Annotated in this window: 110 protein-coding genes, 1 other RNA gene and 2 pseudogenes (1 of these 113 cut by a window edge); 68 read left to right on the top strand and 45 right to left on the bottom strand. The window is 67.8% G+C overall.

Annotated elements, in window-relative coordinates:
* Positions 1 to 36, bottom strand: the beginning of a protein-coding gene (locus tag A5740_RS04925) for a hypothetical protein (protein WP_076191946.1). The gene continues 270 nt to the left of window position 1, outside the view; 36 of the gene's 306 nt are visible here — the first part of the coding sequence; it begins with the start codon at positions 34 to 36; the stop codon falls past the left edge of the window.
* A gap of 271 nt (positions 37 to 307) precedes the next feature.
* Positions 308 to 1,078, bottom strand: coding sequence for a response regulator transcription factor (locus A5740_RS04920; protein WP_371454715.1), 771 nt, complete (start codon positions 1,076 to 1,078; stop codon positions 308 to 310).
* Positions 1,079 to 1,408: 330 nt separating this feature from the next.
* Between A5740_RS04920 and A5740_RS04910 the strand changes: the two genes are divergently transcribed.
* Positions 1,409 to 3,682 carry a bifunctional SulP family inorganic anion transporter/carbonic anhydrase gene (locus A5740_RS04910; RefSeq protein ID WP_076192240.1) on the top strand — a complete coding sequence of 758 codons (2,274 nt, stop codon included), beginning with the start codon at positions 1,409 to 1,411 and terminating at the stop codon, positions 3,680 to 3,682.
* On the opposite strand, the gene A5740_RS04905 is transcribed toward A5740_RS04910, so the two are convergent.
* From A5740_RS04905 to A5740_RS04895, 3 genes are all read right to left on the bottom strand, one after another.
* Positions 3,637 to 4,410 (bottom strand): response regulator transcription factor, encoded by a 774-nt coding sequence (locus A5740_RS04905; protein WP_076191943.1) that lies wholly within the window; start codon positions 4,408 to 4,410, stop codon positions 3,637 to 3,639. The genes A5740_RS04910 and A5740_RS04905 overlap by 46 nt on opposite strands.
* Before the next feature lie 90 nt (positions 4,411 to 4,500).
* A complete protein-coding gene (locus A5740_RS04900; RefSeq protein WP_076191941.1) occupies positions 4,501 to 5,007 on the bottom strand; it encodes a hypothetical protein in 507 nt (168 codons plus the stop codon).
* 33 nt (positions 5,008 to 5,040) lie between these two features.
* Positions 5,041 to 5,868 (bottom strand): oxygenase MpaB family protein, encoded by an 828-nt coding sequence (locus A5740_RS04895; RefSeq protein ID WP_076191939.1) that lies wholly within the window; start codon positions 5,866 to 5,868, stop codon positions 5,041 to 5,043.
* Positions 5,869 to 5,903: 35 nt separating this feature from the next.
* Here A5740_RS04895 and A5740_RS04890 point away from each other — a divergent pair, with 35 nt between their 5' ends.
* The gene (locus A5740_RS04890; protein WP_076191937.1) at positions 5,904 to 6,854 is read left to right on the top strand and encodes a cobalamin biosynthesis protein; all 951 of its coding nucleotides are present in this window, start codon (positions 5,904 to 5,906) and stop codon (positions 6,852 to 6,854) included.
* A 27-nt stretch (positions 6,855 to 6,881) separates the two neighbouring features.
* Here A5740_RS04890 and A5740_RS04885 read toward each other — a convergent pair whose 3' ends face one another.
* From A5740_RS04885 to A5740_RS04875, 3 genes are read right to left on the bottom strand one after another with little or no spacing between them, the layout of a single operon-like run.
* On the bottom strand, positions 6,882 to 7,712 hold the full coding sequence (locus A5740_RS04885) for an SURF1 family protein (protein WP_076191935.1): 831 nt from the start codon (positions 7,710 to 7,712) through the stop codon (positions 6,882 to 6,884).
* Entirely contained in the window at positions 7,712 to 8,188 is a 477-nt protein-coding gene (locus A5740_RS04880; RefSeq protein WP_076191934.1) for a low molecular weight protein-tyrosine-phosphatase, read from the bottom strand. The genes A5740_RS04885 and A5740_RS04880 overlap by 1 nt, the downstream gene beginning before the upstream one ends.
* Positions 8,189 to 8,234: 46 nt before the next feature.
* Positions 8,235 to 8,912: an HAD-IA family hydrolase gene (locus A5740_RS04875; RefSeq protein WP_076191932.1), complete on the bottom strand. Its 678-nt coding sequence runs from the start codon at positions 8,910 to 8,912 to the stop codon at positions 8,235 to 8,237.
* Between the two features lie 135 nt (positions 8,913 to 9,047).
* Between A5740_RS04875 and cobC the strand changes: the two genes are divergently transcribed.
* From cobC to A5740_RS04855, 4 genes are read left to right on the top strand one after another with little or no spacing between them, the layout of a single operon-like run.
* Complete coding sequence (cobC, locus tag A5740_RS04870) at positions 9,048 to 10,043, top strand: Rv2231c family pyridoxal phosphate-dependent protein CobC (protein ID WP_083653943.1); 996 nt, start codon at positions 9,048 to 9,050, stop codon at positions 10,041 to 10,043.
* On the top strand, positions 10,040 to 11,161 hold the full coding sequence (locus tag A5740_RS04865; protein ID WP_076191931.1) for a Nif3-like dinuclear metal center hexameric protein: 1,122 nt from the start codon (positions 10,040 to 10,042) through the stop codon (positions 11,159 to 11,161). Before cobC ends, A5740_RS04865 begins: the two co-directional genes overlap by 4 nt.
* Before the next feature lie 52 nt (positions 11,162 to 11,213).
* Positions 11,214 to 11,942: a zinc ribbon domain-containing protein gene (locus tag A5740_RS04860; protein WP_076191929.1), complete on the top strand. Its 729-nt coding sequence runs from the start codon at positions 11,214 to 11,216 to the stop codon at positions 11,940 to 11,942.
* A complete protein-coding gene (locus tag A5740_RS04855) occupies positions 11,939 to 13,036 on the top strand; it encodes a bifunctional RNase H/acid phosphatase (RefSeq protein ID WP_076191927.1) in 1,098 nt (365 codons plus the stop codon). Before A5740_RS04860 ends, A5740_RS04855 begins: the two co-directional genes overlap by 4 nt.
* 1 nt (position 13,037) lies before the next feature.
* On the opposite strand, the gene A5740_RS04850 is transcribed toward A5740_RS04855, so the two are convergent.
* Positions 13,038 to 13,619 (bottom strand): helix-turn-helix domain-containing protein, encoded by a 582-nt coding sequence (locus tag A5740_RS04850; protein ID WP_076191926.1) that lies wholly within the window; start codon positions 13,617 to 13,619, stop codon positions 13,038 to 13,040.
* A 48-nt stretch (positions 13,620 to 13,667) separates the two neighbouring features.
* On the opposite strand from A5740_RS04850, the gene A5740_RS29375 reads away from it, so the two are divergent.
* Positions 13,668 to 15,221, top strand: a complete 1,554-nt coding sequence (locus A5740_RS29375) for a bifunctional NAD(P)/FAD-dependent oxidoreductase/class I SAM-dependent methyltransferase (protein WP_076191924.1) — start codon at positions 13,668 to 13,670, stop codon at positions 15,219 to 15,221.
* A gap of 111 nt (positions 15,222 to 15,332) precedes the next feature.
* Positions 15,333 to 15,726, top strand: an RNA gene (gene rnpB, locus A5740_RS04840) — RNase P RNA component class A.
* Between the two features lie 8 nt (positions 15,727 to 15,734).
* Here the strand turns inward: rnpB and A5740_RS04835 are convergent.
* Positions 15,735 to 17,237, bottom strand: coding sequence for a CYTH and CHAD domain-containing protein (locus tag A5740_RS04835; protein WP_076191923.1), 1,503 nt, complete (start codon positions 17,235 to 17,237; stop codon positions 15,735 to 15,737).
* Positions 17,238 to 17,334: 97 nt separating this feature from the next.
* Here A5740_RS04835 and A5740_RS04830 point away from each other — a divergent pair, with 97 nt between their 5' ends.
* A complete protein-coding gene (locus A5740_RS04830; RefSeq protein ID WP_076191921.1) occupies positions 17,335 to 18,030 on the top strand; it encodes a TetR/AcrR family transcriptional regulator in 696 nt (231 codons plus the stop codon).
* 9 nt (positions 18,031 to 18,039) lie between these two features.
* Positions 18,040 to 18,825 (top strand): enoyl-CoA hydratase/isomerase family protein, encoded by a 786-nt coding sequence (locus A5740_RS04825; protein WP_076191920.1) that lies wholly within the window; start codon positions 18,040 to 18,042, stop codon positions 18,823 to 18,825.
* Here A5740_RS04825 and A5740_RS04820 read toward each other — a convergent pair.
* Positions 18,822 to 19,685 (bottom strand): oxidoreductase, encoded by an 864-nt coding sequence (locus A5740_RS04820; RefSeq protein ID WP_076191918.1) that lies wholly within the window; start codon positions 19,683 to 19,685, stop codon positions 18,822 to 18,824. The two genes, A5740_RS04825 and A5740_RS04820, sit on opposite strands and share 4 nt — an antisense overlap.
* An 89-nt stretch (positions 19,686 to 19,774) precedes the next feature.
* On the opposite strand from A5740_RS04820, the gene A5740_RS04815 reads away from it, so the two are divergent.
* Complete coding sequence (locus A5740_RS04815) at positions 19,775 to 20,206, top strand: MarR family winged helix-turn-helix transcriptional regulator (RefSeq protein ID WP_076191917.1); 432 nt, start codon at positions 19,775 to 19,777, stop codon at positions 20,204 to 20,206.
* On the opposite strand, the gene panB is transcribed toward A5740_RS04815, so the two are convergent.
* Positions 20,200 to 21,039 carry a 3-methyl-2-oxobutanoate hydroxymethyltransferase gene (panB, locus tag A5740_RS04810; protein WP_076192236.1) on the bottom strand — a complete coding sequence of 280 codons (840 nt, stop codon included), beginning with the start codon at positions 21,037 to 21,039 and terminating at the stop codon, positions 20,200 to 20,202. The two genes, A5740_RS04815 and panB, sit on opposite strands and share 7 nt — an antisense overlap.
* Positions 21,040 to 21,197: 158 nt before the next feature.
* Between panB and A5740_RS04805 the strand changes: the two genes are divergently transcribed.
* The 7 genes from A5740_RS04805 to A5740_RS04775 all read left to right on the top strand — a co-directional run bounded on the left by A5740_RS04805 (position 21,198) and on the right by A5740_RS04775 (position 31,779).
* On the top strand, positions 21,198 to 22,598 hold the full coding sequence (locus A5740_RS04805) for a wax ester/triacylglycerol synthase family O-acyltransferase (protein WP_076191915.1): 1,401 nt from the start codon (positions 21,198 to 21,200) through the stop codon (positions 22,596 to 22,598).
* 65 nt (positions 22,599 to 22,663) lie between these two features.
* Positions 22,664 to 24,178, top strand: coding sequence for an alpha/beta hydrolase (locus A5740_RS04800; protein WP_217696682.1), 1,515 nt, complete (start codon positions 22,664 to 22,666; stop codon positions 24,176 to 24,178).
* A gap of 89 nt (positions 24,179 to 24,267) precedes the next feature.
* Positions 24,268 to 25,794, top strand: coding sequence for an alpha/beta hydrolase (locus tag A5740_RS04795; RefSeq protein ID WP_139334936.1), 1,527 nt, complete (start codon positions 24,268 to 24,270; stop codon positions 25,792 to 25,794).
* Between the two features lie 51 nt (positions 25,795 to 25,845).
* Positions 25,846 to 27,186, top strand: coding sequence for a glutamine synthetase family protein (locus A5740_RS04790; RefSeq protein ID WP_076191911.1), 1,341 nt, complete (start codon positions 25,846 to 25,848; stop codon positions 27,184 to 27,186).
* Between the two features lie 37 nt (positions 27,187 to 27,223).
* Positions 27,224 to 30,232: a bifunctional [glutamine synthetase] adenylyltransferase/[glutamine synthetase]-adenylyl-L-tyrosine phosphorylase gene (locus A5740_RS04785; RefSeq protein ID WP_139334935.1), complete on the top strand. Its 3,009-nt coding sequence runs from the start codon at positions 27,224 to 27,226 to the stop codon at positions 30,230 to 30,232.
* A 63-nt stretch (positions 30,233 to 30,295) separates the two neighbouring features.
* On the top strand, positions 30,296 to 30,925 hold the full coding sequence (locus A5740_RS04780; protein ID WP_076191909.1) for a PaaI family thioesterase: 630 nt from the start codon (positions 30,296 to 30,298) through the stop codon (positions 30,923 to 30,925).
* Positions 30,922 to 31,779, top strand: coding sequence for a TIGR03619 family F420-dependent LLM class oxidoreductase (locus A5740_RS04775; RefSeq protein ID WP_076192232.1), 858 nt, complete (start codon positions 30,922 to 30,924; stop codon positions 31,777 to 31,779). Before A5740_RS04780 ends, A5740_RS04775 begins: the two co-directional genes overlap by 4 nt.
* Here A5740_RS04775 and A5740_RS04770 read toward each other — a convergent pair.
* The 3 genes from A5740_RS04770 to glnA form a co-directional block, all read right to left on the bottom strand.
* Positions 31,776 to 32,186, bottom strand: coding sequence for a DoxX family protein (locus A5740_RS04770; RefSeq protein WP_076192230.1), 411 nt, complete (start codon positions 32,184 to 32,186; stop codon positions 31,776 to 31,778). The genes A5740_RS04775 and A5740_RS04770 overlap by 4 nt on opposite strands.
* A 32-nt stretch (positions 32,187 to 32,218) precedes the next feature.
* On the bottom strand, positions 32,219 to 32,650 hold the full coding sequence (gene dtd / locus A5740_RS04765) for a D-aminoacyl-tRNA deacylase (protein WP_076191907.1): 432 nt from the start codon (positions 32,648 to 32,650) through the stop codon (positions 32,219 to 32,221).
* A gap of 169 nt (positions 32,651 to 32,819) precedes the next feature.
* On the bottom strand, positions 32,820 to 34,256 hold the full coding sequence (glnA, locus tag A5740_RS04760) for a type I glutamate--ammonia ligase (RefSeq protein ID WP_067774266.1): 1,437 nt from the start codon (positions 34,254 to 34,256) through the stop codon (positions 32,820 to 32,822).
* 156 nt (positions 34,257 to 34,412) lie between these two features.
* On the opposite strand from glnA, the gene A5740_RS04755 reads away from it, so the two are divergent.
* Entirely contained in the window at positions 34,413 to 34,895 is a 483-nt protein-coding gene (locus A5740_RS04755) for an RDD family protein (RefSeq protein WP_076191906.1), read from the top strand.
* 7 nt (positions 34,896 to 34,902) lie between these two features.
* On the opposite strand, the pseudogene A5740_RS27935 reads toward A5740_RS04755, so the two are convergent.
* The 6 genes and pseudogenes from A5740_RS27935 to sucB form a co-directional block, all read right to left on the bottom strand.
* Positions 34,903 to 35,103: pseudogene (locus A5740_RS27935) on the bottom strand (amidohydrolase); the annotation flags it as partial.
* Positions 35,100 to 35,852 carry a DUF4191 domain-containing protein gene (locus A5740_RS04750; RefSeq protein ID WP_076191904.1) on the bottom strand — a complete coding sequence of 251 codons (753 nt, stop codon included), beginning with the start codon at positions 35,850 to 35,852 and terminating at the stop codon, positions 35,100 to 35,102. The gene A5740_RS04750 and the pseudogene A5740_RS27935, both read right to left, overlap by 4 nt.
* Before the next feature lie 4 nt (positions 35,853 to 35,856).
* Entirely contained in the window at positions 35,857 to 36,801 is a 945-nt protein-coding gene (lipA, locus tag A5740_RS04745) for a lipoyl synthase (protein WP_076191903.1), read from the bottom strand.
* Positions 36,802 to 36,805: 4 nt separating this feature from the next.
* Positions 36,806 to 37,480 (bottom strand): lipoyl(octanoyl) transferase LipB, encoded by a 675-nt coding sequence (gene lipB, locus A5740_RS04740; RefSeq protein WP_076191901.1) that lies wholly within the window; start codon positions 37,478 to 37,480, stop codon positions 36,806 to 36,808.
* A gap of 59 nt (positions 37,481 to 37,539) precedes the next feature.
* On the bottom strand, positions 37,540 to 38,448 hold the full coding sequence (locus A5740_RS04735; protein ID WP_076191899.1) for a TIGR01777 family oxidoreductase: 909 nt from the start codon (positions 38,446 to 38,448) through the stop codon (positions 37,540 to 37,542).
* A gap of 25 nt (positions 38,449 to 38,473) precedes the next feature.
* Positions 38,474 to 40,225 carry a 2-oxoglutarate dehydrogenase, E2 component, dihydrolipoamide succinyltransferase gene (gene sucB / locus A5740_RS04730; RefSeq protein ID WP_076191897.1) on the bottom strand — a complete coding sequence of 584 codons (1,752 nt, stop codon included), beginning with the start codon at positions 40,223 to 40,225 and terminating at the stop codon, positions 38,474 to 38,476.
* Between the two features lie 214 nt (positions 40,226 to 40,439).
* Between sucB and A5740_RS04725 the strand changes: the two genes are divergently transcribed.
* Together A5740_RS04725 and A5740_RS04720 are read left to right on the top strand one after the other, a co-directional pair.
* A complete protein-coding gene (locus A5740_RS04725) occupies positions 40,440 to 40,793 on the top strand; it encodes an oxidoreductase (RefSeq protein ID WP_076192228.1) in 354 nt (117 codons plus the stop codon).
* Positions 40,794 to 40,860: 67 nt separating this feature from the next.
* The gene (locus tag A5740_RS04720; RefSeq protein WP_076192227.1) at positions 40,861 to 42,597 is read left to right on the top strand and encodes an SDR family oxidoreductase; all 1,737 of its coding nucleotides are present in this window, start codon (positions 40,861 to 40,863) and stop codon (positions 42,595 to 42,597) included.
* Between the two features lie 3 nt (positions 42,598 to 42,600).
* Here the strand turns inward: A5740_RS04720 and A5740_RS04715 are convergent, their stop codons facing one another.
* The gene (locus A5740_RS04715; RefSeq protein WP_076192225.1) at positions 42,601 to 43,512 is read right to left on the bottom strand and encodes a lytic transglycosylase domain-containing protein; all 912 of its coding nucleotides are present in this window, start codon (positions 43,510 to 43,512) and stop codon (positions 42,601 to 42,603) included.
* A 28-nt stretch (positions 43,513 to 43,540) separates the two neighbouring features.
* A complete protein-coding gene (locus A5740_RS04710; protein ID WP_076191896.1) occupies positions 43,541 to 45,049 on the bottom strand; it encodes a leucyl aminopeptidase in 1,509 nt (502 codons plus the stop codon).
* Positions 45,050 to 45,107: 58 nt separating this feature from the next.
* On the opposite strand from A5740_RS04710, the gene gcvT reads away from it, so the two are divergent.
* Together gcvT and A5740_RS04700 are read left to right on the top strand one after the other, a co-directional pair.
* Positions 45,108 to 46,238, top strand: coding sequence for a glycine cleavage system aminomethyltransferase GcvT (gene gcvT / locus A5740_RS04705; protein ID WP_076191894.1), 1,131 nt, complete (start codon positions 45,108 to 45,110; stop codon positions 46,236 to 46,238).
* A gap of 41 nt (positions 46,239 to 46,279) precedes the next feature.
* Positions 46,280 to 47,386, top strand: a complete 1,107-nt coding sequence (locus A5740_RS04700) for a branched-chain amino acid aminotransferase (protein ID WP_076191893.1) — start codon at positions 46,280 to 46,282, stop codon at positions 47,384 to 47,386.
* On the opposite strand, the gene A5740_RS04695 is transcribed toward A5740_RS04700, so the two are convergent.
* The 4 genes from A5740_RS04695 to A5740_RS04680 are packed head-to-tail and all read right to left on the bottom strand — an operon-like array spanning position 47,383 to position 50,361.
* Complete coding sequence (locus A5740_RS04695; RefSeq protein WP_076191891.1) at positions 47,383 to 48,108, bottom strand: adenosylcobinamide-GDP ribazoletransferase; 726 nt, start codon at positions 48,106 to 48,108, stop codon at positions 47,383 to 47,385. The two genes, A5740_RS04700 and A5740_RS04695, sit on opposite strands and share 4 nt — an antisense overlap.
* Positions 48,105 to 49,172, bottom strand: a complete 1,068-nt coding sequence (gene cobT, locus A5740_RS04690) for a nicotinate-nucleotide--dimethylbenzimidazole phosphoribosyltransferase (RefSeq protein WP_076191890.1) — start codon at positions 49,170 to 49,172, stop codon at positions 48,105 to 48,107. Before cobT ends, A5740_RS04695 begins: the two co-directional genes overlap by 4 nt.
* A complete protein-coding gene (locus tag A5740_RS04685) occupies positions 49,169 to 49,702 on the bottom strand; it encodes a bifunctional adenosylcobinamide kinase/adenosylcobinamide-phosphate guanylyltransferase (protein WP_076191888.1) in 534 nt (177 codons plus the stop codon). The genes cobT and A5740_RS04685 overlap by 4 nt, the downstream gene beginning before the upstream one ends.
* Positions 49,703 to 49,725: 23 nt before the next feature.
* A complete protein-coding gene (locus A5740_RS04680; protein ID WP_371454722.1) occupies positions 49,726 to 50,361 on the bottom strand; it encodes a DUF3043 domain-containing protein in 636 nt (211 codons plus the stop codon).
* Between the two features lie 239 nt (positions 50,362 to 50,600).
* Here A5740_RS04680 and A5740_RS04675 point away from each other — a divergent pair, with 239 nt between their 5' ends.
* Positions 50,601 to 50,957, top strand: coding sequence for an iron-sulfur cluster assembly accessory protein (locus A5740_RS04675; RefSeq protein WP_067774303.1), 357 nt, complete (start codon positions 50,601 to 50,603; stop codon positions 50,955 to 50,957).
* A gap of 21 nt (positions 50,958 to 50,978) precedes the next feature.
* On the opposite strand, the gene A5740_RS04670 is transcribed toward A5740_RS04675, so the two are convergent.
* Positions 50,979 to 51,605, bottom strand: a complete 627-nt coding sequence (locus tag A5740_RS04670) for a hypothetical protein (RefSeq protein WP_076191885.1) — start codon at positions 51,603 to 51,605, stop codon at positions 50,979 to 50,981.
* Positions 51,606 to 51,776: 171 nt separating this feature from the next.
* On the opposite strand from A5740_RS04670, the gene A5740_RS04665 reads away from it, so the two are divergent.
* Positions 51,777 to 52,754, top strand: coding sequence for a carbohydrate kinase family protein (locus A5740_RS04665; RefSeq protein WP_076192223.1), 978 nt, complete (start codon positions 51,777 to 51,779; stop codon positions 52,752 to 52,754).
* A 35-nt stretch (positions 52,755 to 52,789) separates the two neighbouring features.
* Here A5740_RS04665 and asnB read toward each other — a convergent pair whose 3' ends face one another.
* Entirely contained in the window at positions 52,790 to 54,778 is a 1,989-nt protein-coding gene (gene asnB, locus A5740_RS04660) for an asparagine synthase (glutamine-hydrolyzing) (protein ID WP_076191883.1), read from the bottom strand.
* Between the two features lie 157 nt (positions 54,779 to 54,935).
* Here asnB and A5740_RS04655 point away from each other — a divergent pair, with 157 nt between their 5' ends.
* The 4 genes from A5740_RS04655 to A5740_RS04640 all read left to right on the top strand — a co-directional run bounded on the left by A5740_RS04655 (position 54,936) and on the right by A5740_RS04640 (position 58,044).
* Positions 54,936 to 55,973: a cytochrome c oxidase subunit II gene (locus A5740_RS04655; RefSeq protein ID WP_076191881.1), complete on the top strand. Its 1,038-nt coding sequence runs from the start codon at positions 54,936 to 54,938 to the stop codon at positions 55,971 to 55,973.
* Positions 55,974 to 55,985: 12 nt separating this feature from the next.
* On the top strand, positions 55,986 to 56,405 hold the full coding sequence (locus A5740_RS04650) for a cytochrome c oxidase subunit 4 (RefSeq protein ID WP_076191879.1): 420 nt from the start codon (positions 55,986 to 55,988) through the stop codon (positions 56,403 to 56,405).
* A gap of 185 nt (positions 56,406 to 56,590) precedes the next feature.
* Complete coding sequence (locus A5740_RS04645; protein ID WP_076191878.1) at positions 56,591 to 57,463, top strand: MmpS family transport accessory protein; 873 nt, start codon at positions 56,591 to 56,593, stop codon at positions 57,461 to 57,463.
* On the top strand, positions 57,463 to 58,044 hold the full coding sequence (locus A5740_RS04640) for a DUF2561 family protein (RefSeq protein WP_076191876.1): 582 nt from the start codon (positions 57,463 to 57,465) through the stop codon (positions 58,042 to 58,044). The genes A5740_RS04645 and A5740_RS04640 overlap by 1 nt, the downstream gene beginning before the upstream one ends.
* Before the next feature lie 327 nt (positions 58,045 to 58,371).
* Here A5740_RS04640 and A5740_RS04635 read toward each other — a convergent pair whose 3' ends face one another.
* From A5740_RS04635 to A5740_RS04620, 4 genes are read right to left on the bottom strand one after another with little or no spacing between them, the layout of a single operon-like run.
* Positions 58,372 to 60,009, bottom strand: coding sequence for a cytochrome bc complex cytochrome b subunit (locus A5740_RS04635; RefSeq protein ID WP_076191874.1), 1,638 nt, complete (start codon positions 60,007 to 60,009; stop codon positions 58,372 to 58,374).
* Positions 60,006 to 61,226 (bottom strand): ubiquinol-cytochrome c reductase iron-sulfur subunit, encoded by a 1,221-nt coding sequence (locus A5740_RS04630; protein ID WP_076191873.1) that lies wholly within the window; start codon positions 61,224 to 61,226, stop codon positions 60,006 to 60,008. The genes A5740_RS04635 and A5740_RS04630 overlap by 4 nt, the downstream gene beginning before the upstream one ends.
* Complete coding sequence (locus A5740_RS04625; RefSeq protein WP_175616168.1) at positions 61,223 to 62,065, bottom strand: c-type cytochrome; 843 nt, start codon at positions 62,063 to 62,065, stop codon at positions 61,223 to 61,225. The genes A5740_RS04630 and A5740_RS04625 overlap by 4 nt, the downstream gene beginning before the upstream one ends.
* Positions 62,066 to 62,076: 11 nt before the next feature.
* Complete coding sequence (locus A5740_RS04620) at positions 62,077 to 62,688, bottom strand: heme-copper oxidase subunit III (protein WP_003885537.1); 612 nt, start codon at positions 62,686 to 62,688, stop codon at positions 62,077 to 62,079.
* A 180-nt stretch (positions 62,689 to 62,868) separates the two neighbouring features.
* Here A5740_RS04620 and trpD point away from each other — a divergent pair, with 180 nt between their 5' ends.
* On the top strand, positions 62,869 to 63,918 hold the full coding sequence (gene trpD / locus A5740_RS04615) for an anthranilate phosphoribosyltransferase (RefSeq protein ID WP_076191871.1): 1,050 nt from the start codon (positions 62,869 to 62,871) through the stop codon (positions 63,916 to 63,918).
* Here trpD and A5740_RS04610 read toward each other — a convergent pair.
* Positions 63,856 to 65,676 (bottom strand): annotated as a pseudogene (locus A5740_RS04610) (DEDD exonuclease domain-containing protein); the annotation flags it as partial. The gene trpD and the pseudogene A5740_RS04610 sit on opposite strands and share 63 nt — an antisense overlap.
* Before the next feature lie 208 nt (positions 65,677 to 65,884).
* On the opposite strand from A5740_RS04610, the gene A5740_RS04605 reads away from it, so the two are divergent.
* The 4 genes from A5740_RS04605 to pimB all read left to right on the top strand — a co-directional run bounded on the left by A5740_RS04605 (position 65,885) and on the right by pimB (position 69,460).
* Positions 65,885 to 66,151 (top strand): hypothetical protein, encoded by a 267-nt coding sequence (locus A5740_RS04605; RefSeq protein WP_076191868.1) that lies wholly within the window; start codon positions 65,885 to 65,887, stop codon positions 66,149 to 66,151.
* Between the two features lie 152 nt (positions 66,152 to 66,303).
* The gene (gene ripC, locus A5740_RS04600; RefSeq protein ID WP_076191866.1) at positions 66,304 to 67,440 is read left to right on the top strand and encodes a peptidoglycan hydrolase RipC; all 1,137 of its coding nucleotides are present in this window, start codon (positions 66,304 to 66,306) and stop codon (positions 67,438 to 67,440) included.
* Positions 67,409 to 68,308 carry a peptidase gene (locus A5740_RS04595; RefSeq protein WP_076191865.1) on the top strand — a complete coding sequence of 300 codons (900 nt, stop codon included), beginning with the start codon at positions 67,409 to 67,411 and terminating at the stop codon, positions 68,306 to 68,308. The genes ripC and A5740_RS04595 overlap by 32 nt, the downstream gene beginning before the upstream one ends.
* Before the next feature lie 9 nt (positions 68,309 to 68,317).
* Positions 68,318 to 69,460 (top strand): GDP-mannose-dependent alpha-(1-6)-phosphatidylinositol monomannoside mannosyltransferase, encoded by a 1,143-nt coding sequence (pimB, locus tag A5740_RS04590; RefSeq protein ID WP_076191863.1) that lies wholly within the window; start codon positions 68,318 to 68,320, stop codon positions 69,458 to 69,460.
* Between the two features lie 23 nt (positions 69,461 to 69,483).
* On the opposite strand, the gene A5740_RS04585 is transcribed toward pimB, so the two are convergent.
* Positions 69,484 to 71,280 carry a long-chain fatty acid--CoA ligase gene (locus tag A5740_RS04585; protein WP_076191861.1) on the bottom strand — a complete coding sequence of 599 codons (1,797 nt, stop codon included), beginning with the start codon at positions 71,278 to 71,280 and terminating at the stop codon, positions 69,484 to 69,486.
* Positions 71,281 to 71,374: 94 nt separating this feature from the next.
* Between A5740_RS04585 and A5740_RS04580 the strand changes: the two genes are divergently transcribed.
* The 5 genes from A5740_RS04580 (at position 71,375) to A5740_RS04560 (ending at position 74,873) form a co-directional block, all read left to right on the top strand.
* Positions 71,375 to 71,764 (top strand): polyketide cyclase / dehydrase and lipid transport, encoded by a 390-nt coding sequence (locus A5740_RS04580; protein ID WP_076191860.1) that lies wholly within the window; start codon positions 71,375 to 71,377, stop codon positions 71,762 to 71,764.
* 138 nt (positions 71,765 to 71,902) lie between these two features.
* Positions 71,903 to 72,340 (top strand): SRPBCC family protein, encoded by a 438-nt coding sequence (locus A5740_RS04575; protein ID WP_076191858.1) that lies wholly within the window; start codon positions 71,903 to 71,905, stop codon positions 72,338 to 72,340.
* Positions 72,337 to 73,626, top strand: a complete 1,290-nt coding sequence (locus A5740_RS04570) for an ArsA family ATPase (RefSeq protein ID WP_139334933.1) — start codon at positions 72,337 to 72,339, stop codon at positions 73,624 to 73,626. The genes A5740_RS04575 and A5740_RS04570 overlap by 4 nt, the downstream gene beginning before the upstream one ends.
* Positions 73,623 to 74,036 carry a hypothetical protein gene (locus A5740_RS04565; RefSeq protein ID WP_076192219.1) on the top strand — a complete coding sequence of 138 codons (414 nt, stop codon included), beginning with the start codon at positions 73,623 to 73,625 and terminating at the stop codon, positions 74,034 to 74,036. Before A5740_RS04570 ends, A5740_RS04565 begins: the two co-directional genes overlap by 4 nt.
* 108 nt (positions 74,037 to 74,144) lie before the next feature.
* Positions 74,145 to 74,873, top strand: coding sequence for a 1-acyl-sn-glycerol-3-phosphate acyltransferase (locus A5740_RS04560; RefSeq protein ID WP_076191856.1), 729 nt, complete (start codon positions 74,145 to 74,147; stop codon positions 74,871 to 74,873).
* 3 nt (positions 74,874 to 74,876) lie between these two features.
* Here the strand turns inward: A5740_RS04560 and A5740_RS04555 are convergent, their stop codons facing one another.
* The gene (locus A5740_RS04555) at positions 74,877 to 76,199 is read right to left on the bottom strand and encodes a glycosyltransferase 87 family protein (RefSeq protein ID WP_076191855.1); all 1,323 of its coding nucleotides are present in this window, start codon (positions 76,197 to 76,199) and stop codon (positions 74,877 to 74,879) included.
* An 83-nt stretch (positions 76,200 to 76,282) separates the two neighbouring features.
* Between A5740_RS04555 and A5740_RS04550 the strand changes: the two genes are divergently transcribed.
* From A5740_RS04550 to A5740_RS04535, 4 genes are read left to right on the top strand one after another with little or no spacing between them, the layout of a single operon-like run.
* Positions 76,283 to 77,146 (top strand): hypothetical protein, encoded by an 864-nt coding sequence (locus A5740_RS04550; protein ID WP_076191853.1) that lies wholly within the window; start codon positions 76,283 to 76,285, stop codon positions 77,144 to 77,146.
* Entirely contained in the window at positions 77,146 to 77,664 is a 519-nt protein-coding gene (locus A5740_RS04545; RefSeq protein WP_076191852.1) for a polyadenylate-specific 3'-exoribonuclease AS, read from the top strand. Before A5740_RS04550 ends, A5740_RS04545 begins: the two co-directional genes overlap by 1 nt.
* Positions 77,665 to 77,697: 33 nt before the next feature.
* Positions 77,698 to 79,095: a class II 3-deoxy-7-phosphoheptulonate synthase gene (locus tag A5740_RS04540; protein ID WP_076191850.1), complete on the top strand. Its 1,398-nt coding sequence runs from the start codon at positions 77,698 to 77,700 to the stop codon at positions 79,093 to 79,095.
* A gap of 29 nt (positions 79,096 to 79,124) precedes the next feature.
* On the top strand, positions 79,125 to 79,592 hold the full coding sequence (locus tag A5740_RS04535; protein ID WP_076191849.1) for a hypothetical protein: 468 nt from the start codon (positions 79,125 to 79,127) through the stop codon (positions 79,590 to 79,592).
* Here the strand turns inward: A5740_RS04535 and A5740_RS04530 are convergent.
* A complete protein-coding gene (locus tag A5740_RS04530) occupies positions 79,589 to 80,851 on the bottom strand; it encodes a protein kinase (protein WP_076191847.1) in 1,263 nt (420 codons plus the stop codon). The genes A5740_RS04535 and A5740_RS04530 overlap by 4 nt on opposite strands.
* A gap of 36 nt (positions 80,852 to 80,887) precedes the next feature.
* Here A5740_RS04530 and A5740_RS04525 point away from each other — a divergent pair, with 36 nt between their 5' ends.
* On the top strand, positions 80,888 to 81,292 hold the full coding sequence (locus A5740_RS04525; protein ID WP_076191846.1) for an Rv2175c family DNA-binding protein: 405 nt from the start codon (positions 80,888 to 80,890) through the stop codon (positions 81,290 to 81,292).
* Here the strand turns inward: A5740_RS04525 and A5740_RS04520 are convergent.
* From A5740_RS04520 to A5740_RS04505, 4 genes are all read right to left on the bottom strand, one after another.
* The gene (locus tag A5740_RS04520) at positions 81,281 to 82,801 is read right to left on the bottom strand and encodes an alpha-(1->6)-mannopyranosyltransferase A (RefSeq protein ID WP_076191844.1); all 1,521 of its coding nucleotides are present in this window, start codon (positions 82,799 to 82,801) and stop codon (positions 81,281 to 81,283) included. The genes A5740_RS04525 and A5740_RS04520 overlap by 12 nt on opposite strands.
* Positions 82,802 to 82,819: 18 nt before the next feature.
* A complete protein-coding gene (gene idsA2 / locus A5740_RS04515) occupies positions 82,820 to 83,908 on the bottom strand; it encodes a bifunctional (2E,6E)-farnesyl/geranyl diphosphate synthase (RefSeq protein WP_139334931.1) in 1,089 nt (362 codons plus the stop codon).
* 102 nt (positions 83,909 to 84,010) lie between these two features.
* Positions 84,011 to 84,715, bottom strand: a complete 705-nt coding sequence (locus A5740_RS04510) for a DUF3153 domain-containing protein (RefSeq protein WP_076191842.1) — start codon at positions 84,713 to 84,715, stop codon at positions 84,011 to 84,013.
* Positions 84,716 to 84,726: 11 nt separating this feature from the next.
* Complete coding sequence (locus tag A5740_RS04505; RefSeq protein ID WP_076191841.1) at positions 84,727 to 85,323, bottom strand: N-acetyltransferase; 597 nt, start codon at positions 85,321 to 85,323, stop codon at positions 84,727 to 84,729.
* 227 nt (positions 85,324 to 85,550) lie between these two features.
* Here A5740_RS04505 and A5740_RS04500 point away from each other — a divergent pair, with 227 nt between their 5' ends.
* From A5740_RS04500 to A5740_RS04405, 20 genes are all read left to right on the top strand, one after another.
* Complete coding sequence (locus A5740_RS04500; protein WP_076191839.1) at positions 85,551 to 85,955, top strand: DUF3040 domain-containing protein; 405 nt, start codon at positions 85,551 to 85,553, stop codon at positions 85,953 to 85,955.
* Between the two features lie 448 nt (positions 85,956 to 86,403).
* Positions 86,404 to 86,832 (top strand): division/cell wall cluster transcriptional repressor MraZ, encoded by a 429-nt coding sequence (gene mraZ / locus A5740_RS04495; RefSeq protein WP_076192214.1) that lies wholly within the window; start codon positions 86,404 to 86,406, stop codon positions 86,830 to 86,832.
* Between the two features lie 37 nt (positions 86,833 to 86,869).
* Entirely contained in the window at positions 86,870 to 87,982 is a 1,113-nt protein-coding gene (rsmH, locus tag A5740_RS04490; RefSeq protein WP_371454721.1) for a 16S rRNA (cytosine(1402)-N(4))-methyltransferase RsmH, read from the top strand.
* 11 nt (positions 87,983 to 87,993) lie between these two features.
* The gene (locus tag A5740_RS04485) at positions 87,994 to 89,157 is read left to right on the top strand and encodes a hypothetical protein (protein WP_076191836.1); all 1,164 of its coding nucleotides are present in this window, start codon (positions 87,994 to 87,996) and stop codon (positions 89,155 to 89,157) included.
* Entirely contained in the window at positions 89,154 to 91,097 is a 1,944-nt protein-coding gene (locus A5740_RS04480; protein ID WP_076191834.1) for a penicillin-binding protein 2, read from the top strand. Before A5740_RS04485 ends, A5740_RS04480 begins: the two co-directional genes overlap by 4 nt.
* A gap of 52 nt (positions 91,098 to 91,149) precedes the next feature.
* The gene (locus A5740_RS04475) at positions 91,150 to 92,688 is read left to right on the top strand and encodes a UDP-N-acetylmuramoyl-L-alanyl-D-glutamate--2,6-diaminopimelate ligase (RefSeq protein ID WP_076191833.1); all 1,539 of its coding nucleotides are present in this window, start codon (positions 91,150 to 91,152) and stop codon (positions 92,686 to 92,688) included.
* Complete coding sequence (gene murF, locus A5740_RS04470; protein WP_076191831.1) at positions 92,685 to 94,214, top strand: UDP-N-acetylmuramoyl-tripeptide--D-alanyl-D-alanine ligase; 1,530 nt, start codon at positions 92,685 to 92,687, stop codon at positions 94,212 to 94,214. Before A5740_RS04475 ends, murF begins: the two co-directional genes overlap by 4 nt.
* Positions 94,211 to 95,290 carry a phospho-N-acetylmuramoyl-pentapeptide-transferase gene (mraY, locus tag A5740_RS04465; protein WP_076191829.1) on the top strand — a complete coding sequence of 360 codons (1,080 nt, stop codon included), beginning with the start codon at positions 94,211 to 94,213 and terminating at the stop codon, positions 95,288 to 95,290. Before murF ends, mraY begins: the two co-directional genes overlap by 4 nt.
* Positions 95,277 to 96,758, top strand: coding sequence for a UDP-N-acetylmuramoyl-L-alanine--D-glutamate ligase (gene murD, locus A5740_RS04460; protein WP_076192212.1), 1,482 nt, complete (start codon positions 95,277 to 95,279; stop codon positions 96,756 to 96,758). Before mraY ends, murD begins: the two co-directional genes overlap by 14 nt.
* A gap of 4 nt (positions 96,759 to 96,762) precedes the next feature.
* Positions 96,763 to 98,397 carry a putative lipid II flippase FtsW gene (gene ftsW / locus A5740_RS04455; RefSeq protein ID WP_076192208.1) on the top strand — a complete coding sequence of 545 codons (1,635 nt, stop codon included), beginning with the start codon at positions 96,763 to 96,765 and terminating at the stop codon, positions 98,395 to 98,397.
* Complete coding sequence (gene murG / locus A5740_RS04450; protein WP_076191828.1) at positions 98,394 to 99,566, top strand: undecaprenyldiphospho-muramoylpentapeptide beta-N-acetylglucosaminyltransferase; 1,173 nt, start codon at positions 98,394 to 98,396, stop codon at positions 99,564 to 99,566. Before ftsW ends, murG begins: the two co-directional genes overlap by 4 nt.
* A gap of 38 nt (positions 99,567 to 99,604) precedes the next feature.
* Complete coding sequence (murC, locus tag A5740_RS04445; protein ID WP_371454720.1) at positions 99,605 to 101,023, top strand: UDP-N-acetylmuramate--L-alanine ligase; 1,419 nt, start codon at positions 99,605 to 99,607, stop codon at positions 101,021 to 101,023.
* Positions 101,024 to 101,052: 29 nt separating this feature from the next.
* The gene (locus A5740_RS04440; protein ID WP_076192210.1) at positions 101,053 to 102,027 is read left to right on the top strand and encodes a cell division protein FtsQ/DivIB; all 975 of its coding nucleotides are present in this window, start codon (positions 101,053 to 101,055) and stop codon (positions 102,025 to 102,027) included.
* 210 nt (positions 102,028 to 102,237) lie between these two features.
* On the top strand, positions 102,238 to 103,398 hold the full coding sequence (gene ftsZ, locus A5740_RS04435; protein ID WP_076191825.1) for a cell division protein FtsZ: 1,161 nt from the start codon (positions 102,238 to 102,240) through the stop codon (positions 103,396 to 103,398).
* Between the two features lie 34 nt (positions 103,399 to 103,432).
* Positions 103,433 to 104,143, top strand: coding sequence for a peptidoglycan editing factor PgeF (gene pgeF / locus A5740_RS04430; protein WP_139334929.1), 711 nt, complete (start codon positions 103,433 to 103,435; stop codon positions 104,141 to 104,143).
* A gap of 45 nt (positions 104,144 to 104,188) precedes the next feature.
* Positions 104,189 to 105,022: a YggS family pyridoxal phosphate-dependent enzyme gene (locus A5740_RS04425; protein WP_076191823.1), complete on the top strand. Its 834-nt coding sequence runs from the start codon at positions 104,189 to 104,191 to the stop codon at positions 105,020 to 105,022.
* Positions 105,019 to 105,660 carry a cell division protein SepF gene (locus A5740_RS04420; RefSeq protein ID WP_076191821.1) on the top strand — a complete coding sequence of 214 codons (642 nt, stop codon included), beginning with the start codon at positions 105,019 to 105,021 and terminating at the stop codon, positions 105,658 to 105,660. Before A5740_RS04425 ends, A5740_RS04420 begins: the two co-directional genes overlap by 4 nt.
* Positions 105,661 to 105,817: 157 nt before the next feature.
* The gene (locus A5740_RS04415; protein WP_036449468.1) at positions 105,818 to 106,108 is read left to right on the top strand and encodes a YggT family protein; all 291 of its coding nucleotides are present in this window, start codon (positions 105,818 to 105,820) and stop codon (positions 106,106 to 106,108) included.
* A gap of 216 nt (positions 106,109 to 106,324) precedes the next feature.
* Complete coding sequence (locus A5740_RS04410) at positions 106,325 to 107,146, top strand: DivIVA domain-containing protein (protein ID WP_076191820.1); 822 nt, start codon at positions 106,325 to 106,327, stop codon at positions 107,144 to 107,146.
* A 73-nt stretch (positions 107,147 to 107,219) separates the two neighbouring features.
* A complete protein-coding gene (locus A5740_RS04405) occupies positions 107,220 to 107,594 on the top strand; it encodes a hypothetical protein (protein ID WP_076191818.1) in 375 nt (124 codons plus the stop codon).
* Positions 107,595 to 107,604: 10 nt separating this feature from the next.
* Here A5740_RS04405 and A5740_RS04400 read toward each other — a convergent pair whose 3' ends face one another.
* The gene (locus A5740_RS04400) at positions 107,605 to 108,285 is read right to left on the bottom strand and encodes a phosphoribosyltransferase (protein ID WP_076191816.1); all 681 of its coding nucleotides are present in this window, start codon (positions 108,283 to 108,285) and stop codon (positions 107,605 to 107,607) included.
* Between the two features lie 46 nt (positions 108,286 to 108,331).
* Entirely contained in the window at positions 108,332 to 109,054 is a 723-nt protein-coding gene (locus tag A5740_RS04395) for a type 1 glutamine amidotransferase (RefSeq protein WP_076191814.1), read from the bottom strand.
* A gap of 49 nt (positions 109,055 to 109,103) precedes the next feature.
* Here A5740_RS04395 and A5740_RS28915 point away from each other — a divergent pair, with 49 nt between their 5' ends.
* On the top strand, positions 109,104 to 109,259 hold the full coding sequence (locus tag A5740_RS28915; RefSeq protein ID WP_217696681.1) for a hypothetical protein: 156 nt from the start codon (positions 109,104 to 109,106) through the stop codon (positions 109,257 to 109,259).
* A gap of 27 nt (positions 109,260 to 109,286) precedes the next feature.
* Here A5740_RS28915 and A5740_RS04390 read toward each other — a convergent pair whose 3' ends face one another.
* Positions 109,287 to 109,940, bottom strand: coding sequence for a response regulator (locus tag A5740_RS04390; RefSeq protein ID WP_076191813.1), 654 nt, complete (start codon positions 109,938 to 109,940; stop codon positions 109,287 to 109,289).
* Positions 109,933 to 111,513 (bottom strand): ATP-binding protein, encoded by a 1,581-nt coding sequence (locus tag A5740_RS04385; RefSeq protein ID WP_076191811.1) that lies wholly within the window; start codon positions 111,511 to 111,513, stop codon positions 109,933 to 109,935. Before A5740_RS04385 ends, A5740_RS04390 begins: the two co-directional genes overlap by 8 nt.
* 121 nt (positions 111,514 to 111,634) lie before the next feature.
* Here A5740_RS04385 and A5740_RS04380 point away from each other — a divergent pair, with 121 nt between their 5' ends.
* The 3 genes from A5740_RS04380 to A5740_RS04370 all read left to right on the top strand — a co-directional run.
* A complete protein-coding gene (locus A5740_RS04380; protein WP_076192204.1) occupies positions 111,635 to 112,618 on the top strand; it encodes a tripartite tricarboxylate transporter substrate binding protein in 984 nt (327 codons plus the stop codon).
* Positions 112,603 to 113,100, top strand: coding sequence for a tripartite tricarboxylate transporter TctB family protein (locus A5740_RS04375; RefSeq protein WP_076191809.1), 498 nt, complete (start codon positions 112,603 to 112,605; stop codon positions 113,098 to 113,100). The genes A5740_RS04380 and A5740_RS04375 overlap by 16 nt, the downstream gene beginning before the upstream one ends.
* Positions 113,101 to 113,599, top strand: a 499-nt coding sequence (locus tag A5740_RS04370; protein ID WP_175616161.1) for a tripartite tricarboxylate transporter permease, incomplete at its 3' end; no start/stop codon positions are given.

Here is a 113,599-nt window from a genome sequence, read left to right as displayed (position 1 = left end):
CCCTGCGGTCCCGACGATTGCCGTCGCGCTTTTCATTCGCGTATATCGTGGCCCTTTCACCGGTGGTAACACCACCTTTCCCGTAGGTGAGATATTGGTTAAGTCTAGGCTTCGATCTAGGCGGCGGCCCCGGCTTCATATCAAAAACACACGATCGCGCTGGACGCATTCCATGCCTGATCCATATGCGGTAAATGGTCAGCTCATAGAAAGTGCAGAACAAACACCGACCCGGCTCTCATGGCATTCTTTACGATGGAAATAATTACGCTGAAACTCAACGGGTCGGCTAGCGAAATGGCGGACGTTATTCCCCAGGTCGCAGCACGTACCCGACGCCGCGAACGGTGTGGATCATCGGATCGTGGCCGGTGTCGATCTTCTTGCGTAGATACGAGATGTAGAGGTCGACGACGCTCGCCTTACCGCGGTATCCGTAATGCCACACCCGGTCGAGGATCTCGGCGCGGCTCAGCACTCGTCGTGGGTTGCGCATCAGATAGCGCAACAGCTCGAACTCAGTGACGGACAACGACACGGGCGCCCCGTCGCGCATCACCTCACGGCTGGCGTCGTCGAGCACGAGGTCACCCACCCGCAGCGTTCCTGTCGTCGGCGACGACACACGACTGGACCTGCCCAGCAGGCTGCGCAACCTCGCCACCAGCTCTTCGATGCTGAATGGCTTGGTCATATAGTCGTCGGCTCCCGCTGTCAGCCCCGATGCCCGGTCCATCGTGGAATCGCGGGCGGTCAGCAGCATGGTCGGTGTGTAGCCATCAGATTCGCGGACGCGTCTGAGCACTTCCAGGCCGTCGACATCCGGCAGCATGACGTCGAGCACCACGACATCTGGTTCTGACTCGTCGAAGCTCGTGACCGCTTCCCGGCCGTTGTGAGCGACCTCGATCGCCCAGCCCTCGTAGTGCAGCGCCATCTTCACGAGGTTGGCCAGCGCCGGTTCGTCGTCCACCAGCAGTACTCGAACGGGTGAGCCGTCGGCCCGGTGAATGCGCGGCTGCTGACCGCGGACGACCGCGCGGGGCTGCTGAACATCTTTGACAGACACCGACATCATGATTTCATTTTCCGCGCTTCAGCTATCGTTGTCACAAGTGTCATATCGACTCCTAATCTGGGCAGCTCGCGATGCGTCGAACAGTTCCCGGAACCGCTCCAGATGCACAAAGATTTGGGTTCTCTATGCGTCCGCCATGGTCGCTTGACGCTGCTTTCGGACGGTCAATAATCTGAATGTAGAAATCGGGTATTCGTGATCGTCTGTCGCGATATGAATTTGGTTGGGCATATCGCGTAGCTTTTTTTGTAGCCGACGCCGGCGGATGAACGCCGACTCGTCGGATGCGTCGGCAACCATCGAGGCGTCCATCGACCGGAGGAGCCTGTGATTCATCAGCGGCTGACACCGGCGGCGCAGCCGTCGACCGACGACCTCGACGGTCCGTCGGAGCGGTCACGTCTGCATTCGCTGCTGCGATATGACCTGCCGGCCTCGCTCGTTGTTTTCCTCGTCGCGCTGCCGTTGTCCTTGGGCATCGCTGTCGCCTCTGATGCACCGGTGCTCGCCGGCATCATCGCCGCGATCGTCGGCGGCATCGTGGTCGGCACTCTGGGGGGCTCGCCTCTGCAGGTGAGCGGTCCGGCCGCCGGTTTGACGGTCATCGTGGCCGGGCTCGTCGCCCAGTTCGGCTGGGCTGTCACGTGCGCGATCACCGTCTGCGCAGGCATTCTTCAAGTGCTGCTGGGCCTCAGCCGGATTGCCCGTGCGGCGCTGGCGATCTCGCCGGTCGTCGTGCACGCGATGCTGGCCGGCATCGGCGTCACGATCGCCTTGCAGCAGACCCATGTGTTGCTGGGTGGCGATTCTGCGAGCTCGGCCTGGCAGAACGTCACCGGCCTACCGGGGCAGGTGCTCGACGCCCACGGGCCCGGTCTGCTCCTGGGTCTGCTCGTCATCGGCATCCTCGTGGCGTGGCGCTGGATTCCGGCGCGGATCAAGGTGGTGCCCGGCCCGCTCGTGGCGATTCTGGGCGTGACGGTTCTGTCGCTCGTCATACCGTTCGACGTCGCGCGAATCAAGATCGACGGCTCGCTGATCGACGCTCTGCAGCTGCCGAGCCTGCCCGACGGCAACTGGGGCGCGTTCGCCACCGGCGTGCTCACGGTGACGCTGATCGCCAGCGTGGAAAGCCTGTTGTCCGCGGTGTCGGTAGACCGCCTGCAGAGCCGCGCACCGCGCACCAATTTCGACCGTGAGCTGATCGGACAGGGCGCGGCGAACATCGCGTCGGGCTCCATCGGTGGCCTGCCGGTGACCGGCGTGATCGTGCGCAGCTCCACCAACGTCGCTGCCGGCGCCCAGACCCGGGCGTCGGCCATCATGCACGGCGTGTGGGTGCTGGCCTTCGCGGTACCGTTCGCGGGTCTGGCCAAGTTGATTCCGACGTCGGCATTGGCCGGGCTGCTGATCGTCATCGGCATACAACTGGTCAAATGGGCACACATCAAGACGGCTTGGCGCACCGGCGATCTCGCGGTCTACCTCGTCACGATCGTTGGTGTGGTGTTCCTCAACCTGCTCGAGGGTGTGCTGATCGGCCTGGCTCTGGCGATATCGCTGACCGTCTGGCGGGTGGTGCGGGTGAAGATCTCCGCCGATCCGGCCGGTGACGGTGAGTGGCGTGTCGTCATCGACGGTTCGGTGACGTTCCTGTCGCTCCCGAGGCTCAACAGCGTGCTGGCCTCGGTGCCGGAGGGCACGCACGTCACCGTCGAATTGTCGGTCGACTTCATCGATCACGCCGGTTACGAGACCATCGACTCGTGGCAGCGGCAGCACGTCGCGTCGGGCGGCAGCGTGGACATTCACGATGTGGGCGCGGTCGAGATGGACAGTGCCGTCGCTGGTCCGCCGACGCGCGGGTTCACCCCTATCGACAAACGCACCGGCGTGGTGCCCTGGAACTCCTGGCAGCCGCAGCTGGAGCCGTCGGTGTTGCATGGGCTGGCGGTCTACCACCGTCGCACCGCTCCGTACATCCGACCGCACATGAAGGAACTGGAACACGCACAGCGCCCCGAGGCGCTGTTCATCACGTGCGCCGACTCGAGGATCGTGCCCAACGTGATCACCAGCAGCGGCCCCGGCGACCTGTTCACGGTCCGCAACGTGGGCAACTTCATTCCGGCCGGGCGGCAGGACGCCTCGGTGGATGCGGCGATCGCGTTCGCGGTCAAGGTTCTCGACGTGTCGTCGATCGTGGTGTGCGGACACTCCAGCTGCGGTGCCATGAATGCGGTATTGCGGGACGGCCCAGGTGAGTCCACCGGTGACGAAGTGCTCGACGCCTGGCTTGAGTATGCGCAGCCGACAGTGGCCGCCTTCGACAATGGCCGCCATCCAGTCGCGGAGTCGGCGGCCGGCGAAGGGTTCGACACCGTCGACCAGCTGAGCATGGTGAACGTTGCGTTGCAGGTGCAGACCCTGATCGAGCACCCGCTGTTGTGCGAGCGCCACCAGCAAGGCCGACTCGACGTTCTCGGGTTGTTCTACGACATCCCGAGCGCAGGGGTGCTACGGGTGACGCCGACCGGGGTCAGCACGTTCGAGGTCGATCATTCGTTGGGCCGCAGCAAGTATCCGACGCCACGCACGGTGTGAATCATCGGCTCCCGACCGGCGTCGATCTTCTTGCGCAGGTATGAGATGTAGAGGTCGACGATGCTCGATTTGCCGCCGAAACCGTAGTTCCACACCCGATCGAGAATCTCGGCGCGACTCAGCACCCGCCGCGGATTACGCATCAGGTACCGCAGTAGTTCGAACTCGGTCACCGTCAGCGTCAACACCGTGCCGTCGCGCGTCACCTCGTGACTGGCGCCGTCGAGCACGATGTCGCCGACGCGCAGCACCTCGTCGACCGGCCGTTCCAGGTGGCTGGACCGGCGCAACAAACCGCGCAGGCGGGCGACAAGTTCCTCCAGGCTGAACGGCTTGGTCATGTAGTCATCGGCCCCGGACGTCAATCCCGCGACCCGGTCCACCACCGAATCACGGGCGGTGAGAAACAACGTCGGGGTGTACGGCTCGGATGCCCGAATCTGTTGCAGGATCCGCAAGCCATCGATGTCGGGCAGCATGATGTCCAGCACGACGACGTCCGGCTGGACATCGCTGAACTTGGCCGCCGCGTCGTGACCGTTGTGGGCAACCTCGACGAGCCAGCCCTCGTAGTGCAGGGCCATCGTGACCAGATTGGTCAGCGCCGGCTCATCGTCGACCAACAGCACCCGAATCGGTGACCCGTCGGCACGATGGATCCGGGGTAGTTGACCGAGCATCGCCTGCCGGGGCGCTTGTCCTCGTGGTGGCACCGACATCGCCGCCATAGATCCCATTGTCCGGAGGCATAGCCGACTGTCACATGGTTCATACCAAACTCATATCGGTCCGGCATGCCGGCGCTGGGTGCCAAAGTCCTACGACCACACCGCCTTCGCGCGGGTGAGAGCGAGTTGTTGGCCACGCATCCCGGTTTCGCCGCGGCACGACGGGTTGTCCCGGGTGAACTTCATGTTGACGAACCCGGTGAGATCGGGCCGGATCACGTACTTGAACGGGACCGGATCCGTTGTGTACTCGTCCGGGGCGCCGACGAAGCAGTGCTCGCCGGGGCTCAGGCGTTCACCGACCCAGGCGCCGTGATGCCGATCGGCAGACGGGGTCCACGACAGGTCCAGCTGCCACGAGCCGTCGACGTCGGTGGACAGCACCCGCAGACACCGTGAACCGCAGCCGGACAGTGTCCATTCGTCAGGCGCCACTGCGGTGCCGGACGCGGTTTCGGTGACGGTGTAGACCCCCGCCCGGGGCAGCGGCGGAGCGGGAATCTCAGGGGCTTCGACAGGGGGAGCCGACGACTTGAGGCCGCCTAACGCGAATCCGATTGCCGACGACACGGCAACCAGGGCAATCAGGTCTTTCAAGGGCTCCTCCGCGTCGGATCATATCCGCAGCGTTCAGACCACCCGCTTACCGAGCCGGTTGCGGATCCGCATGTCCCACAAGTAGAGCTGATAACCCAGCCGCCACACCTCACGGGGGATGACCCGATCGGCGACCCGCAGGGCGGTCAACAACCGCTCGAAGCGCCGCCGGTCATCGGGTGTCCAGGTCATCCGCATGTGGTCGCGGAACTCGGCGGGCAGAAACCCGGTGGTGGCGAACAGGTTGAAGCGACCTGCCAGCAACCGCAGCGGCGCCGGTAAGAACACCATCGCGGCCACGCCGTGCAGGTGTTCGCGCACCGGCGGGTCGATCCGCAGATCCTGCAGGGACTGCTTCCAGTACGCGTCGAAGGCGTCGCGGTCGGCCGGCCACATGTCGTCGCGTACCTGCAAGGTGGTGCCCAGGGTGCGGGCGTCGGCATAGATCGCGTCGGCCGACTCGTCGTCGAGCGGGCCGTAGAGGAACTCGTGCATGTCGACGTAATACCGGTACAGGCAGGCCGCCACCCACAGCTGCAGCTTCGGGTCGAAAGCGTTGTAGGACACCGGGCTTGACGGGCGCGACCGGACCTGCGCGTGCACCTTGTCGATCTGGGTGCGCAGCAGCGCACGGTCGGCGTCGGTGCCCATGGTGGCCGCGGCCAGGTACGTGCCGGTGGTGCGGGCCCGTTTGAACGGGTGCTTGTAGACGTTGCCGCTGTCCACCGGACTCTCCAGGACGCCGTAGCCGACGCCGGGGGAGGACAACTGCATGATGACGTTGGCCGCGGGGAGCAGTGCCCCTGCCGGATTGAGCAGATCGGTGACCCGTCGCGGCCGACGTGGTGGACCCAGCCTCATGAAGTCGAGTAGACCACCTGTGAGACGCTGCCGGGGTGTTTGCGCGCAGAAGCCACCGAACCGTGGGCATCGCCGTCGGGTTCGTGGCCGACGCACTGCTCGGTGATCCGCGACGTGGGCACCCGGTGGCGGGTTTCGGAACTGCCGCAGCACGGTTGGAAAAGCTGACCTACGCCGACAACCGGCGCGCCGGCGTGCTGCACACCGGGCTGTTGCTGGGCGCGCTGGCCGGGCTGGGCTGGGCCTCGGGGCGTCGGGACCAGATCTGGGTGACCGCCGTGGCCACCTACGTCGCGCTCGGCGGGACCTCGCTGAACCGGGTGGGTTCTCAGATGGCCACGCTGCTGCAGACCGACGACATCGACGGTGCGCGAGCCCTGTTGCCCTCGTTGTGTGGACGGGATCCGGCCGCGCTCGACGCCTCGGGCCTGACCCGGGCCACCGTGGAGTCGTTGGCGGAGAACACTTCCGACGCGCAGGTGGCCCCGTTGTTCTGGGCAGCGATCGCCGGGGTCCCCGGCGTGCTGGTGTACCGGGGCGCCAACACGCTCGACGCCATGATCGGACACCGTTCGCCGCGCTATACCCGGTTCGGCTGGGCCGCAGCCCGATTCGACGATGTGCTGAACTATCTGCCGGCCCGGTTGACCGGGGTGCTGGCCGCGGTGTGTGCGCCGATCGTGGACGGCTCACCGCGCGCGGCACTGCAAGCCTGGCGGCGCGATGCGGCCCGCCACCCCAGCCCGAACGCCGGGGTCGCCGAAGCCTCCTTCGCCGGGGCACTCGGGGTACGTCTGGGCGGCCCGACGCAGTACGCGCATCAGCTGGAGATCCGGCCCACCCTTGGCGACGGGCGCATCCCCGAGGTGGCCGATGTGGCCCGGACGGTGCGGCTTTCGCGCGCGGTACAGCTCGGCGCGGCCCTCGTCGCCTTGTTCATCAGCGGCCCCGGCCGCATTGGTCATCAGCGGCCCCGGCCGCATTAGTCATCAGCGGCCCCAGCCGCGTCGGGCTCAGCGCCGCTTGCCGTAGCGGTCGGCGATCTTCTCCTCGCGGGTGAGTTCCCGGGGCGGCGCGGCCGCCTCGGCCTGCGCGGCGGCCCGTTCGCGGCGGCGCTGCTGAAGCTCCGCATAGACGAAATAACCCAACCCGAGCGGGGCGACGATGCCGAACGCGATCCACTGGATGCCGTAGGACAGGAACGGCCCGGCATCGAGGTGGGGCAGGGAGATCTCGCCGAGCCCGCCGGGCTGGTCGGCCACCAGCTGCAGGTACGACCCGGTCAGCGCCACCCCGGTGAGCGAGGCGATCTGGCCGGTGTTGATCGAATACACCTGCTGTGCGCCGTCCTCGCTGCGAAACGGTTCCTTGCCGACGGCCAGGGCCTCGGAATCACGCAGGCGCGCGGTGATCGTCACCGGTGTGGTCGGCGGCGGGGCGAACTCGGGCACCTTGTTTCCGTCGACCGGGCGGATGTAGCCGCGGTTCACCAGCACCACCGGGCCACCATCCACCGCGAACGGGGTGAGCACCTCGAAGGCCGGTTCACCGTCGACCACCCGCAGCCGGGCCAGTACCTGGCCCTCGGGAAGGTAGCGGCCGGTCGCGGTAACGCGTTGCCACTGGGCGTCGGGCGCAGCCGAATCCTGCTGCGGCAGCAGGGTGGTCACCGGAACCGGATCCGCCTGCAGCGAGTGGCTGATCTGGTCGTTCTCCCGTGAGGTCTTGGTGTTCTTACCCAGCTGCCAGGGGGCCAGGACGGTGAAGCACAAATACGCGAACGCGACCACCACGACGAACAACGCCACCCACTGGGGCCGCAGCAGGAAGGTCAGGCGTCGCATCAGACCAGGATCCCCCGGGCGGCCAGCTCGGCGTCGACCCAGGTATGCAAACCGGGCAGTGCGGCCTCGATCACGGTGAACGCCTCCTCGAAATCGGGCTTGGTGCCGTAGTACGGGTCCTCCACATCGGGCACATGGGCACCCGAGCGAGGGTCGAAGGAGCGCAGCATCCGCACCCGGTCGCCCGCCACGCCGAGATCGGTCAGGATGCGCAGGTGGTTGCGGCCCAGTGCCACGACCAGGTCGGCGTCCAGATGGTCGTCGCACACCTGGGCGGCGACGTGCTCGCTCGGATAGCCGCGCTCACGCAGCACCAGGCAGGCACGCTCGTCGGCGCCGTCACCGGCATGCCAGCCGCCGGTGCCGGCGCTGCTCACCCGGACCACCTCGGAAAGCCCGCGCTCGCGGATCTGGTGGGCGAACATCTTCTCGGCCATCGGCGACCGGCAAATGTTGCCCGAGCACACGAACGTCACATGCAGACTGTGCTGATTCCCCGGTTGCTGGCCTCCTGCCCGCCGCTCAGACACCGAGCACCTCGCGCAGCGCGGAGACGGAGTCGACGTGGGCGTGGGCGGTCACCGCGGCCGGCCCGGTGAAATCGGCGGCGCCATAGCCCCAGCCGACCACCACGGTGTCGATGCCGTGCTGGGCCGCGCCCTCGACGTCGTGCGACCGGTCACCGACCATCAGCACCCGCTGCGGCAGCGGCTGCAGCTGGGCCAGCGCGTAGGCCACCACATCGGCCTTGGCCGCACGGACACCGTCGGGGCTGGCCCCGGCGATCACCTCGAAGTAGCCGTCCAGACCGAAATGCTCCAGGATGCGTCGCGCGGTGGGCTCGGCCTTCGAGGTGGCCACGGCCAATCGCACCCCCGATGCCTGCAGATCCGCCAGCAGCGCCTCGACACCGTCGAACAGGCTGTTCATCGCCCAGCCGCGGCTGGTGTAGTCCGACCGGTAGGCCGTGATGGCGGCGTCGGCGTCAAAGCTCGTCGCGCCCGCACTCAACAGCCGCAACGTCTCGTGCATGGGCGGGCCGACGATGCGCCCGGCCAGGTCCCCCTCGGGGACCACGGCACCCACGTGCGTCAGGGCATGGCGGAAACTCGACACGATTCCGGCCGCAGAATCGGTCAGGGTGCCGTCGAGGTCGAACAGCACCAGCTGCGGTCGGGTGAGCTCCAGCGTGTCAGTCACGTGCCCATTCTCCCGCAGTCCTCCGGATGCCCAGCTGGGCGGCCCGACCATTAGGGTCGTGCTGTGCTGTGCCCACCTCCCGGCGGGACCCGTGCAGCGGCCCGCTACCACGGCGACCAGGCCGCCTTGCCGGGCATGCTGGACTTCGCCGTCAACGTCCGCCCGGGCGGTCCGCCGGTCTGGCTGACCGACCGGCTGGCCGCGCGGCTGCCCGATCTGGGCAATTACCCGAGCCAGGCCGATCAGCGCCGCGCCGTCGAGGCGGTCGCCGCGCGCCACGGTCGCGGTGTGGACGAGGTGGCCCTGCTGGCCGGCGGCGCCGAGGGTTTCGCCCTGTTGGCCGGGTTGCGGCCGGTTCATGCGCGATCCGCCTCCGCTACTCGCTGGAAACTGGCCGCCCTCATCGCGCCGTCGTTCACCGAACCGGAAGCGGTGCTGCAGGCGGCCGGGGTGCCGATCCACCACGTCGTGCTGCCCGCACCGTTCGCCCTGACGGGCGCTGATGTGCCCGAGGACGCGGATCTGGTGGTGATCGGCAACCCGACCAATCCGACCGGGGTGCTGCACCGCCGCGAGGACATCCTGGCGCTGCGCCGGCCGGGCCGGCTGGTGGTGGTCGACGAGGCCTTCGCCGACGCCATCTCGGGAGAGGCCGAGACCCTGGCCGGGCAATCTCTGCCCGACGTGCTGGTGCTGCGCAGCCTCACCAAGACCTGGGCGCTGGCCGGGCTGCGGGTCGGATACGCCCTCGGCGGGCCTGACGTGCTGGCCAGGCTGACCGCGCCGCGTGCGCACTGGCCGCTGGGCACGCTGCAACTGGAGGCCATCGCCTCGGCGAGCAGCCCCGAGGCGGTGGCCGAGGCCGACGACCGGGCCTGCCGGCTGGCCGACCTGCGCGCCGCCATGGCTGCCGGGCTGCATGGCCTCGGACTGGACGTGGTGCCCGGCGCCGCGCCGTTTGTCCTGTTCACCGTGCCCGACGCCGAGTTGATGCGAAAACATCTGGAAAGCAAGGGCATTGCGGTGCGCCGCTGCGATACGTTCGTGGGCCTGCCGGCTGACCACCTGCGCGCCGCGGTGCGGCCGGAGTGGCCGGTGCTGGTCGACGCCATGACGGAGGTGCTGCAATGAGTGGGGTCCGCCTCGCGGAGGTGATCGCCGCGTTGGACGCGGCCTACCCGCCGCATCTCGCCCACGACTGGGACTCGGTGGGGTTGGTGTGTGGTGATCCCGATGAGCCGGTCGAATCGGTGACGATCGCCGTCGACGCCACCGAATCGGTGATCGACGAGGTGCCCGAACGGGGACTGCTGCTGGCCCACCATCCGCTGCTGCTGCGTGGGGTGGACACCGTGGCCGCCGACACCGCCAAGGGTTCGTTGATCCATCGGCTGATCCGCACCGGCCGCGCCCTGTTCACCGCCCACACCAACGCCGATTCGGCCTCGCCCGGGGTGTCCGACGCCTTGGCCGAGGCGCTCGACCTGAGGGTCGAGGCCGTGCTCTCACCTGGGGCGCCGGGCCCGGATCTGGACAAGTGGGTGGTCTTCGTGCCGGCCTCCGACGCCGAGACGGTGCGGGAGGCCATGTTCGACGCCGGGGCCGGACGCATCGGCGACTACTCGCACTGCAGTTGGAGTGTGACGGGGACCGGTCAGTTCCTGCCGCACGAGGGGGCCGACCCGACGATCGGCGTGGTGGGCACCGTCGAGCAGGTGACCGAGGACCGGGTGGAGATGATCGCGCCGTCGGCGTTGCGTGCGACGGTGCTGGCCGCACTGCGCGCCGCGCACCCCTACGAGGAGCCCGCGTTCGACATCGTCGCGCTGGCACCGATCCCCACCGATGTGGGAATCGGCCGGATCGGTGCACTTGCCACCCCGGAACCGTTGTCGGCCTTCGCCTCCCGGGTCCGCGCCGCACTGCCGGCCACCTCGTGGGGAGTGCGGACCAGCGGTGACCCCGACGCCATGGTGTCGCGGGTCGCGGTCTGCGGGGGAGCAGGTGATTCCCTGCTGGGCGTGGTGGCGCGCGCCGGTGTACAGGCGTACGTCACCTCCGATCTGCGTCACCACCCTGCCGACGAGCATCGTCGGGCCTCACCGGTGGCCCTGGTCGATGTGGCGCACTGGGCCAGTGAGTTCCCGTGGTGCGCGCAGGCGGCCGGGGTACTCCGTGGGCAGTTCGGTGATGCCGTGGACGTGTGGGTGAGCTCGGTGCGGACCGACCCGTGGAACGTCGAGTGTTGAACGCAATGACACAACAATGCCGGAAAACCAATAGCACTATGAAAGTCAGGGCATGAAAGCCGAAGTAAAACAACAACGTTCGCTTCTCGGGCTGACCGAGGTCGATGCCGAACTCGGGCGCCTCGAGCATCGGGCCAAACACCTGGCCGAGCAGAAGCAGGTGGACGAGGCGCAGGCCGAGCACGCTGCGGCCAACGACGGCCTGGCGGTTCTGGGCATCGCCTTGGAGGATCTGGATGCCCAGGTGACCAAGCTCGAAAGCGAGATCGACTCGGTGCGCCAGCGCGAAGACCGCGACCGGAAGCTGATCGACGGTGGCACGGTGGGTGCCAAGCAGGTCGCCGAGATCCAACACGAGCTGGAAACGTTGGAGCGCAGGCAATCCAGCCTGGAGGACTCCCTGCTGGAGATCATGGAACGCCGTGAGGAGCTGGCGGGCCGCCAGGCCGAGGCGTTGCAGCGCATCGACGACCTCCAGAGCGCGTTGTCGACGGCGCAGCAGGCCCGGGACGCTGCGCTGGTGGAGATCGACCAGTCCCGCCACCAGGCGGTGACGCGCCGTGATGGTCTGGTGAACCTCATCGACCGCGAACTCGTCGAGCTCTACGAACGTCAGCGGGCCCGCGGCGGCCCGGGGGCAGGATTGCTGCAGGGCCGCCGCTGCGGTGCCTGCCGCATCGAGATCGACCGCGGTGAGAGCGCCCGCATCGCCGCGGCCGCCGAGGACGACGTGCTGCGCTGCCCCGAGTGCGGGGCAATTCTGTTGCGGATCAAGCAGTGAAGGTATTGGTCGAAGCCGACGGAGGTTCGCGCGGCAATCCGGGCCCGGCGGGCTACGGGGCGGTGGTGTTCGACGCCGACCATGCCGCGGTACTGGCCGAACGCAAGGAGTCGATCGGCCGGGCCACCAACAACGTCGCCGAATACCGCGGTCTCATCGCAGGTTTGGAGGCGGCCGCCGAGGTGGGCGCCGACGAGGTGGCGGTCTCGATGGACTCCAAGCTGGTGGTGGAACAGATGTCGGGGCGTTGGCGCGTCAAGCATTCCGACCTGATCCCGCTGCAGCGCCGGGCGGTCGAGGTGGCCGAAGGTTTCGAGCGGGTCAGCTACACCTGGATTCCGCGCGCCCGCAACAGCCATGCCGACCGGTTGGCCAACGAGGCCATGGATGCCGCCGCCGGCATCGTGACCGATCCACCGGCGGTAGAACCCGTCGCCGCCGAGAAGCCGACGTTGTCCGCGCCCGGATGGACCGGCGCCACCGGAGCGCCCACGCGGTTTCTGCTGTTGCGCCACGGTCAGACCGAATTGTCCATCGCGCGGCGCTATTCGGGCCGTGGGAATCCGGTGCTGACCGAGGAGGGGCGCCGCCAGGCCGACGCGGCCGCGCGGTACCTGGGTGCCCGCGGTGGGGTCGCGGCGGTGCTGACCTCCCCGCTGGAGCGCGCCTATGACACTGCGACGGCCGCCGCCAAGGCGCTCGGGGTCGACGTCCGCGTCGACGACGACCTGATCGAAACCGACTTCGGTGAGTGGGAGGGATTGACCTTCGCCGAAGCCGCACAACGGGACCCGGAACTGCACCGGCGTTGGTTGCGGGACACCAGTGTCGAGCCACCGGGCGGGGAGAGCTTCGACGCGGTGGCGCACCGGGTGCGCCGGGCCCGCGACCGGATCATCGCCGAGTACGGGGCCGCAACGGTTCTGGTGGTCTCGCACGTGACACCGATCAAGACCATTCTGCGGCTGGCGCTCGATGCCGGCGAAGGCATCCTGTACCGGCTGCATCTGGACCTGGCGTCCTTGTCGATCGCCGAGTTCTACGCCGACGGCGGCTCGTCGGTGCGTCTGGTGAACCAGACCGGCTATCTGTAGGTCAGGCGTGCAGGTGTAGCTGCTCGCCGTGCGGGCCCAAGATGGTGATCGCCTCGACCGGCCCGTCGACCGTCCCGAACCAGTGCGGGGTCCACGTCGAAAACTCCACGGCCTCACCGGGTTTGACGATGAAATCCTGGTCGCCGAGGATCAGCCGCAGCTGACCGGACAGCACGTACATCCAGTCGCGGCCCTCGTGCACGGGAAACTCGGCGGGCGGCTTACGGCGTCGGGCACTGATCCGGATCTTGTAGGCGTGCAGCCCGGCCGCCGGTCCCTGGCGGGTCAACGGCCAGTAGGTGATGTCGTGGTGGGTGTGTGACGCGCCGGTCACCCGGGGGTCCTCGGCCTGCGGCGGGCGCAGCAACTCATCGGTGCTGACCGACAGGGCGGTGGCCAGCCGGGGCAGATGATCGAGAGCCAGCCGGCGCTTGCCCGATTCCAGCCGGCTCAGCGTCGAGATGTCGATCTGAGCGCGACGGGCCACGTCCTCCAGGGTGAGCCCACGTTCGGCGCGTAACTCGCGAAGCCGACGCCGGACCAGCGCGTCGATGTCACCCGACTGGGCGGGGTTTGCCTGCATGGCAAATTAGCTTGGCACTTTGCCGCCCGGTTCGGCAAGCTCGATGGTATGGAAAACGTTTGGGATTGCATCGTCGTCGGTGGGGGAGCGGCCGGTTTGAGCGCGGCACTGGTGCTGGGCCGGGCCCGGCGACGGGTGCTGCTCGTCGACGCGGGATCACAAAGCAATCTGGCTGCCCACGGGATCGGCGGCCTGTTGGGCCACGATGGGCGTCCGCCCGCCGAACTCTATGCGGCCGGCCGCACCGAGCTGGCTGCCTATCCGAGCGTCGAGGTGCGTACCGGTGAGGTGGTGCACGGGGAGGCGGGTTTCCAACTCGAGCTCGGCGACGGTGCCCGCGAACGGGCCAGGACCGTACTGCTGGCCACCGGTATGGAGTACCGGCCGCCGCGGCTTTCCGGCCTCGAAAAGCTCTGGGGTAACTCGGTTTTCCACTGCCCGTTCTGTCACGGCTGGGAGAACCGCGACAAGCCGCTCGCGGTGATCGCCCAGGGTGACCGCGCGGTGCACATGGCGCTGATGTTGCGGGGCTGGACCGACGATCTGGTGGTACTCACCGATGGCGACAGTGGCTTGGATGAAGCGCAGGCCAAGAAGCTGGACGCGGCCGGAATCGGCATCGACGAGCGCGCGATCGCCGAATTGGTCGCCCAGGACGGTGAATTGGTGGCCGTGGAGTTCACCGACGGCACGCGGTTGGACCGGCGCGGGGCGCTGGTGGCCGCCACCCTGCACCAGCGCTCACCGCTGGCCGCGCAGCTCGGCGCGGTCTCGGCGCCCGGGCCGGTCGTCGCCGACGGCCTGATCGTCGACGCGTTCGCCCGCACCTCCGTGCCGGGTTTGTTCGCCGCCGGAGACCTGTGCGCCCAGATGCCGCAGGTGGCCGCCGCGGTGGCCTCCGGCAGTCAGGCCGGCGCCGCCATCGTCCAGCATCTGCTGGGTGAAGACGTCGGACTTCCGGTGCCGCCATGGCCCGCGCCGACCGCCGTCACCGCACAGTATTGGGAACGGCACTACGGTCAGCGCGGTCAGATCTGGAGTGGCCGGGTCAATGCCCAACTGGCGAAGATCGCCGCAGACCTACCGGCCGGCCGAGTGTTGGATCTCGGCTGCGGCGAGGGTGGCGACGCCGTCTGGCTGGCCGAACAGGGCTGGCAGGTGACCGCCGTCGACGTCTCGCAGACCGCACTGGCCCGGGCCGCCGCCGAAGCCGGGGAACGGGGCGTGGCCGACCGCATCGCGTTCGAGCGCCACGATCTGGCCGAGAGCCTGCCGAAGGGACCGTTCGATCTGGTCTCGGCGCAGTTCCTGCAATCACCGATCTTCATGGACCGGATCGATATGTTGCGTCGCGCCGCCGCAGTGGTGGCGCCCGGTGGTCGGCTCGTCGTCGTCGATCACGGAGCTGCACCGCCCTGGGCGCCCGAGCACATCCGGAAGTTCCCCTTCCCCAGTGCTGAGGACGTGGTCGACTCCCTGGATCTCGACGACACCGAGTGGGAACGGGTCCGCGTCGGCAGTGAGGGACGGGAGGCGACCGGACCCGACGGGCAGGCGGGCACCCTGATCGACAACGTGATGGTGCTGCAGCGTCGGGGGTAGATCGCCCGCCGATTCACCCGCCGTTTTCGACCTCAGGGCGGTGACTTTTGACGAGGAACAACCATGGTGTCGAAAACGGTGGGCCCGTCGCGGTACGGTGAGCAGCGCGAACGAGTTGGCTGGGCGGCCGCGGCACCGGAGAAATCCGGCGTCGAGGAAAGTCCGGACTTCACAGAGCAGGGTGATTGCTAACGGCAATCCGAGGTGACTCGCGGGAAAGTGCCACAGAAAACAGACCGCCAGCAATGGTAAGGGTGAAACGGTGCGGTAAGAGCGCACCAGCACCCCGGGTGACCGGGGTGGCTAGGCAAACCCCACCCGAAGCAAGGCCAAGAAGGCCGCAACCTGGTTGCGGTCGCGCAGGCGCCTGAGGGCTGCTCGCCCGAGCCTGCGGGTAGGCCGCTCGAGGCACCCGGTGACGGTGTGTCCAGATGGATGGTCGCCACCGACCCTCCTGACAAAGGGAGAGTCGGCACAGAATCCGGCTTACAGGCCAACTCGTTCGCCCCGCCCCTAGTGGGCTTTGCGGACCGCCTTGTCCAGCTTCTTGAGCGCATCCGCCAGCAGCGCACGTGACTGCTGGGCCAACTCGTCCTCCTGCCGATACAGCAACCCGTAGGTGAATGTGTCCTCGCCGGCGGCATGGGCCGCGTCGGCCTGGGTGCTCAGGTGCGCCTTGCTCACCACGCTGTCCTGGTGATCGCCGAGCAGGGTTTGAATGCTCTTGGCGCGCTCGGACACCTTGTCCGCCCCGGTGGCCGCAGCGGTATAGCGAAGGCGCTTGGCGCCCTTGCGAATTCGATGTAGTGCCTCGTCCTTTTCGGCGGCGTCGGCCTCCTCGGCCGTCACCTTGGCCGCGGTCTTGGCGGCCTTGCGTACGCGTTTGTACGCCGCGTCGATCTTCACCGAAGGCTTTGCGCTGCCGGCAGATTCGGGCTGCTCGGCGCTGACCAACTCGTCCAGGGCGTCCAGCAGCCGGAAGTACCGTTGCGAGCCCATCGCGAGTAGGGACCGTCGCCAGCCCGCGGTGTAGCGGCGGTTGGCGCCTTCGACCAGCCGTTCACGCACCGGGCCGCGGACCAGTTCAGGGGCCAGCTCGTCGAGCGCACGCTGATAACGCTCGGCCAGCACCTCGGCGTCGCGCGCCCCACCGAGCACCGCGGCCAGGGCACGCAGTTCGTCGAGCACCCACGCGTGATCGTCCAGGCCGAACGAGTCTTCGGAGGCCTGCAGCAGACTGCGGATTTTCCGCGTCGTCACCCGCATCTGATGCACCGCGTCGTAGGCATCCGCGCGGACCGCGCGGTCCCAGACCAGCAACTCCTCGATCTGCTCGGCGACGGCCCGGTGCACCGGATCGCTCGGCGGCTGCGGTGCCGGCACCTGATCGGTACCGAGCACCTTCGCCAGCTTCGAACCGTGCCCGGCGGGAGTGGCCCCGGCGTCGGCCAACCGATTACACAGCCGATCCATCAGGCCCTTGGGCACCGTGCCGGTGGAGGCCAGCAGTTCCAACTCCCACTCGCGCCAATGCTGTTGCTCGGCATCCGGTCCGGTGGTCGAGGCGGTGACCCGGTCATCGCAGAACTCCACCAGCGCCGTTCCGTCGGCCCCGTGCAACACCTCGAGCCGACGCTCGGTGCTGATCCGGGCCACCGGGGCCAGCGGGCGGTCCCGGACGATCGCCAGCACGACGTCGCGGAGATCCTCGGGCACCGTGTCGGTCGACGTACCGAGAGGAGCGCGCACTTCGGTGCGGGTGTCGGTGCCCGCAGGCAGTTTCAGATGCCAACCGGCATCACTTCCGCCGGTGCGGCGTCGCAGCGTGATGCGGTGCGCCGCGAGGTCACGGTCGGGGGTGTCGAAGTACACCGCATCGAGTTGCTGTGTGCCCGCACGCACCACCTCGGCGACGGCCGACAACCCGTCGAACGACGGCGATCCGGCGTCCTCGGTGACCGCGAATTTGCGTTCGATTTCGGTGTACCTGGCGGTCTTGGGCTTGCCGGGGGCCATAGTCACCTTCGCTTGCACCGGAGGCGGGAAATCGGATGGCACCAGCGTGCCACATCCCCTCAACCGTCACGACCCGTGCATCTCTTAGGGTTGCCGCATGGGGGATGGCACAACGGCGAACTCCAGTGCCGGACGCGGACGCCCGCGGCTGGAGCAGCCGCGCCGGCCGGGCCGCACTGCGCGCGAGGAGATCCTCGACGCCGCCGCCGAGTTGTTCACCAACCACGGCTACGCCAGCACCTCGACCCGGCGGATCGCCGACGCGGTCGGGGTGCGGCAGGCGTCGCTGTACCACCATTTCGCCACCAAGGACGACATCCTCGACGCACTGCTGGGCGGAACCGTCGACGAGGCCTTGCGGTTGGGCACCGAACTGCTCGACGCCCAGGGCCCGGCGGTCCAGCGTCTGCACACCCTCGTCATCGCCGATGCGCTGCAGCTCTGCGCCGGCCGGTGGAACCTGGGCGCGCTGTATCTGCTGCCCGAGCTGCGCACCGACCGATTCGAGCCGTTCCGTCGTCGGCGGGCTGAGTTGCGCGCGGTCTACCGCAGCCTGTCCGAGGCGGTGATCACCGAATGCGCGGGCCCGCCCGACGCTGCCGACCTGCCGTTCCGGTTGGTGGAATCGGTGATCAACTGCCGCTCCGACGAGATCGAGAGCACCCCGGCGCAGCCGTGGGTGATCGGGGAGGGGGCGCTGCGCCTCCTCGGCTTCGACGGCGACTTCGCCCCGCTGGTGCGCGCCACCGCGGTTCGGCTGGGTGTGCCACCGCCCCAACGGCCGGCCCGCTAAAGTGCGGACGTGACCGAGTCCACGTATGAAGCCATCTCGTTCGAGCAGTCCGGCGCCGTCGCGCACATCACGCTGAACCGGCCGGACGCCGCGAATGGCATGAACGACACCATGACTCGCGAGCTTGCCGACGCCGCCCGGCGCTGCGACACCCCCGGGACGAAGGCCGTGGTGCTGACCGGCGCCGGTCGTTTCTTCTGCGCGGGCGGCGACCTCAAATCATTTTCCACCGCACCGGACCGGGGCCAGTTCATCAAGGGCGTCGCCGACGATCTGCATCAGGCCATCTCGTCGTTCGCCCGGATGGATGCCGTGCTGATCACCGCGGTCAACGGCACCGCTGCCGGCGCCGGATTCAGCCTCGCCGTGGCCGGTGACCTGGTGGTGGCCGCCGAATCCGCCACCTTCACCATGGCGTACACCAAGGTGGGGCTGAGCCCCGACGGCAGCGCCTCCTACCACCTGCCGCGCCTGGTCGGGCTACGCCGGGCGCAGGAACTCATCCTGACCAACCGCACACTCTCGGCCACCGAGGCCCTGGAGTGGGGACTGCTCACCGACGTCGTCGCCGGCGACGAATTGGCCGACCGGGCCACGAAACTGGCCGAGCAGGTGGTCGGCGGATCCGGCGGATCCAACGGTGTGGTCAAGTCACTTCTGGTGTCCTCGTTCAAGAACAGCCTCGAAGAGCAGATGGCGGCCGAAGCCCGGTTCATCGCCGAGCGGGCGAATTCGGCCGACGGACGAGAGGGCGTCGACGCGTTCCTGGCCAAGCGCAAGGCGGAGTTCGCCTAGATCGTGAGATCGGCCGGCAGCTCGATGTCGGCGACGGCGAGGTTCTCCTCCAGGTGCTCGACCGACGAGGTGCCGGGGATCAGCAGCACGTTCGGCGCCGCACTCAGCGTCCAGGCCAGTGCGACCTGTGCCGGCGTCCGGCCCAGCTCGCCGGCGACCCGGCGGATCTCCGGATGGTCCAGCACTGGATTGTCCGGCGCGAATGCCGAACCCAACGGAAAGAACGGCACGAACGCGATGTTGCGTTCGTGGCACAGCTCGAGCACCGGTTGAGAGCTGCGGTCGGCGAGGTTGTACGCGTTCTGGACGCAGACGATCTCGGTACGTTCCAGCGCGATCTCCAGATGGTCGCGCGAGACATTGCTCAGCCCGATCCCGGCGATCAGGCCCTCGTCGCGCGCGGCGATCATGGTGTCCAGCTGCTGTTCGAACAGCGGGCGGTCCACTTCGGTCGCGGCGCCGAGGCCGGCCCCGAAGACCCGCAGGTTGACCGCGGCGAGCTGGTCGACGTCGAGGGTCTTCAAGTTCTCGTCGAGGTCTCGGCGCAGCTCGTCGGGCTGTTGGGCCGGCAACCAGTTGGCTTGCTCGTCGCGTTTGCCGCCGACCTTGCTGACCAGGGCCAGGTGCTGAGGGTAGGGGTGCAGCGCCTCCCGGATGAGTTCGTTGGCCACTGCCGGCCCGTAGATCTGCGCGGTGTCGATGTGGTCGACGCCGAGTTCGACGGCGCGCTGCAGCACCGCGATGGCCCGGTCGTGGTCGCGCGGCGGGCCGAACACGCCCGGCCCGGGCAACTGCATGGCGCCGAATCCGACGCGTCGGACGGTGTGTGAGCCGAGTGGGAACGTCTGGGGGAGGGACATGTCCGACCTTTCCTTAGATACCTAACTATCTGAGGTCGAACTATATGAGCCCTGATATTCTCTGTCAACGAGACGAAGGGGACCGATCCGTGGAAGAGCAGCAGGCCGCAGCGGCCCTTGCCGACGCCTTCGGCCGGGCCGCCAAATCGGTGGTCCGGGCCTTCGATGAACGGCTCGGCGATTGCGGCGTCTCGACCCCGCGGTCCAAGCTGCTGGCCGAGATCGATCGCCTGCAGCCCGTACGGTCGGCCGAAGTGGCCCGGGCCGTGGGCATCACCCAGGCCACCGCGTCAACCCTCGTTGACGCACTGGTACGGGACGGCCTGGTGGCCCGGGCGCCCGACGAAAACGACCGCCGCGCAGTGCGATTGACAACGACCGAGGCCGGAGGCGAACAGGCCGGGCGTTGGCGGGCCGACTACAGCGCGGCCGCACACGAGATGTTCGCCGGCTTCACCGACGACGACAAATTGCTGTTGACCGAGCTACTCAACAAGCTCGCCGACGGCCTGAATCAGTAAGAGTGCTCCTCGGCCGGAAACACTCCGGCTGCCACATCACTCGCGTATTGGCTTGCCGCCCGGTGCAATTCACCGCCGACGTCGCCGAACCGCTTGACGAACTTGGCGGTCTTGCCACTGGTGAGCCCGGCCATGTCCTGCCAGACCAGCACCTGGGCGTCGCAATTGGGGCCTGCGCCGATACCGACCGTCGGGATGGTCAACTTGCCGGTGATCTGGGTGGCCAACTCGGCCGGAACCATCTCCAGCACCACCGCGATCGCACCGGCTTCCTGCACGGCGATCGCGTCGTGGATGGTCTGCTCGCCGGCGTCGCCGCGACCCTGTACGCGGAACCCGCCCAGGCCATTGACACTCTGCGGGGTGAAACCGATGTGGGCCACCACCGGGATGCCCGCAGCGCTGAGCGTGGCAATTTGATCGGCCATCCGCTCGCCGCCTTCGAGCTTGATCGCCTGGGCGCCCGTCTCCTTCATGAAGCGCGTGGCCGTCGCGAGAGCCTGCTGCGGACTGGATTCGTAGCTACCGAACGGCAGATCGGCCACCACCAGGGCATGCGGGGCGCCCTTGACGACCGCCCGCGCCAACGGGATCAGCTCGTCGATGCTGATCGGCACCGTGGTGTCGTAGCCGTACACGACATTCGCCGCCGAGTCGCCGACGAGCAGCACCGGAATTCCGGCGTCATCGAAAATTCGCGCACTGGAGTAGTCGTAACAGGTGAGCATCGCCCACTTGTGACCTTCGGACTTCCACTTCTGCAGCGTCAGCGTGCGCACCTTGGTGCGGGGCTTGGCAGAATCGGTGGCACCATAAACAGACTGTTCAGACATCATCGTCCCTCGTGATGGTCGGTTCGAATCCTCGAGGCCGCCTCGCGGTCCCCGGGTTCGGCTGACATCCCAAGTCTGCCACTGTCGCCGACACCGGCAAAAGCAGGGTTTGAGTGGATTTCCTCACAGTCTCGGCACCGGGCCCTAACATCAGCGGCATGCAACGGCTCAGCGGACTCGACGCCAGCTTCCTGTACCTCGAAACCCCCGCACAGCCGATGCACGTGTGCTCGGTGCTGGAGCTGGACGCGTCGACCATGCCGGGCGGCTACACCTTCGATCGGCTGCGCGACGCACTGTCGCTGACCATCAAGGCAATGCCGCAATTTCGCGAGAAGCTGGCCGACAGCCGGTTCAACCTCGATCACCCGGTGCGGGTGGAGGACAAGGACTTTGACGTCAACCGCCATCTGCACCGGATCGGCTTGCCCGGCCCGGGCGGGCGGGCCGAACTGTCCGAGATCTGCGGCCACATCGCCTCGTTGCCGCTGGACCGGACCCGGCCGCTGTGGGAGATGTGGGTGATCGAGAACGTGGCGGGTACCGATGCCCACTCCGGTGGCCGCCTGGCGCTGATGACCAAGGTGCACCACTCGGCGGTCGACGGGGTGACCGGCGCCAACCTGATGTCGCAGTTGTGCACCACCGAAGCCGACGCCCCGCCGCCCGATCCGGTGGACGGCGTCGGCGGCGCCACCGGGACCGAGATCGCGATCAGCGGTGCGCTGCGGTTCGCGGCGCGTCCACTCAGGCTGGCCAACGTGCTGCCATCCACCGCCAACACCGTCATCGACACGGTCCGCCGGGCGCTGAACGGGCAGGCCATGGCCGCGCCGTTCAACGCGCCGAAAACCGCGTTCAACACCAACATCACCGGCGCCCGCAACGTCGCCTTCGCCCAGATGGACCTCGAGGACATCAAGACGGTCAAGAACCACTTCGACGTCAAGGTCAACGATGTGGTGATGGCGCTGGTGTCCGGGGTGTTGCGCCGGTTCCTCCAGGACCGAGGCGAACTGCCCGAAAGCTCGCTGGTGGCAATGGTGCCGGTGTCGGTGCACGATCGCTCCGACCGGCCCGGGCGCAACCAGGTCTCCGGGATGTTCTCGAAACTGGAAACCCACATCGATGACCCGGCCGAGCGGCTGCGCGCCATCGCCGCCTCGAATTCGGTTGCCAAACAACACAGTTCCGCGATCGGGGCCACCCTGCTGCAGGACTGGACCCAGTTCGCGGCACCGGCAGTGTTCGGCTCGGCGATGCGGGTGTACGCAGCCAGCCGGTTGTCCGGCGCCAAACCGGTCCACAACCTGGTGATCTCGAATGTGCCCGGTCCGCAGGTGCCGCTGTACATGCTGGGCTGCGAGGTCAAGGCCATGTACCCGCTCGGGCCGATCTTCCACGGCTCGGGGTTGAACATCACCGTGATGTCGTTGACCGGCATGCTCGACGTGGGCATCATGTCGTGCCCCGATCTGCTGCCTGACCTGTGGGATATGGCCGACGACTTCCACGTCGCACTCGAAGAACTCCTGGCCGCCACCCGACGGCCCCGGTAGTGTCGCGGTCCCCGGCCAGTAGGCCGGGCCTGCGGCGATGTCACGCCATGGCAGCATGGTCAGCCATGAAGGTCAGGACGAGGTTCGGCGCGCTGCTGGCGGTGACGGCGCTGGCAGCGGCGGGCTGCACCCAGGTGATCGACGGGCAGGCCCAGATCGCCGTGCCCCGGCCCGGCACGCCGGTGCAATGGCTGCCGTGCAACGCCGGTGCCGGTGACCACGTGCAGATCCCCGACGGAGCCGAATGCGGCATGCTGTCGGTGCCGGTCGACTACGCCCAACCCGACGGTGACGTGGCCCGGCTGGCGATGATCCGCTTCCCGGCGGCACGTCAGAAGATCGGCTCATTGGTGATCAACCCCGGTGGCCCCGGTGAGTCCGGCGTGGAATCGGCGGTGTCGCTGCTGTCGAGCCTGCCGCAGTCGGTCAAGGACCGCTTCGACATCGTCGGGTTCGACCCGCGTGGCGTGGGTTCCTCCACGCCGGCGGTGTGGTGCAACTCCGACGAGGACAACGATCGGCTGCGCGCCGATCCCACGGTGGAATACACCCCGGAAGGTGTCGAGCACCTGGAGAACGAAACCAAGGCGTTCGTCCAGCGCTGCGTCGACAAGATGGGCACCGAGTTCCTGGAGAACGTGGGCACCGAGAACGTCGCCAAGGACCTCGACGCGATCCGCGCCGCACTCGGCGACGACAAGCTGACCTACCTGGGTTACTCCTACGGCACCCGCATCGGCGCCACCTACGCCGAGCAGTTCCCGCAGAAGGTCCGCGCCATGATTCTCGACGGCGCCGTCGACCCCAACGCCGATCCCGTGGAGGAGAACATCCGGCAGGCGGCGGCGTTCCAGAAGGCCTTCGACGATTACGCCGCCGACTGCGCCAAGAATCCCGACTGCCCGCTGGGCACCGACCCGGCCAAGGCTGTCGAGGTGTACAAGAGCCTGGTCGACCCGCTCGTGGAACACCCGGCCCGCACCCGCGACGACCGCGGCCTGAGCTACAGCGACGCCACCGTGGGCACCATCCTGCCGCTGTACTCACCGAACCTGTGGCGCCACCTGACCGAGGGCCTGACCGGGCTCAAGAAGGGCAACGGCGACGTGATGCTGGCGCTGGCCGACCTCTACATGGGTCGAGATGCCAACGGCCACTACAACAATTCGACCGATGTGCGGGTCGCGGTGAACTGCGTGGACAAGCCCGCCATCACCGACCGGGCCACCGTCGTCGAGGAGGACCGCCGCGCCCGTGAGGTGGCCCCGTTCATGAGCTACGGCGAGTTCACCGGCCATGCGCCCCTCGGCACGTGTGCCTTCTGGCCGGTGCCGCCCACCAGCAAGCCGCACGAGATCTCGGTGCAGGGTCTGCCTCCGACGTTGGTCGTCTCGACCACCAACGACCCGGCGACGCCGTACCAGGCCGGGGTGGACCTGGCTCGGCAACTCGACGGCACCCTGGTGACCTTCGAGGGCACCCAGCACACGGTGGTGTTCCAGGGCAACAAGTGCATCGACGACATCGCCGCGACCTATCTGATCGACGTGACGGTGCCGCCTGCCGGAACCCGCTGCTGACCGCGCCCGGCCGAGAAGGTCACCGGATGATCTCCGGCCGATTTCCGCTCGGACTCAGGAGCAGACCCCACGGCGGCCGCCGTGCGACCATGGCAGCCGTGCGGTGGGCGGACGGTCGAGCAGCGAGGGTGTTCTGGGCCGCACTGCTCGGCATGACCGCAGTGGTGGGTCCGATCGGGCAGCCGGTCGCGCAGGCATCGCCGGGATCGGCGCCGGAGTGGGGAAGCTGCGCCCAATGGGTGCAGGATCCGGCGACGATCCCCACCGCGCAATGCGCCACCGTGGCAGTTCCGCTGGACTGGAACTCTCCGGATCCTCAAGGTGCACAACCACAATTGGCGGTGATCCGGATACCGGCCAGCGGGCAGCGGATCGGCGCACTGTTCATCAACCCCGGCGGTCCCGGTGCTTCCGCGGTGGACACCGTGGCCGGCATGGGGGCCGCACTGGCCGGGTCGCCGCTCACCGATCATTTCGATCTGGTCGGGTTCGACCCGCGCGGCGTCGGGCACTCCACGCCGCAGTTGCGCTGCCGCACCGACGCCGAGATCGACGCCTACCGTCGCGAACCCATGGCCGACTACAGCCCGGCCGGCGTCGCGCACATCGAAGCCCTCTACCGGCAGTTCGCGCAGCAGTGCCTGGACCGCATGGGCGCACCGTTCTTGGCCAACATCGGCACCGCTTCGGCGGTACGGGACATGGATGCGGTGCGGGCGGCTTTGGGTGAAGACCAGATCAACTACCTTGGCTTCTCCTATGGCACCGAGTTGGGCGGTGCCTACGCCGAACAGTTCGGCAACCGGATTCGCACCATGGTGCTCGACGGTGCCATCGATCCCAGCCTGGACCCGATCACCAAGAACATCCGCCAGTTGGCCGGGTTCCAAAAGGCGTTCGACACCTACGCCGCGGACTGCGCGAAATCCACGGACTGTCCGCTCGGCACCGACCCGGCCCAGTTCACCAGCCGCTTCCAGCGCCTGGTGGATCCGCTGGCGACGGCCCCGAGACCCACGTCGGATCCGCGCGGGCTCGGCTATGCCGACGCCATCACCGGCACCGGCAACGCCTTGTACTCGGCGCGGTACTGGCCCTACCTGACCAGCGGCCTGCTGGGATTGACGCGTGGCACCGATCCGGGTGACCTGTTGCTGCTGGCCGACGACTACTGGCACCGCGACGAGGCCGGTCACTACCGGAACCTGCAGGATGCATTCACCGCGATCCGATGTGTCGATTCGCCGTTCCCGACCGACCCGGCGGTGTGGGCCGACGCCGATCGGCAGCTGCGTGCCGCGGCACCGTTCATGGCCTACGGCGAGTTCACCGGGTACGCGCCCCGCGACATCTGCGCCCTGTGGCCGGTGCCGGCCACCTCCGTGCCTCACCCGGTGACCGGGCCCGGTCCGGGAAAGGTCGTGGTGGTGTCCACCACCGGCGACCCGGCCACGCCGTACCAGGCCGGTGTGGACCTCGCCCGGCAAATGGGTGCGGCACTGATCTCGTTCACCGGCACGCAACACACCGTGGTGTTCAACGGGGACGCCTGCGTCGACACGGCAGTGCTGAACTTCTTCGTCGACCAAACCTCGCCGGGCAACCTCTCCTGCTAACTCTTGCAGGGCCGTAACACAGATTTAACAGCCGGTGCCTACGCTGCGGGCATGGACCGCCAGAAGGAATTCGTGCTGCGCACCCTGGAGGAACGCGATATCCGGTTCGTTCGGTTGTGGTTCACCGACGTGCTCGGCTACCTCAAGTCGGTGGCGATCGCGCCCGCCGAACTCGAGGGCGCGTTCGAGGAGGGGATCGGATTCGACGGCTCGTCGATCGAGGGCTTCGCCCGGGTCTCGGAATCCGACACCGTGGCGCGGCCCGACCCCTCCACGTTCCAGGTGCTGCCCTGGACCACCAGCGGAGGCCAGCACCATTCGGCGCGCATGTTCTGCGACATCACCATGCCCGACGGCTCGCCGTCGTGGGCGGACTCGCGGCACGTGCTGCGCCGGCAACTGGCCAAGGCCAGCGACCTCGGATTCTCCTGCTATGTGCACCCCGAGATCGAGTTCTTCCTCCTCCGGCCCGGTGAAGACGACGGCAACCCGCCTGTCCCGGCGGACAACGGCGGCTACTTCGATCAGGCCGTGCACGACACCGCCCCCAACTTCCGCCGGCACGCCATCGACGCCCTGGAGCAGATGGGCATCTCGGTGGAGTTCAGCCACCACGAGGGCGCGCCGGGCCAGCAGGAGATCGACCTGCGCTACGCCGATGCGCTGTCGATGGCCGACAACGTGATGACGTTCCGCTACGTGGTCAAAGAGGTGGCCCTCGGCGAGGGGGTGCGGGCCTCGTTCATGCCCAAGCCGTTCGCCGAGCATCCCGGTTCGGCCATGCACACGCACATGAGCCTGTTCGAAGGCGACACCAACGCCTTCCACAGCCCTGACGACCCCCTGCAGCTCTCCGATGTCGCGAAGTCCTTCATCGCCGGGATCCTGGAGCATGCCAGCGAGATCAGCGCCGTCACCAACCAGTGGGTGAACTCCTACAAGCGCCTGATCCACGGCGGCGAGGCGCCCACCGCGGCGTCCTGGGGCGCGGCCAACCGTTCGGCGCTGGTGCGGGTTCCGATGTACACGCCGCGCAAGGCCTCGTCGCGACGCGTCGAGGTCCGCAGCCCCGACTCGGCCTGCAACCCGTACCTGACGTTCGCGGTGCTGCTGGCCGCCGGTCTTCGCGGTGTCGAGAAGGGCTACGTGCTGGGTCCGCAAGCCGAGGATGACGTCTGGAGCCTGACGTCCGAGGAGCGGCGCGCCATGGGCTACCGCGAGTTGCCGTCCAGCCTCGGCAACGCGCTGGAGGCCATGGAGGGCTCCGAGCTCGTCGCGGAAGCGTTGGGGGAGCACGTCTTCGACTACTTCCTGCGCAACAAGCGCGCCGAGTGGGAGAACTACCGCAGCCACGTGACGCCCTACGAGTTGAAGAACTACCTCTCGCTCTGAGTGCCGCGGCGGTGCCGGCGCTTCGTGCGCTACCGTCGTGAACGTGCCCAAGCCTGCAACCGATCGCCCGAAACTGCCCAGCGTCGGTCGGCTCGGGCTGGTGCATCCGCAGGCCACCGCCGAACTCGATCGGCTCGGCTGGAACACCGAGGCGCACGTCGAGCTGCTGTGGTCGCTGTCGCGCGCACCCGACGCCGACATCGCGCTGCTGGCCATGGTCCGCCTGGCCGACGAGCTCGACGAGGCGGACTGGAATGAACTCAACCGGACGCTGCTGAGCGACCGTGCCCTGCGTGGCCGGCTGTTCGGCGTCCTGGGTTCCTCACTGGCCCTGGGCGATCATCTGGTGGCCCATCCCGAGTCGTGGCGACTGCTGGCCGGTGACGTGACACTGGCCGGACCCACCGAGTTGCGCGAGATCTTCACCGCCGCCGCCCGCAGTGTCGAAATCGACCGTGGCACAGGTGCTGCCGTGCCCCCACTACGCGACCTGTATCGGGACCGGCTGCTGGTACTGGCCGCCCTGGACGTCGCCTCGACCGTCGAGAACGAGCCGGTGCTGCCGTTCGTCGAGGTGGCCGCGCACCTGTCTGACCTGGCCGACGCCGCGCTGAGCGCAGCGCTGACGGTGGCCACCCGGGCCGTGTGCGAGGACGGGCCCGAACCCCGTCTCGCCGTCATCGCCATGGGCAAATGCGGTGCGCGCGAACTGAATTACGTCAGCGATGTCGACATCATCTTCGTCGGGGAATCCCTCGTCGACGATGATTCCGGTGACGACAACCTGGCCACCGCCACCCGGGTGGCCGGCGAGATGATGCGCTTTGCCGCCGACGCCTTCTTCGAAGTCGATGCCGCGTTGCGCCCGGAAGGCAAACGCGGCCAACTGGTCCGGACCCTGGACGCCCACATCGCCTACTATCAGCGGTGGGCCAAGACCTGGGAGTTCCAGGCCCTGCTCAAGGCACGACCCGCCGCGGGCGACGCGCAGCTGGGCCAGGACTACATCGACGCCCTGATGCCCATGGTCTGGTCGGCCTGCGAGCGCGAGGATTTCGTCCCCGAGGTCCAGGCGATGCGCCGCCGCGTCGAAGAACTCGTCCCCGCCGGGGTGCGCGCCCGCGAACTCAAACTGGGCACCGGGGGCCTACGAGACGTCGAATTCGCCGTCCAGCTCCTGCAATTGGTCCACGGCCGCAACGACGATGCGCTGCACGTGGCCTCCACGGTCGATGCGCTGGCCGCGCTCGGCGAGGGCGGTTACGTCGGGCGCGACGACGCCGCCAACATGACCGCCTCCTACGAATTCCTGCGTCTGCTCGAGCACCGCCTCCAATTGCAGCGGCTGAAACGCACCCACATGCTGCCCGACGACAACGACGACGAGGCATACCGTTGGCTGGCTCGGGCCGCACACGTCCGGCCCGACGGTCGCCACGATGCCCAAGGCGTGCTGCGCGAGGAGCTCAAGCGGCAGAGCATGCGGGTGTCACGGCTGCACGCCAAGCTCTTCTATCAGCCGCTGCTCGAATCGGTAGGCCAGCCCGCGGTGGGAATCGGCACCGGGATGAGTACGGAGGCGGCCGAACGTCAGCTCGCCGCACTGGGTTACGAGGGCCCGCAGAGCGCGTTGACCCACCTGGCCGCGCTCACCGGTGAGAGCGGGCGCCGAGGCCGGGTACAACAGGTGCTGCTGCCGACTCTGCTGGACTGGCTGTCGGATACGCCCGATCCGGATGCCGGCCTGCTGGCCTACCGGCGGATCAGTGAGGAGCTGGCCGAGCAGCGGTGGTATCTGTCGACCCTGCGCGACGAGGGCGCGGTGGCCAAGCGCCTGATGCGGGTGCTGGGCACCTCGGCCTACATCCCCGAGCTGCTGATGCGTGCCCCGGAGGTGATTCAGCTCTACGCCGACGGTCCCAACGGCCCGAAACTGCTCGACGGTGAACCCGACAGTGTGGCGCGCGCGCTGGTGGCCTCGGCCGGGCGGCACTCCGACCCGGTGCGCGGCATCGCGGCCGCGCGCACGCTGCGACGTCGGGAGCTGGCCCGCATCGCGTCGGCCGACGTGCTCGGCTTACTCGACGTGACCGATGTGTGCCGGGCGCTGACCGCGGTGTGGGTGGCGGTGTTGCAGGCCGCGCTGAACGCCGTGATCCGGGCCAACACCCCCGAATCCGGTGCGCCGGCCCGCATCGCGGTGATCGGTATGGGCCGGCTCGGTGGCGGGGAGCTGGGATACGGCTCCGACGCCGACGTGATGTTCGTCTGCGAGCCGGAGCCCGGGGTGGAGGATTCGGCTGCCGTGCGCTGGTCGGTGAGCATCGCCGAACAGGTCAGGGCTCTGCTGGGCACACCGAGCGCCGATCCGCCGCTGGAGGTCGACACCGGGTTGCGTCCCGAGGGGCGCAACGGGCCACTGGTCCGCACGTTGGCCTCTTATGCGGCCTACTACGAGCAGTGGGCGCAGCCCTGGGAGATCCAGGCGCTGTTGCGGGCACACAGCGTCGCAGGCGATCTGGAGCTCGGAGAGCGCTTCCTGCTCATCGCCGACAAGACTCGGTACCCCTCCGGTGGGGTATCGGCCGAGGCCGTGCAGGAGATCCGCCGGATCAAGGCCCGGGTGGATGCCGAACGTCTGCCTCGCGGCGCCGATCCCAACACTCACACCAAGCTGGGGCGCGGCGGTCTGGCCGACATCGAATGGACCGTGCAGTTGTTGCAGCTGCGACACGCCCACGAAGTCCCGGCGCTGCACAACACCTCGACGCTGCAGGCCCTCGATGCCATCGGCGCGGCCGAGTTGGTCGCCGAAAGTGACGTGGAACTGCTGCGCGACGCCTGGTTGACGGCGACGCGGGCCCGCAACGCGCTGGTACTGGTGCGCGGCAAGCCGACCGATCAGCTGCCCGGGCCGGGTCGCCAGCTCAATGCCGTGGCCTTGGCCGCCGGCTGGGGCAGCGACGACGGTGGTGAGTTCCTGGACAACTACCTGAGGGTGACGCGGCGGGCGAAGGGTGTGGTCCTCAAGATTTTCGGCGGCTGAGCCGCCAAGGGGCTGGAGGGGCTGAGTACCCCGGCGCTGGAACACCTGATAGTAAGTACGTCTATGAACCATACGTTCGACGTCCTCTCCGCCGCCGAGCACGATCGACTCGAAGCCGTCTACGAGCCGTTCGCCCGGGCGATGCGTGATCTCGTCGACGCGGGCGTGCGCACCGAGGTGGACCCGCAGACCATCGCCGAGGCCACCGCTGCCGTCGAGGCCATCGCGGCGACGCTGCGTCGAAAACAGCGGGACGGTCCCCACGCGATGGTGCACGCCGAGACCGGTAGGCCCGTGGTGTGGGCGAATCCGGTCGTCGGACTGCGCAACGCGCTGGCCCCACCATTGGTCATCGAGCATGCCGAAGATGGCAGCTGCTGGAGCGAATTCGTGCTCGGTGCGGCCTATGAAGGCCCACTGGGCTGGGTGCACGGTGGCATCTGCGCCCTGGTGCTCGACCACATTCTCGGCGAGGTGGCCAGCGGTGGACTGAACGAACCGCGGTACACGGGCACCATCACTTGCCGGTACCGCCGCGGCACACCCCTGGGATCGTTGCGCGCCGAGGCGTACATCGACCGGACGGAAGGCGTCAAAACCTTTGCGCGGGGCCATATCAGCGACGCGGACGGAATCACCGTCGAGGCCGAAGGCGTCTTCATCACCCCGGCTTGGGCGCGGAACGCCGGGTGAGGTTCTACGTCAGCACGGCCTTCATGGACACCCGCGAGGCCGTCGAAGTAGCCAGGGCCGCAGATGATCTCGGTTACGACGGGATGGGCATCCCGGATCACGTGGTGAATCTGGAGACGCTGCGAACCCCGTATCCCTACACCAAGGACGGCAAGCGGCGCTGGGAGGCGTTCACCGATTGGCCGGACCCGTGGGTGATGATCGGGGCGTTGGCGCTCGTCACATCCCGGCTGAAGTTTGTCACCACGGTCTACCTGCCGGCGATGCGCGACCCGTACTCGGCTGCCAAAGCCATCGGCACCGCGGCCTATCTCGCCGGCGGGCGGTTGGAACTGGGCGTCGGGGTCGGCTGGTGCGAGGACGAATTCGAACTGTTGGGTCAGCAGTTCGCGCGACGCGGCAAGCGCACGGACGAGATGCTCGCGTTGATGAAAGAGTTGTGGGCGCCCGGGTGGACGGAATTCGACGGCGAGTTCTACTCCGCCCCACGATTGGAAATGGAGCCCACGCCGCCGCCGATCCCGATCTACGTCGGGGGATTGTCCGACATCGCACTGCGCCGCGCGGCCCGTCACGATGGCTGGATCGGCGATCTGATCTCCACCGAGGACGCGCTTCAACGGGCCGACCAGCTACGTCGGCTGCGCGCCGAAAACGGTTTGACGATGGACGATTTCACCATCATCACGCCGTTGACCGATGCCTTCACCGCCGAGCATTACGCGCGGGCGGAGGCCGGCGGTATCCAGGGCGTCATCACCATGCCGTGGATGTTCTACGCCGGCCCCGCAGCCACGCTGGGCGAAAAGATCGACGGGATGAAGCGGTTCCGTGAGGATCTGGCGCTGGACTAGGTCTTGTTGCGCGCGGCGTCCACGGCGAATGCGCCGCTGCCGATCCCGACCAACAGCAGGAAGCCGAAGCAGTACAGCACCGCAACCTCACCGCCATTCTCCGAGGGCCACAGTGCCTGGGGCTGGTGCTGCCAGAAGTAAGCCACCGCCATCTGCCCGGCGGCGATGAAGGCGGCGATCCGAGTGAACAGACCGACCAGGATCAGCAGGCCCAGCACGAGTTCGAGCACACCCGCGTACCAGACCGGCCAGGAGCCGACCGATGCGGCGCCGCTCCCCATGTCGACGGGCCAGGCAAAGAGCTTGGAGGTGCCGTGAATCGTGAAGAGCAGGCCGAACACGATGCGGAAGATCCCAATGGCGGCGGGCGCGTAGGTGGCGAGCCGAGCGTCGAGGTTGGTCGTCATGATGTGACGATACTTGGTGACACCCAGGAATCTCACAGCTCGAGCAGCACCGTTACCGGCCCGTCATTGACCAGTTCCACCTGCATGTTCGCCCCGAAAACTCCCGTTTGTACAGTGGCACCCAGCGTGGTCAGGGCGGTGGCGAACTCGGCCACCAGTGGTTCGGCGACCGGGCCCCGAGCCGCCGCGTTCCAGGACGGCCGTCGGCCCTTGTCGGTGTTGGCATACAGCGTGAACTGACTGATCACCAGGATCGGAGCGGCGATGTCGGCTGCTGAGCGCTCGTCATCGAGAATGCGTAATTGCCAGAGCTTTTCGGCCATTCGCCGAGCCTTCGGCGCATCGTCGTCGTGCGTGACCCCGACCAACGCCAGCAACCCCTGAGTGGCGGGGGCGATCCGGCCGACCACCTCGCCGTCGACACTGACACTTGCCGAGGACACCCGCTGCACCAGAACACGCATGGGTTCAATTGTGCGGGCGGCCGCCGCGACTTCTACACCAGGGCGGTGAATTTCGAAATCAACGGCCCTGGTGTAGAAATCGGCGGTTACAACCTAGACGTCGCGTCGGCGGTGCCGACTTAGACGTCGCGTCGGCGGGCCGACTTAAACGTCGCGTCGGCGGGCCGACTTAAACGTCGTAGTAGAGCGAGAACTCGTACGGGTGAGGCCGGATCTGGATCGGCATGATCTCGTTCTCCCGCTTGTACGAGATCCAGGTCTCGATCAGGTCCTCGGTGAACACGCCGCCCTCGGTGAGGTACTCGTGGTCCTCTTCGAGCTTGTCGATCACGGCGGCCAGCGAGGTCGGAGCCTGCGGGATGTTGGCGGCCTCGTCCGGCGGCAGCTCGTAGAGGTCCTTGTCGACCGGGGCCAGCGGCTCGATCTTCTTCTTGATGCCGTCGATGCCGGCCATCAGCATCGCCGCGAACGCCAGGTACGGGTTACCCGAGCTGTCCGGGCAGCGGAACTCGAGGCGCTTGGCCTTCGGGTTGTTGCCGGTGATCGGGATACGGACGCAGGCCGAGCGGTTGCGCTGGCTGTAGACCAGGTTGATCGGGGCCTCGTAGCCGGGCACCAGACGCTTGTAGGAGTTCACCGTCGGGTTGGTGAACGCGAGCAGCGACGGGGCGTGGTGCAGGATGCCGCCGATGTAGTGGCGCGCGATGTCGGACAGACCGGCGTACCCGGACTCGTCGTGGAACAGCGGCTGGCCGTCCTTCCACAGCGACTGGTGGGCGTGCATGCCCGACCCGTTGTCGCCGAACAGCGGCTTGGGCATGAAGGTGACGGTCTTGCCGTTCTGCCAGGCGGTGTTCTTGATGATGTACTTGAACAGCAGCACATCGTCGGCCGCGTGCAGCAGCGTGTTGAACTTGTAGTTGATCTCGGCCTGACCGGCGGTGCCCACCTCGTGGTGACCGCGCTCGAGGGTGAAGCCGGCGTTGATCAGGTTGGTCGCCATCTCGTCGCGCAGGTCGACGTAGTGGTCATACGGTGCGACGGGGAAGTAACCGCCCTTGGGGCGCACCTTGTAGCCGCGGTTGGCGCTGCCGTCGGCCTCGAAGGGCTCTCCGGTGTTCCACCAGCCCGACTCGGAGTCGACCTCGTAGAAGGTGCCGTTGATCTTGGAGTCGAACTGCACGGAGTCGAAGATGTAGAACTCGGCCTCGGCCCCGAAGAAGCAGGTGTCCGCGATACCGGTGCTGGCCAGGTAGTTCTCGGCCTTGCGGGCCACGTTGCGCGGATCGCGGGAGTAAGCCTCACGGGTGAACGGGTCGTGCACGAAGAAGTTGAGGTTCAGCGTCTTGGCCGCGCGGAACGGGTCGATGCGCGCGGTGTCGGGATCCGGCAGCAGCATCATGTCGGATTCGTGGATCGACTGGAAGCCGCGGACCGACGAGCCGTCGAACGCGAGCCCGTCTTCGAAAACGCTCTCGTCGAACGCCGTTGCCGGGATCGAGAAGTGCTGGACGACGCCGGGCAGATCGCAGAAGCGAATGTCGACGTATTCGACGTTTTCGTCCTTGATCAGCTTGAAGATGTCGTCGGACGTCTTTTCTGCCACTTCAGTGTTCTCCTTTACTGGTAACCCGCGGGTTGACGCTAAGGACACGATGTTGCGCAGTCGTCAACCATATGTTGCGCGCAAGTTACGCGATGACATTCATGTGTGACATGAGCTACCGACGGGCACGTAACCGGCCACGCCTATTCTGATCCTATGGCCCGCACCATGGGAAATTGGCTATCCGGACCCGGCCCGTTCGACGCCGGCGGCGGCCAGGACGCACCGGACGCTCGCGGTAAATACCCCGGTGAGCGCCTCGGGCTGCCTGATTCCGGCTCCCGTTCGGTGGCCCGGATGGGCCGCAGACTGGGTGCTTTGTGCATCGATTGGTTGATCGCCTATGGGCTGGCCGGGCTGGCGATGGCGCTGGGTCTGATTTCGCTGCCGGCGCTGTCCACCGCGGTGCTGGTGACCTGGATCGTGATCGGAACGGTCGCGGTGCGGTTGTTCTCCTTCACCCCGGGCCAGCTGGCGGTGGGCCTGCTGGTGGCGCCGGTCGGCATCGAGCGGATCGGTATCGGGCGGGCCTTGCTACGCGTGGTGTTGATCGCACTGGTGATCCCGCCGCTGGTCTCCGACAGTGACCTGCGCGGCCTGCACGATCTGGCCAGCAAGACCGTCGTCGTGCGGCGCTGACGCCGGCTCAGACCTGATGGCGGATCTGGCCGTTCATCATGGTCAACGTCACGGTTGCCCCATGGATCTTGCCGGTCTCCAGCGAGCCGACCAAGGCGTCGAGCCGGATTCGGTAGGCCGCGCCCAGGGTGTTGGCGGGTACGGCCTGCTCGACCGTCAGCCTTTGACCGGCGAGCGTCAACACCTGTGCGTTCGGATCGCCGATCAGCGCCTACGCGCGGTGCGCTGAACACCGCGCATCTTCGCGCCCGCGGGCATCGGGCCCTTGGGCAACCCGGCCGGACCGGTCTTGGTGCCGAGCGCCGCCAACCGGGACTCGATCGAATCCATCTGTTTGACCGTGATGTTGGCCGGCAGCTTGTTCAGATGACGCTCCAGCTTGGACAGCGGGACCTCGCCCTCGCCGTTGCCGACCACGATGTCGTAGATCGGGATTTCGCCGATCAGACGTGCGGTGCGCTTCTTCTCCTGCGCGAGCAGGGGTTTGACCCGGTTGGCCGAACCCTCGCCGACAAAGATCACCCCGGGCCGGCCGATCACCCGGTGCACGGCGTCGAAGTGCCCGGTCGCCGCGACGCCAGGGGTGACGCGCCACTTGCCGCGCAGGTTGTCCAGCGCCCAGGCGGCCGCACCGGTCTGACCTTCGGCCTTCAGGTACACCGACTTCTGGGCCCGACGGCCGAAGATGATGAACGCCACCAACGCGCCCAGCACCACGCCGAGGGGGATGAGGGTGTACATGGTGAACCCACCGATGAGCACACCGGCGACCACCGCGGCAGCGACGATCAACACGAAGGCGCCGATCATGTACGGCAGCAGGCGCTTGTCCTCTTTGCGCTGGACCTGGAATGCCTGCCACAGTTGACTGCGCCGCTGCTTGGAGGCCGCCTTACGGGCAGCCTTCGCCTCGGCCTTTGCCGCTTTCGTTTCTGCGGCAGTGCGGGTTTTCGCCATTACTTCAGGATACGGGGGGCTGATCGGCAAACCGAACCCGTGCGGCCTGGGCATAGAGCCTGCCGGCACGGTAGGAGGAACGCACCAGCGGTCCGGCCAGAACACCGGCGAATCCCAGGCCCTCGGCATAGCTCGACAACTCCACGAACTCGTCGGGATGCACCCAGCGCTCGACCGGGTGATGGCGTGGCGACGGGCGCAGATATTGGGTGATGGTGACGATGTCGCAGCCGGCCTCATGCAGGTCCTGCAGGGCCGTCCGGACCTCGTCGATGGTCTCGCCCATGCCGAGGATCAGATTGGACTTGGTGACCAGGCCGGCGTTGCGCGCCGCGGTGATCACGTCCAGGCTGCGCTCGTAGCGGAAGGCCGGACGAATCCGCTTGAAGATACGTGGCACCGTTTCGACGTTGTGGGCGAACACTTCTGGTCGTGACTCGAACACTTCGGCCAGCTGCTCGGGGTTGCCGTTGAAGTCCGGGGCCAACAGTTCCACGCCGGTGTTCGGGTTGAGCTTCTTGATGTAGCGCACGGTTTCGGCATACAGCCAGGCACCGCCGTCGGGCAGATCATCTCGAGCCACCCCGGTGACGGTGGAGTAGCGCAAACCCATCGCCTGCACGCTCTCGGCCACCCGCCGCGGCTCGTCGCGGTCCAGCTCGGCCGGTTTACCGGTGTCGATCTGGCAGAAATCGCAGCGACGGGTGCACTGCTCGCCGCCGATCAGGAACGTCGCCTCGCGGTCCTCCCAGCATTCGAAGATGTTGGGGCAGCCGGCCTCCTCGCACACCGTGTGCAGACCTTCGCGCCGCACCAGGCCCTTGAGCTCGGTGTACTCCGGCCCCATCTTGGCCCGGGTCTTGATCCACGGTGGCTTGCGCTCGATCGGTGTCTGCGCGTTACGCACTTCCAGACGCAGCAGCTTTCGACCTTCTGGAACGACACTCACAGATTCATCCTACGTTCAGCGCAACTTCGAGACGGCCGTCGAGCGCGTCACACACCGCGGCAGCGACGCGATCGGTGACGTCCTCGACCGTGATCTGCCGACCCAACTCGGCCGACAGCGACGTGACCCCAGCGTCGGCGATGCCGCACGGCACGATCGAGGAGTAGGCGGACAGGTCGCAGTCACAGTTCAGCGCGAAACCGTGCAGCGTGGTCGCCCGGGACACCCGGATGCCGATCGCGGCGACCTTGCGGGCCGGCCTCAGCTCATGGCCTGGCACCCAGACTCCCGACCGTCCTTCGACCCGGCCGGTCTGCAGTCCCAGGTCCGCACACACGGTGATGAGTGCTTCCTCAAGGCGCCGAACGAAATTCACCACATCCAGCGGCTCGGTCAGCCCGATGATGGGATAGCCCACCAGTTGGCCGGGACCGTGCCAGGTGATCTTGCCGCCGCGGTCGGTGTCGACGACCGGCGTGCCGTCCATCGGCCTTTCATGGGCCTCGGTGCGCTTGCCGGCGGTGTAGACCGCGGGGTGTTGCAACAGCAACAGGGTGTCGGGGCCGCCGGCGACCCGGGCGTCGGCGATCTCGCGCTGGAGTGCCCAGGCGTCCTGGTAATCGATCATGCCCAGACGCCGCACCTCGACAGGTGAGGCGGTCGAGCGGATGGACGTCACAGCCTTGACCGTACGCCTCAGGTTCGCGGGGACCCCAGCCTGCCGCGTGGGGACCCCGGTCATGCGTCTTTGGGCGCGGTGGCGTAGGCCAGTGCCTCGCCCACGGTGTTGTGGTGGAAGGTGAAACCCGCGCGCTCCAATGCGGCCGGGATTGCGCGCTGGCCGACCAGCAGGGCTTCGTCGGCGAACTCGCCGAGCAGGGCGCGCAGGACGAAACCGGGCGCGATCGCCGGGGTGGGCCGGTTCAGCGACCGGCCGAGCGCCGCGGTGAACTCGGCATTGGTCACCGGCGCCGGCCCGGTCAGATTGACCGGGCCCGACAGGCCATCGGCCGAGATCGCAAACAGCACCGCGCGGATCTCGTCCTCCAGGCTGATCCACGGAATGTATTGGCGGCCATTGCCCAACCGGGCGCCCAACCCCAACGAGAACAGCGGTTTGAGCCGGTTCACCATGCCCCCGGACGGCGACATCACCAGCCCGGTCCGCAGCAGCACCACGCGGGTTCCGGCGGCGACGGCCGCAGCGGTCGCCGCCTCCCAGTCCGCGCACAGCCGGGCCAGGAAACCATGTCCTTCCGGTGCGGTCTCGTCGGTCACCCGGTCACGGGTGTCGCCGTAGTAGCCGACCGCGCTGGCATTGATCAGGACCGGAACCCCGGCGTCGGCGACGGCGCCGGCCAACACCTCGGTCGGCCCGATGCGACTGTCGCGCAGGCTCTGTTTGAACGCGCCCGACCACCGCCTGTCGCCGACACCGACGCCGCAGAGGTTCACCACGGCGTCCACACCGCGCAATGCGTCGGCGTCGAACTCTCCGGTGTCGGGATTCCAGAACAACTCGTCGCCGTTCGACGGTGCCCGACGAACGATTCGGAGTACCCGGTGATCGGCGGCGCGCAGTGCGGCAACCAGCGCCGAACCGATCAGACCGGACGATCCCGCTATCGCGATGACGGCGTCCGCCACAGTGGGGAGCCCCTCCTAACGGTCCTTAAAGCCCGAGGTCGGCCTCGAATGCACCGTCTTCGAGCCGGCGCTTGATGGTGGTCACGAATCGGCCGGCGTCGGCGCCGTCGATCAGTCGGTGGTCGTAGGTCAGCGGCAGGTAGCAGACCGACCGCACACCGATCGATTCGTTGCCGTACTCGTCGGAGATCACCCGCGGGCGTTTGACGATCGCACCGGTGCCCAGCATCGCCGCCTGCGGCGGCACCAGGATCGGCGTGTCGAACAACGCGCCCTGGCTGCCGATGTTGGTGATCGTGAAGGTGCCACCAGCCAACTCGTCGGGCTTGAGGTTGCCCGAACGGGCCCGAGCCGCGATGTCGGAGATGGCGCGCGCCAACCCGCCCAGCGACAGGTCGCCGGCATTGTGGATCACGGGGGAGAGCAGACCCTGCTCGGTGTCGACGGCGAAGCCGAGGTGCTCGGCGTCGTAGTAGGTGATCTCCTTGGTGTCCTCGTTGTAGCTGGCGTTCACGTTCGGGTGGATCTTGAGCGCATCGATGACAGCGCGTGCGATGAACGGCAGATAGGTCAGGTTGACGCCCTCGCGCTCGGCGAAGTCCGCCTTGGCCCGGGCCCGCAACGCCACGATCTTGGTCATGTCGACCTCGTGGGTTTGCGTCAGCTGCGCGGTCGCCTGCAGGGATTCGCGCGTTTTCTTCGCCGTGATCTGGCGAATCCGGTTGGCCTTCTGGGTGGTTCCGCGCAGGTGGGCCAGCGCCGGGGCCGGCGTGGCAGCGGGTGCGGCGGCAGAGGCCTGAGCGGCGGGGGCCTGAGTGGCGGGGGAAGCAGGAGGAACCTGCTGCGCCTTCGCGGCCTCCGCGGCGGCCAGCACATCCTGCTTACGGATGCGGCCGCCGACGCCGGTGCCTTTCACCTCGGCGAGGTCGACACCGTTCTCCGAGGCCAACTTCCGCACGAGCGGCGTGACGTACGGCGAGCCGTCGCCGGCGGCAGCGGCCGGTGCGGGCTCAGCCTTGGGCTCGGGTTTCGGTTCGGGCTTGGGTTCCGGCTTGGGCTCGGGTTTCGGTTCGGCCTTGGGTTCCGGCTTGGGTTCCGGTTTCGGTTCGGCCTTGGGCTCGGGCTTGGGCTCGGGAGCCGATTCCTGGGCCGCACCGGCCTCGCCGATCTTGGCGAGCTCGCCGCCGACCGCGACGACGTCGTCCTCTTCGGCGGTGATCTCCAGGAGAGTGCCGGCGACCGGGGACGGGATCTCGGTGTCGACCTTGTCGGTGGACACCTCGACCAGCGGCTCATCGATGCCGACGGAGTCACCGACCTTCTTGAGCCACCGGGTGACGGTGCCCTCGGTGACCGACTCGCCCAGCTCCGGCATGGTGACCGTGGTGGCGGACCCCGAAGCGGCCGGCTTGGCCGGGGTGGACGGCTCGGGCGCGGGGGATTCGGACGGAGCCGCCGAGGGCTCGGTGGCCTGTGGTTCGGGCTCCGGCTCGGGTTCGGATTCCGGCTGTGCGGGCGCCGAATCTCCCGACGATTCGCCGGCCTCGCCGATGACCGCGAGCTCACCGCCGATCTCGACGGTGTCATCCTCCTGCGCCACGATCTTCGTCAAGACACCAGCGGCCGGGGACGGGATCTCGGTGTCGACCTTGTCCGTGGACACCTCCAGCAGCGGCTCGTCGAGTTCGACGGTGTCGCCCTCCTGTTTAAGCCAACGGGTGACGGTCCCTTCAGTGACGCTCTCACCTAGCGCGGGCATCTGGACGGAGATGGCCATGTGTATTGACTCCTCAGACGGTCATGTGACGACTCGAACTCTGGCTTACCACAGCTGGGTGCACTGGGTGCGGCACCTAACTGGATTGTCGGAACCATCCTGTCACTGCAGCACCATTCGCACGCACTCAGGGTTGCCGCGAGCTCTGGCACTATCGGTGGAGGGTGCGCAGGGCAGTTCGCCGAACTTGCCGAGAACTGAGGAGACGATTCCGTTGGGGCTGTTCGACGGGTTTCGCCGCGGTCGCCCGGCGCGCCGATCCGCGGGAGATCGGGCTGAGGATCTGCGTTATCTGCAGCAGTGGGTGGCCGATCATGTCGGCGTCGAGGCGTTCGTCGAGCCCCGGACCACCGTCACCGAGGTGACCGTCGTGCTGGTCGCCGCCGACGGGGAATGGACCCGGCGCCGTGCCGGGGGTGAGGCGGGCGCGCGTCGACTCAGTGACCGGCTGCAGATCCCGGTTTACGACGTGCAAAAGGTCGGCTATCCCCAACGCATGCGCGACTACGACGCACGGCGGCGTATCGAACGGCAACGCGCGCTTCGGCAGGAGCTCGACGAGCGTTAGAGTCAAACCAGCCGATACCTGAGGTATTGGATACTGTTCGTCACAGATACCTCGTGGAGGGGTGGACATGCAGCGCTTCGTCGTCAGCTCGGACGGAACCCGCATCGCGGTTTATGAGCAAGGGGACCGCGGGCGTCCCACGTTGGTGATGGCCCACGGTTGGCCTGATTCGCACGTGTTGTGGAACGGCGTGACCGGCGAACTGGGTGAGCGCTACCGCATCATCCGTTACGACAACCGCGGTGCCGGCGCGTCCGACGTGCCCAAGCGCGTTGCCGACTACCGGATGGACCGCTTCGCCGACGACCTGTCCGCCGTCATCGACGCAGTCAGCCCCGATGGACCGGTACACCTGCTGGCGCACGACTGGGGATCGGTCGGGGCATGGGAATACCTCAGCCGCCCCGGCGCCGCCGAACGGGTGGCGTCCTTCACCTCGGTGTCGGGGCCCAGCACCGACCACTACGGGGCGTTCGTCCGCCGTCGGTTGGCCCGGCCGTACCGGCCCATCCAGTTCGCCAGGGCGCTGGATCTGGCCTCGCGGTTCAGCTACTGGATTCCGTTCTCGGTGCCCGTGATCGCGCCGGCGCTGATGCGCCGCGGGGCCGCGCGCAGGCTGCAAGCCATCGACACCCCCGGCCCCAAGTTCCAGTCCGAGACGCTCGACATCGATGCGGCAAACTCGCTGAAGATCTACCCCGCCAACGCCATCCGATCGTTCACGACGCTGCGCAAAGACCACTACGTGACGGTGCCGGTGCAGTTGATCTGCAACGACCACGACCCGGTGGTGCGAGGCCACGGCTACGACGAAGAATCCACCTGGGTGCCGCTGCTGTGGCGCCGCAACCTCAAAGCCGGTCACTGGGCACCGTTCTCCCATTGGCGCGCCATCGCCAACGCGACAGCCGAGCTGATCGATCACATCGAGGGCGCACCGGCGGCCCGGGCGTTGCGCCGCGCGCAGGTCGGCCGAACCCGCGAACCCTTCGGTGACACTTTGGTTTCCGTCACCGGGGCGGGCAGCGGCATCGGCCGGGCCACCGCGCTGGCGTTCGCCGCCGGCGGCGCCGAACTCGTGGTCAGCGACATCGACAAAGATGCGGCGGCGGCGACAGTCGACGAGATCGTCGCGGGCGGCGGTGTGGCGCACGCCTACCGGCTCGACGTGGCCGATGCCGAGGCGGTCGAGAACTTCGTCGAACAGGTCTGCATTACCCACGGCGTGCCCGACGTGGTGGTCAACAACGCCGGGATCGGCCACGGCGGCAAGTTCCTCGACACACCGGCCGATCAGTACGACCGTGTGCTGGAGGTGAACTTCGGCGGAGTGGTCAACTGTTGCCGGTCGTTTGCCCGCAGGCTGGTCGAGCGCGGCACCGGCGGCCACATCGTCAACGTGGCATCGATGGCCGCCTATTCACCGTCGGCGTCGATGAACGCCTACGCCACCAGCAAGGCTGCGGTGTTCATGTTCTCCGACTGCCTGCGCGCCGAATTGGCTTCGGCCGGAATCGGTTTGACCACGATCTGTCCCGGCGTCATCGACACCAACATCGTCGACACCACCCGCTTCGACCTGTCGGCTGATCAGCGGGACCAGGTCGACCAGCTGCGGGCCAAGACCAAGAAGGCCTTCGCCGCGCGCCGTTACGGGCCGGAGAAGGTGGCCAAGGCCATCGTGGCCGCCGTCATCAAGGACCAGGCGATCCGCCCCGTCACCCCCGAGGCCTATGCGGCCTACGGGTTGGCGCGGCTGGTGCCCTCGGCGTTGCGCCGGGTGGCGCGGTCCGGGTCGCTCTAGCCGTTACTGCGGGTGGGTGGCGAGGTATTCGCCTACCGGAATGGGTGAGTCGACCGCATACCCGATCGGCAGCAGGACGTCGCCGGAAGTGGTGACGTAGTAGACATCCCACCGGTAGTAGGCGCCGAATGCCGCCGGATCGGCGGCCAGCGTCGCGGCATAGTCGTTGATTGCGGCCACGTACTCGTCGGCGTTGTTGTACCGGAACAAGGCGTGATCGGGATTGTGGGCAAACCCGTTGGCAGCCAGGTAACGACCCGCCGCCATGATGCTGTCGCGGGGCGAGTGGATGTCGCCGCCACGGCCGTAGGCCGCAAACGTCGACGGCATGAACTGCATCGGTCCCTGGGCGCCGGCCGAACTGTTCCCGGTCACGCTGCCGAAGTGTGTCTCGACCAAATTGATTGCGGCAAGGTAGTTCCAGCCCACGCCGGAAGCTGCCTCGGCGTCGCGGTAGGCCGCGAGTAACTCCTCCGCCGGCGGTGGGGGCGTGATCCGCCACGCCGGCAATGTGTCCTTGGGGCGGGCCAATGTGGCGACCTGTCGCCGTGTGTGGACGTTGCGGTCGTAGAACGCGATCAGGTCGGCGGGGATACGGGGCCGGATGATGCCGTCCCACTCGGGATGGCGGCCGATCGCCCGGTAGGCGACCTGTTGGCGCCGTGCCGCCTGCGTCAATGCGGCCTCGGGGGTGGACGGGTCGCGCAGCGCACGCTCGTCGGCAACGAGATCGTCGGCGAGCGTGCCGGGGTCCTGGGCCAGGCGCGGCTGCGCGTGCGCCGGAGCGTCCGGCGTGGTGGTGGTTGTGGTCGTCGTGGTCGATGGAAGGGGAGTCGGCGGCGACGATCCCGCGCAGCCGGCAAGCGCTGCGCCCAACGTGAACGAGATGGCGAGATTGCCGAGACAGCGCGCCATCTTGTTCACGTTCGGCGGGGGCACCGGATCAGCCGTTCAGCGCGATGTCCTCCAAGACCGCGAACATCGTCCGCGTCGGCACACCGGTACCGCCCTTGGGGGTGTAACCCCAAGGGCCGCCGGTGTTGTAGGCGGGGGCGGCGACGTCGATGTGCGCCCACTGGACTCCGTCGGCGACAAACTCACGCAGATACGTGCCCGCCACCAGCATCCCGGCATAGCGTGACCCGCTGACATTGGCCAGGTCGGCCACCGTGGACTTGAGGTCGTCCTTGAGTTCTTCGGGAAGCGGCATGGCCCAACCATTTTCGCCGACGGCCTGAGACAGCGTCGCAACCCGATCGCGGAACTCGTCGCTGCCCATCACCCCGGGAGTGCGTGCACCGAGGGCCACCGTCTGGGCGCCGGTCAGCGTCGAGGTCTCGATCAGATAATCGGGCTCGTCCTCGCAGGCCCGCACGATCGCGTCGGCCAGGATCAGGCGGCCTTCGGCGTCGGTGTTGAGCACCTCGACGGTGATCCCGCCGTACTGGGTCAGTACATCACCGGGGCGCTGCGCAGTGGCCGAGGGCATGTTCTCGGCCATCGGCACGGTTGCGGTCACCTCGATGGGCAGCTTCTGTTTGGCGGCCAGCACCACGGTGGCGATGACGGCTGCCGCACCGCCCATGTCCGAGGTCATGTGGTGCATGTTGGCGGCCGGCTTGATCGAGATGCCACCGGTGTCGAACGTGATGCCCTTGCCCACCAGCGCCACCTTCTTGGCGTCCTTACCGCCGCGGTGGGTCAACCGCACCAGGCGCGGCGGACGTGAAGAACCTTTTCCGACCCCGACGATGCCACCGTAGCCGGCCTCGGCCAGCGCCTTCTCGTCGAGCACCTCGACCTCGAGCCCGGCCGCCTCGCCCAAAGTCTTTGCCCGCTGGGCGAATTCCACAGGGAAGAGGTGGCTGGGCGGGGTGTTGACGAAATCTCGGGCAGTCGCGACCGCCGACGCCACATCGACTGCGCGCTGCACGGACTGCTCGGCGGCCTTCTCGTCGGCTGTCAGCGCGGTGATCGCGGTCAATCCGGCATCGCTGGGCGCGGTCTTGGCGCTGCGGAACTCGTCGAAGCGGTAGGCGCCCAGGATCAGACCCTCGACGGCGGCCTCGGCATCGATCGCCGAGAGCGACGTCACCACGGCGGCGACCTTGTCGAGTGCGCGCGCGGCGGTGCCGGCGGCCCGACGGATCACGTCGGCGGGCCACTCGTCGCGCGGCTTGCCGAGACCCACGGTGAGCACGCTCGCCAGCGGGAGCGACGCGACGACCAGCCGATGCGTCTGGCCCTCACCGCCGGTCGCGCCCAGTGCCTGCAGGCCGGACTCGACCGCGGCCACCGCCTCGTCGTCGAGGTAGGGCTGCGGCGACAGGATTTTCGGGCCCGCCTCGTCGCTGACGACGCCGAGGACGAGGACAGCCTCGGCCACCCCCTCGCGGGGCAAGGAGGAGCTGACGGTGACGGTGGGGGCGTGGTAACCGGGTGCGCTGCTCATCCCGTTCACCCTAGTCAGGGTTGATATGCGGCGCTGAGAAGGCCGGTAGGGTGAGGCCGTGAGCGACGACTTGCTGCATGGACCCCTGGAAGACCGCCACCGCGAACTGGGCGCCAGCTTCGCCGAATTCGGGGGCTGGCTGATGCCGGTGTCCTATGCCGGGACCGTTGCCGAGCACAACGCCACCCGCGACGCCGTGGGTCTGTTCGACGTCAGCCACCTCGGCAAGGCCCTGGTCAAGGGGCCGGGTGCGGCGGCCTATGTCAACTCCGCGCTGACCAATGACCTGAACCGCATCGGCCCGGGCAAGGCGCAGTACACCCTGTGTTGCACCGAAACGGGCGGGGTGATCGACGATCTGATCGCCTACTACGTCTCCGACGACGAGATCTTCCTGGTACCCAACGCCGCCAACACCGCGGCAGTGGTCGCCGAACTGCGCAAGCACGCCCCGCAGGGGTTGACCATCACCGACGAGCACCGCTCGTATGCGGTGCTGGCGGTGCAGGGACCGAAATCCGCCGAGGTGCTCGACACGCTCGGGTTGCCGACGGACATGGATTACATGGGCTACGCCGACGCCGACTACCAGGGCGTCGGTGTACGCGTCTGCCGTACCGGCTACACCGGCGAGCACGGCTACGAACTGCTGCCGGCCTGGGACCACGCCGGGGTGGTGTTCGACGCGCTGGCGGCGGCGGTGCGCGCGGCCGGCGGTGAACCCGCCGGTCTGGGCGCCCGCGACACGCTGCGCACCGAGATGGGTTATCCGCTGCACGGCCACGAGCTGTCGCTGGACATCTCGCCCCTGCAGGCCCGCACCGGCTGGGCGATCGGATGGAAGAAGGACGCGTTCTGGGGACGCGAGGCCTTGCTGGCCGAGAAGGAGGCCGGGCCGGCCCGGGTGCTGCGCGGACTGAAGGCCGTCGGCCGCGGGGTGCTGCGTGCCGATCTCGCGGTGCTCGGTCCGGGGGCGAGCGAAGCGACGGGGGGCAAGCCCGGGGACACCCGGATCGGCACCACGACGTCGGGAACGTTCTCGCCCACGCTGAAAGTCGGTATCGCCCTTGCCCTCATCGACACTGCTCACGACATCGCCGACGGACAGCGGGTGAGTGTGGACGTCCGTGGCCGTGCCGTCGAATGTGAGGTGGTCAAGCCGCCGTTCGTGGCCGCGCACACCCGCTGAGGCCCCGAAAACTCGCTAGCCTCGGGCGATACAATCGCTGCATGACTAGCGGCCATCTCGAGTTCACGGTTTCAGCCAACGCGAATCCGGCGACCGATGGGGTACGCGAATCCATTCTGGCCAACCCCGGCTTCGGCAAGTACCACACCGACCACATGGTGGCCATCGACTACAACGAGGGCCAGGGCTGGCACGACGCACGGGTGATCCCGTACGGCCCCATCGAACTGGACCCCTCGGCCATCGTGCTGCACTACGCCCAGGAAGTGTTCGAGGGCCTCAAGGCCTATCGCTGGGCCGACGGTTCGATCGTGTCGTTCCGGCCCGAGTCCAACGCAGCCCGGCTGCAGACCTCCTCGCGCCGGCTGGCCATCCCGGAACTCCCCGAGGACGTGTTCATCGAGTCGCTGCGTCAACTCATCGCGGTCGACGAGAAGTGGGTGCCCGCGGCCGGGGGTGAAGAGTCGCTGTATCTGAGGCCGTTCGTGATCGCCACCGAGCCCGGCCTGGGCGTGCGTCCGGCCAACGAGTACCGCTACCTGGTGATCGGCTCCCCGGCCGGGGCGTACTTCAAGGGCGGCATCAAACCGGTCAGCGTGTGGCTGTCGCACGAGTACGTGCGCGCATCTCCGGGCGGCACCGGAGCGGCCAAGTTCGGCGGGAACTACGCGGCCTCACTGCTCGCGCAGGCCGAGGCCGCCGACAACGGGTGCGATCAGGTGGTGTGGCTGGACGCCACCGAACGCCGCTACGTCGAAGAGATGGGCGGGATGAACCTGTTCTTCGTCTTCGGCAGCGGCGGCTCGGCCCGCCTGGTCACGCCTGAGCTGTCCGGCTCGCTATTGCCGGGCATCACCCGAGATTCGTTGTTGCAGTTGGCCACCGATGCCGGCTTCGCGGTCGAGGAACGCAAGATCGACGTCGCCGAATGGCAGAAGAAGGCCGCGGCGGGCGAGATCACCGAAGTGTTCGCCTGCGGTACCGCCGCGGTGATCACGCCGGTCTCACACGTCAAGTACGCGGATGGCGAGTTCACCATCGCCGACGGGAAACCGGGCGAGATCACGATGGCCCTGCGCGACACCCTGACCGGAATCCAGCGCGGCACTTTCGCCGACACCCACGGTTGGATGGCCCGGCTGAACTAGCCGACCGCCAACCCCAGCGCCGTCAGCGTCGTCGTCACCTCGACGGCCGCGCCGAGCACGTCGCCGGTGATGCCGCCGAACCGTCGCACGCAGTGCGCGACCAGGAGCGCCGAAGTGCCCACCGCAACCAGCACCACGACCGGGCCCTGCCACATCCGAGGGCCCGCCCATGCGGCCAGGGTGGCGACCGCGACCATCCACGCCGCCACGACGATGACCGGCTGGGTGCCCGCGACGGCGCCGCCCAACGTGCTGCCGGCCGCCGCCGGCACCGAACGCCGGCAGGCGAGTACCGCCGCGACGCGGCCCGCAGTGACCGCGACGACGACGGCCACCGCGCTGAGTTGGGCGAAAGCCAATGTCTGACAACCGATCACGACGATCACCGCGGCCATGCCGAACGGTCCGGCCGACCCCTCACGCATGACCGCCAGCGCCCGCTCCGGCGGGCCGTAACACCCCAGGCCGTCAACGGTGTCGCAAAACCCGTCGATGTGCAGTCCGCGGGTGGCCAGCAACAGGACGGCCACGGCCAGCAGACCGGCAAGGGCGCTGCCGGTGCCGAACGCCCACTGGCCGCCGACCACCACCGCGGCCGCCAGTGCGCCGAGCACCAGGCCGACCACCGGCAGCGCGGTCAACGCACCCCGGCCGATGCCTTCCGAGGTGCGCACCGGCAGCACCGTGCCGAAGGCGAAGGCCCCGCCCAGCGCGGAAATCATGATGTTGATTCGGGCGGTCCGGCTACCGAGGCTTCAGTGAAGGTGGCCATCGATGCCAGGGTGGCGATCGCCGCTCGCACGATCGGCAGGGCCACCGCCGCGCCGGTGCCTTCACCCAGGCGCATGCCGAGGTCGACGATCGGCTCCAGACCCAGGTGGGACAGCGCCAGGCTGTGGGCGGGTTCGGTCGACCGGTGACCGGCCTGCCACCACGCCCGCGCGCCCGGTGCCAACTGTTCGGCGATCAGGGCTGCGGCCGTCACGACCAGGCCGTCGAGCAGCACGGGGGTCCGCCGCAGCGCGGCCTGGGCGAGGAACCCCGCCATCGCGGCCAGGTCGGCCCCACCGCAGACCTGCAGCAGGCCCAGCGGATCGCGCGTCACGTCGCGGGCCCGGTACAGCGCATCGCGGACCGCGGCGGCCTTGCGCATCCATCCGAGGTCGTCGATGCCGGTGCCGCGGCCCACCGCCACCACCGGTTCGGCTCCGGTCAGGGCGGCCACCAGAGTTGTTGCGGCCGTGGTGTTTCCGATGCCCATGTCGCCGGCGATGAGCAGGTCGGCGCCGGCGTCCACCTCGTCGTCGGCGATGCGGCGCCCCGCCATGAGCGCAGCCGCCGCATCTTCGCGGCTGAGCGCATCCTCGACGGCGATGTTGCCCGAGCTGCGGCGGATCTTGTGCGCGCCGATCGCGGCCGACAGCGGTTCGTCGCAGTCGACGGCGATGTCGGCCACGCGTACGGAGGCACCGGCCACCTCGGCGATCACGTTGATCGCGGCACCGCCGGCGTCGAAGTTGGCCACCATCTGTCCGGTCACCGCCGAGGGAAACGCCGAGACACCCGCGGCCGTGACCCCATGGTCGGCGGCGAAGACCACCACGCGGGGCCGGGTCAGTGCCCGCGGCGGGCACACGCCCTGGCAGGCGGCCGCCCAGACCGAAAGCTCTTCGAGCCGGCCGAGGGAGCCGGGTGGTTTGGTGAGCCGAGCCTGGCGGGCCCGCGCGGTCGCAGCCACCTCGGCATCCGGCTCGGTGACCGGGTCGAAGGAATCGGATTCGGTCATGACGGCTCCTTCACCGTGAGCGGCTGGCCGGCCACCACCAGTACCACCCGGTCGCACACCGCGGCCAGGCGCTGGTTGACCGTGCCCAATTCGTCGGCGAACCGGCGTCCTGCCTCGGTGGCGGGCACCACGGTGAGCCCGACCTCGGGACTGACCAGGACCAGGGGAGCGGCAAACCCCTCGACCGCCGCCGTGAGCGCGTCGACCTCGTGGTGCACCGATGCCCCCGACCAGGCGCCGAGCCGGTCCATGATCGCGGTCAGCCAACCGCCGATGTCGTCGACAAGCGTCGCGGTGTCGGATGCGGCACGCAGGTCAACGGCCAGATCGGCCGTCTCCACAGTGCGCCAATGTGCGGGCCGGCGAGCCTGATGTGCGCGGACGCGCCGAGCCCAGGACCCGTCGCTGTCCGCGGTCGGGCCGGTGGCCAGATAACGCACCGGCACATCGTCCCCGGCCGCGGCCGTCGCGGCTGCCTCGGCCCACAGTGATTTGCCCGATCGGATACCGCCGAGCACCAGGGTCCGCACGCCTCAGGCCGCCCCAACGGCCATCAAGAGATCTTGTCGCCGCGGTTGACCACGGGTCGCGGCGCGCGCATGCGCCGCAGCTGGGAGGCCCGGCTGGCCGCGTAAAGCCCGAGTTTGAAACCACTTTCGGTGTTGTCGGGGAACTTCTCGTCCACCATGCGGTTCACCTTGCGGCCCACGATCACCCCGTCGACGAGCATGATGACCACCAGGACCAGCATCGCGTAGGACAGGATCTGCTGGAACTTCAGCGAGGGCAACGCCAGCATGAAGAAGATCATCGCCAGCGCGGCCGGCATGAACAGGCCGAGCACGTTGCGACGCGCGTCGACGATGTTGCGGACATAGCGGCGCACCGGGCCCTTGTCCCGGGGCAGCAGGTAGGCCTCGTCGCCGGCCATCATCTTCTCGCGGCGGTCGGCCATGTCGGCGCGACGGGTGATCCGCTCGATCTTGCGCTCTTCCTTCGACAGCTTGGGCCCACGCAGCTCCTTGCGGCGCTGCCGCGCCTCGGCGGCGGTCAGGGGAGCGGGAGCGACGGGACCGCGTCGCTTGGTGGCCTCGCTGCGTTTGGGTGTCGGCCGGCCCTTGGGTGCGGTGCCGGCGGCCGCCGAGGATGCGGCGGAGGTCGATTCGTCGCCCGTGACCTCGTCGCCCACCCGGTCGGTCCCGGCGGGTTCGCCTTCGTTGTCCTTCTTACGGCCCAACAGCTTCACGCCAGCCAGGTTACTGCCCACGGAATGTGCCCTGGCCACATGCCCCGGCCTGTGGATAAGTCGGGAATAGCGGCGGAACAAGGTACCGTTGAGGTAGTAGACGCGCGGTTGTTGTCCACGCGTTTGCGACGTACTTCAGCTGTACCGGCATCAGAGATGCCCAGGGATGCTTAGGGAGAGCTATGACTGTTCAGGACGCCACCTCCACCGAGACCCACGGTGTGACCCTGACGGACGCCGCGGCGTCGAAGGCGAAGGCGCTGCTGGACCAGGAAGGCCGCGACGACCTCGCACTGCGGATCGCGGTGCAGCCGGGCGGTTGCGCCGGCCTGCGTTACAACCTGTTCTTCGACGACCGGACGCTCGACGGTGACCTGACCGCCGAGTTCGGCGGCGTCAATCTGACCGTCGACCGGATGAGCGCTCCGTATGTACAGGGCGCCACGATCGACTTCGTCGACTCGATCGAGAAGCAGGGCTTCACGATCGACAACCCCAACGCCACCGGCTCCTGCGCCTGCGGCGACTCCTTCAACTGACGTTGAGCTGACGGCCGGCGGTCAGTACTGACCGCTGGTACGCAGCACGTACGAGCACACCAATACCTGCTCGGTCTTTCCGTCACTCTGCACCAGCAGCTGCGCCACGCCCTGTTGTTCCTCGTCCATGGGACGTTGACCCCGTGTCGATCCGCTTGCCGGAGCGACTTTCATGGTGAACAGCACCTGCGCCTGCGTGGTGGACCACGGCACGTTCTTGTCGATGCCGGTCACCTCGACATGGCTGAACTGCTTGCGGAATGCGTCGCTGGCCAGGCCGGCCACCGCGAGATCTGCCTTGCGGTCCTTCACCCCGTCGTACAGCCCGCACAGCGTGTGGCGTGCGATGGTTTCGTCATCCCCGTCGATCAGAGCGTCGAGGTACTCCTGGATAGCGGCCTGAGCCTTGGCGTCCGAGACTGCTTCCGGAGTCGCAGGCCTGCCGCCGCCACCGGCGTTCAACACCGCGATCAGCACGCCGGCCAGCACAGCCACCGCCAGCACTACCGCCAGGATTTTGGGCCACCTCCGCTTGGGGTACGGAACCGGTGGCGGCATCGTGCCCGGATACGCCGGGGCAGCGGACGGTATCTGCTCGGGATACTGCTGGGGCGGAATGTGCTCGGGGTACTGGTAAGAACCAGTCATTAATTGGCGCTCCCGCGTGATCTGGAGGTGGGTCAGCCGTCTACGGTGACCGGGATTACGGTTATACGCAGGTTAGCGCAACCCGGAAAGTGCGACCGTGGCTCAGACTGACCACCGGGCTGCGCGAGTAGGGTTTATGTAGTCGACTTAACAAAATGAAGGGTGACATTCGTGACCATCGCAGTGACCGGATCCATCGCGACCGACCACCTGATGCGGTTCCCGGGGAAGTTCTCCGAGCAGCTGCTGGCCGACCACCTGCAGAAGGTGTCGTTGAGCTTCCTGGTCGACGATCTGGTGATCCACCGCGGCGGTGTCGCGGGCAACATGGCCTTCGCCATCGGCGCGCTCGGCGGCGACGTCGCCCTCGTGGGTGCGGCCGGGCAGGATTTCGACGAATACCGGACCTGGCTGCAGAACGCGGGCGTGGACTGCGACAGCGTGCTGATCTCCGAGACCGCGTACACCGCCCGCTTCGTCTGCACCACCGACGAGGACATGGCCCAGATCGCGTCGTTCTACCCGGGTGCGATGTCGGAGGCGCGCAACATCTCCCTGGCCGACCTCGTCGAGCGGGTGGGCACTCCGGAGCTGGTCATCATCGGCGCCAACGACCCCGACGCGATGTTCCTGCACACCGAGGAGTGCCGCAAGCTCGGACTCGCCTTCGCCGCCGACCCGTCCCAGCAACTGGCCCGGCTCTCCGGTGACGAGATCCGCAAGCTGATCAACGGCGCCACCTACCTGTTCACCAACGACTACGAATGGGACCTGCTGCTGCAGAAGTCCGGGTGGAGCGAAGCGCAGGTGATGAGCCAGATCGGCATGCGCGTCACCACCCTCGGCGCCAAGGGCGTCGACCTGGTCAGCTCCGACGGCACGTTCGCCCACGTCGACGTGGTGCCCGAGAAGCACCAGGCCGACCCCACCGGCATCGGCGACGCGTTCCGTGCCGGCTTCCTGACCGGGCGCAGTGCCGGGCTGGGCCTGGAACGCTCCGCCCAGCTGGCGTCGCTGGTCGCGGTATTGGTGCTGGAGGCGACCGGTCCGCAGGAATGGACCTGGGATGCCGCCGAGGCGGTGCAGCGTCTGTCCGACGCCTACGGTGCCGAGGCCGGTGCCGAGATCGGCAAGGCACTCGGCGCGTAGCGCCACCTGACCCGACGTGGGAGCCGCACTACCCGTTACAGCTGAACCGGGTAGTGCGGCTCTTTGATCTGCGGGGTGATGCTGTGCTCGACGAAGATGGCGTGCCACAGCATGAAGATGAGCACGGTCCACAGTCGGCGGCTGTGATCGCTGACGCCATTGCGGTGCTCGTCGAGCATGGTGCGCACGGCGGCCAGATCGACGTAGGCACCGGCCTGTGACGACGCCGTCATCGCATTGGCCCAATCCAGCAGCTCACCAGCGCGCAGCCAGTGCCGGATCGGCACCGGGAAGCCCAGCTTCGGCCGATTCAGGACATGCGGGGGCACGATCGGCTCGAGCGCGCGGCGCAGGGCGTACTTGGTGGTCGAGCGGGTGATCTTCTGATCGACCGGCAACCGCGAGGCCACTGCGAACACCTCGGAGTCCAGGAACGGCACCCGCAGCTCCAGCGAATTGGCCATGGTGATCTTGTCGGCCTTGACCAGGATGTCGCCGCGCAGCCAGGTGAACAGATCGATGTGTTGCATGCGCGCCACCGGATCCCAGCCCTCGGACTGCGCATAGATCGGGTCGGTCACGTCGGTGTGGGTCCACTCCGGCCGGAAGCCCGGCAGTACCGCCCGCAGCTGATCGTCGGAGAAGCTGCGGGCATTGCCGTAATACCGCTCTTCGAGCGTGAGCGAACCGCGGTGCAGCAGGCTCTTGCCGCGCATCCCTTCCGGCAGCGGCTTGGACGCCTTGCCCAGCGATTTGCGCACCGGCCGGGGCAGATAGTCGAAAGGCTTGAGCGACAACGGTTCCCGGTAGATGGTGTAGCCACCGAACAACTCGTCGGCACCCTCGCCGGAGAGCACCACCTTGACGTGCTTGCGGGCCTCCCGTGCGATGAAGAACAGCGGCACCAGGGCCGGATCGGCCACCGGCTCGTCCAGATACCAGACGATCTCCGGCAGTGCCTCGACGAACTCGGCCTGACTGACCACCTTGGTGACGTGCCGCGCGCCGATGGCTTCCGCCGAGGCCACGGCCACATCGACCTCGGAGAAGCCCTCACGCTCGAAGCCTGTGGTGAAGGTGATCAGGCGAGGGTTGTGACGCATCGCCAGCGCAGCGGTGGCCGTCGAGTCGATGCCGCCGGACAGGAACGCGCCCACCGTCACATCGGCCCGCATGTGCTTGGCGACAGAATCCTCCAGCGCCGCGGTGATCTCGTCGTAGCGGGCCTGCTCTGCGCCCTTGACGAACGGCGTCGCGGTGAACTTCGGAACGAAATACCGCGTCACCTCGGGGCGCCCGCCGGGCTTGAGACGGGCATAGCTGCCCGACTCCAGTCGGCGGATCCCGCGGTGCAGCGTCTCGGGTTCGGGCACATATTGCAGCACGGTGTAGTGCTGCACGGCCCGCTCGTCGATGCCGAGGTCGAGCCCCAGCAGGTCGGCCAGGTCCAACAGGCACTTCTTCTCGCTGCCCACCGCGGTGCCGCCCGGTCCGGTGGCCAGGTACAGCGGTTTGATGCCGAAGGGATCCCGCGCGCAGAACAACTCGCGCTCGACGGTGTCCCACAACGCGAACGCGAACATCCCGCGCAGCCGGTTCAGCGAATCGGCACCCCAGTGGTGGTAGGCCGCGACGATGGCCTCGCCGTCGCCGTCGGTGTGGAACACCGCTCCGTATTCGGCGGTCAACGTCTCCCGGAGCTCGAGGTAGTTGTAGATCTCGCCGTTGAACACCAACACGTACCGGTCCGGCGCGTCGGCCGGGCCCCACCGCAACGGTTGATGGCTGTGGGCGATGTCGATGATCGACAGCCGGTTGAAGCCGAGCACCACGGAACCCTCGTGGCCGTCGCCGGCCGGGTCCGCCCAGGTGCCAGGCTCGTCGGGGCCGCGGTGACGCATCAGGTGCGAAGCGTTCGCCACGGCGTCGACCAGCCGCGATTCGGCTTCCGATATGGGGCTGGGGGAGGCCTCACCCCGGGTCGAGTGGGAGGGGTCAGTTACCAACGCGAGCAGTCCGCACACCGCGCCAGTATGTCTGATCCGGCGGGTCCGACAGACCACCACCCGCGCTGTTGCGCCAGTCGCTTCGCTCCCGCGCACGGGCGTGGTCTACGCTGCGTAGTATTCGCAAAACAACGACCGGTCGCGGTCGCGAAATACCGATCTAGGAGGCGCCAACGTGACACCTCGCGGGCTTAAGGCGGTGGCCCGAGCGGCGTTGTTGACAATCGTCCTGGGTGGCTCAGCCCTCTTGCTGAGCGGCTGCAGCTGGCAGGACGCACTCGCGCTCGGCTGGCCGACCGGGATCACCCCGGAGGGCAAACTCAACCGAGAGCTGTGGATCGGCTCCGTGATTGCGTCCTTCGTCGTGGGCGCCATCGTGTGGGCTCTGATCTTCTGGTCGAGTGCGTTCCACCGGAAGAAGAAGGGCGACACTGAGCTTCCGCGCCAGTTCGGCTACAACATGCCGCTCGAGCTGGTGCTGACGGTCATCCCGTTCCTCATCATCTCGGTGCTGTTCTACTTCACCGTGGTGGTCCAGGAGCGCATGCTGCACAAGGATCCCAACCCCGAGGTCGTCATCGACGTGACCGCCTTCCAGTGGAACTGGAAGTTCGGTTACCAGAAGATCGACTTCGCCGACGGGTCATTCGACTACGACGGTGCCGATCCCGAGCGCAAGGCCGCAATGACGTCCAAGCCCGAGGGCGAGGACGAGCACGGGCATGAGCGCGTCGGCGCCGTGCGTGGCCTCAACCCCGAGGATCGCACCTACCTGAACTTCGACAAGATCGAGACGCTGGGCACCTCCAACGAGATCCCGGTCCTCGTCCTCCCGGTCGGCAAGCGCGTCGAGTTCCAGCTCAACTCCGCGGACGTGATCCACGGTTTCTGGGTGCCCGAGTTCCTGTTCAAGCGTGACGTGATGCCCGACCCGGTGGCCAACCACTCGGATCACATCTTCCAGGTCAGCAAGATCGAGCAGACCGGCGCGTTCGTCGGGCGCTGCACCGAGATGTGCGGCACCTACCACTCGATGATGAACTTCGAGGTCCGAGTCGTCGAACCCAATGACTTCAAGGCCTACATCGACCAGCGCAACGCGGGCAAGACCAATGCCGAGGCGTTGGCGGCGATCAACCAGCCGCCGGTGGCCATCACCACTCACCCGTTCGATACCCGACGCGGTGAGCAGGCACCGCAGGCGAGCAAGTAGGGGCTACACGCAATGCATATTGAAGCTCGACTGTTCGAGATCCTCACGGCGTTCTTCGCGTTGTCGGCGGTCGTGTACGGCGTCTTGACGGCAATGTTCGCCAACGGCGGCGTGGAGTGGGCCGGTACCACCGCGCTGGCGCTCACCACCGGCCTGACCCTGATCACCGGCACGTTCTTCCGCTTCGTGGCCCGTCGTCTCGACACCCGCCCCGAGGACTATGAGGATGCCGAGATCAGCGACGGTGCAGGCGAACTGGGCTTTTACTCGCCGCACAGCTGGTGGCCGATCCTGATCGCGCTGGCCTTCTCGGTCGTCGCGGTCGGCACCGCACTGTGGTTGCCCTGGTTGATGGTGGCCGGTATCTGCCTGGTGCTGATGGCCGTCAGTGGCCTGGTCTTCGAGTACTACTGGGGTCCTGAGAAGCACTGACCCGTCCGACGACGTGCCGGTTGTGGCCTGGTCAAGGTCACAATCGAGCCGTCACTTCATCCGCCACCGGCAGCGCCGGACTGACCGGCTTCTCCTCGTTGGGTAATGTTGCCGGGGCGCTGTCACCAGCGAACGGCTCCGTTCGGTCCGCGTGGCAGCGAAGTTGTCGAGAAGGATAGGCGTAGATGAGCGGGCCGAATCCCCCGGAACCGGGTGCCTCCGGTTCTGATTTGCCGGATCAACCCGGAAAACACTCCGCACCCGAGGAGCCGACTCAGGTGACCGGCGCCGGCGCGGATGGTGAGACGGAGTTCTACTCGCAGGCGTACTCCGCCCCGGAGTCCGAGCAGTTCACCAGCGGGCCGTACGTGCCCGCCGACGTGGCGCTCTACGACTACGACGACTATGACCCGGCGACCGAACTCGTCGACACCGCCCCGCCGCCGCGCTGGCCGTGGGTGGTCGGGATCACGGCCATCATCGCCGCAGTGGCACTGGTTGCCTCGGTGGCCGCGCTGGTGACCCGCGACAGCGAAACCGACAATCTCGCGACGCCGAAGCCCAGTACGACGACGTCGACGCCGCCGGTGCAAGACGAGATCACCACCACCACACCGCCTCCACCGCCGCCCCCGCCGACCTCAGAGGAGCTGCCGCCTCCGCCGCCGCCCGAGACGGTGACGGTGACCGAGCCGCCGCCGCCTCCGCCGGCCCCGACCAGTGAGGCACCGCCGCCGGCTCCGAACACGACGACTCCGCCACCCACCACCACGACGACGCACGCCGGACCGCGTCAGGTCACGTATTCCGTGACGGGTACCAAGGCGCCGGGTGACATCATCACGATCACCTATGTCGATGGCAACGGAAACCGGCGCACGCTGCGCAATGTCTACATCCCGTGGACCTTCACGATGACGCCGATCTCCAATTCGGACGTGGGTTCGGTCGAAGCCTCCAGCCTTTTTCTGGTCAGCAGGCTGAACTGCTCGATCACGGCCAGTGACGGGACCGTGCTGTCGTCCAACGCCAACAATTCGGCACAGACAGCCTGCTGATGACCGGGCCGATCAGCGAACTCGACAACACCGACCGAGTCTTGCTGGGCGCGTGCGCCGCGGTCTGGCTCGCTGCATTGGGTGCCGGGGTGGCCGCTGTGGTCGCCCTCGTCGACCTGGGCAGAAGCCACCCGCAGGGCTCCGAAGGCGCTGACACCCCGTGGGTGCTCTACACCGTGATCGGCTTGTCCGTGGTGGTCATCGCTGCAGCAGTGCCGCTGTTGCTGCGGGCGCGGGCCCAGGCCGACAACCGACAGCCGGGACGACGACCGCAGCCTCCGGCCCGCTCACCGCGCCCCATCGGGGGCAGTTACCGGGCCGCGCCGGTCTCCATGAGCCGTTACGCGGCAGACAACGGCGCACCCACGGCCGCTGCCCAGGTCGTGTGGCTGCGGTTCACCTTGGCGGTCACCTGCGCCCTGGGGGTCGGGACCGCGGCGGTCGGTCTGGCCACCTATCTGATGGCCACCGGCAGTGATGTGCTGTCCTGGTGCCTGTACGGCCTGGCCGGTGTCGTCACCGCCGGCGTCGTCGCGCTGCTCATCGTGGCGCTGCGCGAGCTCGACCGTCTCTCGGCGTAGTGCTCTCTCAATTCTTTCTGCCCACATCCGGCGTTGTCGTTCGCGGTGCGGCGGATCCGCCCAGCTGAGATGCCAGGAACGTGTGAATTGCTCTGGCTGTTACCTCCATGAGGGTCCGGCAGCACCGAGATTGCACGCAGGGACAAGATCGACGCCAATCTTGTCCCTGTATGCAATCTCGGTGGACCGTCAGCCTTAGATCAGCCCTAGACCAGCCTTAGATCAGCCCTAGACCAGAACCTAGACCAATACCGGGCCGCCCCGCATAAAACAATCGCCGCAACTCTCCGGAGAGAGCTGCGGCGATTGTTCGGGGTAGGGGAGTGGTCAGTGATGACCGTTGGTATCCCCGTTGCCGTTTCGCTCCTGCTGCTCGCGCAGCGCGGTGAGGGCCTTGTGCTCGGAGGCGTGGGCCGCCTCGGTGAGCGCCTCGTGCTCGACGGCCGGATCGGCGAACAGGAAGCTGCCGGTACCGGGTGCACCACCCGAGCCGAGCTTGTTCATCCGCTTCGGCAGGGCAGCGCCCTGGTACTCCAACGGGATCGGGTGACCATGGTCGTCGACCGGTCCCAGCGGCTGGTGCAGCTCGACGTACGCCCCGTGCGGCAGGCGCTTGATGATGCCCGTCTCGATGCCGTGCTCCAGCACCTCACGGTCACTGCGCTGCAACGAGATGGCCCAGCGGTAGGCGATGTAGTACACGATGGCCGGCAACACCACCATGCCGATACGACCGATCCAGGTGGTCGCATTCAGCGAGATGTGGAACTTCAGGGCGATGATGTCGTTCATCGCGGCCAGCGTCAGCACCATGTAGAAGGCGATCGCCATGGCACCGATCGCGGTACGTACCGGTGCGTCACGCGGACGCTGCAGCAGGTTGTGGTGTGCGTCGTCGCCGGTGACCTTCTTCTCGATGAAGGGGTAGGCGATCAGCAACCCGAAGACACCGCCCATGATCAACGCGACCCAGACCACCGCGGGGATGGTGTGGCCGAACGGGTAGAACTCCCAGGCCGGCCAGATACGCGCCAGACCCTCGGTCCACATCATGTAGAAGTCGGGCTGGCTACCCGCCGAGATCTGAGACGGCTTGTAGGGACCCAGATTCCAGATCGGGTTGATCGTCAGCAGGCCGCCCATCAGGCCGAGCACACCGGTGATCATCGCGAAGAATGCACCGGACTTCACCGCGAACACCGGCATGACGCGCACGCCGACCACGTTGGTCTCGGTGCGGCCGGGGCCGGGGAACTGGGTGTGCTTCTGGAACCACACCAGCGCCATGTGTGCGCCGATGAGAGCCAGGATGATGCCCGGGATCAACAGGATGTGCAGTGCGTACAGACGCGGGATCAGGATCTCGCCGGGGAAGTCCCCGCCGAACAGTGCCCAGTGCAGCCAGGTGCCGATGATCGGCATGCCCAGGGTGATCGAGGACAGTGCGGCGCGCAGACCGATACCGGACAGCAGATCGTCGGGCAGCGAGTAGCCGAAGTAGCCCTCGAACATCGCCAGGATCAGCAGAAGCGAGCCGATCACCCAGTTGGCCTCACGCGGGCGGCGGAACGCACCGGTGAAGAAGATGCGCGCCATGTGCACCATGATCGACGCGGCGAACATCAGTGCGGCCCAGTGGTGGATCTGGCGGACGAACAGACCGCCGCGCACTTCGAAGCTGATGTCGAGCGCGGACTCGTAGGCCCGCGACATCTGCACGCCGCGAAGTGGTTGGTACACACCGTCGTAGGTGACGTGTGCCATGGACGGATCGAAGAACAGCGTCAGCCAGACACCGGTGATCAGCAGCACGATGAAGCTGTACAACGCGATCTCACCCAGCAGGAACGACCAGTGGGTGGGAAACACCTTGTTCAGCTGCCGGCGTACTGCCGCCGACGGGTGGTAACGGGAATCGATCGCATCGCCTTGTGCGCCTGCGATCTTGGCAAGGTCAGGGCTCATGATTTGCGCTCCCAGAATGCCGGTCCGACGGGCTCGACGAAGTCGCCGTTGGCGACCAGGTAGCCGTCTTTGTCGATGGTGATGGGCAGCTGCGCCAACGCGCGCGCAGCCGGACCGAATATGGGCTTTGCGAAGTGCAACGCGTCGAACTGCGACTGGTGGCACGGGCAAAGGATGCGGTAGGTCTGCTGCTCGTAGAGCGACGAGGGGCAGCCCAGGTGCGAGCAGACCTTGGTGTAGGCGAACAGCTCACCAAAGTTGAAGCTCTCCTGGCCCTTTCGCTTGACCACGCGGGGCATGTCGGCCGGCTTGATGCGGATCAGCATGACCGGGTTACGCACGCCCATCGCGATCTCGGTGAGGTGATGCTCGGACTCGACGGTGGTGCCGTCGCCGTCGGACTCCCGCCAGGGGAAGACCGTCTCCATGCCACCGGCGTCGAGATCCTCGGGCCGCATCTTGACGAACGGCGACGAGCCGGGACGCCCGGTCGCGCGGGCCAGGTAGATCGTCTCGCCGTGGAATCGGGGCGTCCACCCCGAGGTCCACAACACGGCCTTCTTGCCTTCGGCGGTGGGCACCACGGGCTTCCACGGGTTCTTGATCAGCCCGCCGATGAAGGCCACCAGGGTGCCGGCTCCGAATGCGCCCAGGCCGATGCCCAGCGACAGACCGATCAGCTTGCGGCGCTTGACGGTCGAACCCTCCAGGGCGTCGGTCAGGTTGGCCGCGATGGTCTTGCGGTGCAGCTCGGGGGAGCGCCCGTCGTGACGCTCCTGGACCGAGATCTCCTCGGGGATGAACTTCTTCTGGAACAGCACCGCGCCGATGCCGATCGCGAGGATCGACAGGCCGAAGGTCAGGCCGTACAGCGGGGTGGCCAGCGAGTAGAGGAACTCACCTTCGGAACCGAAGGGCTGGTACTCCCACGGCCAGAACAGGAAGATCAGCAGCAGCGCCAGGCCCGAAAGCCCGCCGAGCAGAAGCCAGTACGCGACCAGCCGCTCGGTGCGCTTCTCGGCCTTGGTGCCCGGAACCGGCCAGCGCGGCTCCTTGAAGATGGTCTCGACGCCGTCGATCTTGCCGCCGAGTTCGACGAGTTCCTCACGGGACATGTTCGCGAGTTCGGCGTCGGTCGGCTGTCCGGGCACACCGGTCTGACCCGGGGTGTCGGTGCCCTTGATGTCACCCTTGTTGTTCGGGTCGTCCTGACTCATGCGCGTGCCCCGATCCACATGGCCACACCGATGGCGGCCACCATTCCGATAATCCACATCGCCATGCCTTCGGGAGCGGGCCCGAAGCCGCCGAGCCCGTAGCCGCCGTAGCTGGGCGTCTCGGCCGATTCGCGGACATAGGCGACGATGTCGCGCTTCTCTTCCGGCGACAACTGCCGGTCGGAGAACTTGGGCATGTTCTGCGGCCCGGTCTGCATCGCGGTGTAGATCTGAGCCGGCTCGGTGTCACCGAGGTCCGGCGCGTACTTGCCAGAGGACAGCGCGCCGCCCTTGCCGGTGAAGTTGTGGCACGAGGCGCAGTTCAACCGGAACAGGTCGCCGCCGCGGGCCACGTCGGACCCGATCAGGGACTCCTGGGCCACCGCGCCGTTCTCGTCGCGGATCACGGTGGGGCCACCGCCATTGGCTTGCACGAAGGCGCCGAGCGCATCGATCTGCGACTCGTCGAAGTGCACCGGCTTGGACGGGGCCTGGGCCTCGCCACGCATCGCGGGCATACGCCCTGTCGACACCTGGAAGTACACCGCCGCCTCGCCGGTGCCGATCAGGCTGGGACCACGATCGGGCACACCCTGCAGGTTGGCGCCGTGGCACGAGACGCACGACGTGTCGAACAGTTGCTCACCCGTGCGCAGCAGCGCCGACTGCGATTCGTCGGCGACCGCGACCTGCGGTGTGGGTGTCAGCGTGGCCGCAACACCACCTGCGACTGACAGGCCGATCAACAGCAGCAGACCTGCTGACAATCGCCGGCGCAGCCGTCGGCGCGACTTGCTGGTCATCGAACCCCTTCTCATCGAGTCGATCATCGGACGCATCGGCGAGCCGATCATCGGACAAAGTAGATGGTGGCGAACAGCGCAATCCAGACGATGTCGACGAAGTGCCAGTAGTACGAGACGACGATCGCTGCGGTGGCCTGCGCAGGCGTGAACTTACTCATCTTGGTGCGGGCCAGCAGCAAGATGAAGGCAACCAGACCGCCGATCACGTGCAGGCCGTGGAAACCGGTCGCCAGGTAGAAGACCGATCCATAGGCACTGCCCGGGATGGTGGTGCCGTGCTCGACCAGGTGGATGTACTCGTATCCCTGGCCCAGTACGAAGAACAGGCCCATCAGGAACGTGATCACATACCACCGGCGCAGCCCGAACACGTCGCCGCGCTCGGCGGCGAACACGCCCATCTGGCAGGTGAAGGATGACGCGATAAGCACCAGCGTCACCGGAACGGCAAGGGCCAAATTGAGTTCGGTTGGCTCGGGCGGCCAGTCTCCACCAGCTTGGGCGCGCGCCGTGAAATACATCGCAAACAGTCCAGCAAAGAACATGAGTTCACTGGAAAGCCACACGATGGTGCCGACACTGACCATGTTCGGCCGGTTCAGCGAATGAACGCGCGACGTGATTGCCGTTCCCGAGGTACCTACAGCGCTCGTCACATCCGCAAGTATGACGCTTTGTAGTTGTCGATCTCCACCCGGGTCGAGCAATTGGTCGTAAACGTGTCGCGTTCAGTTCCCCGCGACCCCGGGTCTCGACGGTCGCAGCGATAGCATTCGGCGGTGCCTTCTGGATCTTTACCTCAGTTCCCGCCGGCGGACCCAGCCTCTCCACGTTCCGTGGCGGCGCCGTCGTGGCCGCTCATTCTGGGACGTCTGACCACCGAGCAGAGCCTGCCCAACGGTTACGCGGGCTGGGCGATGGACCAGATCATGACCGGGGTGGCCACCCCGGCTCAGATCGCCGGCTTCGCGGTGGCGATGAAGATGAAGCGGCCAACCTCGGGTGAGGTCGGCGAGCTGGCCGACATCATGCTGTCGCACGCCCGCCGGGTGCCCACCGATCAGATCGGAACCGCGACGGTGGACATCGTCGGTACCGGCGGCGACGGAGCCAACACGGTGAACCTGTCCACGATGGCGGCCATCGTGGTGGCCGCGTGCGGTGTCCCGGTGATCAAGCACGGCAACCGGGCGGCATCGTCGCTGTCGGGCGGGGCCGACACGTTGGAGGCGCTCGGGGTGCGGATCGACCTGGGTCCGGAGGAGGTGGCGCGCAGCGTCGCCGAGGTCGGTATCGGGTTCGCCTTCGCTCCGCAATTCCATCCGTCCTACCGGCACGCGTCGGTCGTGCGCCGGGAGATCGGCGTTCCGACCGTCTTCAACCTGCTCGGACCGCTCACCAACCCGGCCTCGCCGCGCGCCGGGTTGATCGGCTGCGCGTTCGACGATCTGGCCGAGGTGATGGCCGGGGTGTATGCCGCACGTGGTTCCAGTGTGTTGGTGGTGCACGGCGACGATGGTCTCGACGAGCTGACCACCACGACCACCAGCACCATCTGGCGTGTGCAGGCCGGCACCGTGGACCGGTTGAAGTTCGACCCGGCGGCCTTCGGTTTCAAGCGTGCGGATATCAGTGAGCTCGTGGGTGGCGACGCCACCGCCAACGCCGCCGAGGCGCGAGCAGTCCTCGGTGGGGCCAAGGGGCCGGTACGCGACGCCGTCGTGCTCAATGCGGCGGGGGCGATGGTCGCCCATGCGGGGCTAGCCAGCGACGCCCAGTGGGTTCCGGCGTGGGAGGCCGGTCTGGCGCGCGCCACCGAGGCGATCGACTCCGGTGCGGCCGAACAACTGCTCGCGCGTTGGGTGCGGTTCAGTCTGCAGTTCTGAGTTCTGCTGTTGGTCAGCGGCCAGTCGGGCCGAACGCGCGGTGGCCGCCCACGTCGCGTAGCGGCCTGCCGAGCCGATCGGGGTGGCGTATCCGGTCTGGACGCCGGTGTCGGTGCGCACGATGCGGACTCCGGGTGTGGCCAACCAGCGCGCGATGAGCGCGGTCTCCTCGACCAGTGCGCCACCCAAAGGCGTTGCGGTCGGCAGGATCACCTGGGCGGCCGCGCAGATCGCGTCGACCACCGGCATCGGCGGCACCCCGCGCGGCGCCGTACCCGCCCCGGCCAACTGACCGTGGCGGATCACCGCGAAATGCCAACCTCCGTGGCCATCGCCACGGGCGGCCACCAGTTCGGGCAGCTCGGCCAGCGCGCGTAGCCGTTGCCCGCGCCACAGTGCCTCGACTGCAACCGCGGCATGATCGCGGAGCCGGGCGGCGGTCTCGTATCGTCTGGCGGCCGCCACCTCAGCGATGTGGTCGAGGGTGGCCGCCAGTGCGGTGTGGTCGGCGCCGTCGATCAACGCGGTGGTCCTACCGACGGCGCCCGCATACGCGTCGGCGTCGATGTCCTGCGGCGCCGGGCACGGTGACAACTCGACCTCGGGGCAGCGGTGCCGTCGGCCCGTGCCGAAGCGGGCCGTGCAGGTGCGCAGACCGGTGAAGCGGCTCAGCAGGGCAGCGGACTGCACGGCGTCGGATCGGGCCGAGAACGGTCCGAAAGCGGTGCGGTGTCCCGGGTTTCGCACTGCTGACAACCTCGGGAAGGCCTCGTCGGTGAGCGCGACCCACCACCATCGCTGCGGGGCTTTGGAGCGCCGGTTGTACGGGGGCGCATGGGCGGCGAGCAGGCGGAGCTCACGGACCCCGGCCTCCAGATCGTGAGCGCACTCCACGTGGTCGACCGCGACCGCCAGCGAGGCCATCTCCTTCATCCGGGCCCTCGGGTCGGCGCCGGTGAAGTACTGGCGGACCCGACGGCGCAGATCGACCGCGGTGCCCACGTACAGCACCTCGCCGGAGGGGCCGCGGAAGAGATAGACACCGGGGCGGTTGGGCAGCCCGTCGGCCAGTGAACGGTTTCGGCGCTGCGCCGGCGTGACGTCGGGCAGGTACGACCTTAGATCGGCGTAGGTGTGGACTCCCTGGTTGCCGACGCGCTCGATCAGTGCGTGCAGGACGTCGACGGTGGCCCGGGCATCGTCCAGCGCGCGGTGGGTCGGCGTGGTGGACGCACCGAACAGCCGGGCCAGCGCCGACAACTTCACGCTGGGTGCCTCGTCGCGGGTCAACACCCGGCGGGCGAGTTTCACCGTGCACAGCACCGGTGGGCGTGTCCAGCTCAGCTGCGCACGCTGGGCCGCCGCCCGCAGGAAACCGATGTCGAACCCGGCGTTGTGGGCGACCAACACCGCGCCGCGGGAGAACTCGAGAAACGACGGAAGCACCGATTCGATGCGGGGTGCGTTGCGCACCATCGCCGTGGTGATCCCGGTGAGCTCGACGATCTGAGGTGGGATGGCGCGACCCGGATCGACCAGCGTGGCCAGCTCACCGAGCACCTCGCCGCCGCGAACCTTGACCGCGCCGATCTCGGTGATGGCGTCGTAGCCCGCACCGGGGGTCTTGGCGGTGGCCCGTCCGCCCGTGGTCTCCAGGTCCACCACGACGAAGGTGGTGTCGGCGAGCGAAACCGAGTCGAAGGTCGGGTCGAAATCCAGCGCCAGCTGCTCGACGTCGGCGATGCTGCGCTGACCCATGACAGTGACCGTAGGTACTGGCACCGACAAGGTCGGGCTGCCACGCGCTACTTGTCGGGCTTGTCGCTCCAATCCGCTCCGCTATTTGTCGGGCTTGTCGCTCCAATCCGCTCCGCTACTTGTCGGGCTTGTCGCTCCAATCCGCTCCGCTACTTGTCGGTCCCCGCCGATAGCGTGCCCCCCAACACCGATCGAGAGGACGGTCAAGATGAGCGGACTGCGGCGGGACAACTGGTCCTATGCCGACGAGCCCGACGCCGCCGAGCCACGCGCAGGCAGCGTGACCATCGACTGCGATGATTGCGCGGTACGCGGTCCGGGCTGCCAGGACTGTGTCGTCAGCGTGCTGCTCGGAGTTCCGGAAACTTTGCTGGACGACGAGCGCCGGGCCCTGGAAGTGCTGGCTGACGTGGGGCTTGCGCCGCGGCTGCGGCTCGTCCCGATTCACCGGGACGGCAGATCCGGCGTCGCCTGACGACACGCATCCACTGGCGCACAGGAAAATTCCCAGACCGGGCTGTTAAATTGGCAGCTTCTGTTGGACAAGGCCGATGCCGTTTCGTAACCTATCTGAGACCTGAGAGCAGTTCCAGGCGGCTCGCCATCGCCAGTTGTAAGGACAAAAACTTGAGGCACGACCGCGCGCATCGGCCCACAAGTCGTGTCAAGCGACCCTTTGCAGGTGCAATTGCGGGCTTGACCTTGTTCGCCGGATTTCTCGCCGCCAGTTCGCACGCGGATCCCGCGGATGACGCTCTGGCAAAGCTCAATGAGTTGTCGCGCCAGGCGGAGCAGACCACCGAGGCCATGCACTCGGCGCAGCTCGATCTGAACAACAAGCTTGCCGCACAAGAAGCTGCGGAAAAGAAGCATGCCGATGACGCCGCGGCAGTAGGCGCCGCCGAATCTCAGTTGGCAACATTCCAGAGTTCGGTCAACAAGGTTGCTGCAGCCCAATACATGGGTGGCCGCACCTCCGGTGTGGACGCGATCCTGACGGCTGGTTCGCCGCAGCAGCTGATCGATCAGCTCGCCGTGCAGCGGGTGATGGCAACCGAGATGTCGGCGCAGATGACGAACTTCCGCACCGCCGGCGCGAAAGCCGCCGCGGCCGAGAAGGAGTCCGCGAAGTCGGCCGCCGACGCCAAGACCGCCGCCGAGCAGGCCGCCGCAGTGCGCGCTGACCTGCAATCCAAGCAAAGTCAACTCCAGGTGCAGATCGCGATCGTCAAGTCGCAGTACCAGGCGTTGACGCCGGCCCAGCGGGAGGCGATGAACGCTCTGCCGCCGACCCCGCCGGTCCCCGCACCTGAGCCGTTGCCACCGGCGCAGGATCCCGCCGTATTGGCTGACCCGCCGAACGGTATTCCGCCCGGTGACGTCGCCCCGCCGGAGGGTGCGCTTCCCGATGAAGGCAGCGGACATTCGGGCACTGTCATCCAGGCGGCGCTGAGTCGCATCGGCTCGCCTTACTCCTGGGGGGCAGCCGGTCCCAGCTCGTTCGACTGTTCGGGCCTGGTGATGTGGGCGTTCCAGCACGCCGGGATCTCGCTGCCGCATTCCAGTCAGGCCATGGCCCGCGGCGGCCAACCGGTCTCGACGGATTCGATGCAACCTGGCGACGTGGTGACCTATTACTCCGACGCCTCGCATGTGGGCATCTACATCGGCGACGGGATGATGGTGCATGCGTCGACCTACGGCACCCCGGTACGGGTGGCCCCGGTCAACAATGCGCCGATCTACAACGTTCGTCGGTACTGAGTCGTTCGCCGCTACTGAGTCGTCCGATAACGGCTCGACTCTGAGCCGCCGCAGGCCGCTGCTGGCCGCGGTGTTGGTGGCCGAACTGGCACTGGCCACGGCGTTGGTGTGGCGGCCCACGCCATCCATGCCGACCGCGTCACCTCCACCTACAGAGCCGGCGTCCACCGCCACGTCTGCTGCACCGCCGTCCGACCCGGTCACCTCCATGGTGTTGCCCGACGGGCGATCTGTACGGTTCCTGGCGCTCGGCGGACCCCGATCGCAGGCCCTGGTGGAGCGTCTCGGTGCCGAACTTCCCGACGCCACGGCCGTGGTGACCGCGTTCTGGGGTCCGGACTGGCGCCGCGACATCGAGATTGCGGTGGCAGGTTCCGATCAGCAGTTCCAGGTGCTGGGCGGGGGAGTGGCCGACATTGCCGCGACCACAACCGCGCAGCGGGTCATGTTCGCCCCCGGCGCCGCGGACATGAGTCCGGACGCGTTGCGAATCGTGCTGCGCCATGAGCTGTTCCACTACGCCGCCCGGTCGCAGACGGCGGCCGATGCGCCGCGCTGGCTCACCGAGGGAGTGGCCGACTATGTCGGGCGGCCACCCAGGGCACCGCCTGCGCACGCTGCCGCACTGGCGCAGCTGCCGACCGACGCCGATCTCGACACTCCCGGGCAGACTCGCAGTCTGGCCTATGACCGGGCATGGTGGTTCGCCCGCTACGTTGCCGACGCCTACGGTGCCGGCACGCTGCGGGAGCTGTACCGGCGTGCCTGCGGACCCGGCCATCCCGACGTCGCCACTGCAGTGCGCGAGATCCTGGGCACCGACCAGGACACCGTGGTTGCCGGCTGGCGTCGGTGGATGACCGGCTAACCTGTCGCCATGACGCGGGTTTTGTTGGTCACCAACGACTTTCCACCGCGCCGTGGCGGCATCCAGTCGTATCTGGAGGCTTTCGTCGGGGAGCTGATGCGCGACGGCTCGCATGAGCTCACGGTGTATGCGCCGAAATGGAAGGGCGCCCGCGACTATGACGACGGGGCGGCCGCAGCCGGTTATCGGGTGGTGCGGCATCCGACCTCACTGATGGTGCCCGAGCCCACTGTGGCGGCCCGCATGCACAAACTGATCGCCGAGAACGACATCGAGACGGTGTGGTTCGGGGCGGCTGCGCCGTTGGCGCTGCTGGGCCCGTTGGCGCGGCGCGCCGGAGCCACGCGCGTGGTGGCGAGCACCCACGGTCACGAGGTGGGCTGGTCGATGCTGCCGATCGCGCGGGGTGCACTGCGCAGGATCGGGGACGACGCCGACGTCGTGACGTTCGTCAGCCGCTACACCCGGGGCAGGTTCGCATCGGCCTTCGGCCCCCGCGCCGCGCTCGAACATCTACCCCCGGGCGTCGACACGGACCGGTTTACACCTGATCCGGTGGCCCGGGCCGAGCTGCGGGCCCGGTACGGCCTCGGGCAACGTCCGGTGGTGGTGTGCCTGTCGCGCCTGGTGCCGCGCAAAGGTCAGGACATGCTCATTCGGGCCTGGCCCGCCATCCGTCGGCGCGTCCCCGAGGCGGCGTTGGTGATCGTCGGCGGTGGACCGTATCTGGAGCGCCTGCAGCACCTGGCACACACGCATGACGTGGCCGCCGACGTCATCTTCACCGGCGCAGTGCCCGGCGCCGAACTGCCCGCTCACCATGCGATGGCCGACGTGTTCGCCATGCCGTGCCGCACCCGGGGCGCCGGTCTGGACGTCGAGGGCCTGGGCATCGTCTACCTGGAGGCCTCGGCCTGCGGGGTGCCGGTGATCGCCGGAACCTCCGGCGGCGCACCGGAAACCGTGCTGGACGGCCACACCGGCACGGTGGTGGACGGCACCGACGTCAAGGCGGTGATCACCGCCGTGGGTGACCTGCTCAACGATCCGGCCCGAGCCGCCGCGATGGGCGCGGCCGGGCGGCATTGGGCGGTGGACAACTGGCAGTGGCGGTCTCAGGGCGCCCGGCTGACCGGGCTCCTGTCGGGCTGAACGGCGGCGCTCAATCCGGCTGTTCAGCCGTACAGCGCAGCGATGTCGGAGGCGAACTTCTCGGCCACCACCTTGCGCTTGACCTTCAACGTCGGGGTCAACTCGCCGGTGTCCTCGGTGAAGTCGACCGGCAGAATCCGAAACTTGCGGATCGACTCGGCATGGGACACCGCCTGATTGGCGTCCTTGACGGCGAGATCGATCTCGGCCACCAGGTCCGGGTCCTCGGCCAGGTCGCCGACCGACGCTCCGGCGTCCTTGCCGTTGCGCTGCTTCCAGCCCGGAAACGCTTCCGGGTCGATGGTGATGAGTGCGGCGATGAACGGCTGCTGGTCGCCGACGGCCATGGCCTGGCTGATCAGCGGGTGGGCCCGCAGCCGGTCTTCCAGTAGCGCGGGTGCGACGTTCTTGCCGCCCGCGGTGACGATGATTTCCTTCTTGCGTCCGACGATGGTCAGGAAGCCGTCGTCATCGATGGCGCCCAGGTCGCCGGTGTGGAACCAGCCGTCGGTGAACACGGCGTTGGTCTCGGTCTCGTTGCCCCAGTAGCCGTTGAACACCACGCCACCCTTGACCAGCAGCTCGCCGTCCTCGGCGATGCGCATGCTGTTGCCGGGCATCAACTTGCCGACCGAGCCGACCTTGAGCTCGTCGACCCGGTTCACGGTGATGGCCGCGCTGGTCTCGGTCAGCCCATAACCCTCGTAGATGCTCAGTCCCACACCGCGATAGAAGTGGCCCAACCGCGCGCCCAGCGGCGCGCCGCCGGAGATCGCCGCGCGGCATTCGCCGCCGAGGGCCGCCCGCAGCTTGCCGTAGACCAGCTTGTCGAACACGGCGTGCTTGGCCCGCAGCAGCAGCCCGGGACCGTTGGCGTCCTGAGCCTTGCTCCACTCGATCGCGGTGTCGGCTGCGATCGCGAAGATCTTGCCCTTGCCGTCGTTGCGGGCATTCTGCTCGGCGGTGTTGTAGACCTTCTCGAACACGCGGGGCACCGAGACCACCAGGGTCGGCTTGAACACCGCGAAGGTGGGGACCAGGTTCTTGATGTCGCTGGTGAATCCCAGCGTGACCTGGTTGGTGAAGGCGGCGATCGTGATGGCCCGGGCCAGCACGTGTGCCAGCGGCAGGAACACGAGCATCCGTTCACCCTTGGCCAACTGGGTCGGGAAGCAGGCCTTGGCGCCTCGGATCTCGTACAGCAGGTTCGAGTGCGTCAGCTGACAGCCCTTGGGCTGGCCGGTGGTCCCGGAGGTGTAGATCAGGGTGGCCGGGTCGGCCGAACGGATCCCGGCCAGGCGGGTGTCGACCTCGGTGGCCTCGACCGAGGCGCCGGCCGCGGCCATCGCCTCCAGGGCGGGGGTGCCGGTGCCGTCGATCCGCAGTACCTTGCCCAGCTCGGGCAGCTGGCCACGGAGCTGTTCCACGGTGGTCGCGTGCGCGTCGGACTCGGCGAAAACCATCTTCGCCGCGGAGTTCTCCAGGACGAAGCGCACCTGCTCGGCCGAGGAGGTCTCGTAGATCGGCACGGTCACCGCGCCGACCGACAGGATCGCGAAGTCGATGATCGGCCACTCGTAGCGGGTGGCCGACAGGATCGCCACCCGGTCACCGGCCTGGATGCCCTCGGCAATCAGGCCGCGGGCCACCGCCCGGATCGTCTCGGCCGCTTCGGCGCAGGTCACATCGGTCCAGGAGTCGTTGACCAGGCGTCGGAAGATGACGTGGTCGGGACTGTCCGCCGCGTGGGCGGATACCGAGTTGACGATGTTGTCGTGCTCGCCGACGGTGAATGACGCGGGCACGCTGAACTCACGCACGATGTTGCCCTCCAGGCTTTGTATACCGGCTTTGCGCGTCAGCCTAGTCGGCCGCGGTGGTCGGACGACCACGCATATGTGAAGCTTGTCCGCGATGAACAGCATTCAGATCGCCGACGAGACGTTCGTCTGCGCCGATCCGGTCGCCGTAGGCGCCGCGGTTGCCGATCCTGCCGCTTGGCGCCGGTGGTGGCCCGACCTGGTGCTCAAGGTCGTCGAGGACCGCGCCGACAAGGGCCAGCGCTGGACTGTGACCGGTGCGTTGACCGGCACGATGGAGGTCTGGCTCGAGCAGGTGATGGACGGTGTGGTGCTGCACTACTTCCTGCATGCCGAACCGTCCGGCGTCACGGCCAAACAGTTGGCCGACATGGACCTGGCCAACATGAACCACCGGCGCCGCGTCGCGGGCAAGGCCATGTCGTTCGAGATCAAGCAGCGCCTGGAGTCGACTCGCCCGGTCGGGGTGTCCCGACTGGCCTGAGGCCCGGCGGTTTGATCGGGTCTGACCCGGTCCCTCCGGCGTTTGTCTGCGGGAGGGTAGATTTCTTTCCCGAGAGCCAGGCACCCCCGCGGGGCGGGGGAGACGGGGAGCCCCGCAACCGGGGAGAAGGGCTATGCGGTGGCCGACAAGACGACACAGACCATCTACATCGATGCTGACCCGGCGGCGGTGATGGATGTCATCGCCGATATCGGCTCATATCCGCAGTGGGTCAACGAGTACAAGGAAGCCGAGGTCCTCGAGGCCGACGAGCAGGGTTATCCCAAGACGGCCAGGCTGGTACTCGACGCCGCGGTGCTCAAGGACACCATGGTGCTGGCCTATGTGTGGCCGGCCGATCGCACCTCGGTGACCTGGTCGCTGGTGTCCAGTTCGTTGTTGCGCTCGCTGGAAGGCGCGTATCGCTTGGCGCCCAAGGGTTCCGGGACCGAGGTGACCTATGAGCTATCGGTCGATCTGATGATCCCGATGATCGGGTTGCTCAAACGCAAGGCTGAGCGACGGCTCACCGACACCGCGCTCAAAGACCTCAAGAAACGAGCAGAGGCTGAGTGACTTCGCCGGACGGGAACGCGCCTTCCCCCGCGAGGATCAGCCTGTTCGTCGGCAAAGGCGGGGTGGGCAAATCGACGTTGGCGACGGCCACCGCGGTTCGTGATGCCAGCTCGGGCCAGCGGGTCCTGATCGTTTCCACCGACCAGGCGCATTCCACCGGCGATGTCCTCGGGATCACGCTCGCGCCCACGGGACAACGCCATCCCACCCGCGTGCTCAGCGACCTGGATCCCGGCGGTGGTTGTCTGGATGCCCTGGCCCTGGACACGCTGGCCCTGTTGGGGGCGCGCTGGGTTGAGGCGGCAGGTCCGCTGGCCGCGCGGTTTCCCGAATCGGATTTGGGAGATGTTGCCCCCGAAGAACTTTCGGCCCTGCCTGGCATCCAGGAAGTGCTCGGGCTGCATGAGGTGGGTGAGCTTGCCGACTCCGGGCGGTGGGATCACGTGGTGGTGGACTGCGCCTCGACCGCCGATGCGTTGCGGATGCTGACGTTGCCCGAGACCTTCGGCCTGTATCTGGAACGGGCCTGGCCGCGACACCGCCGGTTGTCGGGTTCTTCTGGACACGCGAGGAGCATTCAGGGCACAGACGCGGCCACCGCGGCGATCGTGGCCCTGATCGAACGGGTGGATGGCGGGATCCGCCGACTCGGCACGTTGCTCACCGACGGCTCCCGGGTGAGTGCCCACCTGGTGCTCACCCCCGAGCGGGTAGTGGCCGCCGAAGCGTCGCGGACGCTGGGATCGTTGGCGCTGATGGGGGTAGAGGTCGCCGAGATCATCGTCAATCAGGTTCTGGTGCAGGATGATTCGTTCGAGTATCAGAACCTCCCGGCGCATCCTGCGTTCGACTGGTACACCGAGCGGATCTCTGAGCAGCAGAGCGTGCTCGACACCCTGGACACCACGATCGGGGACGTGCAGCTGGTGCTGGTGCCGCATGTGCCGGGGGAGCCGATCGGCCCCAAGGCGTTGGGGGAGCTGATCGACGGTGCCCGACGGCGCGACGGGGCACCACCGCCGGGGCCGCTGCGGCCCGTCGTCGACCGCGAGTCGGGGTCTGGCCTCGAAGCCGTGTACCGATTGCGGCTAGAGTTGCCCCAGATCGATTCGGCCGGACTCACGTTGGGCCGTGTCGACGACGACTTGATCATCGGCGCGGCAGGTATGCGGCGTCGGGTGCGGTTGGCGTCGGTGCTGCGTCGGTGCATCGTGACAGATGCGCAGTTGCGCGGTGGCGAGCTGACGGTGCGTTTTCGTCCGAACCCGGAGGTGTGGCCGGCATGACGGGGTCTCATCCCGAGCTGGGTTCGGAGCTGCGGCAATTGGCACAGGAGATCCTCGACCGGCTGGATCCGGCGGTGCGGCTGGCTGCGGCGAATTTCGCGGCGTCGTCGGAGAACGGCCCCGGCAAGTGCCAGCAGGTGTGGTGCCCGGTGTGTGCCCTGGCCGCGGTGGTCAACGGTGAGCAGCATCCGCTGTTGAGTGTGATCGCCGAGCACAGCGTCGCGCTGCTGGCGGTGATCCGCGCCGTCCTCGATGACGGACGGGCTGATCGTCACGACGGTGGGGATACCGACGGCAGCGGAGGTAGCCCGGGGCCCGACGGTGGACCCGATGTGCCGCCGTCCGACGATTTTCCGCCGCCGCCAGGTCCGGGCCGCTACCAGCACATCCCGGTCACGGTCGAGGATTGACGCTCAGCTGAGACGCAGCGGGCATCCAGGGCTTGCTGTGGTAGCCACAACATGGCCTGGGTACAGTTGTCGCAGAGCATTGCGCGGTGCGCCAAAGGTGGAGGGTCCATGTGGTATTGGCTGTTCAAGTACATCCTGTTGGGCCCCTTGCTGGCCGTGCTCGGCCGGCCCAAAATCACTGGGCTGGAACATGTTCCGGCAGACGGGCCGGCGATTCTGGCCAGTAATCACCTGGCGGTGATGGACAGCTTCTATCTGCCGCTGGTGGTCAGCCGGCGCATCACGTTCCTGGCCAAACAGGAGTACTTCACCGGCACCGGGATCAAGGGCCGGTTCCTGGCCTGGTTCTACACCGTCGTCGGACAGGTGCCGATCGACCGCACCGACGCCGACTCGGCGCAGGCAGCGCTGACCACCGCCACGCGCATCCTGGGCGAGGGCAAGCTGCTCGGCATGTATCCCGAGGGCACCCGCTCACCGGACGGTCGCCTGTACAAGGGCAAGACCGGGCTGGCCAGGTTGGCCCTGGAGACCGGGGTGCCGGTGATCCCGGTGGCGATGGTCGGCACCGATGTCGTCAACCCGCCCGGATCGAAGGGGCTGCGGTTCGGCCGGGTCGAGGTCCGGTTCGGCAAGCCCATGGACTTCAGCCGGTTCGACGGCCTGGCCGGTAACCGCTTCATCGAGCGCGCCGTGATCGACGAGGTGATGTACGACCTGATGGACCTGTCCGGTCAGGAGTACGTCGACATCTACGCGGCTGCGGTCAAGGAGAACGCTCAGCAGTCCGAGTCGGACAAGCCGGCGGCGCGGCTGCCGCACGCCGCGGCGGGTTAGCCGTCAGGCCGATTCACCACCGCTGAGCTGGACCAGCGGCGCCGCCGCCACGGCGGTGGTCTTGCGCGCCTCGGATGCGGACACCACGCCGATGACGACGATGACCGCGAGAGCCCACCAGAGGTAGGAGTCGCCGGCCAGCTGGCGCAGCGCCGATGCCGACGTCTCTTCGTGCGGAGTCAGCAGCGAGATCGGCGTCCACACCATCAGGGCGAAACCGGCCAGCGTCACCACCGCGAGATAGAGCGAGGCCGGCAGAACGCGGCGCATCCGGTAAGCGAGGACACCGGTGACCAGCAGGGTGGGCAGCGACCACACCCAGTGGTGTGACCACGACACCGGCGACACCACAAGGCCGAACAGCGCCACGCAGATCAACGCGACCACAGGCGCCTCCTCGGCGCCGGAACGCAGGGCACGCCGCACCGCCCACACCGTCAGCGCCAGCACCGCGAAACAGGCGAACACCCACAACACGAACCGTGGTCCCTCGGCCAGACCGAGGCGGGCCAGGGTTCCGGCGATGTTCTGGTTGGTGTTGAGCGTGGCGGTACCGATCCGGTCGGTGTTACGCACCGTCTCGGTCCAGTACTCGATCGAATCCGTCCAGGCCAGGACAAATCCGGCCAACGTGGCCACCACCGCGGCGGCGGCGGTGCGCAACAGGGTGTGCAGATCGCGCCGCAACAGGAAGTAGAGCAGGAACACCGCTGGGGTCAGTTTGAGTGCGATCGCCAGGCCCAGCAGCAGCCCGCGGGGCCACGGCGTACGTCGGGGCACGCAGTCGGCGATCACCAGCGTCATCAGCACCACGTTGATCTGGCCGAACTCGAAGTTCGAGCGGATCGGTTCCAGCCAGATGACCGCGGGAGCCACCAGGGCGACGGCCAGCCAGCACCGGCGCAGCCACGCCGGCTCGGTGGTGAGCGTGGTGTTCGGCCAGACGTCGAGGCGGGTCAGCACGATCACCACCGAGACGATCAGCAGCGCCAAGGTGGTTGCGGTGATCGCCACGCTCGCCGCCGGCAGCGACAGCCAGGCGAAGGGGGCGAACAGGATCGCCGCGAGCGGGGGATACGTGAACGGCAGATCGAGCCCGCCCTGGGTGTGGAAGATGGCGCCGTCGGCGTAGAGCGGCTGGTCATTCAGCCACGCCCGTCCGCCCATCCGGTAGACGTCGATGTCGATGCGATACGGGACGTGGCCCAGAAGTCGCCAGCCGGCCCAGATCAGCCCGGCCACTGTGAGCAACTGAAAAAGCCGCCACCCGATCGTCGGTGCCCAACGTGCCAAACCAACCCGGCCGGGCGACTCCCGCTTACTCATGTCCTCAACAGACTATCGGGGGCCACTGCGAGTGAGCGCATCCCCGCTCGCGACGCGCGCCGGGCGGCGTAAGTTCTCTGTGCGTGCACGCGACCGTCCACCTCGAATTCCTCACCCACGATCGCCTGCCGCTGCTGTGCTGCCTGGTGGCGTTCATCCTGACCTTCTTCGTCACCCGCCTCGTGGTCCGTTACATCCGCCGCAACGCCGACAACGAACGTCCGCCCAGGTGGTGGCAACCGCGCAACATGGGGCACGGCTCGTTGCACATCCATCACATGGTCATCGGTGTGGTGCTGGTGATGGTCTCGGGCGTGACGATGGTGACGCTGGCGGTCAACGGCGGCGTCACCGAGTTCTCCGTGGCGGCGGTGTTCTTCGGTATCGGCGCGGCCCTGGTGCTCGACGAGTTCGCCCTGATCCTGCATCTGTCGGACGTGTACTGGGCTGAAGACGGTCGCACCTCGGTGGACGCGGTGTTCGCGGCGGTGGCGGTGACGGGGTTGTTGATCCTCGGATTCAACCCGCTGTCATTCTTTGATATCGGTATCTGGCGCGCGGACCAGTCGCTGGCCATGCGCGCGCTGGTGGTTGTGGTCGCGGTGCTGACATTGCTCTTGGCGGTGGTGGTCCTGCTCAAAGGCAAGGTGTGGACTGGATTGGTGGGTATGTTCATCACCCCGTTGTTGTTCGTCGGCGCCATCCGGCTGTCGCGGCCGCATGCGCCGTGGGCGCGCTGGCGCTACACCGGCCGTCCTCGCAAGATGCACCGCGCGCTGGAACGAGAGCGCTGGCTGCGTCGGCCCGTCGTGCAGGCGAAATTGTGGTTGCAGGACGCGATCACCGGCATGCCGAAGTTCCCCGACGATGCCACCGTCGACGCACAGCTCGATCGCGAGATCCATGCCGCGCCCGCGCCGGTTGCCACGGCGGGACGGGAATTCTGATGCGGTACTTCTACGACACCGAGTTCATCGACGACGGCCGCACCATCGAGTTGATTTCGATCGGGGTGGCTGCCGAGGACGGCCGGGAGTACTACGCGATCTCGACGGAGTTCAACCCGGACCGGGCGGGCCGCTGGGTGCGCAAGCACGTCCTGCCGAAACTGCCGTCCCCGTCCTCGCAGCTGTGGCGGTCGAGGCGGCAGATTCGGTCGGAGCTGGAGGATTTCTTCGACATCGACGGCGACGAACCGATCGAGCTGTGGGCCTGGGTGGGCGCCTACGACCACGTGGTGTTGTGCCAGCTGTGGGGTCCGATGACGGATCTGCCTCCGGCGATGCCGCGGTTCACCCGGGAATTGCGCCAGTTCTGGGAGGAGCGTGGATCGCCGCGGATGCCGGCGCGGCCCACGGATGCGCACGATGCGCTGGTCGACGCGCGGCACAATCTGCACCGTTTTCAGCTGATGACGGGCGTGGAGCTGACCCAGGCCCGTCGGCCCGGCATAGCACAGTCCTGAAAACCCGCCTTCACCGGCGGTTACCATGTACGGGTGAACTGGACCGTCGACATTCCCATCGACCAGCTGCCGCCACTGCCTCCGCTGACCGACGAGCAACGTCTCCGGCTCGATGCGGCGCTGTCCAAGCCGGCTGTTCAGCAGCCCAGCTGGGATGCCGAGGCAGCCAAGGCGATGCGCACAGTGTTGGAGAGCGTGCCGCCGGTCACCGTGCCGTCGGAGATCGAAAAGCTCAAGGGCCTGCTGTCCGATGTGGCGCAGGGCAAGGCGTTCCTGCTCCAGGGCGGTGACTGCGCCGAAACCTTCGTCGACAACACCGAACCGCACATCCGGGCCAACATCCGCACGCTGTTGCAGATGGCCGTGGTGCTGACCTACGGCGCCAGCATGCCGGTGGTCAAGGTGGCTCGCATCGCCGGCCAGTACGCCAAGCCGCGGTCGGCGGACCTGGATGCGCTGGGGCTCAAGTCCTACCGCGGTGACATGATCAACGGCTTCGCCCCGGACGCCGCGGTGCGCCAGCACGACCCGTCACGTCTGGTGCGGGCTTACGCCAATGCCAGTGCCGCGATGAACCTGGTCCGCGCGCTGACGTCATCGGGGCTGGCCTCGCTGGACCTGGTGCACAACTGGAACCGCGAGTTCGTCCGGACGTCGCCGGCCGGGGCCCGCTACGAGGCGCTCGCCGGTGAGATCGACCGTGGCCTGAAATTCATGTCCGCCTGCGGTGTGGCCGACCGCAATCTGGAGACCGCCGAGATCTTCGCCAGTCACGAGGCCCTGGTGATCGACTACGAGCGCGCGATGCTGCGGCTGTCCGACCCGGCCGAGAACCCGGACGGGGAGCGCAAGCTATACGACCAGTCCGCGCACTACTTGTGGATCGGCGAGCGGACGCGTCAGCTCGACGGGGCCCATGTGGCGTTGGCCGAGGTGATCGCCAACCCGATCGGGATCAAGCTGGGGCCGACGACGACCCCGGAATTGGCCGTCGAATACGTCGAGCGGCTCGATCCGAACAACGAGCCGGGCCGGTTGACGCTGGTGACCCGGATGGGCAACAACAAGGTCCGCGATCTACTGCCGCCGATCATCGAGAAGGTCCAGGCCACCGGGCATCAGGTGGTCTGGCAGTGCGACCCGATGCACGGCAACACCCACGAGTCGTCGACCGGCTACAAGACCCGGCACTTCGACCGCATCGTCGACGAGGTGCAGGGCTTCTTCGAGGTACACCATGCGCTGGGCACCCATCCCGGTGGCATTCACGTCGAGATCACCGGCGAGAACGTCACCGAATGTCTCGGTGGCGCGCAGGATATCTCGGATTCGGATCTGGCCGGCCGCTACGAGACGGCGTGCGATCCGCGGCTCAACACCCAGCAGAGCCTGGAGTTGGCGTTCCTGGTCGCCGAGATGCTGCGCGGCTAGACCGTGATGATCGCGGGTACCCGGTCGTCATGGGTATCGCGATGGTATCGGTGTCGCTGGGGATCTCCCTGGCGGTGCTGACAGCAGGCTGTGCCGAGCGCAGCGACGACTTCAAACCGAACAACCGCGGCGAGGACACCGAAACGCTGCAGACCTCGGTGGACAACGCCTACATCGTGCCGGAGCATGCTCCGGACGATTGCGCCACCCAGGTCGGCGATAACGCCGAGTTGCGGTTCACCGCCACCAACAGCAGGCCCGCGGGGTCGGAGCGGTTGCTTTCGATCGCCACGGATGCCGCCGATGCGGTGCGCATGCGGTCAGCCGACGGGGTGGAAATAGCGCCGAAATCGTCCACAGAGATCACTGCGGCGGTCGAAGGTCTGCATGACGACATCCGGCCTGCGATGTCGGTGGACGTGACGTTCAAATTCGACCAGTTCGGCGACATCTCGATGCGGGTACCGGTTGAAGCCTGCCCCGCCCAGCAGCGTTAGACGAGCACCGCGATGTTGCTGCCCAGGGTCCACGCTGCGGCAGCGACCAGACCGGTGAGCGTGAGTACGGCGATCACCCAGAACGCCAGCATCCGTCTGGCGCGTTGGCGGGCCCAGTAGAACTCGCTGATCTCAATGCCCGCGAATTGCCCTGCGCGGTAGTCGTATTCGTCGTCGTCGGGCTCGGCCGGGATCGGTGCCCAGTCATGCCGGTCGCGGGTGATCTCTCGGGTGGGTTGGCGCGGCGCGGGGCTGGCTGCCGGTGGCATCGGGGGCGCCGCTGTGACGGCGGTGGTCGCCTCGACGCGGCGGTCGTCGGATTCTTCGAGGTCGTGGACTCGGGTGGCGGCCAGATGCTGGGCCGATTGCCGGGGAGCCGGCACCCGGAACGCGGGCAGCCCCAGAGCATCGACGATTTGGTGCAGTTCGGCCCGCATTGCGTCGGCGTCGGCGAAGCGCCGCTCCGCCTGGCGGGCGGTGGCCCGCCGCACCAACTCGTCGAATTGCGGTGGCACCCCTGCGATTACCGCGCTGGGCGGGGGCACGTCGTGGTCCATGCGTTGGTAGGCCACCGTGAGTGCGGAATCTCCGGTGAACGGCGTGACGCCGGTGAGGAGTTCATAGGTGAGGATGCCGACCGCGTAGACGTCGCTGCGGGGGTCGGCGTCGCCGGTGCTGACCTGCTCGGGAGACAGGTAGGCCGCGGTGCCCAGGATCACGCTGGTAGAGGTGATCTTGGCTTCGGCGACGGCGCGCACCAGACCGAAGTCGGCGATCTTGACCTCGCCGTCGTCGGAGATCAGCACATTCTCGGGCTTGATGTCGCGGTGTACCAGCCCGGCCCGGTGGGCCACGGCGAGTCCGCCGAGCACCGGGTCCAGCACGGCGGCGACGGCATGTGGTGGCATGGGGCCGCGTTCGGCCAACAGCTCGCGCAGGGTGCCGCCGTCGATCAGCTCCATCACCAGAAAGGGCGGCTGGCCCCCCGGATCGCCGCCGCCCTGGTCGTACACGGCCACCAACCCGGGGTCCTTCAACCTGGCCACCACTTTGGCCTCGCGGCTGAACCGGGCCAGGAAGTGACTGTCACCGCTGTAGCGGGAATCCATCACTTTCAGGGCCACCGGACGGTCCAGGCGGACATCGAGACCGCGATAGACCGTGGACATGCCGCCGGTGGCGATGGGCATGTCCACGCGATAGCGCCCGTCCAGCGTGTGGCCGACGAGTGGATCCGATTGCTGCTCCACCGGACACATGTTACGAGTTTGCGCCGGGGCCTTAGAATCAGTGCGGTGAGCAGCATTCCGGCCGCCGATGACGTATTGGATCCCGACGAGGCCGTCTACGACCTACCCACCGTGTCCGGTTTGCTCGGCATCCCGGTCACCAAGGTGCACCAGCAGTTGCGCGACGGGCACCTGATCGCCGTGCGCCGCAACCGTGTCCTGGTGGTGCCGAAGATCTTTTTCGACGACGCCGGCCGCGTGGTCAAGCCGCTGCCCGGTCTGCTGATCGTGTTGCGCGACGGCGGCTACGGTGACACCGAGATCGTGCGCTGGTTGTTCACCCCGGACGAGTCGCTGACGATCACCGCCGACGGAAGTACCGAGCGGATCTCCAATGCCCGTCCGGTCGACGCACTGCATTCCCATCAGGCACGCGAGGTGCTGCGCCGCGCTCAGGCGCTAGCGTACTGAGGGCTCGTCTTCCGGCGCCGGTTCAGGCGCGCGGTAGAGCGAGTACCACGCCACCGCCGCGCAGGCCGTGGTCAGCAGGACGTGCGCCCACGAGTACATGCCGTGTGCCCCATCGGGTTTCCACATCACCATGATCCAGGTGGAGAAGCCGGCCACGGCCGCGATCGCGGGCCGGGTCTGGATCAGGGCAGCCGCCACGGCCAGCGGCCAGGTGTAGTACCAGGGCAGGGCCGCCGGTACGAACAATACGACCACCACCATGGCCAGCGTGATGCCGGTGAGCGCGTCACGGTCGGTGTGCCGGTAACGCCACCACAACAGTGGCAGGGCGATCACGATGATCAGGATCCCGATGATGCGGGCGACCTCGAGCACGGCGTAGAAGTTGACCGGAAAGATCAGGCCGCCGATGGCGTTGATCAGGTTGGCGGCGGCAGTGGGCACGGTCAGCCAGTTGATGATCTTGACCGAGCCGGCCAGGGCCGTCAGCCAACCCAGGCCCACCCCGGCCAGCCAGGACAGCACCGCGAACACCGCCACGAAGATCAGCACCGAGGCGGCGGTGGCGGCGGCGAACGCGCGCACGGCGGGCATGTCCCGCTTGTCGCGCAGTCGGCGCATCCACACCCAGACCAGGAACGGCAACGCGAGCCCGGCGGTGGCTTTCACCGCGACGGCGATCGCGATCAGGCTGACTCCGATCACCGGCCGCCCGGCGAAGGCCAGGGCGATCGCGGCCATCATCAGGCCGACCATGAGCATCTCGTTGTGCACGCCGCCCATCAGGTGCACGATCACCAGGGGGTTGAGCACGCAGATCCACAGCGAGGCAGCCGCGTTGGCCCCGACGTGGCGAGCGACTCGCGGTGCGGCCCAGATCAACAGCAGCAGGCCGGGCAGCATGCACAGCCGCAGCAGCATGGTGCCGGCCACCACGTCGTCGCCCACGAGAATGGTGACAAACTTGGCCACCAGGATGAATGCCGGTCCGTACGGCGCGGTGGTCGTCGTCCAAATCGGACTCACGTTGTCCAGCAGTGAGTTCGGATTCTCTACGGGCCCAACGACGTACGGGTCGAAGCCGTCGCGCAGCAACGCTCCTTGAGCCAGGTAAGAGTACGTGTCTCGGCTGAACAGCGGCACGCTCAGCAACAAGGGCGCCAGCCAGAAGCCCGTGGTGGCCACCATGGTGTATTCGGTGGCGGTGCGGTCGATCACGCGCCGGCCCAGCCACAGCCAGGCGATCAGCATCGCCGCGACGCCGGTCCACAACAGGATCGACGACAGGACCAGGCCATGGCCGAATCGCAGCCAGGACAGGTGCAGTGACTCCAGCAGCGGATCGTGCAGGCGCGTGCTTCCCGCGCCGAGTCCACCGATGGTGAGCACGGCAGCGCCCAGACAGCCCAGCCGGGCCGGGCGCGCCTCGGCGGACACGGCGAAAGCGGCCAGCCGTGAGATATGTTGTCCCACCCCATTCTTCGGGGTCTGGGTCGGTATGGCGGTCATGTTGTGCGGGTCGTGCTCCTATGCCGACCGGTTCGCCGCGAAACGGGCGATCTCGGCCAGGCCCGTCTTGGCTTGGTGGTGGATCGGTGCCGCCGCCAGGGTGTCGAGGGCGCGTTGGGTGAGGAATTCGATGTGGTCTTCGACCGCGGCCAGTGCGCCGACCGATTCGATGGCCCCGCACAAATCGGCCACCTGCGTGTCGGACAGCTCGGTGCCCACCGAGGTGCGCAACAGCTCTGCGGCCGCCGGGTCGGACTTGTCCGCCAGCTCCAGTGCTTCGGCCAGCAGCACGGTCCGCTTGCCAGACCGAAGGTCGTCTCCGGAAGGTTTACCGGTCACCGCCGGATCGCCGAATACGCCGAGCACATCATCGCGAAGCTGGAATGCGACCCCCAGATCGTTGCCGACCTGCTGGAAGATCTGTTGCACATCGGGCCGATCGGCGGCCGCGGCGGCGCCCAGCTGCAGTGGCCGGGCCACTGTGTAGGACGCGGTCTTGAAGGTGTTGACGTTCATCGCCGAGGCCACCGATTCGGCGCCGCTGGACTCCGCGACGATGTCGAGGTACTGGCCGCCGAGCACTTCGGTGCGGATGTGGCGCCAGACCTGCTGGACGCGCAGTTGGGCGTCGGCCGGGATGTCGGCAACGGCGACGATGTCGTCGGCCCAGGCCAGGGCCAGGTCGCCGGCGAGGATGGCCGCCGAAATACCGAACTGCTTGGACGAGCCGTGCCAGTTGCGCTCCCGGTGCCGGTCGGCGAACAGCCGGTGCACGGTGGGCAGGCCGCGGCGGGTGGCCGAATCGTCGATCACGTCGTCGTGCACGAGGGCGCAGGCCTGCAGCAATTCGAGAGCGGCGAACAACCTGAGCACACCGGAATCGGCGGGGTGGTCAGCCGGATCGATCACCGCGCGCCAGCCCCAGTACGCGAAGGCCGGTCGCATGCGCTTGCCGCCGCGCAGCACGAACTCTTCGAGCGCAGCGGTCAGCTCGGCATAGTGGGACCCGATGTGCTCGCAGTCCCGCCGGCGGTCACGCAGGTACTCGCGCAGTTGATCGGTGACGGCGCCGGCCAGCTCGACGGTTGACGGTGCCGCTGTTCGCACGCTCAGCGCCCGCCCCTTTCTGTCGCAACGGTGTCCGGTGAGTGCACCCAGCGTAGAGCGTGCGGTGCCCGGCGTACCAAGGGTGTACCAAGTGTTCGGTGGTCAGTCGCTGCCGGCGACGGGGTCACCGGGTTTGGGGGTGGTGTCGCGGTTCATCCAGGCCAGGCCGCCGATCACGCCGGCGACCAGGATGGTGCCCACGATGAGCCAGATGGCCGCGGTGGTGAACGAGCGGGCACTGGGATCGGTGTAGCGGGCCTGAGCGTTCATCGTGCTGACGATGCCCGGCCGCAGCTTCCATTCCACGATCGAGGAACTCACCTGCGAGCCGTTCGTCGAAGTCACCTCACCGGGGAACGACACCGTCAGCACGACGTCGGCCTCCGGATCGGACAGCGAGGTGAGGTCGACCCGCCCTTCCAGGATCACGAGGTCACCCGCGCGGCGCAGGGAGATGTCGACGCCCGCTGCGTCTCGGCTCATGCCGGCCAGCTGGGGGAGTTCGGCGAAGGTGAGGTCCGAGAACACCGCCTGTGAGCCGACGTAGTCGTCGCGGCTGTATTCCGAGACGGCCACCTTGGTGGCGAACGGGAGATTGTTCAGAAGCTGCGGGCCCTTGTCGTCGGCGTCGCGTGGTTTGGCCGCGGCGATGATCTGGCCGGACACCCGGTCGTCGGGCGAGACCGTGATCGAGGCGCGGACGCGGACGCAGCCCACGGCCATGGGCAGGATCAGCAGCAACATCACCAGCGTGAGCACTCGGGTCCGGCGGCGACGGTTGAGTGGGCGCACGTGCACGCAGGTCATCGTGCCAGATGTCACAGCGGCAGGGGGCGACCGAGGATGGCAAACGGGCGCGGGTCACCGGCGAAGTGGTAGGCCCGGATGACGTCGGTGAAGCCGAGGCGACGGTACAACCGCCAGGCTCGATTGGCTTCGCCGTTGATCTCCGGGGTGGACAGCAGGACGTGCGATTCGTCACGGCCGGTCAACAGACGCCTGGTCAGGGCCTCGCCCAGGCCTTGCCCCTGGGCCCGGGGCTCAATGTGGAGTTCGGTCAGTTCGAAGTAGCTCGACATCAGTTCGGCGATGTGCACCGGGCTGGCGCCGACCCGCTGCAGCCCGGAGACGACCTGTTGTTGCCACCACTGGTCCGGTGCTCCGCTGTAGCCGTAGGCGATGCCCAAGAGGGGAGCGTCGAGCAGTTCCGCAGCGGGGTGATCGCCGTCGGCGCGGCCGGCCTCGACGGCGGCCACGCATTTCCAGCCCGCCCGGCGGGTGTGTTCGAGCCAGAGGGCGGCGCGCTGTTCCTCGGTTCCGCGCGGATATCGCATGGCGTCGACGTACACGCGCAACGCCTCGGGCAGCCGGCGCTTCATGTCGTCCGGCGACAGATCGATGAGATACGTCGCCAATGCTTTCGCCTTTCGCCTGCCCGGTATCTACCGAACTCATTATCTTCGTCATTATCCGGCGGTGCGCGGGTCGGTCCCAGGGGCCCAAGCGATCCGGGAACGACCTACAATCGAGGTGAACAAGGTGGTACGGCTCGGATCGACCTCGTATCATTAGGCTTAGGTGCCCGTGACTGCGGGCATGTGAATATTTTGAACGCGACGGCGGCGTCGGCAAGGAGGGACGAATGCCACTCTCCGATCATGAGCAGCGCATGCTCGACCAGATCGAGAGCGCGCTCTATGCCGAGGATCCCAAGTTCGCGTCCAGCGTGCGTGGCGGGACCCTTCGTGCGCCTTCGGCCCGGCGCAGGCTGCAGGGCGCGTTGTTGTTCATCGTGGGTCTGGCGCTTCTGGTCATCGGTGTGGCAGTGAAGGCCACGATGATCGGTGGGTTCCCGGTTCTGTCGGTGGTGGGTTTCGTGGTGATGTTCGGTGGCGTGGTTTTCGCGATCACCGGTCCACGGGTCACCGGCGGCCGTGACCGCGCGGTCCAGGGTTCGGGCAATGCGCCGCGCCAGCGTCGTCAGCGTGGCGGCGGCTCTTTCACCACTCGGATGGAAGACCGGTTCCGACGCCGGTTCGACGACTGAACCGTCTGACTGAGTCAGGGGGCAGCCCGTAACGGGTTGCCCCCTTTTTCATGCGCTTCTCCTGGGGTCCTCACATGTTGCGCCTGGGTGTCCAGCGACACGCCGGAGCAGGTGCGCCGCGCCTCGCGGTGGGGCGCTGTGGGGGAGAGTCGCAGATTCTCAGGGAATTCCTCCCCACAACCCCCCACCTTTTCTCCGCAGGTGTTCACCTGCGGTTTTGCGTTTTTCGTCAGCCTCCGTGGGGCGTCAGGACGTCCCCACGGGGTGGTTCTGGCCAGCTTTGGTGGGGAGCGCACCCAAACTTGCCCGGCTAAATGGAGCAAAGTGGGGGATCGTGGGGTAAAGTGGCGGCCAACGGGGAAACGGAGCCCCGTTGACAGGGCAGAAGGCCTGGCCTGGATCTCACGAGCGACTCGGGATCCGCAACCGGGTGGCGGGAGGTGTCCAGATGTTTCTGGGTACCTACACGCCCAGGCTCGACGACAAGGGGCGGCTCACACTGCCCGCCAAGTTTCGCGACGTACTGGCAGGAGGGTTGATGGTCACGAAGAGCCAAGATCACAGCCTGGCCGTGTACCCGCGAGACGAGTTCGAGGAACGTGCACGCAAGGCGGTCGAAGAGGCCAAGGCGAATCCGGAGCGTCGTGCGCAGTTGCGGGTTTTTGCCGCGGCCGCGGACGAGCAGCGTCCGGACGGCCAGGGGCGGATCACCTTGTCGGCGGACCATCGTCGTTACGCAAATCTGTCCAAGGAGTGCGTGGTGATCGGGTCGGTCGACTACCTGGAAATCTGGGATGCCGACGCGTGGGAGTCCTACCAGCAGACCCACGAAGAAAACTTCTCCGCGGCCACTGATGACACTCGCGACGTTCTGTGATGGTGCCGCTGATACGGCCGGTCATCCGGCGGCCGGCCTGGACATAGCCCGTGCAACGAGGCCTCTGCCCGAATTGGCCCTGGCGTACTTCCCCAACGCCAGGTCCGTGAATTCGGACAGAGACCCCGGTGCAGGGGCGATTCCGAGCGGAGGTGTGACAGCGGTGCCAGATTCCCCAGATCAGTCCGATTCCCAGGGCCACGGTCACATCCCGGTCCTGCTGGACCGCTGCGTCGAGCTGCTGGCGCCCGCGCTCACCCGCCACCATGCCGACGGGACCGGCGCCGTGCTGGTGGACGCGACGCTCGGCGCCGGCGGCCATTCGGAACGCTTTCTCACCGATTTTCCCGGTCTGCAGGTGATCGGTCTGGACCGTGATCCCAACGCACTGGGCATCGCCGGCGGCCGGCTCGCGCCGTTCGGCGACCGGATCCGGCTCGTGCGGACTCGCTACGACGGAATCGCCGGTGCGGTCGCCGAATCCGGCTTCCGCCAGATCGACGGGGCGCTGTTCGACCTCGGGGTGTCATCGATGCAGCTCGACCAGACCGAACGCGGTTTCTCCTATTCCGCGGACGCGCCGCTGGACATGCGGATGGATCCCGATGCGCCGCTGACCGCCGCGGACATCCTCAACACCTACGACGCCAAGTCGATCGCCCGGATCCTGCGGGATTTCGGCGAAGAGCGGTTTGCCGGCCGGATCGCCGACAAGGTGGTCAAACGGCGTGCACAGCAACCGTTTTCCACCACGGGTGAGTTGGTCGAGCTGTTGTACGAGGCCATCCCGGCGCCGGCTCGGCGTACCGGCGGCCATCCGGGAAAGCGCACATTCCAGGCACTGCGGGTCGCGGTCAACGCCGAACTGGATTCGCTGCGCGCTGCGTTGCCTGCCGCGTTGGCCGCGTTGGTCGACGGCGGACGCATCGTGGTGATGGCCTACCAGTCGTTGGAGGACCGCATCGTCAAACAGGCGTTCACTGCGGCGACCGCATCGCGGACCCCGCCCGGACTGCCCATCGAATTGCCCGGGCACGAACCAGAGTTCGTCGCCCTGACCCGCGGGGCCGAACGGGCTCGCCAAGCTGAGATAGATCGCAATCCGCGTAGCGCTCCGGTGCGGCTGCGGGCACTGGAAAAGGTCGGGTAAGGGGGCAACTCATGAAGGTGAAGCGACCCGAACAGCCGCGCGAGGCGGACCGTCGGCGCGGGGTGCGCCAGCCCCCGCGGGCGGGCGGACGGCGCGGCGAGGCTCCGCCGCGCAAGCGTCGGCCCGGGGCCGAACAGCGCCCCGCGCGTACCGCGCCGGGTACCGGACCGATACAACGGCCGGGAACCCGCCCGGCGCGGCCCAAGAGCGCCAGTCAGGCCAAGGCCCGGGCGAAGGCACGCAAAGCCAAGGCCCCCAAGGTTGTCCGTCCGCCACTTCGGGTGCGGTTGCGGGAACGGCTCCTGCTTCGGTTGGCATCGATCGAACTCAATCCGCGGGTTCTCATCGCTCGGGTTCCGTTCGTGGTGCTGGTGATCGCAGCGCTGGGTATCGGGCTGGCGGTCACACTGTGGTTGTCGACCGGATCGGCGGAGCGGTCCTACCAGTTGGGTCACGCCCGCCAGGTCAACGAGGGTCTGTTGCAACAGAAAGAGGCCTTGGAGCGCGATGTCCTGGAGGCGCAGGCGGCCCCGGCGTTGGCCGAGTCGGCGCGCAACCTGGGCATGATCCCGTCTCGCGACACCGCGCACCTGGTCCAGGACGGCGCGGGCAACTGGACGGTGGTCGGCACCCCCAAGCCCGCCGAGGGCGTGCCGCCGCCTCCGCTGAACACGCCGCTGCCCGAGGAGGTTCCGCCGCCGCCCCCCGTGGCTCCCGCACCGCGGGTGGTCGACCCACGGGAGCTGACGGTGCGTCCGCCGCGCGCGGTCACCCCGCTCGCACCGGGCCTCCCGGTTCCTCAAGCCGAGCTGCCGCACGCGGCACCGGGTGTGTTGCCGCCGGTGCCCGGTCCGGCCCCGGTTCCCCAAGCGCCGGCGGTGCCGGCTCCAGACGTGCTCGCGGCGCCCGCGCCCGCGCCCGAGCCCGCTCCGGCGCAGGTACCGGTCGCCGGGGTGCCGACGGCTCCCGGCCCGGTCCTGGCGGCGCCTGCCGCGCCGGCACCCGCGCCGGCACCCGTACCCGCGCCGGCACCCGTACCCGCGCCGGCACCTGCTGCGCCCGCGCTGGCCGCCGCACCCGCACCGGCCACGCCGCTTGAGCAGTTCAGCCCGCCTGTGGCGCCGGCCGCACACGTCCCGGCTGCCGCCGCTAACCTCCCGGCACCGTCAGCATGAGTCGCCGGCAGGACGGCCAGAAGCCGGCGAAGCCGCAGCGGAGCAAACCGGCCAAACCGGCCAAACCGGCCGCGGCCGGGCAGGGGCACGAGGCGAGGCTGCGCCGTACCCGGGTCGCGGCGCCGGAAACGGGTTTGCGTAGCTCGTCTTTCGTGTTCCGGCATCGCGCCGGCAACGTGGTCATGTTCGCGGTGTTGATCATCGCGGCCGCCCAGCTGTTCAGCCTGCAGGTGCCACGGGCTGCCGGTCTGCGCGCCGAGGCGGCCGGGCAGCTCAAGGTCACCGATGTGAATCCGGCCATGCGCGGCAGCATCATCGACCGCAACGACGACAAGCTGGCCTTCACGATCGAGGCCAAGGCGCTGACCTTCCAGCCGGTGCGGGTGCGCAAGCAACTCGAGGAGGCCAAGGCCAAATCCAGCGAGGCACCCGATCCGGATCACCGGCTCTCCGAGATCGCCAAGGAGGTGGCCGCGCGACTGGACAACCGTCCCGATGCCAAGACCGTGCTCAAGAAGTTGCGGAGCAACGAGACGTTCGTCTACCTGGCCCGGGCGGTCGATCCGGCGATCGCCGGTGCGATCACCGACAAGTTCCCCGAAGTGGGTTCGGAACGGCAGGATCTGCGGCAGTATCCGGGCGGCTCGCTGGCGGCGAACATCGTCGGCGGGATCGACTGGGACGGACACGGCCTGCTCGGCCTTGAAGATTCGCTCGACGCGGTGTTGGCCGGCGCCGACGGTTCGGTGACCTATGACCGTGGTTCGGACGGAGTGGTGATCCCGGGCAGTTACCGCAACCGCCACGATGCGGTCAACGGTTCCACGGTGCAGCTGACCCTCGACGACGACATCCAGTACTACGTCCAGCAGCAGGTGCAGCAGGCCAAGGACGCCTCGGGTGCCAAGAATGTCTCGGCCGTCGTTCTCGATGCGAAAACCGGTGAGGTGCTGGCGATGTCGAACGACAACACGTTCGACCCGAGCCAGGACATCGGCCGCCAGGAGAATCGGCAGATGGGCAACCTTCCGGTGTCCTCGCCGTTCGAGCCCGGTTCGGTCAACAAGATCATCACCGCGGCGACGGCCATCGAACTGGGCCTGACCAATCCGGACGAGGTTCTGCAGGTGCCCGGTTCGATCGACATGGGCGGGGTCACCGTCAGTGACGCCTGGAACCACGGGGTCATGCCGTACACCACCACCGGGGTGTTCGGGAAGTCGTCCAACGTCGGCACCCTGATGCTGGCCCAGCGGGTCGGCCCGGAGCGGTTCTACGACATGGTGCGCAAGTTCGGTCTCGGCCAGCGCACCGGTGTCGGCCTGCCGGGTGAGAGCTCGGGTCTGGTTCCGCCGATCGACCAGTGGTCCGGCAGTTCGTTCTCGAACTTGCCGATCGGCCAGGGTCTTTCGATGACCTTGCTGCAGATGGCGGGCATGTATCAGACCATCGCCAACGACGGCGTGCGGATCCCGCCGCGGATCATCAAGTCCACGATCGCGCCGGACGGCAGTCGCACCGACGAGCCGCGGCCGGAGGGCGTCCGGGTGGTGTCGGCGGAGACTGCACGCACGGTGCGCAACATGTTCCGTGCCATCGTGCAGCGCGACCCGATGGGCGTGCAGCAGGGCACCGGCCCCCAGGCCGCGGTCGAGGGATACCAGATCGCCGGCAAGACCGGTACCGCCCAGCAGATCAATCCGGCATGTGGCTGCTACTACAACGACGTCTACTGGATCACGTTCGCGGGCATGGCGCCGGCAGACGATCCGCGGTACGTCGTCGGCATCATGATGGACGCACCGCACCGAGCGGCCGACGGCTCACCGGGATCCTCGGCGGCCCCGTTGTTCCACAACATCGCCTCGTGGCTGCTGCAACGGCACAACGTTCCGCTGTCGCCGGATCCCGGTCCGCGGTTGACCCTGCAGGCGACCTGACCGCCATCGTCGTGGGTATCGCGGTCTGCGGACCGCGGATGGGTACTGTGGCATGGCCATGAAGCTGCGTCCCAGCCGTCCCGTCGGCCAATATCTCGTCTCGCTCGCCGAACAGGTCAGGGCAACCTGGGCGGCCGGAAGTCTTCCGCCGGATCTTCGTGTGACGGGCGTGACCCTGCGCGGTCAGGACGCCCGGCCGGGTGACCTGTTCGCCGCATTGCCGGGCTCGGCGGTGCACGGGGCGCGCTACGCGGCCGACGCGGTCGCCGCCGGCGCAGTGGCGGTGCTCACCGATCAGGCCGGCGCCGTTGACCTCGGCGGGCTAGACGTGCCGATCCTGCTCCATCCCGATCCTCGCTCGGTGCTCGGTGAGGTGGCTGCCGAGGTGTACGGCCGGCCGTCGGAGCGGCTGACCGTGATCGGGGTGACCGGCACCTCGGGCAAGACGACGACCACGTATCTGGTGGAGGCCGGGCTGCGCGCTGCGGGCCGGGTGGCCGGGCTGATCGGGACGGTCGGGGTGCGTATCGACGGTCGTGACGTGCCGAGTTCGCTGACGACGCCCGAGGCGCCGGATCTGCAGGCGCTGTTGGCGGTGATGGTCGAAGGCGGTGTGGACACCGTGGTGATGGAGGTGTCCAGTCACGCGCTGACGTTGGGCCGGGTCGACGGGATCGCGTTCGCTCTGGGCGGTTTCACCAACCTCTCGCGCGACCACCTCGATTTCCATCCGACGATGGCCGACTACTTCGAGGCCAAGGCCCGGTTGTTCGATCCTCGCTCGCACAACCACGCCGCGGCTGCGGTGGTCTGCGTCGACGACGAGGCCGGCGCGGCGATGGCCCACCGGGCGGCGAAGGCTGTGACCGTCAGCGCCGCGGGCCGGCCCGCGGACTGGCAGGTCCGCGACGTCACGGCCGTCGGGGTGGGCGCCCAGGAGTTCAGCCTCGTCGACCCCACCGGGGCGTCGCACCGGATGCGGATCGGGTTGACCGGCGGATACAACGTGGCCAACGCGGCCCTGGCGATCGCGCTGCTGCACGGGGTCGGGGTGTTGCCCGAACGGGCCGCGGCAGGCCTGGCCACGGCGTCCGTCCCCGGCCGGCTGCAGCCGATCGACCGGGGACAGCCGTTTCTGGCGCTGGTGGACTACGCGCACAAGCCCGGCGCGCTGCAGGCGGTCCTGGAAACTCTGCGGGGACCTGGTCGGCGGATCGCGGTGGTGTTCGGAGCCGGCGGCAACCGGGACACGGGCAAGCGCGGGCCGATGGGACGGGTCGCCGCGGAGCTGGCCGACCTCGTCGTCGTCACCGACGACAACCCCCGCGATGAGGATCCCGCGCTGATCCGGGCGGCGATCGTGGCCGGCGCCGTTGACGCTCCGTCGGGCGCCGAGGTGGTGGAGGTGGCCGACCGGCGCGCCGCGATCGAGCACGCGGTGGCCTGGGCCGGGTCCGGTGACATCGTGTTGATCGCCGGAAAAGGCCACGAGAGCGGGCAGACCGCCGGTGGTCAGACGCGACCATTCGATGATCGCGACGAGCTCGCGGCGGCGTTGGACGCACTTGAGACAGGGGAGACGGGCACGTGATCGAGATGACCATCGCCAGGATCGCCGAGATCGTCGGCGGCGAACTGGTCGACATCACCGCGGAACAGGCGGCGGTCACCCGGGTCACCGGCACGGTCGAGTTCGACTCGCGAGCGATCGGCCCCGGTGGGTTGTTCCTGGCGTTGCCCGGGGCGCGTTCCGACGGGCACGACTTCGCCGCCGCGGCGGTGGCCGCCGGCGCCGTCGTGGTGCTGGCCGCCCGCCCGGTCGGGGTGCCGGCAATCATCGTGAAGAAGCCCAGCGCACCTGGCCCCGCGGAAGTCGACGCCTCTTCGGGCGCTTTGGAATTCGACACCGACGGCTCCGGTGCCGCGGTGTTGGCCGCGCTGGCCAAGCTGGCCGCGGCGGTGGCCGCCGAGCTGGTGGCCGGGGGGTTGAGGATCATCGGCGTGACGGGGTCCTCGGGGAAGACCTCGACCAAGGATCTGCTGGCTGCGGTGCTGGCCCCGCTCGGTGAGGTGATCGCGCCGCCGGGCTCGTTCAACAACGAGCTCGGGCATCCCTGGACGGTGCTGCGGGCCACGCCCGAGACCGATTACCTGATCCTGGAGATGTCGGCCCGCCATCCGGGCAACATCGCCGCGCTGGCTGCGATCGCGCCACCGCAGATCGCGGTGGCGCTCAACGTGGGTACCGCGCACCTGGGTGAGTTCGGTTCACGTGAGGCCATCGCCAGGACGAAATCCGAGTTGCCGCAAGCGGTCCCGGCCTCGGGTGTGGTCATCCTCAACGTGGATGACTCCGCGGTGGCGGCGATGACGGAGGTGACCGAGGCCCGCGTGGTGCGGGTCTCGCGTGAGCCCGGTTCACAGGTCGATGTCTGGGCCGGCCCGGTCACCCTCGACGAGTTGGCCCGGCCGCGGTTCACACTGCACGCGGGCGGGGACGAAACCCAGGTGGCCCTCGCGGTGCACGGTGACCACCAGGTCGCCAACGCATTGTGTGCGGCCGCCGTCGCGCTGCAGTGCGGCGCCGGGCTGGAGCAGGTGGCCACGTCGCTGGCGGGTGCGGGACCGGTCTCCCGACATCGCATGCAAGTCGCCACCCGCGCCGACGGGGTGACGGTGATCAACGACGCCTACAACGCCAACCCGGATTCGATGCGTGCCGGGCTCAAGGCGTTGGCCTGGATGGCCCGGCAGAACTCCGGGGACGCCGGCGGGAAGCGGCGCAGCTGGGCAGTGCTCGGCGAAATGGCCGAACTCGGTGACGACGCGATTACCGAGCACGACGCCATCGGTCGGTTCGCCGTGCGCTTAGATGTGTCTCGGTTAATCGTCGTCGGAACCGGGAGGACTATGAACGCCATGCACCACGGCGCGGTGATGGAGGGTTCGTGGGGATCTGAGTCCACGATGGTCGAGGACGCCGACGCCGCACTGGTCCTGCTGCGGGCCGAGTTGCAGCCCGGGGACGTGGTGTTGGTGAAGGCCTCCAATTCCGTGGGGTTGGGTCCGCTCGCCGATGCGCTGGTTTCTGGTCACGATCGGAACGGCGACCGATGAAGCTCATCCTGATCGCCGTCGGCATCGCGCTGACGGTGTCGATCCTGCTGACCCCCGCGCTCATCCGGTTGTTCACCAAGCGCGGGCTGGGTCATGAGATCCGGGAGGACGGTCCGGCCAGCCACGCCAAGAAGCGTGGTACCCCGTCGATGGGCGGGGTGGCGATCGTGGCCGGCATCTGGGCGGCGTACCTGGGCACTCATCTGGTCGGCGTCGCATTGGGTGGGGAGGGTCCGTCGGCTTCCGGGCTGCTGGTGCTGGGCCTGGCCACGATGCTCGGCCTGGTCGGATTCATCGACGACCTGATCAAGCTGCGGCGCTCGCGCAATCTCGGGTTGAACAAGACCGCCAAGACCGTCGGTCAGTTGACCGCTGCGGTGCTGTTCGGTGTGCTGGTCCTGCAGTTCCGCAACGGCGACGGTCTGACCCCGGGCAGCCCCGAGTTGTCCTATGTCCGCGAGATCGCCACCGTCACTTTGGCTTCCTGGGTGTTCGTGGTGTTCTGCGTGGTGATCGTCAGCGCCTGGTCCAACGCGGTGAACTTCACCGACGGCCTGGATGGGCTGGCGGCCGGCGCGATGGCGATGGTGTGCGCGGCCTATGTGTTGATCACGTTCTGGCAGTACCGCAACGCCTGCGCCACTGCGCCCGGCCTGGGCTGCTACAACGTGCGGGACCCGCTGGACCTGGCGATCATCGCCGCCGCCACGGCGGGGGCGTGTATCGGCTTTCTGTGGTGGAACGCCGCGCCGGCCAAGATCTTCATGGGCGACACCGGCTCGCTGGCCCTGGGCGGCATCATCGCCGGCCTGTCGGTGACCAGCCGCACCGAGATCCTGGCCGTGGTCCTGGGTGCGTTGTTCGTCGCCGAGGTGACCTCGGTGGTGGTGCAGATCCTGGCTTTCCGCACCACGGGCCGCCGGGTGTTCCGGATGGCGCCGTTCCATCACCATTTCGAGTTGGTGGGTTGGGCCGAGACCACGGTGATCATCCGGTTCTGGCTGCTGACGGCGATCGCCTGCGGTCTGGGTGTGGCCTTGTTCTACAGCGAGTGGCTCACCGCTGTCGGGGCCTGACGTGCCCGCCGGTGAGCTGTCGCTGCTGACACCGGACGCACCGGTGTTGGTCACCGGTGCCGGGGTGACCGGCCGTGCCGTGCTCGCGGCCCTGGCGCCGCTGGGCGTGGCGGCCACGCTGTGTGATGACAACGCCGAGACGCTGCGGTCGTACGCCGCGGAGGGCGCCGCGGTCATCGAACCTGCCGGTGCGATCGCGGCCATCGCCGATTACGCGCTGGTGGTGACGAGCCCGGGATTCCCGCCCTCGGCCCCCGTGCTGGCCGCGGCCGCGTCGGCCGGGGTGCCGATCTGGGGGGACGTGGAACTGGCCTGGCGTTTGGACGCGGCGGGCCGCTATGGACCGCCGCGACGCTGGCTGGTGGTCACAGGCACCAACGGCAAGACCACCACCACCTCGATGCTGCACGAGATGCTGTTGGCCGATGGGCGACGAAGCCTGTTGTGCGGCAACATCGGTGACCCGGTGCTGGCCGTGCTGGACCAGCCTGCCGACCACCTCGCGGTCGAGCTGTCCAGTTTCCAGCTGCACTGGGCGCCGTCGCTGCGACCGGAGGCCGGTGCGGTGCTCAATGTCGCCGAGGACCACCTGGACTGGCACGGTTCGATGGCGGCCTATGCCGCGGACAAGTCCCGGGCGTTGGCCGGGCGGGTGGCAGTGGCGGGTCTCGACGACCCGGTGGCGGCCGGACTGTTGCCTGCCGCCGGGGCATCGGTGCGGGTCGGGTTCCGGTTGGGTGAGCCGGCGCCCGGTGAGCTGGGGGTGCGCGCCGGCAAGCTCGTCGACCGTGCGTTCGGTGACGATGTCGAGTTGGCGGACGCCGCGACGATCCCGGTGGGGGGCCCGGTCGGGGTGCTCGACGCGTTGGCTGCCTCCGCGCTGGCCCGTGCGGTCGGGGTGACGCCGGGGTCCATCGCGGCCGCCTTGGCGTCCTTCCGGGTCGGCAGACACCGCGCCGAGCCGGTCGGGGAGGTCGACGGGGTGCGTTTCGTCGACGATTCCAAGGCCACCAACCCGCATGCCGCGCAGGCCTCGATCACCGCTTTCGAGCGGGTGGTCTGGATCGCCGGGGGATTGCTGAAAGGCGCATCGGTCGACGAGTTGGTCCGTGCGGTGGCGAATCGGCTGGTCGGAGTCGTGTTGATCGGTCGGGACCGGCACCTGGTTGCCGATGCGTTATCGCGACACGCCCCGGATGTCCCCGTCGTCGAGGTTGTGACGGGGGAGGATTCTGGGGTGCTTGAGACAAATGAGTCCCTTGGTGATCATGTGACTCGTGTGATCGAAGTCGGCGACCGGTCGGTCTCCGATGCGGTCATGGCGGCGGTCGTCGATGCTGCCCGCGGGCTGGCCGGCTCGGGTGACACCGTTTTGCTGGCCCCAGCGGGCGCGTCCTTCGATCAGTTCAGCGGCTACGGCCAGCGCGGCGATGCGTTCGCCGGTGCCGTGCGCGCCGCGATCGGCTAGCGAGGTGGTCAGCATCCTGGCCCGGTTGCGCCGCGGCAGCGATGACGCAACCGGCAAGGCCGCCGATTCCGCGGCAGCCGCCGGCGGCTCCGCCGAGTCCACCTCGACGGCGGCCGGCGCCCCACGCACCCGCTTCGGAGTCTGGCTGGGCCGGCCGATGACCTCGTTCCACCTGATCATCGCCGTCACCGCGTTGCTCACCACGCTCGGTCTGATCATGGTGCTCTCGGCCTCGGGGGTGTACTCCTACGACTTCGACGGCTCGCCCTGGGCGGTGTTCGGCCGGCAGGTGATGTGGACCGTCGTCGGATTGATCGCGTTCTACCTGGCCCTGCGGATCCCGGTGCGGACCCTGCGCCGGCTGGCCTTTCCGGGCTTCGCGTTCACGATCGTGCTGCTCGTGCTGGTGCTCATTCCCGGCATCGGCAAGGTGGCCAACGGGTCGCGCGGTTGGTTCGTCGTTGCCGGTTTCTCCATGCAGCCCTCGGAGCTGGCCAAGATCGCGTTCGCCATCTGGGGTGCGCATCTCCTGGCGGCCCGGCGCATGGAGCGGGCCTCGTTGCGCGAGATGCTGATCCCGCTGGTTCCCGCCGCGGTGATCGCGTTGGCATTGATCGTCGCCCAGCCCGACCTGGGGCAGACGGTGTCGCTGAGCATCATCCTGCTCGGCCTGCTCTGGTACGCCGGCCTGCCGCTGCGGGTGTTCCTGTCCTCGCTGGCGGCGGCGGTCCTGGCCGCCGGCGTGCTGGCGGTTTCCGCCGGTTATCGGTCCGACCGGGTGCAATCCTGGCTGGATCCGGGGGCAGACTCTCAGGGCATCGGTTATCAGTCCCGGCAGGCCCGGTTCGCGCTGGCCAACGGGGGCGTCTTCGGCGACGGGCTCGGTCAGGGCACGGCGAAGTGGAACTATCTGCCCAACGCGCACAACGACTTCATCTTCGCGATCATCGGCGAGGAGCTGGGCTTCATCGGCGCGGCGGGACTGCTGGCCCTGTTCGGCTTGTTCGCCTACACCGGGATGCGCATCGCCCGGCGTTCGGCCGATCCGTTCCTGCGCCTACTGGCCGCCACCACCACGCTGTGGGTGGTCGGCCAGATGTTCATCAACGTCGGTTATGTGGTGGGGCTGTTGCCGGTGACGGGGCTGCAGCTGCCGCTGATCTCGGCCGGCGGGTCCTCACAGGCCACAACGCTTTTGATGATGGGCCTGGTGACCAATGCCGCGCGGCACGAACCCGAGGCGGTGGCGGCACTGCGGGCCGGGCGCGATGATCGGATGAACCGGCTGCTGCGGTTGCCGCTCCCCGAGCCCTACGTCCCCACCCGGCTGGAGGTGGCTCGCAATCGCCTGCACGACCGCCGCAAGAAGCCCACGCGCAGCCCGGTCAAGCCCGGTACCAAACCGGCCCCCCAGAAAGCTGCCAAACAGGCTGCCAAGCAGGCCGGCAAGCGAGGCGCGGCCAAGCAACCGGCGGCCCGGCGGCGCGCCCCCCACGGTGCGGATCGCCGCGGTGGGCGGTCCGGACGGACCACCACCCAGCAGCCGGCCGGTACCGGAAGGTCGTCGGTCCGATATGGTGCAGGCCAGCGGAAACAGGGTCATCGGGCCCGGACTTTGGAAGGTCAGCGTTACGGGTGAGCCGGTTATCTGAGCCTCGGGGGCAGGAACGGAGCGACCGGGGGATATCCGTCGTACTCGCCGGCGGCGGTACGGCAGGTCACGTCGAGCCGGCGATGGCGGTGGCCGATGCGCTGCGTGAACTCGACCCGCAGGTGCGGATCACCGCCCTCGGCACGGCCCGGGGACTGGAGACCCGGCTGGTCCCGCAGCGCGGTTATGACCTGGAATTGATCACCCCGGTCCCGCTGCCGCGCAAGCCTTCGGGTGATCTGGTGCGGTTGCCGCTGCGGGTGCGTACCGCAATCCGCCAGACCCGCTCGGTACTCGCCGGTGTCCAGGCCGACGTGGTGATCGGGTTCGGCGGGTACGTGGCACTGCCGGCCTATCTGGCCGCGCGCGGCGGCTTCGGCCTGCGCGGGCGCCGCCGTGCCGTCCCGGTGGTGGTGCACGAGGCCAACGCCAGCGCGGGGCTGGCCAACCGGGTCGGTGCCGTCTCGGCGCGCCGGGTGCTCGCGGCGGTCCCCGATCCGGGACTGCGCAAGGTCGAGGTCGTCGGGGTGCCGGTGCGCGCCGCGATCACCTCACTGGACCGGGCGGCGTTGCGGGCCGAGGCCAGGGCGTTCTTCGGGTTCGCCCCCGACGCCAAGGTGCTGTTGGTGTTCGGTGGTTCTCAGGGGGCGCAGTCGATCAACCGCGCCGTCTCCTCGGCATCGAGAGCCCTTGCGGCTGCTGGTGTTTCGGTTCTGCATGCCCATGGGCCGAAGAACACCCTCGACCTGCCCGCCGCCGACGACGGCGCGCCGCCCTACGTCGCGGTGCCCTACCTGGATCGCATGGATCTGGCTTATGCCGCAGCGGACCTGGCGATCTGCCGGTCCGGGGCGATGACCGTGGCCGAGGTGACCGCCGTCGGACTGCCCGCGGTGTACGTCCCGCTGCCGATCGGCAACGGTGAGCAGCGGCTCAATGCGCTGCCCGTGGTGTCGGCCGGCGGCGGCGTCATCGTCGACGATGCCGACCTCACCGGTGAATACGTGGCCGATGCCGTCGCGGGCTTGATGACCGACGACGCACGCTTGGCCGCGATGACGGCAGCCGCGTCGTTGTCCGGCCATCCCGATGCCGCCCGACAGGTGGCGCAGGTCGCCCTCGACGTGGTCCGTGACCAACGAAAGAAGCTGCGGTGAACGCTAATTCACTTCCGGCCGAGTTGGAACGGGTGCACATGGTCGGAATCGGGGGAGCCGGGATGTCGGGCGTGGCCCGGATCCTGCTGGATCGCGGCGGTTTGGTCTCCGGATCGGACGCGAAGGAGTCACGCGGGGTGGTCGCGTTGCGGGCTCGTGGCGCCGAGATCCGGATCGGTCACGACGCGTCGTCACTGGATCTGCTGCCCGGTGGGCCGACCGCTGTCGTCACCACCCATGCGGCGATCCCCAAGACCAATCCCGAACTGGTCGAGGCCCGGCGCCGGGGAATCCCGGTGATCCTGCGACCGGTGGTGCTGGCCAAGCTCATGACCGGCTACACCACCTTGATGGTGACCGGCACCCACGGCAAGACCACCACCACGTCGATGCTCATCGTGGCGTTGCAGCACGCCGGTTTCGATCCGTCGTTCGCGGTCGGCGGGGAGTTGGGTGAGGCGGGCACCAACGCCCACCACGGCAGCGGGACGTGCTTCGTCGCCGAGGCCGACGAGAGTGACGGCTCGCTGCTGGAGTACACCCCGAATGTTGCGGTGGTCACCAACATCGAGGCCGATCATCTGGACTTCTTCGGCAGCGAGCAGGCCTACACCGAGATCTTCTCGGCGTTTGTCGACCGCATTGCACCCGGTGGTGCCCTGGTGGCGTGCACCGACGATCCGGGAGCCGCGGCTCTCGCCGAACACACTGCCGCGCTGGGAATCCGGGTCTTGCGATATGGCAGCACCCCGGCCGATGATCTGGCCGGCACCCTCCTGAGTTGGGAACAGCAGGGGACCGGCGCGGTGGCCCACATCCAACTCGCCGGTGAGCCGCATCCGCGGGCGATCCGCCTGGCGGTGCCGGGACGGCACATGGCGCTCAATGCGCTGGCCGCATTGTTGGCCGCCGTCGAGGTGGGCGCGTCGGCGGAAACCGTGCTCGACGGTCTGGCCGAATTCGAAGGTGTACGAAGGCGTTTCGAGCTCGTTGGCTCGACGTCCGGCGTCCGGGTCTTCGATGACTACGCGCACCATCCCACCGAGGTGCGGGCCACGCTCGAGGCGGCCCGCACCGTCGTCGAGCCGACCGGTGGCCGCGTCCTCGTCGCGTTCCAGCCGCATCTGTATTCGCGCACAGCGACTTTCGCGTCCGAATTCGGCGCGGCGCTCAGCGCCGCCGACGAGGTCTTCGTCCTCGACGTCTACGGTGCGCGTGAGCAGCCGCTGCCCGGCATCAGTGGGGCCACGGTCGCCGAGCATGTCACCTCGACAGTCACCTACGTGCCCGATTTCTCTGCGGTGGCCGCGGCGGTGGCGGCCGCGGCCCGTTCCGGGGACGTGGTGCTCACCATGGGGGCCGGTGATGTCACCATGCTGGGCCAGGAGATCCTGACCGAGCTCGGAATCAAGGCCAACCGCAGTGCCCCGGGCCGTTCGCCCTCAGGATCGCCGTGACGGAGCCGGGTCCTGACGGTGCCGATGAGGTGACCGAGGTTCCCGACGAGGCGGGCACTGCGCCGCCCGCGGCTGGGCCTGATTCGCCGCCCGCGGCGGAGTCTGATTCGCCTGCGGCTGAATCTGATTCGCCTGAGGCTGAATCTGATTCGCCTGAGGTCGGGTCTGATTCGCCCGAGGTGGAAGCCGACTTCGAGGGGCCTCGCCGCCGCGCCCGCCGCGAGCGCGCCGAGCGCCGAGCGGCGCGGGACCGCGCGATGGCCATCGAGCAGGCTCGCCGGGAGGCCAAGCGTCGGATCGGTCAATCGGCGGATGCGCCGAACACGGTGGCGCGCAGCACTGTTCGCGGTCTCAAGGTGCTGCTGTGGTCGGCGTTGACGAGCGTGGTGGCGGTGGCGCTGGGCCTGGTGCTGTATTTCACGCCGGTGATGTCGGCTCGCACTGTGGCGGTCACCGGTGCGGCTGCGGTGCCCACCGAGCAGGTGTTGGCGGCTGCGGCGGTGGCACCGGGCACGCCGCTGCTGCAGATCGACACGGATGCGGTTGCCGAGCGGGTGGCCGCCATCCGGCGGATCGCCACGGCGCGGGTGCAGCGGGAGTACCCCTCGACGCTGCGGATCACCGTGGTCGAGCGGGTGCCGGTGGTGGTCAAGGACTATCCCGACGGGCCGCATCTGTTCGACCGCGACGGCGTCGACTTCGCCACCGAGCCGCCTCCGCCCACGCTGCCGTATCTGGATACCGACCATCCCGGCCCCAAGGATCCCGCCACCAAGGCAGCGCTCGAGGTGATGCTGGCCTTGCCTCCGGATGTGGTCGCCCAGGTCGGCCGGATCGCCGCGCCGTCCGTCGCCTCGATCGCGTTGACACTCACCGATGGACGGGTCGTGGTGTGGGGGACCAACGACCGGACCGAGGAGAAGGCGCTCAAGCTGGCCGCCCTGCTGACCCAGCCTGGCCACACGTACGACGTCTCCAGCCCGGATCTGCCCACGGTGAAGTGACCCGCCCGCGAGGAGCAATCGGGCCTTCGGCATAAATTGCCGCGCGGCGCGTCGGCGCGCCTGCCGCGATCGATGACGTCGGCCCCCTACCGTTCTGTTTGCGCGGAACTACTTGACATAACTCTAAGCCTATGGTTGAGGTTGAGGGTTTGCTCGGGAGGATTCGGCGTCAGGAGCACTGAGAACACCCGACTTGGGAGGAAGACAACGATGACCCCCCCGCATAACTACCTCGCGGTAATCAAGGTGGTTGGTATCGGCGGCGGCGGTGTCAACGCCGTCAACCGGATGATCGAACAGGGCCTCAAAGGCGTCGAGTTCATCGCGATCAACACCGACGCGCAGGCACTGTTGATGAGCGACGCCGACGTCAAGCTCGACGTCGGTCGGGACTCCACCCGCGGACTCGGCGCCGGAGCGGACCCCGAGGTGGGCCGTAAGGCGGCCGAGGACGCCAAGGACGACATCGAGGAACTGCTGCGCGGCGCCGACATGGTGTTCGTCACCGCCGGCGAGGGCGGCGGCACCGGAACCGGCGGCGCGCCGGTGGTGGCGTCGATCGCCCGCAAGCTCGGTGCCCTCACCGTCGGTGTGGTGACCCGGCCGTTCTCGTTCGAGGGCAAGCGCCGGAGCAACCAGGCCGAGAACGGCATCCAGACCCTGCGCGAGAGCTGCGACACGCTCATCGTGATCCCCAACGACCGGCTGCTGCAGATGGGTGACGCCGCGGTGTCGTTGATGGATGCCTTCCGCAGCGCCGACGAGGTGCTGCTCAACGGTGTCCAGGGCATCACCGACCTGATCACCACCCCGGGCCTGATCAACGTCGACTTCGCCGACGTCAAGGGCGTCATGAGCGGAGCGGGCACCGCGCTGATGGGCATCGGCTCGGCCCGCGGTGACGGCCGTGCGCTCAAGGCCGCCGAGATCGCGATCAACTCGCCGCTGCTGGAAGCCTCGATGGAGGGCGCCCAGGGTGTGCTGCTGTCGGTGGCCGGCGGTAGTGACCTCGGCCTGTTCGAGATCAACGAGGCCGCCTCGCTCGTGCAGGATTCTGCGCACCCCGAGGCCAACATCATCTTCGGAACGGTGATCGACGACTCGCTGGGCGACGAAGTGCGGGTCACGGTCATCGCGGCCGGCTTCGACAGCGCCGGGCCCAGCCGCAAGCCGGTGGTCAGCCCGAGTGCGGCGCAGACCCAGCCGATCGCGACGGCGCGCGCGGGCAAGGTGACCACGTCACTGTTCGAGCCGACGGACGCGGCGAGCGTGCCGGCCCACACCAATGGCGCCACCGTCAGCGTCGGCGGCGACGGCGACGGCGGGATCTCCGACGACGATGTCGACGTGCCGCCGTTCATGCGGCACTGACCCGGCCCTGACGGACGGTTCGGATACTGGAATCGTGAGTGTGCGCATTCGCCGGGTGACCACCACCCGGGCCGGAGGCGTCTCGGCGCCACCGTTCGATTCGTTCAACCTGGGCGATCACGTCGGCGACGCCCCGGCGGCCGTGGCCCAGAATCGGCGACGGTTGGCTGCCGCCGTCGGTGCCGACGCGCTGGTGTGGATGAATCAGGTGCACAGCGATCACGTCGTCACGGTGGACGGCCCGCGTGCGGGCGCAGTCGAAAATACCGATGCATTGGTGACGTCGCAGCCGGGTTTGGCTTTGGTGGTGGTGACCGCCGATTGCGTGCCGGTTTTAATGGGTGATGCCCGGGCCGGCGTGGTGGCCGCAGTTCATGCCGGCCGGGTCGGCGCGCAAAAGGGGATCGTCGCGCGCACGCTGGAGACGATGTTGGCCGCCGGCGCACATGTCGGGGATATCTCGGTGCTGCTCGGGCCGGCGGTCAGTGGCGCCAACTACGAGGTGCCCGAATCGATGGCCGCCGACGTCGAGGCGGCGCTGCCGGGCTCGCGCACCACCACCTCACGCGGTACCCCCGGGTTGGATCTGCGGGCCGGAATCGCCCGGCAGTTAACGGCTTTGGGGGTCACCGCGATCGACATCGATCCGAGGTGCACGGTCGCCGACCGCGCACTGTTCAGCCATCGCCGCGATGCCCCGACCGGACGGCTGGCGAGTGTGGTGTGGATGGAGCCGAGTCGGTGAACGGATCACAGAACGAAACCGGAGTGAGTCGCGAGTGAGCCCGAGATGAGTACCGTGCAGCGCGGGCGTGATGCCGATCGGACGGCCGAGTTGACCGCCGCGCTCGGTGCAACGCGGGCGCGTTTGGCGCGGGCGGCAGAATCGGTCGGACGAAATGTCAATGAAATTGAATTACTGCCGATTACAAAATACTTTCCGGCCTCCGATGTCATTATTCTCAATCAATTAGGGTGCCTGGCATTTGGTGAATCCCGCGAACAAGAGGCCGCCAATAAAGTTGCGGCGGTTCGCAAGGAATTGTCGGAAGCGCCGATTCGCTGGCACATGGTGGGCCGCATCCAGCGGAACAAGGCGCGGGCCGTCGCCGGCTGGGCGCACACCGCGCACTCGGTGGACAGCGTGCGTCTGCTGACCGCGTTGGACCGCGCGGCGGCCGAGGCGCTGTCGGCCGGCACGCGCGACGCACCGCTGCGGGTCTACATCCAGATCAGTCTCGACGGCGATACCGCCCGCGGCGGCATCGATGTGAACGACGGTGCGCTGGTGGACGAGATCTGTGGCTCAGCGAACGCTGCCGCGGGTCTGCAGTTCGTCGGGCTGATGGGTGTCCCGCCCTTGGAATCCGACCCTGACGACGCTTTTTCGCGGCTGGCAGCCGAGCGGGACCGGGTTCAGCGCGACTACCAGCATCGACTCGAACTGTCGGCAGGGATGTCCGGAGATCTCGAAACCGCGGTCAAACACGGATCTACGTGTGTGCGTGTCGGTACCGCGCTCATGGGGCAACGCCCGCTAACGTCACCGGAAGTAGTCACACCAGTCACATCTTCATCACAGACACCACCACCCCCATCGTCAGCAGAAGGGTCGCCGAGATGAGCACACTGCACAAGGTCAAGGCCTACTTCGGCATGGCGCCGATGGAGGACTACGACGACGAGTACTACGAGGACGACGAGCGCGGAGCTCCCCGCAGCTACGCCCGGCGGCCCCGTGACGAGCGCTTCGAGGAAGACGGCTACGGCTATGAGGCCCCCGAGTACGACGACGGCCCGGCCTACCGGGGCGGCTACCCGGGCGGTGGTTTCGCCGACGAACAGCGATTCGATGCCCGCATGCGCGGCCCCCGTGAATTCGACCGCCCGGCACCGCGTCTCGGTTCACTGGCCGGGTCCACCCGCGGTTCGCTCGCGATGGACCCGCGCCGGATGGCGGAGCTGTTCGAAGCGGGCAGCCCGCTGGCGAAGATCACCACACTGCGGCCGAAGGACTACAGCGAGGCGCGCACCATCGGTGAACGGTTCCGTGACGGCACGCCGGTGATCATGGACCTGGTCTCGATGGACAACGCCGATGCCAAGCGTCTGGTCGACTTCGCGGCCGGGCTGGCGTTCGCGCTGCGCGGCTCCTTCGACAAGGTGGCCACCAAGGTGTTCCTGCTGTCGCCCGCTGACGTCGACGTCAGCGCTGAGCAGCGACGCCGGATCGCCGAGGCCGGCTTCTACGCCTATCAGTAGGGCAGCGACGCCGCTGCGCCTTCCGGATGCCCAGTCACGGCCCGGTAGGCTGGCGGCGTCGCACTATCGGTTGACCGCGTCATCTGTGTGAGATGTGTCCGGCCTACGGCGACCTGTATCCAATGTCACACATCCTGCTGTAGTGAGGTCGGCTCAGTTGTCGCTGTTTTTCGAAATACTCGGTTTCGCGCTGTTCATCTTTTGGCTGCTGCTCATCGCACGCGTCGTCGTCGAGTTCATCCGTTCGTTCAGCCGCGACTGGCATCCCAAGGGTCTGACGGTCGTGGTGCTCGAGCTGATCATGACGGTCACCGACCCGCCCGTGAAACTGCTGCGACGGCTCATTCCCCAGCTCACGATAGGCGCGGTGCGCTTCGATCTGTCGATCATGGTGCTTCTGCTGGCAGCGTTCATCGGTATGCAGCTGGCGTTCAACGCCGCCATGTAGATCCGCAGAGATCCGTTGTGCAGGCCCTCGGTTTCAGCAGCTCCAGGCGTTTGCCGGACGCGCCGCAAATGCGTAAGAAGATTGAAATTCGTTCTTAAAAATAGGCCTCCACTGCAACCGCCGGGTCTGGTGTGACAGGATGGACGCCAGTTGCGTTCAAGCAAGGCTTTACACTTTTAGATCGGTTGACAGTCCAAGACTTCAAGGGGGCAGACAATGCCGCTCACACCAGCGGACGTCCATAACGTCGCGTTCAGCAAGCCGCCCATCGGCAAACGTGGCTACAACGAGGACGAGGTCGATGCCTTTCTCGATCTGGTTGAGAATGAACTGACTCGGCTGATCGAGGAGAACGCCGATCTCCGGCAGCGGGTGTCCGAGCTCGATTCGGAACTCGCCTCGGCACGTGCCGGCGGCGGCGCAGCGTCCAGCCAATCCATCCCGGTCTACGAGCCCGAGCCCGAGCCGACCCCGGCGCCCCAGCCCGTGTACGAGGCCCCACCGGCACCGGCCGCCCCCGCCGCGGCGCCGAGTGAGGACACCGCCGTGCGCGCGGCCCGCGTGCTCAGCCTGGCCCAGGACACCGCCGATCGTCTGACCTCCACGGCGAAGGCCGAGTCGGACAAGCTGCTCTCCGATGCCCGTGCCCAGGCCGACGCCATGGTCAGCGACGCCCGAAAGACCGCGGAGACCACGGTCTCGGAGGCGCGTCAGCGTGCCGACGCGATGCTGGCCGATGCGCAGACCCGGTCGGAAACCCAGCTGCGTCAGGCGCAGGAGAAGGCCGACGCCCTGCAGGCCGACGCCGAGCGCAAGCACTCCGAGATCATGGGCACGATCAACCAGCAGCGCACGGTCCTGGAAGGCCGTCTGGAGCAGCTGCGCACGTTCGAGCGTGAGTACCGCACGCGCCTGAAGACGTACCTGGAGTCTCAGCTCGAAGAGCTGGGCCAGCGCGGCTCGGCGGCACCGGTGGACTCCAGCGCCAACAACGACTCGGCCGGCGGTTTCAGCCAGTTCAACCGCGGTAACAACTGACCGGTCCGTCTGGCTTCTCGACACAGTCGTGAAGCGGCCCGATTCTCCGGGCCACCACACTTAGGGTTGAACGATGTTGATCATTGCGCTCGTGCTTGCCGTCATCGGCCTGGCTGCGCTGGTGACCGCGGTCGTCACCAGCAATGAGTTGATCGCCTGGGTCTGTATCGGTGCCAGCGTGATCGGCGTGTTGCTGCTGATCGTCGACGCCTTGCGCGAACGGTCTCGCGGCGCCAAGGCCGGCGATGAGGAATCCCCGTCAGACGCTGACGCGGGCGAGACCACCGAGTCGTTCGAAGCGGTCGAGGAGTCCCCGGAAGCCCGGGAGCCGATCGACTATCCCGAGGAAGAGTTGGTCGCCGAACCGGAATCGGATGTCGCGGTCGAGTCCGATGCCGCGGACGTGGACGTCGAGCCCGACGACTCGGTCGACAAGCGCAACAACTAGCCCTTCGCAGCTAGCCTTCATCGGGCTTCGTGGTGGGTTCGGCCAGTAGGCGGCAGACTTCCTCGTCGCTCACCTGGTGGAAGTCTGCGAACACCTGACCCACCGCTTCGAATCGGGGCGGAGTGCTGGTGCAGATCACCTCGTCGGCCTCGTTGCGCAGTTCCGTGCAAACCGTCGGCGGTCCGACGGGTACCGCGACGACGACTCGCCGGGCGGACCGTACCGCCCGCACGGCGGCCAGCATCGTGGCTCCGGTCGCGATGCCGTCGTCGACGAGGATGACCGTCCGGTTGGTCACGTCGGGCGCCGGACGTCCCTGGCGGTAGGCCTGCTCGCGCCGCTCGACCTCGGCGTTCTCGTGCCGGATCGTCTCGACGATGGTGTCCTCGTCGATGCCCAGGCGGTTCACCAGCGCCTCGTTGATCACCAGACCGCCCCCGGGCGCCACCGCGCCCATGGCCAGTTCCGGCCATTGCGGCACGCCCAGTTTGCGCACCACGAAGACGTCGAGGGGTGCGTGTAGAGAGGCAGCGACCTCCCAGGCGATCGGGACTCCGCCCCGGGCCAACCCGAGGACGAGCACGTCGGAACGGTCGCGATAGGACGTCAACTGCCCGGCCAGGACCCGGCCCGCCTCGCGGCGGTCCTGGTAGACGCGTTCTGCGTTGGCTCGCAGGCTCCAGGCGTTCATCGACTTCTGTGGCCGGTGGGGAGGAACTTGACCGGCTGACGCCAGCCTACGTCGGCGGCTCTCGCCGGACCACCCGGTTCAGGAAACCGCCGACCAGTGTGCGCACACGTGTGGCCGCGTCGTCGATGAGTTCTTTTGTCTGCAAACGCAATTCGTCATGGGTACGACCCATGCCGGCGGCTGAGCCGTCGCGATCGTTGGTCAACCAGGTTTCCAGCAGCGCGGAATCGAGTTCGGGGTGAAACTGCAGGGCGAGCGCCGTGCCCAGAGTGAAGGCCTGGGAAGCGTTCGCCGTCCGGGCAATCTCCGTCGCACCCGGGGGAAGTGTCCAGCGATCGAAATGCCACTGGAACCACAACCCACCGGGAATCAGTCCCTCGTCGTCGCTCGCCACGTCATACCAGCCGACCTCGGGTGCCGGCGATCGACTGACCGACCCGCCGAAGGCCTGCGCCACGAGCTGCCCGCCGAAACACACGCCGAGCACGCCGACCCCGGTCTCGACGGCCCGGCGGACCATTTCCATTTCGGCGCCGACCCAGCTGCCGCGCAAGGCCTCGTCGTACACCGGCCAGCGGGCACCCAAGGGAACGATCGCGTCATAGTCGGTCGGATCGGGGAAGGACACCTGGCCGACCGGGTCGTTCTCCTGATCGGCGACGACGACATCGAACGTGTCGATCTCGAACCCGTATTCGGTGAAGACGGGGTGCAGCATGGCTTCGGTGGCCGTGTGGTCGTTGCGCACAAACAGAACCCTCGGTGTCACGGGACCATTATTTCGCCGGCTCGGCGGGCGCGGATTTCAGGTCCAGTTTTTGGACCTTCACGCGACCAAGAACGCCATCGGCGGGCTCGCTGGACCGGTGATGCCGGGCATCGGTTTCCACGAGCCGCGACCCGGCAAGCTCGGATTTCGCAGTTTCCGGGTCAGCACCCGCAACGCCTCGGTGAGTTCGACGCGGTATCGATGACGAGATACCTACCCAGTCCTCTGCCAGTTATCTGGCCCGATAGCGCCGTTCCGGGCGGCCGGTGCCGTACTGGAGCCGTACCTGGAGGGCTCCCGTGCTCAGGTAGTACTCCAGATAGCGCCGCGCGCTGACCCGTGAAATACCCACCAGATCGGCACATTCGGTCGCCGACACCTCACCCGTGCGGCGCACGGCATCCATCACCAGACGCCCGGTTTCGGCACCCAGCCCTTTCGGCAGTGCGGGTGGGGGTGTACCTCCGAACAGCGCATCGATCGTCGCCTGGTCCGCACCGCCGGTGGCGGCGAGGGCGTCGGCGCGCGCGGCGAAGGCCAACAGCTTCACCCGCAGTTGGTCGAAGTCGAACGGCTTGACCAGGTAGTCGGCGGCCCCGCCGTCCAACGCCCCGCGGACCGTGTCGAGTTCGCGCGCCGCGGTCACCATGATCACCCCGGCGCGGTTGCCCTCGGTGCGTAGCCGTCGGAGCACATCCAGTCCGGTCATGTCGGGCAGGTAGACGTCGAGGAGGATCAGGTCGGGATGAAATTCGGCGGCGGCCGCCAGGGCCTCAGATCCGTTGCGCGCCACCGATACCGGCCGGAAGCCGTCGACACGTTCGACGAATCGGCGGTGGATGTCGGCCACCATGAAGTCGTCGTCGACGACCAATACGTCACGCATGGAGTCGCACCACGAACAGGGCGCCACCGTCCGGGGCGTCGGTGACCTCGACGTCACCGCCGTGCTGGGCGGTGACCAGACGCACCAGCGACAGTCCGATGCCGCGCCCCCCGGGGACCGGGGTCTTGGACGTGATGCCGCGGGAGAAGATGATCTCGCGAAGGTGTTCGGGCACACCGGGACCGGAGTCGGCAACGGCCAACAGCAGGCCGGCCGTATCGTCGATGCGCACGCTCACCTGTGCAGCCGGCGACCCGACCGATACGTCGACGGCATTGTCGATCAGGTTGCCCAGCACGGTGATCACGTCGGTGGCCAGGGCGGGCTCCAACACGCCGAGATGGCTGTCGGAGGCCAACGTCAGCGTGACCCCGTTCTCGGCGGCCAGCGAGGTCTTCGCGATCAGCAGTGCGGCGACCGCGGGATCGGAAACATGTTGTGTCACCGCTTCGTTGATCTCGGCGCGGCGGCGGGTCAAGGTGCCGACCAGCTCGTGCACGGCATCGAACTCGCCGAGTTGGACGAGACCGGAGATGGTGTGCAACTGATTCGAGAACTCGTGGGTCTGGGCCCGCAAGGTGTCGGTGACACTGCGGTGGGAGGACAGTTGTGCCTGGAGTGCGGCGAGCTCGGTGCTGTCGCGCATGGTGGTCACCGTACCGATGCGCTGCCCCTGGCTGCTTGCCGCACGCCGGTTCAGCGCCAGCACGCGGCTGCGCGTCGTGATCACCACGTCGCTGTCCTCGGAACGAATTGGCTCGTCGGACAACAGGAAAGCCACGACCGAAGGGTCGAGTTCCACGTCGTCGGCACGTTTGCCGACCGCCCCCGCATCGATATCCAGGAGGTCGCAGGCACTGTCGTTGACCACGGTGATCACCCCGTTGTTGTTCACTGCCACGACGCCCTCACGGATGCTGTGCAGCAGCGCTTCCCGATGATCGGCCAGGTTGGCGATCTCGGCGATGTCCAGGCCCCGGGTGTGGCGGCCGATCCGGCGCGACAACAGCCATGACACCAGCATTCCGAGCGCGGCGCCCAGCCCCAGATAGATCAGCAACCGTTCACCGGCGCCGCCCAACAGCTGCCAGGCCGACGGATAACGTTGGGTGACCGACACGATCGCCAGCACCTCGCCGTCCGGGCTCAGGATCGGAACCTGGCCCGCCAGGTGATGTACGCCGTCGATGTCGGTGTCACCGGACCAGCCGCGGCCTTCGTCGGCACGGCTGACGTCCAGGTTGAGGCGATGCCCGATCCGGGCCGGGTCCGAGGACACCCGCACCACTCCGGTCGGGTCGGTGATCTCGGCCAGGTCGGCACCCGAGAGCGCCACCGCCCGGTCGACTTCGGGCGCCAGTACCTGGGCGGCGAACGGATCGCCGTAGCGGTCGCGGACGACGGGGGTGGACGCCACATTTTCGGCGACGGCGATCATTCGCTGTCCGCGCACGTCGCGAAACTCGCGCGTGGACTGCGCCACGGACACGGCGGCCACTGCGATCAACACCACCGCGACAACGAGCAGCTGGAACACCAGGAAGCGTCCGGCCAGACTGCCCTGCGGCAGCAACTTGCGTGGCGACGGTGACCGCCCGACCTTTGAACGCCCGGCCTGTGTACTCAACGAACAAAACTTCCTTTGCGACCGAATGGGTGACCTGCGTCACGTCATGGGTCCAGTATTGCTGACCATGAGGTTTCGACGGCTAGGTGCCGCGCTGATGGTGGCCGTGGTCGCCCTGATGCTGGTGACGGCCTGCGGGGTGACCCGTGGTGACGAATCCCGGGGTCTGCACCGGCTGCGCATGATGGTGCCCAACAGTCCGGGTGGCGGGTACGACCTCACTGCCCGCACCGCGGTGAAGGTCATGGAGGACACCGATATCACCGGGCGCATCGAGGTGTTCAACGTCATCGGGGCCGGCGGCACTGTCGCGATGGCCCGGCTGATGAACGAAAAGGGCAACGACGACCTCATGATGATGATGGGTCTTGGGGTGGTGGGAGCGGTGTACACCAACGGGTCCAACGCGCGCGCCTCCGACGCCACCGCGCTGGCGAAGATGGTCGAGGAACAGGAAGGCATTCTGGTGCCAGGGGATTCGCCGTTCCGCACCATCGGCGATCTCATCTCGGCGTGGAAGGCCGATCCGGCCAAGGTCACGATCGGCGGTGGATCCTCGCCGGGTGGACCCGATCACCTGTTCCCGATGGAGACTGCGCGTGCGGTCGGGGTCGACCCGCGGCAGGTCAACTACATCACCTATGACGGCGGCGGCGACCTGTTGACGGCGTTGCTGGGCAAGAAGATCGCGGCGGGAACCACCGGCCTCGGCGAATTCGTCGACCAGATCGAGGCCGGCCAGGTCCGGGTGTTGGCGGTGTCGGGGAAAGAGCGGGTCGAGGGAATCGACGCTCCGACGCTCACCGAGGCCGGCGTCGACCTCACGTTCACCAACTGGCGTGGAATCCTTGCGCCACCGGGCATTTCCGGAGGCGCCAAGGCCGCCATGGTGCGCGCGCTGACCGAACTGCACGGCACCCAGCAGTGGCGTGACGCGCTGGTCAAGAACGGCTGGAGTGACGCGTTCAGCACCGGCGACGAGTTCGAACAATTCCTGCGGGATCAGGACAACCGCGTCTCCACCACGCTGAACGAATTGGGGTTGTTGTGAAGCTCGACAAGGCGCAGTATCTGGTCTGCGCGGTCCTGGTTGCCGTCGGCGGGTTCCTGATCTTTGACGCGCCGACCTTGACCGGCGGGTTCGCCAAGGTAGATCCGGTGGGGCCAAGGGCTTTCCCGCTGGGTATCGGGATCGTGCTGATCGTGCTGGCGGCCATCCTGGCTGTGGCGATCGGACGCGGATCGGTCGGTGAGGCCGACGCGGGGGAGGACGTGGACCCGGACATGCCAGGAGACTGGCGCACGGTGAGCCTACTGGTCGGGCTGTTCGTCCTGGTGATCGTCACGGTCAAACCACTGGGCTGGGCCATCACCGGGGCGTTGCTGTTCGCCGGGGCGGCAACGGTTCTCGGAAACCGGCACTACATCCGCAACCTGGTGATGGGTTCGGTGCTGTCGGTCGGCAGCTTCTATGCGTTCTACTCCGGGCTCGGAATCCCGCTGCCCGCAGGCATTCTCGACGGGATTCTGTAGATGGGTAACTTCGACTGGTTGTTGCAGGGGTTCGCCGAGGCCGCCACCCCGATGAATCTGCTGTACGCGGTGATCGGGGTACTGCTCGGCACCGCGGTGGGTGTGCTCCCGGGTATCGGGCCGGCCATGACGGTGGCGTTGCTGCTCCCGGTGACCTACAACGTCAGTCCCAGTGCGGCGTTCATCATGTTCGCCGGGATCTTCTACGGCGGGATGTACGGCGGCTCGACCACTTCGATCCTGCTGAACACTCCAGGGGAATCGTCGTCGGTGATCACCGCGATCGAGGGCAACAAGATGGCCAAGGCCGGCCGGGCCGCCCAGGCCCTGGCCACCGCGGCGATCGGCTCGTTCGTGGCCGGGGCGATCGGGACCGCGCTGCTGGCCGCGTTCGCCCCACCGATCTCGCGGTTCGCGGTCACCCTGGGCGCGCCGTCCTACCTGGCCATCATGCTGTTCGCCCTGGTCGCCGTGACCGCGGTGCTGGGTTCGTCCAAGC

Origin of the sequence: Mycobacterium sp. GA-1841, assembly GCF_001954135.1 — a bacterium.
Classification (GTDB): Bacteria; Actinomycetota; Actinomycetes; order Mycobacteriales; family Mycobacteriaceae; genus Mycobacterium.
Note: the sequence above shows the minus strand (reverse complement) of the source record. Positions and strands in the feature narration are given on the sequence as shown.

Bases quoted from the DNA above. Each gene is read 5' to 3' on its own strand.
- A5740_RS04920 (WP_371454715.1), bottom strand. From the start codon at position 1,078: ATGATGTCGGTGTCTGTCAAAGATGTTCAGCAGCCCCGCGCGGTCGTC.
- A5740_RS04905 (WP_076191943.1), bottom strand. From the start codon at position 4,410: ATGGCGGCGATGTCGGTGCCACCACGAGGACAAGCGCCCCGGCAGGCG.
- A5740_RS04895 (WP_076191939.1), bottom strand. From the start codon at position 5,868: ATGAGGCTGGGTCCACCACGTCGGCCGCGACGGGTCACCGATCTGCTC.
- A5740_RS04885 (WP_076191935.1), bottom strand. From the start codon at position 7,712: ATGCGACGCCTGACCTTCCTGCTGCGGCCCCAGTGGGTGGCGTTGTTC.
- cobC (WP_083653943.1), top strand. From the start codon at position 9,048: ATGCTGGACTTCGCCGTCAACGTCCGCCCGGGCGGTCCGCCGGTCTGG.
- A5740_RS04865 (WP_076191931.1), top strand. From the start codon at position 10,040: ATGAGTGGGGTCCGCCTCGCGGAGGTGATCGCCGCGTTGGACGCGGCC.
- A5740_RS04860 (WP_076191929.1), top strand. From the start codon at position 11,214: ATGAAAGCCGAAGTAAAACAACAACGTTCGCTTCTCGGGCTGACCGAG.
- A5740_RS04850 (WP_076191926.1), bottom strand. From the start codon at position 13,619: ATGCAGGCAAACCCCGCCCAGTCGGGTGACATCGACGCGCTGGTCCGG.
- A5740_RS29375 (WP_076191924.1), top strand. From the start codon at position 13,668: ATGGAAAACGTTTGGGATTGCATCGTCGTCGGTGGGGGAGCGGCCGGT.
- A5740_RS04835 (WP_076191923.1), bottom strand. From the start codon at position 17,237: ATGGCCCCCGGCAAGCCCAAGACCGCCAGGTACACCGAAATCGAACGC.
- A5740_RS04830 (WP_076191921.1), top strand. From the start codon at position 17,335: ATGGGGGATGGCACAACGGCGAACTCCAGTGCCGGACGCGGACGCCCG.
- A5740_RS04820 (WP_076191918.1), bottom strand. From the start codon at position 19,685: ATGTCCCTCCCCCAGACGTTCCCACTCGGCTCACACACCGTCCGACGC.
- panB (WP_076192236.1), bottom strand. From the start codon at position 21,039: ATGTCTGAACAGTCTGTTTATGGTGCCACCGATTCTGCCAAGCCCCGC.
- A5740_RS04805 (WP_076191915.1), top strand. From the start codon at position 21,198: ATGCAACGGCTCAGCGGACTCGACGCCAGCTTCCTGTACCTCGAAACC.
- A5740_RS04800 (WP_217696682.1), top strand. From the start codon at position 22,664: ATGAAGGTCAGGACGAGGTTCGGCGCGCTGCTGGCGGTGACGGCGCTG.
- A5740_RS04795 (WP_139334936.1), top strand. From the start codon at position 24,268: ATGGCAGCCGTGCGGTGGGCGGACGGTCGAGCAGCGAGGGTGTTCTGG.
- A5740_RS04790 (WP_076191911.1), top strand. From the start codon at position 25,846: ATGGACCGCCAGAAGGAATTCGTGCTGCGCACCCTGGAGGAACGCGAT.
- A5740_RS04780 (WP_076191909.1), top strand. From the start codon at position 30,296: ATGAACCATACGTTCGACGTCCTCTCCGCCGCCGAGCACGATCGACTC.
- A5740_RS04770 (WP_076192230.1), bottom strand. From the start codon at position 32,186: ATGACGACCAACCTCGACGCTCGGCTCGCCACCTACGCGCCCGCCGCC.
- dtd (WP_076191907.1), bottom strand. From the start codon at position 32,650: ATGCGTGTTCTGGTGCAGCGGGTGTCCTCGGCAAGTGTCAGTGTCGAC.
- A5740_RS04755 (WP_076191906.1), top strand. From the start codon at position 34,413: ATGGCCCGCACCATGGGAAATTGGCTATCCGGACCCGGCCCGTTCGAC.
- A5740_RS04750 (WP_076191904.1), bottom strand. From the start codon at position 35,852: ATGGCGAAAACCCGCACTGCCGCAGAAACGAAAGCGGCAAAGGCCGAG.
- sucB (WP_076191897.1), bottom strand. From the start codon at position 40,225: ATGGCCATCTCCGTCCAGATGCCCGCGCTAGGTGAGAGCGTCACTGAA.
- A5740_RS04720 (WP_076192227.1), top strand. From the start codon at position 40,861: ATGCAGCGCTTCGTCGTCAGCTCGGACGGAACCCGCATCGCGGTTTAT.
- A5740_RS04715 (WP_076192225.1), bottom strand. From the start codon at position 43,512: ATGGCGCGCTGTCTCGGCAATCTCGCCATCTCGTTCACGTTGGGCGCA.
- A5740_RS04710 (WP_076191896.1), bottom strand. From the start codon at position 45,049: ATGAGCAGCGCACCCGGTTACCACGCCCCCACCGTCACCGTCAGCTCC.
- A5740_RS04700 (WP_076191893.1), top strand. From the start codon at position 46,280: ATGACTAGCGGCCATCTCGAGTTCACGGTTTCAGCCAACGCGAATCCG.
- A5740_RS04695 (WP_076191891.1), bottom strand. From the start codon at position 48,108: ATGATTTCCGCGCTGGGCGGGGCCTTCGCCTTCGGCACGGTGCTGCCG.
- cobT (WP_076191890.1), bottom strand. From the start codon at position 49,172: ATGACCGAATCCGATTCCTTCGACCCGGTCACCGAGCCGGATGCCGAG.
- A5740_RS04675 (WP_067774303.1), top strand. From the start codon at position 50,601: ATGACTGTTCAGGACGCCACCTCCACCGAGACCCACGGTGTGACCCTG.
- A5740_RS04670 (WP_076191885.1), bottom strand. From the start codon at position 51,605: ATGACTGGTTCTTACCAGTACCCCGAGCACATTCCGCCCCAGCAGTAT.
- A5740_RS04650 (WP_076191879.1), top strand. From the start codon at position 55,986: ATGCATATTGAAGCTCGACTGTTCGAGATCCTCACGGCGTTCTTCGCG.
- A5740_RS04645 (WP_076191878.1), top strand. From the start codon at position 56,591: ATGAGCGGGCCGAATCCCCCGGAACCGGGTGCCTCCGGTTCTGATTTG.
- A5740_RS04640 (WP_076191876.1), top strand. From the start codon at position 57,463: ATGACCGGGCCGATCAGCGAACTCGACAACACCGACCGAGTCTTGCTG.
- A5740_RS04635 (WP_076191874.1), bottom strand. From the start codon at position 60,009: ATGAGCCCTGACCTTGCCAAGATCGCAGGCGCACAAGGCGATGCGATC.
- A5740_RS04630 (WP_076191873.1), bottom strand. From the start codon at position 61,226: ATGAGTCAGGACGACCCGAACAACAAGGGTGACATCAAGGGCACCGAC.
- A5740_RS04625 (WP_175616168.1), bottom strand. From the start codon at position 62,065: ATGCGTCCGATGATCGACTCGATGAGAAGGGGTTCGATGACCAGCAAG.
- A5740_RS04605 (WP_076191868.1), top strand. From the start codon at position 65,885: ATGAGCGGACTGCGGCGGGACAACTGGTCCTATGCCGACGAGCCCGAC.
- A5740_RS04595 (WP_076191865.1), top strand. From the start codon at position 67,409: ATGCGCCGATCTACAACGTTCGTCGGTACTGAGTCGTTCGCCGCTACT.
- pimB (WP_076191863.1), top strand. From the start codon at position 68,318: ATGACGCGGGTTTTGTTGGTCACCAACGACTTTCCACCGCGCCGTGGC.
- A5740_RS04580 (WP_076191860.1), top strand. From the start codon at position 71,375: ATGAACAGCATTCAGATCGCCGACGAGACGTTCGTCTGCGCCGATCCG.
- A5740_RS04565 (WP_076192219.1), top strand. From the start codon at position 73,623: ATGACGGGGTCTCATCCCGAGCTGGGTTCGGAGCTGCGGCAATTGGCA.
- A5740_RS04560 (WP_076191856.1), top strand. From the start codon at position 74,145: ATGTGGTATTGGCTGTTCAAGTACATCCTGTTGGGCCCCTTGCTGGCC.
- A5740_RS04555 (WP_076191855.1), bottom strand. From the start codon at position 76,199: ATGAGTAAGCGGGAGTCGCCCGGCCGGGTTGGTTTGGCACGTTGGGCA.
- A5740_RS04545 (WP_076191852.1), top strand. From the start codon at position 77,146: ATGCGGTACTTCTACGACACCGAGTTCATCGACGACGGCCGCACCATC.
- A5740_RS04535 (WP_076191849.1), top strand. From the start codon at position 79,125: ATGGGTATCGCGATGGTATCGGTGTCGCTGGGGATCTCCCTGGCGGTG.
- A5740_RS04530 (WP_076191847.1), bottom strand. From the start codon at position 80,851: ATGTGTCCGGTGGAGCAGCAATCGGATCCACTCGTCGGCCACACGCTG.
- A5740_RS04520 (WP_076191844.1), bottom strand. From the start codon at position 82,801: ATGACCGCCATACCGACCCAGACCCCGAAGAATGGGGTGGGACAACAT.
- A5740_RS04510 (WP_076191842.1), bottom strand. From the start codon at position 84,715: ATGACCTGCGTGCACGTGCGCCCACTCAACCGTCGCCGCCGGACCCGA.
- A5740_RS04500 (WP_076191839.1), top strand. From the start codon at position 85,551: ATGCCACTCTCCGATCATGAGCAGCGCATGCTCGACCAGATCGAGAGC.
- mraZ (WP_076192214.1), top strand. From the start codon at position 86,404: ATGTTTCTGGGTACCTACACGCCCAGGCTCGACGACAAGGGGCGGCTC.
- A5740_RS04485 (WP_076191836.1), top strand. From the start codon at position 87,994: ATGAAGGTGAAGCGACCCGAACAGCCGCGCGAGGCGGACCGTCGGCGC.
- A5740_RS04480 (WP_076191834.1), top strand. From the start codon at position 89,154: ATGAGTCGCCGGCAGGACGGCCAGAAGCCGGCGAAGCCGCAGCGGAGC.
- A5740_RS04475 (WP_076191833.1), top strand. From the start codon at position 91,150: ATGGCCATGAAGCTGCGTCCCAGCCGTCCCGTCGGCCAATATCTCGTC.
- mraY (WP_076191829.1), top strand. From the start codon at position 94,211: ATGAAGCTCATCCTGATCGCCGTCGGCATCGCGCTGACGGTGTCGATC.
- murC (WP_371454720.1), top strand. From the start codon at position 99,605: ATGGTCGGAATCGGGGGAGCCGGGATGTCGGGCGTGGCCCGGATCCTG.
- ftsZ (WP_076191825.1), top strand. From the start codon at position 102,238: ATGACCCCCCCGCATAACTACCTCGCGGTAATCAAGGTGGTTGGTATC.
- A5740_RS04425 (WP_076191823.1), top strand. From the start codon at position 104,189: ATGAGTACCGTGCAGCGCGGGCGTGATGCCGATCGGACGGCCGAGTTG.
- A5740_RS04420 (WP_076191821.1), top strand. From the start codon at position 105,019: ATGAGCACACTGCACAAGGTCAAGGCCTACTTCGGCATGGCGCCGATG.
- A5740_RS04410 (WP_076191820.1), top strand. From the start codon at position 106,325: ATGCCGCTCACACCAGCGGACGTCCATAACGTCGCGTTCAGCAAGCCG.
- A5740_RS04405 (WP_076191818.1), top strand. From the start codon at position 107,220: ATGTTGATCATTGCGCTCGTGCTTGCCGTCATCGGCCTGGCTGCGCTG.
- A5740_RS04400 (WP_076191816.1), bottom strand. From the start codon at position 108,285: ATGAACGCCTGGAGCCTGCGAGCCAACGCAGAACGCGTCTACCAGGAC.
- A5740_RS04390 (WP_076191813.1), bottom strand. From the start codon at position 109,940: ATGCGTGACGTATTGGTCGTCGACGACGACTTCATGGTGGCCGACATC.
- A5740_RS04380 (WP_076192204.1), top strand. From the start codon at position 111,635: ATGAGGTTTCGACGGCTAGGTGCCGCGCTGATGGTGGCCGTGGTCGCC.